The sequence below is a fragment of the Mycolicibacterium brumae genome, assembly GCF_025215495.1.
In the GTDB taxonomy this organism is placed as follows: Bacteria; Actinomycetota; Actinomycetes; order Mycobacteriales; family Mycobacteriaceae; genus Mycobacterium; species Mycobacterium brumae.
The window spans coordinates 1,639,663-1,752,731 of record NZ_CP104302.1 but is presented as its reverse complement, the minus strand read 5'-3'; the positions used below and the strand labels follow the sequence as shown (position 1 = coordinate 1,752,731).

Below are 113,069 nucleotides of genomic sequence, written 5' to 3'. Positions count from 1 at the left end.
CGGTGACGAAGGACTGCCAGGAGGCATTCGACGGGGCGAACCCGATCTTGCCGTTCCACTGCGGGTCCAGCAGGGCGTCGATGGTGTTCGGCGGTTCGGGCGCCAACTCCGGGTTGTAGACGACGACCCGGGCCCGCCCGGACACCCCGACCCAGCTGCCGTCGGCGGCCGAATACTGGTCCGGGACGGCGGCCAGCGTGGTGGCGTCGATCGGGGCGAACAACCCGGCGGCGGAGACCGCGCCGAGCGCCCCGGCGTCCTGGGAGAAGAACACGTCGGCCGGGGACTTGTCCCCCTCGGTGATCAGCTGGGCGGCCAGCTCGCCGGATCCGGCGTAGCGGACCTCCACCTCGATGCCGGTGTCGGCGGTGAACTGTTTGAGCAGCGGGTCGACCAGCTTCTCGCTGCGCCCGGAGTAGACCACGACCTTCTGCTCGCCGGCCTGTTCCTCGGTGGTTTCCGACGCCTCGCCGCCGGAGCCGCAACCGGCCAGCGCGACCGCCGCCGAACCGAACGCCGCCGCGAACTTCATCCGTATTCTCGCCATGAACTCAGGCTAGCCTCACCATCGTTTCCCCAGGGGATTCCCGCCGAATCCCGCCGGCGGCGACGGCGGCGCTACGATATGGGTCTGCACAGCGCAGAACCGCGCCCCCCGCGCGCTTTCGAAAGGACCACCGTGCCAGAGGCCGACGGCAACCTGGTGGTCACCGTGCTCAGCCTGCTGGCCATTCTGGTGCTGACCGCGGGCACCGCGTTGTTCGTGGCCGCCGAGTTCTCCCTGACCGCGCTGGAACGCAGCACCGTCGACGCCAACGCCCGCACCGGCGACCGCCGCGACCGCTTCGTGCAGAAGGCGCACCGCACGCTGTCGTTCCAGCTGTCCGGCGCCCAGATCGGCATCTCCATCACCACCCTGGCCACCGGCTGGCTGGCCGAGCCGGTGGTCGCTCGCCTGCTGCGCCCGCTGTTGGACGCCGTCGGCCTGCCCGAACGGTGGGCGTCGGGGGTGGCGCTGGCGCTGGCGCTGCTGATCGCGACCTCGCTGTCGATGGTCTACGGCGAGCTGGTGCCGAAGAACCTGGCGGTCGCGTTGCCGGTCAAGACCGCCCGCGCCTCGGCCGGCCCGCAGCTGCTGTTCTCCACGCTGCTGACCCCGGCGATCAAACTGACCAACGGCATGGCCAACCGGATCGTGCGCCGGATGGGCATCGAACCCGCCGACGAGCCGCACTCAGCCCGCTCCGCGCGGGAGCTGGTGTCGCTGGTGCGCACCTCCGCCGAGAGCGGTTCGATCGACACCGCGACCGCCGCCCTGATCGACCGCTCACTGCAGTTCGGTGAGCTGTGCGCCGAGGACCTGATGACCCCGAGATCCAAGATCGTCACCCTCGAGGCCGCGCAGACGGTCGCCGACCTGGTGGAGGTGGCCGACCGCACCGGCTTCTCCCGGTTCCCGATCGTCGACGGCGACCTGGACGCCACCGTCGGCATCGTGCACGTCAAGCAGGTCTTCGAGATCCCCGCCGCGCATCGCGGCATCATCACCTTGGCCCCGCTGGCCCAACCGGCGCCGGTGGTGCCGACCACCCTGGACGGCGACGCCGTGATGACCCAGATCCGCGCCAACGGGCTGCAGACCGCGATGGTCGTCGACGAGTACGGCGGCACCGCAGGGATGGTCACCGTGGAGGACCTGATCGAGGAGATCGTCGGCGACGTCCGCGACGAGCACGACGACAGCCGCCCCGATGTGCTGGAGTCCGACGGCAGCTGGCAGGTGTCCGGCCTGCTGCGCATCGACGAGGTCGCCGCGGCGACCGGCTACCGGGCCCCCGAGGGCGAGCACTACGACACCATCGGCGGCCTGGTGCTCACCGCGCTGGGCCACATCCCCGACGTCGGCGAATCCGTCGAGGTTCCCGCGTTCGACCCGGACGCCCACCTCGATGACCCGATCATGTGGCTGGCCACCGTGGTGGCCATGGACGGCCGCCGCATCGACGTGCTGGAGCTGACCGAGCTGGGCCCGCTGTCCAGCCGGGCTGGCGCCGAGCACACCGAGCCGGAGCCGCGCTGATGGGCGGGGATCTGATGGGCGTGCTGTTGACGGTGGTGCTGCTGGGCGCCAACGCCTTCTTCGTGGCCTCGGAGTTCGCGCTGATCTCCGCGCGCCGCGACCGGCTCGAGGCGCTCGCCGAGCAGGGCGCCAAACGCGCGGTGACGGTGATGCGGGCCGGCGAGCAGCTGTCGTTGATGCTGGCCGGCGCGCAGCTGGGCATCACCATCTGCTCGATCCTGCTCGGCCGGGTCGGCGAACCGGCCGTCGCGCACCTGCTGGAAGGCCCGTTCGGCCTGCTCGGCGTGCCCGACGCGCTGCTGCACACCATCTCCTTCATCGTCGCGCTGAGCCTGGTGGTGCTGCTGCACGTGCTGCTCGGCGAGATGGTGCCCAAGAACATCGCGATCGCCGGGCCGGAGCGCACCGCGATGCTGCTGATCCCGCCGTACCTGCTCTACATGCGGGCCGCCCGGCCGTTCATCGCGTTCTACAACTGGTGCGCCAACATCAGCCTGCGCGCGGTCCGGGTGGAGCCCAAGAACGAGCTTGAGATCACCGTGTCGACGGTGGAACTGGCCGAGATGTTCGCCGAATCGGTGTCCGAGGGGCTGCTGGACGCCGAGGAGCACACCCGGCTCAACCGGGCGCTGCAGATCCGCACCCGGGCCGCCCGCGACGTCGCGGTGCCGTTGGCCCAGGTCCGCGCGGTCCCGGTGGCCGGCGCCGGCGACGGGCCGACGGTGGCCGCGGTCGAGGCCGCGCTGGCCCAGACCGGCTACTCCCGATTCCCGGTCGCCGACGAGTCCGGAGCGTTGATCGGCTACCTGCACATCAAGGACGTGCTGGCGCTGACCGACCCGGCCGCGGTGGTCGACCTGGCGGTGGTGCGGCCGCTGCCCCGGATCCCGGCGACGCTGCCGCTGCCCGACGCGCTGTCGCGGATGCGTCGCAGCAACAGCCACCTGGCCCTGCTGACCGGCGACGACGATTCGGTGGTCGCCATGGTCACCCTGGAAGACCTGGTCGAGGACCTGGTCGGGACGGTGCGCGACGGCACCCACCGTGTCTGAGCCGCTGCAACCGCAGGTCTGGGCCGCGCGCGCCGCGGCGCACCGGGCCCGCGCCGAGGCGTTCCTGGCCCCGCACACCGAGCGTCGCCGGCGCGGTGAGGCGCACCCGGTCTGGGACTTCCTGTTCGACTACTACTCGCTGCGCCCCGGACGGCTGCGCCGCTGGCATCCCGGCTACCCGGCCCGACTGACCGGCCCAGCGGCCGAGGAGTACCTGGGCCTGGCCGGCTACCGCCGGCTGCCCGACGGGATCGGAGTCGGACCCGAACACCTGGCCGCCCGGACCGGCGCCGTCGAGCACATCCACCGGCTGCTGTCGCAAACCGCGGCCCGGCCGGCGCGGTTCGGCTGCTTCGGCATGCACGAGTGGGCGATGGTCTACCGCAGCCCCGCCCCGCGGCACGCCGGCGTGCCACTGCGCTTGGGCCCGGCCGGAACCGACGCCGTGCTGGAGGCGACCGGGCTGCGCTGCAGCCACTACGACGCGTTCCGGTTCTTCACCTCCGCCGCCACCGGGCGCAACGAGCGGCCGCTGACCCGGGACACCCAGCTCGCCCACGAGCAACCCGGCTGCTTACACGCCAATATGGATCTGGCGAAATGGTTGATGAAGCTGTCCCCGCTGGTCGCCTCCGAACTCCTGCTCGACGCCCTGGAGCTGGCCGCCGAGGCCCGTGAACTGGATATGCGGGCCAGCCCGTACGACTTGGCGGCGTTCGGGTTCACCCCGATCCGGGTGGAGTCCCCCGACGGCCGCGCGGAGTACGTCCGGGACCAGTCCCGGATCGCCGAGCGCGCCGCTGTGTTGCGCGCGCAGTTGACGCGGCGCTGCGCGGATCTGCTCGCCGAAACGCCGGCGCGCCGCGAGCCGATAGACCCGGTATGAAGCTGAACGCCGCCGTCGTCGCCGCCGGGCTGATGCTGGTCGTCGCGCTGCCCGCCGCCGCGCCGGCATCCGCCGAACAGAACTGCGAGCCGGCCACCACCCGGTTGACCCAGGTCAGCGCCGAGGCGGTCGACGGCACCATCTACGCCACCCCGCTCGGCGGCGGCGAGCAGCTGCGGCTGCGCGCCGACCTGGAGGCTTACCACCATTCGTCGGGCTTCGGCGCCCCGGCGCCCGAGGCGGTCACCGAATGGGACCAGACGCTCGATCAGGTCGCCGAGCCCGTCGACTCCAGCGACCCGAACTGGTACGGCAAGGCCAAGGCCCGGGTGTTCGCGCCGCGCACTCTCAACACCATCGCCGAGCGGCTCCCGGACGGCGCGCTGCAGGTCAGCTACGAGCCGGGCGAGCGGCCAGCCGACTGGTGCGCGATCACCTCCATCGAGCCCGTCGCGCCCTGAGCTGCGGTCCGCCGACGCTGGCGCCGTGGGAACCGGATGCCTGTCCCGGTACCATGGACCAGTTGCAGATATCTCCGGATCCAGAACTGAGGACTGATGACTGAACGCGTCGAGGTGGGCTCACTGCAGGTGGCCACGGAGCTGTACGACTTCATCACCAATGAGGCGCTGCCCGGCACCGGTGTGGACCCCGACGCCTTCTGGTCGGGTGTGGACAAGGTCGTCACCGACCTGACCCCGGAGAACGAGGCCCTGCTGGACCGTCGTGCCGAGCTGCAGTCCCAGATCGACAAGTGGCACCGCCACCACGTGCTGGACAAGCACGACCCGGAGGCGTACCGGGCGTTCTTGACCGAGATCGGCTACCTGACCGACGAGCCGGAGCCGTTCGAGATCACCACCGCCGGCGTCGATCCGGAGATCACCTCCACCGCGGGCCCGCAGCTGGTGGTCCCGGTGCTCAACGCCCGGTTCGCGCTGAACGCCGCCAACGCCCGCTGGGGCTCGCTGTATGACGCGCTGTACGGCACCGACGTGATCAGCGAGGACGACGGCGCGCAGAAGGTCGGCCCCGACGGCGGCTACAACACCGTCCGCGGCGACAAGGTCATCGCGTTCGCCCGCAACTTCCTGAACGAGTCGACGCCGCTGGAATCCGGCTCCTGGGAGTCGGCCACCGGCTTCGCCGTCGTCGACGGCGCGCTGAGCGTCACCCTGGACGACGGCGGCGCCACCGGTCTGGCCGACGCGGCGCAGTTCGCCGGCTACACCGGTGACGCGGAGCACCCGTCGACCCTGCTGCTGGTCAACCACGGCCTGCACATCGAGATCGTCATCGACCCGCAAACCCCGGTCGGCAAGACCGACAAGGCCGGCGTCTCCGACGTCGTGCTGGAGTCGGCGATCACCACCATCATGGATTTCGAGGACTCCGTCGCCGCGGTCGACGCCGCCGACAAGGTGCTCGGCTACCGCAACTGGCTGGGCCTGAACCGCGGCGACCTGTCCGAGGAGGTCGCCAAGGGCGAGCGGACCTTCACCCGGGTGCTGAACGCGGACCGGACCTACACCGCCCCGGACGGCTCCGAGCTGACCCTGCCGGGCCGCAGCCTGCTGTTCGTCCGCAATGTCGGCCACCTGATGACCAACGACGCGATCGTCACCGCCGAGGGCAAAGAGGTCCCCGAGGGCATCCAGGACGCGCTGTTCACTTCGCTGATCGCGCTGCACGGGCTGTCCGACAGCGAGGACAACGGCCCGCTGACCAACAGCCGCACCGGCTCCATCTACATCGTGAAGCCCAAGATGCACGGGCCCGACGAGGTCGCCTTCACCGCGAAGCTGTTCGGCGCGGTCGAGGATGTGCTCGGCCTGCCGACGGCCACCCTGAAGGTCGGCATCATGGACGAGGAGCGTCGCACCAGCGCCAACCTGAAGGCCTGTATCAAGGCTGCCGCCGACCGGGTGGTGTTCATCAACACCGGCTTCTTGGATCGCACCGGCGATGAGATCCACACCTCGATGGAAGCCGGCCCGATGATCCGCAAGGGCTCCATGAAGACCCAGCCGTGGATCCTGGCTTACGAGGACGCCAACGTCGACGCCGGCCTGGCCTGCGGTTTGAGCGGCAAGGCGCAGATCGGCAAGGGCATGTGGGCGATGCCGGACCTGATGGCCGACATGGTCGCGCAGAAGGTCGCGCAGCCGAAGGCGGGCGCCACCACCGCGTGGGTGCCCTCGCCGACGGCGGCCACCCTGCACGCGCTGCACTACCACCAGGTCGACGTCTTCGCCGTGCAGCAGGAGCTGGCCGGGCAGACCCGCACCACGCTGGAGGAACTGCTGACCATCCCGGTCGCCGACACCTCGGCGCTGAGCTGGTCGCCGGAGGACATCCACCAAGAGGTCGACAACAACTGCCAGTCGATCCTGGGCTACGTGGTGCGCTGGGTGGACCAGGGCGTCGGCTGCTCGAAGGTGCCCGACATCCACGACGTCGCGTTGATGGAAGACCGCGCCACGCTGCGGATCTCCAGCCAGTTGCTGGCGAATTGGTTGCGTCACGGCGTCATCACCGCCGGGGATGTGCGCGCCAGCCTGGAGCGGATGGCACCCGTGGTGGATCGGCAGAACGCCGGCGACCCGGCCTACCTGCCGATGGCGCCGAGCTTCGACGACAGCATCGCCTTCCTGGCCGCCCAGGAGCTCATCCTGGACGGGACCGAGCAGACCAACGGCTACACCGAACCGATCCTTCACCGGCGCCGTCGCGAGTTCAAAGCCCGGCAAAATAGCTGACGCCTGGTGGCGAACACCCCCGGGACAGCAGGCACGGTCGAGGCGAGAAGGTGACGCACATCCATGGGTAGGCACAGCAGGCCCGACGACGACGAACTGACGCCGGAAGGCTCCGACGCCGTCGAGGACGGCGCCGACGCGGGCTGGTGGCAGGACTCCGACGTCGACGGCGACGAAGGCGACCCGTCGGACCCGGATTACGCCGACGAGTACGGCGAAGCCGACCTGGGCGGCGTCGAATTCTTCTATGAGGACGACGAGTACGACGACTCCGAATCGGCCGGCGACGGCGAATTCGTGGAGTACGAGGACGACGTCGAGGTGTCCGACGAGCAGCGCTACGCCGACGACTACGACGACCAGACGCCGCTGGCGCCGCAGTTCGCGGCCGCCGCGGCCGCGGTCCCGGCCGGATCCGCCGCCCCGGGCCGCAGCCACCGCAGCGACGGTGAGCTGACCGGCAGTCACCGCATCGCCGTGCAGTCCCGCCGCGGCGTGAGCCGGGGCGTGGTGATCGCGCTGATCGCCGTCGTCGCGGTGGTGGCGCTGGTCATCGGCTGGCAATTCTTCGGCAGCGCGCTCGACGACCGTTCCAAGGAAGCCGCGGCCGCCTGCGTCGACGGCGAGGTGGCCGTCGCGGTGCTCGCCGACCCGGCGATCGCCGACGTGGTCAGCGGTTTCGCGGAGAAGTTCAACGAGGCCGCCGACCCGGTCGGCGACCTGTGCCCCGCGGTGACGGTGGCTTCCGCCGATTCCCGCGCCGTGGTGGCCGGGCTGACCGGCGAGCAGTGGCCCGCTGACCTGGGCGAACGCCCCGCGCTGTGGATTCCGGGCAGTTCAGCGTCGGTGGCCCGGGTCAGCGAGGCGCTGCCGCAGTTGATCTCCTCGAGCCCGTCGATCGCCACCTCCCCGGTGCTGCTGGGGGTGCGCCCGGAACTCAAGGACAAGCTGTCGGAGCAGAGCTGGTCGACGCTGCCGGGCCTGGCCACCGCGCCCGGCTCGCTGGACGGGCTCGGTCTGCCGGGCTGGGGCACGCTGCGGCTGGCGCTGCCGAACTCCGGAGACAGCGACGCGTCGTTCCTGGCCGCCGAGGCGGTCGCCGCCGACGGGGGCCCCGGCGCGGTCCGCACGCTGGTCGGCGCCGCGCCCGACGTCGACTCCGCCGACAGCGCCTTCGACGCGCTGCTGGGCGCCGACCCCGCCGCGGCGCGCGTGCACGCGGTGGCGACCACCGAGCAGCGGCTCTACCAGCGCGGCGCCGCGATGACCGACGCCGCCGACAAGCTGGCGTCCTGGTTGCCGCCGGCCCCGGTCGCGGTCGCCGATTTCCCGGCCGCCCAGTTCAAGGCCGACTGGCTTTCCAGTGAGCAGGTAGGCGCCGCGAGCCAGTTCGGCCGGTTCCTGGCCGAGCCGGAGCAGCAGGCCGCGCTGGCAGCCGCCGGTTTCCGGGTGTCCGGGCAGTCGAACCCGGACAGCTCCGTCGTCGACTTCGGGGCCTCGATCGATCAGCGGCTGGAGACCGGTGACGCCGCCGAGCGCGCCACCGTCGCCAACCTGCTCGACGCGCCGGCCGGCGGATCGGCCACCTCGATCATGCTGGACCGGTCGCTGAGCCTGGACGCGGTCACTCCCGCGCTGAAGGCGCGCCTGGCGGCGCTGCCGCCGGGGGCGTCGGTCGGGTTGACGACGTTCGACGGCTCCGGCAGCGACACCGCCGTGACGCTCGGCCCGCTGTCCGACGATGTGGGCGGACAACCCCGCAGCGCGGCGCTGGACGCCACCCTCGACGGGCTGTCCACCTCCGGCGGCGGCGCGGTCTCGTTCACCACGCTGCGCAATGTGCTCGCCGAGGCGCAGACGGGTTACGCGCCGGGACAGGCGAATTCGGTCCTGGTGATCACCGCCGGACCGCACAGCGATCAGTCGCTGGGCGCCGACGGCCTGCTGGAGTTGGTGCGCGGTGTCGATCCGACCACCCCGGTCGCGATCAACGTGCTCAACGTCGGCGATGACCCCGACGCGCCGACCTGGCGGCAGGTCGCCGAGATCAGCGGCGGGACCTACCAGGGCGCGCCGTCGTCGAACTCCCCCGAGTTCACCGCGGCCCTGGACTCGCTGCTGAGTTAGCTCGGGCGGGACCAGCCGGCTTGGGCATGCGTCGACGGTGGTGCCTGGCCGCGAGCGGCCAACGACGGCACGTTTTCCTTCGCCAGCGGCCAACGACTGCACGAGTGGCCGACGAGGAACACATCGTGCCAGGACCACCTTGCGCGAGGCGTACGCCATGGAGCCGTCGTGCGCCAACTGGCCGCTCACGGCGGTCTACGTGCGCTAACTGGCCTTTCGCGAACCTGCGCGCACGGGTCGTGTCAGGGTTCGCTTCACGACACTAGGTCGCGGTCAACTCGAAGATCGGGAAGCGACGCCCCTGGGCCGTCTTGGTGTACTCGGCGAAGCCCTTCGAGCGGTCGGTGAACCGCGTCCACGCGGAATCCCATTCGTCGTCGCCCAGTTCGCGTGCGCGGACCTGCTCGGTCACGATCCCATCGTCACCGCGCCGTTCGACGGTGATGTCCGGGTGCGCCCGGAGGTTGTAGACCCACGCCGGATTCTTCGGCGATCCGGCGGCCGAGCCGACGACGAGGATCCCGCCGTCGGACGGCAACCCCATCAGCGGACTCTCCAATTCCCGTCCCGAGCGGGCGCCGACCGTGTGCAGCACGACCAGGTCCGACCCGAATCCCATGGTGGAGACCATGCCGTCGTTGTCCCGGAACTCACTGATGATGTCCTCGTTGAAACCCATAGCCTCAGGTTTACACCGTCGCGCCTCACCGCCGCCCAGCCGCCGGCGAGAATTGCCGCGCTGAAGCCTCCCGGCGCCGTCGGATACTGGATCGGTGAGGGGTTGGGCCGAGGCAATGCGGCTCAGTTGTGTGTGGGTGACGTGTCTGCTGGCGGCGTGGGCCGCCAGCGGCGTCGCTCCCTGGACGATGATTCCGCTGCTCATCATCTTGGTCCCGACCTCGGCGCTGGCGTTTCGCCGCCCCGAGCCCTCTCCCGCCGTGCTGATCGCCGAATCGGCGACGGTGTTCGGGCTCTGGCTGGGGCTGTGGCTGGTCGGCTTCGCCGGGATGGGGCATCGCGACGGCGCCGAGCACTACTCGATCCTGACACTGCTGTTCGGCCGGAACCACACGCCGCTGAGCCACACCCTGGCCGAGGCCGGAATGGTCATCGGGGTGCTGTCCTGGAATCTGCTCACCCTGGTGTCGCTGAGCGGGCAGACCCGCAACAATCCGGGCTGCGACCGGCTCACCAAGGCGGTGTTCGCGTTGATCCCGTCGATGAGCGTGCTGCTGCTGGTCTGGGTGCTCGTCGGGCGGGCCTGGTTCGGGGCGATAGGCGCCGGGCTGCTCACCATCGTCTTCCAGGGCCCCATGCTGATCGGCATGCTCGGGATCACCGCGGTCCTGGCGCTGACGCAGCGCCCCGGCCTGCCGCCGTGGTTGGTGCGGGTTCAAGCCGGCGCACTGGTCACCATGTGGTGCGCGTTGCTGCTGTTCGGCGCGGCATTCGTCGACTCGACCGATTGGAGCACCGAACCCAGTAAGGAGTACATGTCGGTGCTGACCACCATGTTCGGCGACGACACGCTGGAGCTGAGCCGTCGACTGGAGAATCTCGCCGGCACGGTGCTCTGGTGCTCGTGGTGGGTGCTGCTGGCGGCGCTCATCGCCGCCCGCACCCGGTGGGTTCGGCGCGCGATTTACGCGTGAGCCCTTTCGCGCGACTCCTCGCCACTCGCAAGCTCGCGGCTCGTCATCACGCGTGAGCCCTTTCGCGCGACTCCTCGCCACTCGCAAGCTCGCGGCTCGTTGTCACGCGTAACTCTCCACCGGCGGGCAGGAGCACACCAGGTTCCGGTCGCCGAACGCCCCGTCGATGCGGCGCACCGGCGGCCAGAACTTCGGCCGGTAGTTCTTGCCCAGCGGGTAGGCGGCCTGCTCCCGGGTGTACGGGTGGTCCCAGTCCGCGACCAGTAGGCACTCGGCGGTGTGCGGGGCGCCGCGCAGCGGGTTGTCCTCGACCGGCCACTCGCCGGAGCCGACCCGGTCGATCTCCGCGCGGATGGCGATCATCGCGTCGCAGAACGCGTCGACCTCGGCGCGGCTCTCGCTCTCGGTGGGCTCCACCATCAGCGTTCCGGCCACCGGGAAGCTCATGGTCGGCGCGTGGAAACCGAAGTCCGCCAACCGTTTCGCCACATCGTCGACGGTGACGCCGGTGGCCTTGGTGAGGGGCCGCAGGTCCAGGATGCACTCGTGGGCGACCATGCCGTTCTCCCCGGTGTAGAGCACCGGATAGGACTCGTCGAGGCGGCGCGCGATGTAGTTCGCCGACGCGATCGCCACCAGACTCGCTTCCCGCAGACCGGCGGCGCCCATCATCCGGATGTAGGCCCAGGTGATCGGCAGGATCGACGCCGAGCCGTACGGAGCGCCGGAGACCGGGGCGCCGCCACCGAGGCCCTCGGCCAGCGGGTGCCCGGGCAGATACGGCGCCAGGTGCGCGCGCACCGCGACGGGGCCGACGCCGGGCCCGCCGCCGCCGTGCGGGATGCAGAACGTCTTGTGCAGGTTCAGGTGGCTGACATCGCCGCCGAAGCGGCCGGGCCTGGCCAGCCCGACCAGCGCGTTGAGGTTCGCGCCGTCGACGTACACCTGGCCGCCGGCGTCGTGGACGGCCGCGCAGATCTCTTCGATGTCGTGTTCGTAGACGCCGTGGGTGGACGGGTAGGTGATCATGATCGCCGACAGGTTCGCGGCGTGCTCGGCGATCTTGGCGCGCAGGTCGTCGAGGTCGACGTCGCCGTTGGACCGGCAGCCCACCACCACGACGCGCATGCCGGCCAGCGCGGCCGACGCCGCGTTGGTGCCGTGCGCGGACGACGGGATCAGGCAGATGTCGCGGTGTCCCTCGCCGCGGGCGGCGTGGTAGGCGTGGATGGCCAGCAGCCCGGCGTACTCGCCCTGCGATCCGGCGTTGGGCTGCAGGGACACGCCGTCGTAGCCGGTGATGGCTCGCAGCCAGTCGGTGACGTCGGCGATCAGTTTGCGCAGGCCCGGGGTGTCGGCGGCGGGCGCGAACGGATGCTGGCGGGAGAACTCCGGCCAGGTGATGGATTCCATCTCGGCGGCCGCGTTCAGCTTCATGGTGCACGATCCCAGCGGGATCATGGTCCGGTCCAGCGCCAGGTCCTTGTCGCTGAGCGCCCGCAGGTAGCGCATCATCTCGGTCTCGGTGCGGTGCGCGTGGAACGCCGGGTGGGTGAGGAACTCCGTGCTCCGCGGCGCGCCCAGGCGGTCGATGCCCGAGGGGGCCGCGGCGGCCACGCCGAATGCCTCCAGCACGGCGGCGACGTGCTCGTCGGTGGTGGCCTCGTCGCAGGACACCGACACCGTATCGTCGTCGACGCGCCACAGGTTGATCCCGGCGGTCTTGGCCGCCGCGACGACGGCGCCGGCGCGGCCCGGGACCACGGCGGTGACGGTGTCGAAGAACCGCTCGTTGACCGACGCCGCACCCAGGGCGTCGGCGATCCGAGCGGCGTGGGAGTGCACCCGGCGGGCGATCGCCGTCAGGCCGTCGGGGCCGTGGTAGGCGGCGTACATGGCGGCCAGCACGGCCAGCAGCGCCTGGGCGGTGCAGATATTGCTGGTCGCCTTGTCCCGGCGAATGTGCTGCTCACGGGTCTGCAGCGCCAGGCGGTAGGCGTCGGCGCCGTCCGCGTCCTTGGACACCCCGACGAGGCGGCCGGGCAGCTGGCGGGCGTGGCTGGTGTGCACCGCGAGGTAACCGGCGTGCGGGCCGCCGAAGCCCATCGGCACCCCGAACCGCTGCGCGGAGCCGAAGGCGACGTCCGCGCCGAAGTCCCCGGGGGCGTTGATCAGGGTCAGCGCCAACAGGTCGGCGCCGACGGCCACCAGGGCGCCGCCGGCGTGCGCCGCCTCGACCAGCGGGCCCCAGTCGGTGATCCGGCCGCTGGCCCCGGGCAACTGGACGATGACACCGAAGAACTCGTCGGGCGAGTCCGGAAAACCATTGCGCAGATCGGCGGTGACGATTTCGATGCCCAGCGGTTCGGCGCGGGTGGCCAGCACCGCGGCGGTCGCGGCGAACACGTCGGCGTCGACTAGCAGCCGGTGACGCTTGCCGCGCGCGGCGCGATGCATCAGGGTCATCGCCTCGGCGGCCGCGGTCGCCTCGTCGAGCATCGACGCGTTGGCGACCTCGAGGCCGGTCAGGTCGGCGACCATGGTCTGGAAGTTCAGCAGCGCCTCGAGGCGGCCCTGGCTGATTTCGGGCTGGTACGGGGTGTAGGAGGTGTACCAGGCCGGGTTCTCGATGATATTGCGCAGCAGCACCGGCGGGGTCAGCGTGTCGTAGTAGCCCTGCCCGATCATCGACACCGCGACGGTGTTGGCCCGGGCCAGGGTGCGCAGTTCGGCGAGCGCCTCGTGCTCGGTGGCCGGGGCGGGCAGCTCATCGAGGCCGGGAGCCCTGCCGTCGGCGCCGAGCCGGTCCAGGATGCCCGCGGGCAGCGCCTTGGCAGCCAGTTCGTCGAGCGAGGACACCCCGATCACGGCGAGCATCTCGGCGATGTCGGCGGCGTCCGGGCCGATGTGGCGGTCGGCGAATGCGGCGACGGAATCGTTGGTCACGACGGATCTCCTGGTGAGGATGCGGGCGCGCTATGCGCGACGGCTGCGCTCCTCCCCCTCTGTCGTCCACCCGAACCGGGCGCCTGAGAGATTCAACCCGCGGCGCGGGCCTTTCCCCATGGGCGGGCGCACTGCGCCGCTTTCCAGAGGCATCGGGATTCGGCGCGGTCCGGGGTGCCTGAGAGGTTGGCGGAGAGGTGTTGCTCCTTCGGCGTCCGTGGCTGGCTGCCACAGAACTCTCCCGCGCAGACGCGATGCGGAACCGAGTTTAACCGACTGAGCCGTCAGCGGTATTGATGGGACCGCCGGCTACAGCTAGCCGGTCTTGCGGTCGCGGCTGCGCCGGCGCGACGCCAGCTCGTCCTCGGGGCTGGCGATGGACTCGCCGCCGTCGGCGCGCTCGCCCGGGAAGTCGGAGATGGTGCCGGTCAGCTCGCGCATGGCGCCGCTGACGGCGATGCCGAACACACCCTGGCCACCCTGGAGCAGGTCGACGACTTCTTCGGCGGAGGTGCACTCGTAGACGGTGGTGCCGTCGGAGAACAGCGTGATGTTGGCCAGGTCCTCGACGCCGCGCTGGCGCAGGTGGTCGACGGCGACGCGGATGTTGTGCAGCGAGATGCCGGTGTCCAGCAGTCGCTTGACGATCTTGAGGACCAGGATGTCCTTGAAGGAGTACAGCCGCTGGCTGCCGGATCCGGCGGCGCCGCGGATGGAGGGCACCACCAGCGAGGTGCGGGCCCAGTAGTCCAGCTGGCGGTAGGTGATGCCGGCGATCTGGCAGGCACTGGGGCCGCGATAGCCGATCAGTTCGTCGGGAACCGAGTCATCGGGGAACAGTCCGGGCTGGACTGCGGGTGCGCTTCGCGGGGCGCCGAGATCCAGCTGCTCCTGCCGTGGCTCTTCGCCCACCGTGGTTCCTCTCGCCATATCAGCCCCTGGTGGCGGTGACAGCGCACCGCCGTATGCTTCGAGCCCGATTGCCCAAAGCATACGCTGCCCGAGTCGACCATCCGGGCAGGTCCGGATCCGAGTTGGGATCCGCATCTGGTGGCACAAGTATGAGCTGCGTCATGGCGGCCGTACCCACTCCGACGGGCGTGTCGCGGGCGAAAGCGCAGTTGAGACGGTTCCGTTACTGCCGCGAAATTCAGGTGGCTTTGAAGTCGTCCGGGGAGATGCTGTCCAGGAACTCCTTGAACTTCTCCACCTCGTCCTCGCGGACCGGGCCGGAGCTCTCCTCGTCACCGTCGTCGGGGATCAGCAGCCCGGCCTCGGCCAGCACCGCCTCCTCGACGTAGATCGGCGACTCGCTGCGCAGCGCGATGGCCACCGCGTCCGACGGCCGCGCGGACAGCGTGACCCCGGAGGCGAAAACCAACTCGGCGTAGAAGGTGCCCTCTTTGAGGTCCACGATCCGGACTTCGCGCAGCTTCTGGCCGAGAGTGCTGATCAGGTCCCGGATCAGGTCGTGGGTGAGCGGGCGGGACGGCTCCACGCCCTGCTGCTCCAGCGCGATGGCCGAGGCCTCGGCCTGCCCGATCCAGATCGGCAGGTACCGCTCGCCGTCGGTCTCGCGCAGCAGCAGCACGGGTTGGTTCTGGGGCTGCTCGACGCGTATGCCCACCACCCGGACTTCACCCATGAATTCGCACCTCCACGCCGCTGGAATCGATGTGTCGACCGTCTTGCGAGAGCACTCCTGAGTCTAATGCTCAGCGCTGCAGAAGGTCGCGCACGGCCGACTTGATCAGCGAGGTGTGCAACGTGATCGCCAGCGCGGCGACCTCGCGGGCCAGGTCGTCGGCGCGATCGCGGGCGCCGGCCCTGTCGGCTCGGCCCAGCGGGCCGGCGATCTGGGCGATCAGGTCGGACTGCCGATCGGCTGCCGAGCGGAACGCGCGCAGGTGCCGGGGCTCCACGCCGTGGTCGGCCAGCGCGCCGGCGCACTGCAGAATCGTCACCGCGTGCTCGTCGAACAGCACGGTTCCGGCGCCCTTGAAGATCGGGGTGATCACCCCGGCCCGCGTCAGCGCGGTCAGCAGGTCTTCGGCGGGCCCGTGGGCGATGCCGGACTGCTCGATCAGCGCGTCGCGGGTCAGCCGCACCACCCGGACCGGGGTGGGCTCCCCGCCGACCAGCTTCGGGGCGCCGTAACTGGTCGACGGGTCCGGAAGTTCGCCGTCGGGCAGTTCGTCGAGCTGGGCCTTGATGACCTTCAGCGGCAGGTACTGGTCACGCTGGGCGGTCAGGATGTAGCGCAGCCGAGCGCAGTCGTAGGCGGTGAACCGCCGGTACCCCGAGGCGGTGCGCGCAGGCGTCACCAGCCCCTCGGCCTCCAGGAATCGAATCTTGGAGATCGAGATGTCGTCGGGGAAGTCGGGGCGCAGTTCCTCCAGAACCGCGCCGATCGACATCCCCGACGGCTCCGGGGCAGCGGCAGCCGACGTCACTAGTCCGTCTTGGGCCCGGTCAAGAACACCAGCCGGAACTTGCCGATCTGGACCTCGTCGCCGTTGGACAGCACGGCCGAGTCGACCGGCTCTCGGTTGACGTAGGTGCCGTTGAGGCTGCCCACGTCGACGACCTGGAACTCGGCGTTCTCGACCCGGAATTCCGCGTGCCGACGGCTGACCGTCACATCGTCGAGGAAGATGTCGCTGTCGGGGTGCCGGCCGGCGGAGGTGACCGCCTGGTCCAACAGGAACCGAGAGCCGGCGTTCGGGCCACGCTTGACGACCAGCAGGGCCGAACCGGCGGGCAGGCCCTCCACGCCGGAGACCGACGGCTCGGCGCCGGTGCTGGCCGGGGCGTCAAGTTCCTTCAGGAAGTCCTGCCGAAAAACCGAGGTGGTTTCGACCGAGACTTCTTCGGACGAGTCGTCGTTGTAATCCGTCACGCGCTGCTCCTCACTGGCTTGCTGCGGCGCTGCCGCCGGTGGCTTTCCCCGCCCTCACCTTGCCCGTCTGACGTTACCGTGCGCCGTCTCGACATTGGGCGCACTGCCGACAACGGCAGGGAATTCTTAAGGTGTCGGTGGTTCTCTTCATCGAATACGGTTGGAAACCCTAGCAATCCGTCACTCGCTGACGGTCGCCGCGTAGCCGTCGGCGTCGAGCAGCGCGTCGGTGTCGAACCCGTCGTCGGCGATATCCAGCTCGATCAGCCAGCCCGTGCCGTAGGGGTCGGAGTTCACCAGATCCGGACTGGCCTCCAGGTCCGGGTTGACCGCGGAGACGGTCCCGGTCAGCGGGGCGTAGAGATCCGACACCGACTTGGTGGATTCGACTTCGCCGAACGCCTCGCCGGCGGTCAGCTCGGCCCCGACGTCGGGCAGCTGCACGAAGACGACATCGCCCAGCGCCGACTGCGCGTAGTCGGTGATCCCGACCCGCACGGCGCCGCCCTCGGTGCGCCGCACCCATTCGTGCTCGGCGGTGTAGTACAGGTCGGCCGGAATCTGGCTCACGGTGTCCTTCGCTCTCTGTCGGCGCCGTTCATTTGACGGGCTGAGCGTATTGGCGTTGTTTCGGTTGTCGCAAGGCGGGGACGTCAACGCGCTCGGATTGGCCGACGGTCATCTTCCCGCCGACCCGCTCGACGCTGTCGGACGCGCCGCCGGGGATGTTCATCGCGGCGGCCAGCGTCGGCGGGTCCCCGATGGCCCGCACGGTCAGCGGCGCCGCCATGGTGATTCCGTCGATCTGCAAGGCGCCGGGGACGCCGCGCACCCAGGTGTCCACCCCGACGCGCACCGAGGTGTCGCCGGAGTCGATCTGCATGGTCTCCGCTCCGGCCGCGCGTAGTTCGTTGATGATGTCCAGCAGCACCTCGGGCGCCACTCCCCTGGCCGGGTCGGTGATCTTCAGGGTCACCCCCGGTCCGGTGGCGCCGACGGTTCCGGTGATGATCGACAGCGCGGTCAACCGGGCCCGGGCGTTCTCGATGGCAGCCTGGTCGGAGTCGCCTGCGGCCGTCAGGGTGTTCAGCGTCTGGCGCAGTTCGGCGATCTCGGTGTTGAGCACCGCCTCGCGCTGTTGCAACGAGCCGAGCAGCACCGCCAGGTCGGCGGGCCGGGCGGTGTCCAGCGCGTCCCCGGACCGGGTCTGGCGCACCTGGGTCACCAGCGCGGCGCCGAGCAGCGCGCACAGCAGCACCGCCAGCAGGCCGAACACGACCCGGCCGCGGCGGGCGACCCCGGGTTCGGCGGTCTCCGGCTCGGCAGGCTCGGGGGTCTCCGGCTCGGGTGTCTCCGGTTCGGGCGCGTCGTCGGCCATCTCAGGCTCCGAACAGCCGCCGGCGCAGCGCCGCGGCATTGCCGAAGATCCGGATCCCGAGCACCACGATGATGGCCGTGGACAGCTGCGAGCCCACCCCCAACTGGTCGCCGACCCAGACGATGAGCGCCGCGACCAGCACGTTGAACACGAAGGACACCACGAACACCTTGGCGTCGAAGATGTTCTCCAGGTAGGCGCGCAGGCCGCCGAACAGCGCGTCGAGCGCGGCGACGACGGCGATCGGCAGATAGGGCTGCACCGCGTCCGGCACGTTGGGCTGAAACACCAGGCCGAGCACGATCCCGACCACGAGTGCGCCGATACCGATCATCGCTCTCCGATCCTGCCATGGCCGAGCGGTTTGGCGACGACGCCACTCACGGCGTCGCCTTCGCGACCCGGACGTCGTGGACGGAACCTGCCGGCAGGCTCAGGCCCTCGCCGGTGCGCAGGTCGATCCGCACCCCGTAGGACGCCTCCAGCAGCCGCAGCCGCACCATCCCGGCGCTGCCCTCGAATCCGTCGCGCAGCGTGTTGGGCGGGCCCAGGGCCACCACCTCGTACGGGCTGGTGACCGGGTGGTTGTCCACCAGGATGGCCCCACCGGCCTGGCGCATGGTGGCGTTGGGCCCGATCCGCACCCCGCCCACCGACACCGCCTCGGCGCCGGCCGCCCACAGACCGTTGACCACCAGCTGCAGGTCCCGGTCGAGCACCACCTGCCGGCCGTCGCTGCCGCGCTGCTTGGCGGCGTCGGTGAGGTCGCGCCCGGCGCCGGGATCGGAAACCGTCAGGGTCAGCCCGGACCCGATCACCGCCGCCGAGCCGGCGGCCAGGCCCAGCCGGTCCAGCCCTTCCAGCAGCGCCTGGCCCGCGGCGTCGTTGCTGAGCTGCCGCCGCGACAGCGCGTCGACGTCGGCGGCCAGCGCGTCACGTTCCCCGGTGAGCCGGTCGTTGTCGGCCTCGGCGGCGCGCACATTGCGGACCAGGACCTTCTGCGCGTCGTGCAGGCCGGACTCCACCGAACGGGTCTGCGCGATCGCCGCGGCGAACACCACCCCCAGCAGCGCCACCGCGAGCACCCGCCAGCCCGCCTCGGCGGCGCGCCCGCGCCGCTTGCCGGTCCGGGCCCGACGCTGCGCCATCGCCCGGTAGCCGGGGTCCAGGTGCTGGGACAGCAGCTCCCGCAGCAGATTCGGCACCGGGAACGAGCGGGCCGGCAGATGCTGACCGGCGGGCAGACCGGCCTCCGGCGCGAAACCGCCGAGCCGGGAGTCGCGGTCGTCCATCTCAGGACACCTCAGGACACCCGGGGCATCCGCAGCACCATCCGGAACTGCGCCAGATACACCGCGAACGACCACAGGTACATCCAGAGCCCCCAGATCAGAAAGCCCCAGCCGATCGCGCCCACCACGTGGCTCCAGGTAGCGTCGTACTGCCCGAGCAGGATCAGCGGGAAGCCCGACATCAGCGCGAACGTGGCGGCCTTGCCCAGGTAGGTGACCGGCAGCGCGGACAGCCCGCGGCTGCGCAGCGCCGGCGCCATCGACAGCAGCGCGAGGTCACGGCCCAGCAGGATCGCCAGCACCCACCACGGGATGAGCCCGGCGAAGGCGAAGACCACCGGCACCACGACCATGTACAGCCGGTCCACCGCCGGGTCGAGCAGCTCACCGAGCCGTGAGTACTGGTCCAGCAGCCGGGCGATCTTGCCGTCGGCCCAGTCCGAGGCGCCGGAGAACATCAGCACCGCCGTCGCCCACCCGTAGTCCTTGCTCACCAGCAGCAGCCAGCAGAACACCGGGACAAGCAGCAGCCGCAGCACGCTCAGCGCGTTGGGGACCGTCAGGATCCGGTCCCGGGCCGTATCGGCGGACATGAGGGTGAATCTAGTGCTCGCGACCTACCGGAAGATCCCCGGCAGGCTCAGCGCGGACAGCGTGTCGTCCTGCAACGGGTTGTCGTGAACCATGTAGGTCCACGTCGAGGTCGGCCGCGCCAGCTTGGACAGGTCCAGGCCGGGCTCGCCGTCGGCGAGGTTCGCCGTCTCGAAGGTCTGCTGCGCGGCCTCGATGGCGTCGGCGGCCAGCGAGGTGAACGCGTCCACGGCCAGCCGGTGGAACTCGTCGAGCGGGTTCTGCCGGCCCAGCGCGCGCAGGTGGATGCTCTCCCGGATGTCGGCGAGGTAGGCCAGGTGGTCGGCCCAGCCGCGGTCCAGGTGGTAGAGCATGATCAGCTGGCAGGTGCGCTCGAGTTGCTCCTCGCTCATCCCGTCGCCGTCGCCGTCACCGTCGTCGCCGTCCTCGGGCTCGCCGCGCAGTTCGGCGAACCGGTCCGGACACAGCGCCTCGAGCTCGTCGCGGGCGGTCGCCGTGGACAGCAGCGTGTTGCGGCGGTCGACGATGATGGCCCGCTGCTGGGCGATCAGCTGGTTGTAGCGCCAGGTGTTGGCGTGCACGTCGAGCATCCGGCCCTCGGCCACCCGCTGGGCGTGGTCGATCATGCCCTGGGCCCGCGGGCTGAGGATCCGGCCGTCGTCGTCGGTTTCCATCGGCAGTTTGGCGCGGTCCTCCAGGAAGGACACCACCAGCTCGTCCTCCCAGCTGGCGAAGAACACCGACGATCCCGGGTCGCCCTGGCGCCCGGCCCGGCCGCGCAGCTGGTTGTCCAGGCGCTCGGTGGTGTGCCGGCCAGTGCCGACGACGTGCAGCCCACCCAGTTCGACCACCTCGTCGTGGCTCTTCTCATCCGAGCCGCCGAGCCGGATGTCGGTGCCGCGGCCGGCCATCTGGGTGCTCACCGTGACGGCGTTCAGCGCGCCGGCCTCGGCGATCACCTCGGCCTCCTCGGCGTCGTTCTTGGCGTTGAGCACCACCGCGGGGATGCCCCGGCGGACCAGCTTCTCGTGCAGTTCCTCGGATTCGGCGACGTCGTGGGTGCCGACCAGCACCGGGCGGCCGGTGGCGTGCACCTCGGCGATGTGGTCGAGGATCGCGTCGAACTTGGACGCCGCGGTGATGTACACCCGGTCCGGGTCGTCGGTGCGGATGTTGGGGGTGTTCGGCGGGATCGGGGACACCCCGAGCTTGTAGAACTGGCGCAGCTGCTCGCCGGCGGCCAGCGCGGTGCCGGTCATACCGCACACCGTCGGGTAGCGGTTGACCAGCGCCTGCACGGTGATGGTGTCGAGGACCTCGCCGGTCTCGGTGGTCTCGATGCCTTCCTTGGCCTCCACCGCGGCCTGCAGCCCGTCGGGCCAGCGCTGCAGCGCGGCGATCCGGCCGCGGGAGGCGTTGATCAGCTGCACCGCGCCGTCCCGGACGATGTAGTGCACGTCGCGCTGCAGCAGCACGTGCGCGTGCAGCGCCACGTTCACCTCGGTCAGGGTGCTGACGACGTGTTCTTCGGAGTACAGGTCGATGCCGCCGAGGGCCTTCTCGACCTTCTGCGCGCCGGCCTCGGTCAGGTGGATATTGCGGCGGTCCTCATCGGAGTCGTAGTCGACGCCCGGGGTCAGCTCGCCGACCAGCCGCACGATCTCCAGCCGCGGGGTCTCCCGGTGCGTGGTGCCGGCCAGCACCAGCGGCACCAGCGCCTCATCGACCAGCACCGAGTCGGCCTCGTCGATCAGCGCCACGTCGGGATTGGGCGAGACCAGGTCGGCGGAGTCGACGACCAGCTGGTCACGCAGCACGTCGAAGCCGATCTCGTTGACCGACCCGTAGGTGACGTCGCACTCGTAGGCCGCGCGGCGTTGCTCGGGGGTGGAGTCCTCGGTTACCCAGCCGACGGTCAGCCCGAGCGCCTCCAGCAGCGGTCCCATCCACTCGGCGTCGCGGCGGGCCAGGTAGTCGTTGACCGAGATGACATGCACCCGGCGCCCGCCCAGGGCGTAGCCGGCGGCGGCGATGGCGCCGGCCAGGGTCTTGCCCTCGCCGGTGGCCATTTCGACCACGTCGCCGGCCAGCATCCGCAGCGCGCCTTCGAGCTGCACGTCGAACGGCCGCAGTCCGGTGGCCCGTTCGGCGGCCTCCCGGGCGATCGCCAGGAACTGCGGGGTGTCCGCCGAGTCGGCCAGGTCGGCCAGGTTGAGCTTGCCGGCGGCCTTGGTCAGCGTCTCGTCGTCGAGGCCGGCGACCTTCTCGTCGAATTCGGCGGCGGCGTCGACCTCGACGCGGGAGCGTGCCAGGTTCTTCTCGGCGCTGGAGCCCAGCAGCTTCCAGAATCGGCCGGAGATCTTCCCGCGCGGGGCCTTGCCGGATTTGTCGCGCCGGGACGGTTTCTGCGCCTTGACGTTGCCTGTGCTGTCGCCGTCGGATTCGGTTTCGGCGGTCTGGGAGCTCTTCACCACAGCACAACCGTAGCGGAGGTGATGCGCGGCGCCGCGGCCAAACTGCGGTAGCTTGCGCGCAGGGAAAACGCAGCGGCGCGGCTGCGGGGGCATTTTTTGGGCAGGAGATTCCGCTGGTGGGTGGCTTGGAGCCGTTTGAGTATTCGATCGACTGGGCGAACGCGCCGTTGGAGGCGCTGATCTGGATCGGCAAGGCGTGGCTGATCGCGGCGGTGGCCACCATGCTGGTGCTGGTGCTGCTGGCCCGGTTCACGCTGTGGGGCCGGCAGTTCTGGCGGGTCACCCGCGGTTACTTCGTCGGCCCGGGCAGCGCCCGGGTCTGGGTCTGGCTGGCGGTGATCCTGCTGATCGTGATGGCCGGGGTCAAGCTCGACGTGCTGCTGTCCTATCAGGGCAACGACATGTACTCGGCCATCCAGGTCGCCGTGCAGGGCCTGGCCGCCGACAATCAGGAGGTCGCCGACTCCGGTATCAGCGCCTTCTGGGTGTCGCTGGCCAAGCTGTTCTCCATCCTGGCCACCCTGCACGTGCTGCGCGTCATGGGCGACCTGTTCATCGCCCAGCGGTTCATGCTGACCTGGCGCGCCTGGCTCACCGAGAACCTGACCGCGGACTGGCTCGACGGCCGCGCCTATTACCGGGGTCGCTTCATCGACGACAGCATCGACAATCCGGACCAGCGCATCCAGGCCGATATCGACGTCTTCACCACCGGCGTCGGGCCGCGCACCAACACCCCCGACTACCTGGCCGAGTCGACGCTGTTGTTCGGCGCCATCACCGCCATCGCGTCGGTCATCGCGTTCACCCCCATCCTGTGGAACCTGTCCGGAGACCTCACGCTGGCCGGGGTCACCATCCCGCGGGCGATGTTCTGGCTGGCCTTCGCCTACGTGCTGGTCGCCACGGTCGTCGCGTTCTGGATCGGCCGGCCGATCATCCGGCTGGTGTTCGACATGGAGAAGTACAACGCGGCGTTCCGCTACGCCCTGGTCCGGTTGCGCGACGCCGCCGAGCCGGTGGCGTTCTACCGCGGTGAGGACGCCGAGCGGCACCAGCTGCGCAACCGCTTCGCCCCGGTGGTGGCCAACTACAAGGCCTACATCAACCGGATGATGGGCTTCACCGGCTGGAACCTGACCATGAGCCAGATCATCGTGATCCTGCCGTTGTTGATCCAGGCGCCACGGCTGTTCGCCCAGCAGATCAAATTCGGCGACGTCACCCAGACCGCGTCGGCGTTCGGCTCCATCCAGAGCGGACTGTCCTTCTTCCGCAACGCCTACGACAGCTTCGCCGGCTGGCGCGCGGCGATCATGCGTCTGCACGGTCTGGTGATCGCCAATGAGCAGAGCCGCGAGCTGGCCTCGCTGACCGTGGTCGACGGCGAGGACGACAGCGTCTCGCTGCGCGACGTCGACGTGCTGACCCCGGCCGGGGATTCGCTGATCCGCGAGCTGAACCTGCGGCTGGACCCGGGCGACACGCTGATCGTGACGGGACGTTCCGGTTCCGGCAAGACCACCCTGCTGCGCAGCCTGGCCCAGCTGTGGCCGTACACCAGCGGGGCGATGGCCCGCCCCGGCGGCGAGCACGACGTGTTGTTCATGTCGCAGTTGCCCTACGTCCCACTCGGCGATCTGCGGGCGGTGGTGTCCTACCCGCACGAGCCGGGCGAGATCAGCGATCAGGCGCTGGCCGACGCGCTGGTCAAGGTGGCGCTGCCGCAGCTGACCGGCCGGCTCGACGAGGTGGCCGACTGGGCCAAGGTGCTCTCCCCCGGTGAGCAGCAGCGCGTCGCCTTCGCCCGGGTGCTGCTGACCGCGCCGAAGGTGGTGTTCATGGACGAGTCCACCTCGGCGCTGGACGAGGGCCTGGAGTACCTGCTCTACGACCTGGTCCGCAAGGAGCTGCCGGAGACCATCCTGGTCAGCGTCAGCCACCGCAACACCGTCGAGCAGCACCACCGTCAGGAACTGCGGATCCTGGGCGGCGGGCAGTGGCGCATCGGCCCGCCCGGGGAGTTCACCCCCGCGCCCGTGAGCTGAGGCGAACAACGAAACCGGCCCGGCCCCAGGAGTTCTGGGCGCCGGGCCGGCAACGTTCGCCTCGATCAGTCCGGGATGACGAGTTCCTGTCCCGGGTGGATCAGGTCGGGGTTGGCGATGCCGCTGGCGTCGGCGATCTTCTGGTACTTGGAGCCGTCGCCGTAGAACCGCTCGGAGATCGCCCACAGGGTGTCCCCGGAGACGACGGTGTACTTGCGCGGTTCGGGCGCCGGAGCGGGGGCCGCCGGCTCCGGGGCCGGTGCGGGCGCCGCGGGGGCGGGCGCCTCGGCGGCGGCCGGAGCGACCTCGGCTTCGACCTTCTCCGGCGGCGGCGGGGCGTCGGTGTCGGTGCCGGAGGACCAGGCCGCCGAGTCGCCGGAGTACAGCACCAGGTTGCGGTCGTCCTGCAGCACCAGTCGGACGTTCTTCTTGCCCTTGGTGTCGGTGTGCCAGACGGGCTTGTCGGAGGTGTAGAGCACGAAGTTGCCGTCTTTCTGCACCTCGGCCCGGACCACGTCCTGCCCGTTGGTCCCGGTGGCCCAGACGGCTTCGCCGCGGGCGGCCAGCACCAGATTGCCGTCGTCCTGCAGCGTCAGGGTGTACGCGCCATTGTTCGAGGTCAGCGAGTCTCCCTTGGAGAGCTTCTGACCCTCGGTGAGCGTGTCTGCCACGTCTCTCCTCATGTTTGTCGGAAATGAGCCGACCGCCGGGAACCGACAGCCTGTCGCCGAGCTTACTGACTGGTACCCACCAGGGATAGGGGTTGCGGCAGCGCTGAGTTTTAGCCGGCCGACGGGCCGGATCCGGCTGCTCGCGGGGTCCATCCGGGCGGGCCGAAGACGTATCCCAGCCGGTTGCGCAGGCCGCGCGCCGACCGGACGTCGCGGGCGATCGCGACGTACTCGTGGGTCTGCAGTTTCCAGATGTCGAAGGTTCCCACCGGCTTGGTCAGCCCGTAGTGCGGACGGAATCGTTCCGGGGCGAAGGTGCCGAACATCCGGTCCCAGATGATCAGCATCCCGGCGTAGTTGCGGTCCAGGTATTCAGCGTCCATACCGTGGTGCACCCGGTGGTGCGACGGCGTGTTGAAGATGAATTCGATTGGGGCCCACAGCTTGTCGACGCGCTCGGTGTGCACCCAGAACTGATAGATCAGATTCAGCGAGAAACTGAAGAACACCATCCAGGGCGGCACCCCGAGCAGCGGCAACGGCAACCAGATCAGGATCTCGCCGCTGTTGTTCCACTTCTGCCGCAGCGCGGTCGCGTAATTGAAGTACTCGCTCGAGTGGTGCGCCTGATGGGTGGCCCACACCAACCGGACTCGGTGCGCGATCCGGTGATAGAGGTAGAACAGCAGATCCACCCCGAGGATCGCGAGCGCCCAGGTCTGCCAGGCGCCGGCCGACAGTTGCCAGGGCGCCAGGTAGCCGAACGCCGCTGCGTACATCAGCAGCCCCAGCACCTTCCACCCCGCCGTGGTGGCCACCGACACCAGCCCCATCGACAGGCTCGCCAGCGCGTCGCGACGCTCATAACCGCCGCGGGCCGGCCGACCCGGTTCCATGCTGCGCAGTTTGCGGGCCGCGCCCCACTCCAGCGCCAGCGCCAGCAGGAAGAACGGCACGGCGAAGAGCACCGGGTCCCGCATCGGCGGCGGCAGCACCGCGAGCAGCCCGACCGCCGGGGCGTACACGTCGACCATCGGCGACCCTCCTCGGCGGGAGTTTAACCGGCGTCCTCGGCGGGAGTTTAACCGGCGTCGGCGCCGCGCCGACGGCCGAGCACACCCGCGCCGGCCGCGATGACCAGGCCGGCCACCGGCACCACCAGCAGCCCGGCCCGCAGCCCGGCCGAGTCGGCGATGGCGCCGACGATCGGCGGCCCGCACATGAAGCCGAAGCGCATCACCCAGGACACCACCGTCAGCCCGGCGCCGGGGCGCAGGCCAGCCACGTTGTCCGCGCCGTGGTAGGCCGCCGGGATCACCACCGAGACGCCGAGCCCGGCCGCGCCGAAGCCGACGATGACGGCCGGGGCCGACGGGAACGCCAGCGCGGCGCCCATCCCGGCGGCGGCCAGCAGGCCGCCGGCGCGCACCACCGCGGCCTCGCCGAACCGGTCGATCAGCCGGTCGCCGAACACTCGCCCGACGAACTGCGCGCCCACCAGGGCCACGTAACCGAACGCGGCCGCGGCCGCCGGAACCGCGAGCACCTCGTGCAGGTAGATCGCCGACCACGAACTGCCGACGTCCTCGACCGCGGCCCCGGCCACTCCCAGCGCCGACAGCACCGCCAACGTCAGCACGGCGCGGGAGCCCGGGCGCGGCCGGGCAGCGCCCGGAGCATCCGCGCGCACCGCTCGCTCGTCGGACCCGTCGGCGTCAATGCTCCGGGCCCCCTCCTCGCTCGTTCCTCGCTCGTCGGACCCGTCGGCGTCAATGCTCCGGGCCCCCTCCTCGCTCGTTCCTCGCTCGTCGGACCCGTCGGCGTCAATGCTCCGGGCCCCCTCCTCGCTCGTTCCTCGCTCGTCGGACCCGTCGGCGTCAATGCTCCGGGCCCCCTCCTCGCTCGTTCCTCGCTCGTCGGACCCGTCGGCGTCAATGCTCCGGGCCCCCTCCTCGCTCGTTCCTCGCTCGTCGGACCCGTCGGCGCCGGCCGGCAGCAGCAGCGGCAGCATGGCCAGGCACACCGCGCCGAACAGCAGTCCGGACACCGCAAGCTGCGCGCCGCGCGGCAGGCCCGCGGCGACCGCCGCCGCGCCCATCAGTCCTCCGCAGACAGCCCCGATCGACCAGGTGGCGTGCAGCGAGTTGATGATCGAACGCCCGTAGCGCCGCTGCACGGCCAGTCCCTGGGCGTTCTGCGCGACGTCGGTGACCGCGTCCGCGCCACCGGCCAGCAGCAACGCGCCGGCCAACAGCGCCGGCGTCGGGGCGAGCGCCGCCGCGCACAGCAACACGGCCAGCGCGACCCCGGTCACCACCGCCACCCGCGCCGAGCCGAACCGCCGCAGCAGCGCCCCGGCGACCGGCCCGAACAACAACGCGCCCGCCGGAAAGGCCGCCACCGTCAGGCCCAGCACCGTGTTCGTCATCCCCAGATCGGTCTTGATCTCGGGGTAGCGCGGCAGCAGGTTGGCGAACAGCGCGCCGTTGACCGCGAACAGGGTGGCGGTCGCGGCGCGGGCGCGGCGGAGTTCGGGGGCGGGCACGCCCACCAGTGTGGCCCGGGCCGGGCACAATGTCGGGCATGACGCAGCTGGAGCCGGCGCTGGCCGAACTCGCCGGGCGACTCGGGGTCGCGACCGGATATCACGACGGCCTCGGCAACTGGGTTCCCGCGCCGGAATCAACGCTGGTGGCGGTGCTGGGCGCACTCGGGGCGCCCGCGGCCACCGCCGAGCAGCGCAGCGCGTCGGCCGCGGAATTGGACCGCAAGCGCTGGGCGCGTCCACTGCCCCCGACCACGGTCGCCGCCACCGGCGTCGCGCCACGGGTGTGGGCGCACGTCACGCACGGCGCGCCCGCCACGGTGTGGGTCACTCTCGAGGACGGCGGTCTGCGCCGGGACGTCACCCAGGTCGACAACTTCACCCCGCCGTTCGACCTGGACGGCCGGCTGGTGGGCGAGGCCAGCTTCGAGTTGCCCGCCGACCTGCCGCCCGGGTATCACCGGGTGTCGTTGCGCTCCACCGGATCCGAGGGTGAGTGGACCGCCGACGCGGCGCTGATCATCACCCCGTCCTGGTTGGGCCTGCCGGCCCGGGTCGGGGACCGTCGGCTGTGGGGCCTGTCGGCCCAGCTCTACAGCGTCTGCTCGAAGCAGTCCTGGGGCGTCGGCGACCTGACCGACCTCACCGATCTGGCGGTGTGGTCGGCCGCGCGGCATCAGGCCGGGTTCGTGCTGATCAACCCGTTGCACGCCGCCGAACCCGTGCCGCGGATGGAGCCCTCGCCGTACCTGCCGACGTCCCGGCGTTTCGTCAACCCGATGTACCTGCGGGTGGAGGCCATCCCCGAGTACGCCGAACTGGACAAGCGCGGGCCGGTCCGCCGGCTGCGGCAGCAGGCCCGGCGCCGGCTGCGCCAGCCGGGCGTGATCGACCGCGATGTGGCCTGGCCGGCGAAGCGCGACGCCCTCAAACTGGTCTACGGCGTCAAGCGCACCGCCGGCCGGGAGTTGTCCTACGCCGCGTTCCGGGCGCGCGAGGGCGACGCGCTGGATGACTTCGCGGTGTGGTGCGCGCTGGCCGAGAAGTACGGCAATGACTGGCGCGTCTGGCCCGAGGAGCTGCGACGGCCGGGATCTCCGCAGGTCGCCGCCTTCGCACGACGCCACCCCCGGCGGGTGGATTTTCATCGCTGGCTGCAGTGGCTGATCGACGAGCAGATGGCGAACGCGCAGTCGGCGGCCATCCGCGCGGGTATGCCGCTGGGCCTGATGACCGATTTGGCCGTCGGGGTGCACCCGTACGGCGCGGACGCATGGGCGCTGCAGGACGTGCTGGCCGTCGGGGTGAACGTGGGGGCCCCACCGGATGAGTTCAACCAGCTCGGACAGGACTGGTCGCAGCCGCCGTGGCGGCCGGACCGGCTGGCCGAAACCGAGTACGAGCCGTTCCGGGCGGTGATCGCGGCGGCGCTGCGGCACGCCGGTGGCGTCCGGATCGATCACATCATCGGCCTGTTCCGGCTGTGGTGGATTCCCGAGGGCGCGCTGCCCACCGCGGGCGCCTACGTGCACTACGACCACGAGGCGATGATCGGCATCGTCGCGCTGGAGGCCGCCCGGGCCGACGCGCTGGTGGTCGGCGAAGACCTGGGCGTGGTGCAGCCCTGGGCCCGGGACTATCTGCGCGCCCGCGGCATTCTGGGCACCTCCATTCTGTGGTTCGAGACCGACGACTGGGGTGACGGGGGCCCGCTGCGGGCCGAATATTGGCGGGAGTACTGCCTGTCCGCGGTCACCACACACGACCTGCCGCCGACGGCCGGTTACCTGGCCGGCGAGCACGTCGCGTTGCGCGATCAGCTCGGTCTGCTGACCCGGCCGGTCGCCGAGGAGTTGGCGGCCGCGGCGGCCGAGCAGGCGGGTTGGCTGGCCGAGCTGCGCCGCGTCGGGCTGCTGCCGGCGGACGGGGACGCCGACGAGGAGTCGGTGGTCACGGCGCTGTACCGCTATCTCGGGCGCACCCCGTCCCGGTTGCTGACGCTGGCTTTGACCGACGCCGTCGGCGACCGGCGCACCCAGAATCAGCCCGGCACCAGCGACGAGTACCCGAACTGGCGGGTGCCGCTGTCGGACCCCGGCGGGCGGCCGATGTCCTTGGAAGAGGTCTTCGCCGACCGTCGGGCGGCGGCGTTGTGCGAGGTCATGCGGTCTGCGGTGTTGCCACGCAATTGACGTGCGGCGGGGTGAAACGTTTCCCGGCCGCGCGCGGATATACCGTGCGACGGCCGCTGCGCCCGGGCCGCCGCTGCGTTATCGTTCCAACGCGGACAATTACGGAGGTCGTGTGAAGAAGTTGGCCCTGCTGGCTGGTGGTTGCGGCGCTGTGGTTGCCATGGCGGTCATCGGCGCCGGCCCGGCCGCCGCCGACGCGCCCGATGTGACCGGTGAGACCTACGGCGCCGCGGTGCAGATCCTGAAGTACCAGGGCTACAAGCCCGTCTTCGCCGGCTCGATCGGCAAGGACCTGCCGCAATCCCAGTGCTTGGTGATCGCCCAGGATTCGGCCGGCCAGACCCAGCGGTTGCGACTGGACTGCAAGTTGCCCAAGGGCGAGGAGAAGCCGGACGCCCCGAACACCCACCGGATGGTTCCGCCGGGTGGATCGATGCCGACCGCGCCCGACGGCCACGGTCAGACCGACAACCGGCCCACTCCGGGCGCCGGCACGGTCACGGTCACCCCGCGGCCCGTCGGCTAGCACCTCCTGGCTATTGCAATAATCACTTAGGTGTTCCCCGATCTCGGGCTGCCCTGGCTGCCCCGGCCACCGTCTCCGGCGGTGTGGGCGGCTTCGGCCACCGCGGCGATGGCGTATCAGGCGCTGTTGTCGACGGCCAGTCGGCTGGCCGCCGGCCGCCGCGTCACGGTGCGGCTGGACGCCGGGGACCTGGTCGCCACCGTGGAGCGATTCGACGTCCCGCTGGCGCCCACCCGGGTCGCGTTCGGCAAACTTGACGACCTCACCCTGGATCTCTCCGACATCCATTGGCAGGGAACGGTTTTCGAGCGGTTGGAGATCGTGCTGCGCAATGTGAAGGTGCGCGCGGACCCACTGCCGATGCTGATCGCCGGACCGGTGGATCTGAGCGTGCAGGTGCACGGCGAGGAGGTCGCCGAGTTGCTGGCGGCGTTTGAGCCGAGGCTGGCCGCCGGGTTCGGCCGTCATGGCCTGGCCCGGTTGTGGTGGGCCCGGCGGCCGGCGATGGGATGGCTGGAGGTGGCGCCGGAGCTGCACGGTTCGGGACTGTGGCTGCGCCCGCGCGCGCTGGGCTGGCGGGATCGTCGGTTGCGTTTGCCGGCCTGGACACCGGCGCGTTCGGTCCCGCTGACGGGACTGCCGCACGGGCTGGTGGTCAGCGACCTCGAGCTGGGCGCCGACAATCTGGTGGTCCGAGGCCGGTTGGCGCACTGGCGGGTGGAGCTGGCCAAGGCGCGGCTGGAGAACATCGTGGCTGCACTCGGCGCGGCCGGCCTGCCGCTGTTGAACCTGCGGGGCTCCGCCCAAGAGACCTGAAAATTCGTGTCGGGCAGCCCCGGCCGCGCACCGTAGGGTCGAATCAGACACCGGCGTCGTCGGTGCCGGAGCCGGATTGGGGAGTCGATGGGATCGGTGTCGCAGTTGGACGCCGGCCGTGGCCGCCCCGGCCCGGACGAGGCGCTGCTGGCGCGGGCGCACACCCGGGTGGTGCCCGCCGCCCGGCTGGGGCCCACCGGTCCGGCGTTCTCCTACGCCTGGCGGATCGCCGACGGTTTGCGTGAGGTGCTGTGTGTGCCGAAGCCCGACGGGGGCCTGAGCTATCTGGGCGCGGCGCAGTTGCGCGGCTTCGGCGAGGCCGCCGTGGACCGGCTGCGGGCGGCCGGTCGGGCCCACACCGCGGCCGCGCCGATCGAAACGGTGGAGCGCCGCAACCGTCGGACCGGCGAATACCTGGCGCTGTCGGGATCCTCGCCGTTCATCGGCTCCAAGATCGTCGACCCGGTGGCCATGACTGCCGGGCACCTCGACACGCTGGACCCGTCGCTGCCGGCGCCGGACGGATCGGACTGGTTGCTGGTCGGCGCGCCGACCGCACACCTGCTGCTGGTGCACCGACCCTCGTCGATGCGGTCGTTTCTGACGGCCATGCACGCGATGGCCCAAGACTGCCAGCAGCTATGCGCGCAGCGCCCGGCGCCGATCAGCGCCGATCTGCACCTGTGGCGCCCGGAGGAGCTGTGTCCGATCATCCGGGCGGATCCGGAGACCGGCGAGCCGGCGGTCACCGATCCGGACCTTTTCGAATCGGTGCTGCGCCGGCTCCGTCGTTGAGGCATCAGTCCCCGCTGGGCAGCCGCCGGCCGGTGAACCGGACCGGGTAGCCACCGAATTCGGCCAGGCTGCGCAGCTGCTTGAGGGCGAACGTCCGGCCGCGGCCGGACTCCGGCACGACGACCCCGGCCCACAGCCCTTCGGCGCCACCGGCTTCCACGGCGTCGCGGGCGCACAGCCAGCGGCGGGGGCAGGCTCGGCAGATGGCCTTGGCCTCGGCGTCGGGAGCGTCGAACCAGCGATCGGGATCGGTGGCGCACACTCCGAGGGCCAGCTCGAGCGGAACTGCTGCGGACATCGGGGCCTCCCGGAAGTTTGGCGGCGCACCCGCTGTGCGCCCTGTGCTACGACTTTAACATAAAACCGTAGCGTTGCAACATTTTCTCGAAGCGGACCCGCACTCCCCCGTAAAATCTGCTATTTACCTGCAGATTTATGCCGCCACGGGCGGTGCCTAGGCCACGCCACAACACCTCGAAACGGCGATTTCATGTCGTGTCGCTACACCAAAACGCTGTTTTGTATCGGCTATCCGTAGCGTTGTCCCTCACCAGCCGAAGCGATATGCTGCAGTCGACCGGTCTGACATGTAGCGAGACGCAACAGGAGGAAGCCGCCCCGATGGAGGAATCCGGACGCCCGCCCACCCTGACCGTGCGCTGCGGCGGGCAGCTCGCGACCGTCGGACCCGAACGCGGCGAGGTCACCCTGGGCCGCGACCCGTCGTCGGTGCTGCGGATGGATCATTCCTGGCTGTCGCGCACCCATGTCCGGCTGCGGCCCGAGGGCGCGAACTGGATCGCCATCGACAACAGCCGCAACGGCATCTTCGTCGACGGCGCCCGGGTCGAACAGCTGAGCATCCGTGACGGGATGACGCTGCGGCTCGGCGACGCCGAGGGCGTGGCGGTGGACTTTTTCCTCGGCGATGTCGACGAATCCGATCTCCGCGAGGCCGACGAGGGCCTGACCAGCGAAGAGGCCATCGATCCGGCGATTGCCCGGGCAGGCTCGGCCGTCGCCGCGCGCCGTCGCGAACTGGAGCTGACCCAGCGCGGCCTGGCCCGGGACAAGATCATCAACGCCGGCGCGCTGATCGCCTTCGAGAAGGGCCGCAGCTGGCCGCACGAGAGCACCCGGGCCAAATTGGAGCAGGTGTTGCAGTGGCCGGCTGGCTCGATCGCCAATCTCCGGGACGGCGGCACGTCTCCGGACGAAGAGTCCACCCAGGTGATCTCGACGGCGGTGGCCTCGCCGCTGATCGCCCAGACCATCCAGCTGGCGCTCAAGAGCATCGAGACGGCCACCGAGGCGCTGCCCGCGCAGGACTCCGCCGAGTACAACACCCGGGTCGGCGCCATCCTCACCGACCTGCGCAATCTGCAGACCGTGGCGGCAGACGCCGCCAAGAACGCCCCGGGCACTCCGGCGCTGGTGTTGGCCCTGGGCGCGGTGCGCCGCCGCCATGACGAGCTCATCGAGCGGGCGGCCGCCGCACCGGAGGCGCCGTTGGGCCGCCGGCTCTACGCCGCGCGTCGCCGCGCCAGCCTGACCGCCGACGACGCCGCGCTGGCGGCCGGCCTGCCGACCGGCGCCATCACCGCGGCCGAGGCCGAGCAGCCGATACCCGAGCCGACTCGCGCCGCGCTGGAAGCGTTGATCGAACAGCTCTGACCCGGGCTGGAAATAAGATACCCCATGGGGTATGTTGCTCTCAGTGTCATATACCCCCTTAGGTATTTAGGAGCGCGGACCCATGAAGTTCATCCAGTACTACCTCGACTGCCTGTCACATGCGTCCTACCTGGTCGCCGACGAGACCACCGGCCGCGCGGTCGTGGTCGACCCGCAGCGCGACGTCTCGGAGTACCTGGCCGACGCGCAGCGGCTCGGCTTGCGGATCGAGCTGGTCATCGAGACCCACTTCCACGCCGATTTCCTGTCCGGACACCTGGAACTGGCCGAGGCCACCGGCGCCCAGATCGTGTACTCCGCGGTCGCCGAGCCCGAATTCGACTTCCTGGCCGTCGCCGACGGCCAGCGCCACTCCCTCGGCGAGGTGACCCTGGAATTCCTGCACACCCCCGGCCACACGCCGGAGTCGATGAGCGTTGTCGTCTACGAGCACGCCGAGGACCCCGTGCCCTACGGAGTGTTGACCGGCGACACCCTGTTCATCGGCGACGTCGGCCGCCCCGACCTGCTGGCCTCGATCGGCGTCACCCGCGAGGAGTTGGCCGACAAGCTCTACGACTCGCTGCGCGCCAAGTTGATGACGCTGCCCGATGACACCCGTGTCTACCCGGCCCACGGCGCCGGCTCGGCCTGCGGCAAGAACCTGTCCACCGAATTGTGGTCGACCATCGGCGACCAGCGGGCCACCAACTACGCGCTGCGCGATATGGACAAGGCCACCTTCCTGGAACTGGTCACAGCCGGGCAGCCGCCTGCGCCCGGATACTTCGTCTACGACGCCATCCTCAATCGCAAGGACCGGCCGTTGTTGGACGAGAGCGCCATGCCCCCGGCGATGGACTACGACCGGATGCGCGCCGCCGTCGACGCCGGCGCCATGCTGATCGACGGACGCGACCCCGAGGAGTTCGCCACCGGCCATCTGAGCGACGCGGTCAATGTCGGGCTCGGCGGCCGATACGCCGAATTTGCCGGGTCGGTCGTCCCGCACGACGTCGACATCGTGCTGATGATCGATGAGGGACAAGAGCTTCAGGGCAAGAACCGGCTGGCCCGGATCGGCTTCGACCGGGTGATCGGCTACCTGGCCAACCCGGTGGCGGCGATGCTGGAGCACCAAGATCAGGTGCGCCGGGCGTCCCGGCTGACCGCGCAGGCCTTCGACGAACGCACCCGTGACGTCGCGAACCTGCAGATCGTCGATGTGCGCAACCCCGGCGAGGCCGAGGACGGCATGATTCCCGGGGCGGTGAACATCCCGGTCGGCCAATTGCCGGCCCGCGCCGGGGAACTCGATCCGAACCGGCCCACCGTGGTGTACTGCGCCGGCGGGTACCGTTCCTCGGTGGCGGCCAGTCTGCTGCGCCAGCGCGGCTTCGGCGATGTCAGTGACATCCTGGGCGGCTACCAGGCCTGGGCCGAGGCCATCCAGCACGCCTGAACCAGAGATATTCGCGAAAAGAGACAGCCATGAACACAACGGCACACCACAAGATCCTCATCGTCGGCGGCGGAACCGCCGGAATCACCGTGGCGGCGCGGCTGCTGCGCGCCGGCGAGACCGACGTCGCGGTCATCGAGCCGTCGGCGCGGCACTACTACCAGGCGATGTGGACGCTGGTCGGTGGCGGAAAGGCCAAGGCCGCGGGCACCGAGCGCCCCGAAGCCTCGGTGATGCCGAAGAAGGCGATCTGGATCAAGAATTCCGCGGCGGCCTTCGACCCGGAGAACAACGCGGTCGAATGCGCCGACGGCGCCCGCTACGGCTACGACGTGCTGGTGGTCGCGCCCGGCATCCAGCTGGATTGGGACCGCACCGACGGGCTGCCCGAGGCGATGGACACCTCGGTGGTGGCCTCCAATTACGGCTTCGAGTTGGCCCCCAAGACCTGGGAGCTGATCCAGGCCACGACGTCGGGCTCCGCGGTGTTCATGATGCCGTCCGGCCCCATCAAATGCGCCGGCGCGCCGCAGAAGATCGCCTATCTGGCCTGTGACCATTGGCGTAAGACCGGGGTGCTGAAGGACATCGACGTTCACCTGGTGCTGCCGACGCCGCGGATGTTCGGCATCCCGGCCATCGCCGACAGCCTCGACAAGGTCGCCGCGAACTACGGCATCACCGTGCACACCGAGTCGGAGATCACCGAGATCGACGCCGACGCGCGCAAGGTGACGATCAGCTCGCTCGGTCCCAGCGGCGACCCCGGCACGCTGGGTTTCGACATGCTGCACGCGGTGCCCCGGCAGTCCGCTCCGGATTGGGTGAAATCCAGCCCGCTGTCGACCGGCGACGCCATGGGCTATGTGGAGGTGGACAAGCACACCCATCAGCACGTGCGGTACCCGAACGTGTTCAGCCTGGGGGATGCCGGCAGCACGCCGAACTCCAAGACCGGCGCGGCGATCCGCAAGCAGGCGCCCGTGGTGGTGGAGAACATCCGCGCGTTCCTGGGCGGTCGGCCGCTGCCCGGCCGGTACGACGGATACGCGTCCTGCCCGATCGTCACCTCGGGCCACGACATGCTGCTCGCGGAGTTCAACTACGACTTCGAGATCACCCCGACCTTCCCGGGGTTGGACCCCACCGTGCCGCATCGCCCCTACTGGTTCCTGAAGCGCTACGGGCTGCCCTTCATGTACTGGAATCTGATGCTGCGGGGCCTGGCCTAGGGTGATCGCCGCGTGACCGGGGCAACACCGCGCTGAGACGCCGATGGCCGGGCGGAGCCGCACCCGCGCCACCGATGACCAGTGCGAACACCCGAGAATGTGGCCTGGAACTGCGGTTTTCCGATCCGGTGACGGTCGCCACAATTTTTGACGGCCATCGGAAATGCTCTCTAGCGTCGATCGGCATGTTCGTACTTGCCACGCTTTTGACCCTGGTCAATCAGGTCTCCGGCACGCCGTACGTTCCTGGCGGCGACTCCCCCGCCGGGACCGACTGCTCCGGACTCGCATCCTGGGTGTCGAACGCGGCCAGCGGCCGCCCGGTCTACGGCGACCGGTTCCACACCGGCAACCAGGAAGCCGCCCTACTGGCCCGCGGGTTCCGCTACGGCACCGCGCCCAACGCGCTGGTGATCGGGTGGAACGGCGGTCACACCGCGGTCACCCTGCCCGACGGCACCCCGGTGTCCAGCGGTGAGGGCGGCGGCGTCAAGATCGGCGGCGCCGGCGCGTACCAAAGCGGCTTCACCAAGCACATGTACCTGCCGATGGAGGAGATCCCCGCGGCCCCCGTCGAGCTGCCCCCCGGCGCGCCGCTGCCCCCGCCGCCCGCCGAGCCGGTCATCATTCCGGTCGCGGACATCCAGCCCGGAGCCCCGGTTCCCCCGCCCCCGGGTGAGCTGCCGCCGCCCCCGGCCGAACTGCCCCCGCCGCCCGCCGAGGTCGCCCCTGCCGTCTTCGCCCCGGAGCTGCCGCCGCCCGGCGCCCCGGCGCCCGCCCAGCCCGCCTGACGCGCGGGCGAACGGCCCGATTGCCCATTCCGAGCGAACTCACAGTAAGGTTCAGGCGTGTCTGAACTCGATCGTCGCAGCATGATGTTGATGTCCGGATTCGGTGTGCTGGCCGCCGCCGTGGCCACGCCGCAGGCGTTCGCCGCCCCGGCCGGTGGTTTCCCGGCCGCCCCGGTGCCCGAAACCAACACCGGCGGGTTGATCTGGTCCGACGAGTTCGACGGCCCGGCGGGCTCCGCCCCGGACCGCTCGAAGTGGGTCATCTCCACCGCCCGCGAGACCATCAAGAACCCGGTGTTCTGGGACCGCCCGGAGAACATGGGCCAGTACCGCGACTCCCGCGAGTACGTGTTCCTGGACGGCAACTCCAACCTGGTGATCCGCGCCGTGCGAGACGGCAACAAGTACACCAGCGGCAAGATCACCGGCACCTTCGCCGGTCAGATCGGCACCACCTGGGAGGCCCGGATCAAGTTCGACTGCCTCACCAACGGCTGCTGGCCGGCATGGTGGCTGCACAACGAGGTTCCCGGCGGCGAAGTGGACCTTGTCGAGTGGTACGGCAACCAGGACTGGCCGTCGGGCACCACGGTGCACGGCACCCTGTGGGGCGACACCTTTGCGACCCGCCCGCACCCGGTGGACAGCGCCTGGCACACCTGGCGCTGCACCTGGGATCACAACGGCATGTACTTCTGGCAGGACTACGAGACCGGTATGGAGCCCTACTTCGTGGTCCCGGCCTTCTCGCTGGAGCCGTGGCCGTTCAACCTGCCCGGCTTCGCCTTCAACCCGGTGCTCAACCTCGCGGTGGCCGGCAGCGGCGGCGGCGATCCGGCCGGCGGCAACTACCCGGCGCAGATGCTGGTGGACTGGGTCCGCGTCTTCTGACGGTGAGCGGCGCCCCGGACATCCGTGTCCGCCGGGTCTACGACGACCCCTCCCCTGACGACGGCCGGCGCGTGCTGGTCGACCGGCTGTGGCCGCGCGGCGTCAGCAAGGAACACGCCAAGCTGGACCTGTGGTGCAAGGACGTCGCGCCCAGCACCGAACTGCGCAAGTGGTACAACCACGACCCCGCGCTGTTCGACGAATTCGCCGAGCGCTACCGGGCCGAGCTCACCGCGCCCGCAGCCGCCGAGGCGCTGAACCACCTGCGCGAACTCGCCGCCACCGGCCCGCTGACCCTGCTGACCGGCTCGAAGGCCGTCGACATCAGCGACGCCGCGGTGTTGGCCGGATTGTTGGCCGACGGTTAGCCGCGTTGTGACCTCCGCGCGCCTCGTTCGGTCAGGGCGTCCGTCGAAGGTGCGCACAGGTCCGTTTCTGGGCGCGAACGTGCGCCGAGGTTCGCAAACACCCAGGACAGGGTGAACCTGCGCGCACCCTCGAAACCGGATCTGTGCGCACCCTCGCGACCGTGGCGCCCCATGGTCGGGCCGTGCGTCGGCCATCCGCGTCGCGCCCGACGGTTCAGACCCAGCCGTCAGCGCCCGAAGCCGGCGTTTCGCAACGCGTCGGCCATCGAGCCCTGCGGCGCCTGCGAACGCCCTCCCGCCTGCGAACGCCCGCCCCGCTGCTGCCCGCCCTGCTGCTGGCCCCGCTTTGACCGGCCTTGCTGCGGCGCGCGGCCCTCGGACCCGCCCTTCGGCTTGACCTCGTCACGTAGCCGCAGCGTCAACCCGATCCGCTGCCGTTCCACGTCGACGTCGACGACCTTGACCTTCACCACCTGCCCGGAGCGGACCACGTCGTGCGGGTCGGAGACGAACTTCTCCGACATCGCCGAGACATGCACCAGTCCGTCCTGGTGCACCCCCACGTCGACGAACGCCCCGAACGCGGCGACGTTGGTGACCACGCCTTCGAGCACCATCCCGACCTTGAGGTCGGCGACCTTCTCCACCCCGGCGGCGAACGCGGCGGTGGTGAACGCCGGCCGCGGGTCCCGGCCGGGTTTCTCCAGCTCGGCGAGGATGTCGGTGACGGTCGGGACGCCGAACCGCTCGTCGGCGAATTCGGCGGGCGTCAGCGCGCGCAGCGCCCGCTCGTCGCCGATGATCTCGGCCAGCGAGACACCCGCGCGGTCCAGGATGCGCCGAACCACCGGGTAGGCCTCCGGGTGCACCCCGGAGGCGTCCAGCGGGTCGTCGCCGCCGCGGATCCGCAGGAAGCCCGCGCACTGCTCGAACGCCTTGGGGCCCAGCCGCGGCACCGTCAGCAGCGCCATGCGGTTCGGGAACGCGCCGGCCGCGTCGCGGTGCGCGACGATGGACTCGGCCAGCGACTCCGATATCCCCGACACCCGCGCCAGCAGCGGCGCCGAGGCCGTGTTGAGGTCTACGCCGACGGCGTTGACCGCGTCCTCGACCACCGCGTCGAGGCTGCGGGCCAGCGTGCCGGGGGTGATGTCGTGCTGGTACTGGCCCACCCCGATGGATTTCGGCTCGATCTTCACCAGCTCGGCCAGCGGGTCCTGCAGCCGCCGGGCGATGGACACCGCGCCGCGCAGCGTCACATCCAGCTCGGGCAGCTCGTGGGCGGCGTACGGGGAGGCGGAGTACACCGACGCCCCGGCCTCGCTCACCACGGCCTTGACCGGCGCCGCAGCGCCTGCGGCGCGTAGATCGTTGATCAGTTCAGTGGCCAGCGCGTCGGTTTCCCGGCTCGCGGTGCCGTTGCCGATGGCCACCAGCTCCACGCCGTGCCGGGCGATCAACGCGGCCAGGGTGGCCTTGGCCTGCTCCCACTGCCGTTGCGGCTGGTGCGGATACACCGCGCAGGTGTCCAGCACCCGGCCGGTGCCGTCGACGACGGCGACCTTGACCCCGGTGCGGAACCCGGGATCCAGCCCGAGAGTGGCGCGCTGCCCGGCCGGCGCCGCCAGCAGCAGGTCGGTGAGGTTGCGGGCGAACACCGACACCGCGTCGGCCTCGGCGCGCTGGCGTAGCCGGACCCGGGCGTCGACGGCCGCGGAGAACATCAGCCGGGTGCGCCAGGCGAACCCGACGACGCCGGCCAGCCAGCGCCCGCCCGGACCGGCCGCCGACAAGTCGACCCCCAGCGACGCGGCGACCATGGACTGGTAGACCGCGTCGTCGCCGGCGTCGAAGGTGATGGCCAGCACCTTCTCCTTCTCCGCGCGCATCACCGCGAGCACCCGGTGCGACGGCAGCGTCTGCGTCGACTCGGAGAACTCGAAGTAGTCCCGGAACTTCTGCGCCTCCGGGGTCTTGGCGACCTCGTCGGACCACGGTGCGGTGCGCAGCCGGGCCTCGGCGAAGAACTTCTCCCGAACCGCGCCGACCAGCTCGGCGTCCTCGGCGGCACGCTCCACCAGAATGTGCCGGGCGCCGTCCAGCGCCGCGGCCGCGTCGGCGACCTCTTCGGTGACAAAGGCCGCGGCCTCGGTCTCCGGATCCAGCGATGGATCGGCCAGCAGTCGCTCGGCCAGGGGTTCCAGACCGGCCTCCCGGGCGGCCTGGGCCTTGCTGCGGCGTTTCGGCTTGTACGGCAGGTAGATGTCCTCCAGCCGGGCCTTGGTGTCGGCGGCCAGCAGCGACGCGCGCAGTTCGTCGGTGAGCTTGCCCTGCTCGTCGACCGAGGCCAGGATCGCCGAGCGCCGGTCGTCGAGTTCGCGGAGGTAGCGCAGCCGTTCCTCCAACAGCCGCAGCTGCTGGTCGTCCAGGCTGCCGGTGGCCTCTTTGCGGTACCGGGCGATGAACGGGACGGTGGCGCCCTCGTCGAGCAGCCGCACCGCGGCGCCGGCCTGATCCTCGCGGACACCGAGCTCCTCGGCGATACGGGTCGTGATGGATTTGACGGCGGGGCTCGGTTTCACGGCTGCAGACCCTACCGAAGCGGACCCGTGGCGATCCCCGCCGCCTCGCCGCTCATCTGTCACAGTGAAGGAACCCCTTGCCCACGCCCCAGGAGGATCTGAACTGATGACGTCCAACCGAGTGGTGATCCGCGCCGGGCTGGCCTGCGGTCTGCTGGCCGCCGCGGCGGTCGTCGCGCCGGCTGCCGGCGCCGACGACCCGAACTGGGCCGGCCGGTACAAGATCACCTTCCACACCGATCAGAAAACTGGCACCAGCATGGCGGCCGGCCAGCAGGAGACGCCGTACGCCGCGTCCTATCTGTTCACCACCGAATGCGGCGACGACGGCTGCCTCGCCAAGGCCGTCGACGGCCCGGTCCCCAAGGACAATGTCTCCGCGGCGGTGTCCTTTGAGTGGACCGGCGCGCAGTGGGAGAAGTCGCGAGACTGGCGCTGGGACTGCCTGCTGCCCGACGGCACCATCACCTACGACCCGGCCACCTCGGTGACTGTCTACCGGCCGCAGCCCGACGGGTCGCTGACCGGCAGCTTCGACACCACCATCGACAGCGGGGACTGCGCGGGCACCGTCAATATCCCGGTGACCGCGCGTCCCGACTGACTCCTACGCTCGAACCTCCTCCAGCGCGGCGTTGAAGGTCTGCGACGGCCGCATGACCGCAGCAGTCAGTTTGGCGTCGGGCTGGTAGTAGCCCCCGATGTCTGCGGGGCTGCCCTGCACCTCGCCCAACTCGGCGATGATGGTCTCCTCGTTGTCGGCGAGCGTCTTGGCCAGCGGGCCGAAAGTCTCAGCCAGTTCGGCGTCCTCGCTCTGGTTGGCCAGCTCCTGCGCCCAGAACATCGCCAGGTAAAACTGGCTGCCGCGATTGTCTAGCTCCCCGGTCTTGCGCGACGGGCTCTTGTTCTCGTCCAGCAGCCGGCCGGTCGCCGCGTCCAGCGTCGAGGCCAGGATCTTCGCCTTGGCGTTGCCGGTCTTGACCCCGAGGTCCTCCAGGCTGACGGCCAGCGCCAGGAATTCGCCCAGGGAGTCCCAGCGCAGGTGGTTCTCCTCCACCAGCTGCTTGACGTGCTTGGGCGCCGAGCCGCCGGCTCCGGTCTCATACATGCCGCCGCCGGCCATCAAGGGCACGATGGACAGCATCTTGGCGCTGGTGCCCAGCTCCAGGATCGGGAACAGGTCGGTCAGGTAGTCGCGCAGGATGTTGCCGGTCGCCGAGATGGTGTCCAGGCCGCGGACCAGCCGCTCCAGCGTGTACCGCATCGCCCGGACCTGCGACATGATCTGGATGTCGAGGCCGTCGGTGTCGTGGTCGCCGAGGTAGCGGCGCACCTTCTTGATCAGTTCGTTCTCGTGCGGGCGGTACGGGTCGAGCCAGAACACCACCGGCATCCCGGACTGCCGGGTCCGGGTGACGGCCAGCTTGACCCAGTCCTGGATCGGCGCGTCCTTGACGATGCACAGCCGCCAGATGTCGCCGTCCTCGACGTTCTGGCTCAGCAGCACCTCGCCGGTGGCGTTGTCGACGATGTTGGCCACCCCGGAAGCGGGCACCTCGAAGGTCTTGTCGTGGGAGCCGTACTCCTCGGCCTTCTGCGCCATCAGGCCGACGTTGGGGACGGTGCCCATGGTGGTCGGATCGAACTGCCCGTTGGTCTTACAGAAGTTGATCATCTCCTGGTAGATCCGGGAGAAGGTCGACTCCGGGTTGACCGCCTTGGTGTCCTTGAGCTTGCCGTCGGCGCCGTACATCTTGCCGCCGGCCCGGATCATCGCCGGCATCGAGGCGTCGACGATGACGTCCGAGGGCGAATGGAAGTTGGAGATCCCGCGCGCCGAGTCCACCATGGCCAGTTCCGGCCGGTGCTCGTGGCAGGCGTGCAGGTCCTCGATGATCTCCTCGTGCAGCGACGCGGGCAGCGATTCGATCTTGCTGTACAGGTCCGACAGACCGTTGTTGACGTTGACGCCGAGCTCGTCGAACAGCTCCTGGTGCTTGGCGAAGGCGTCCTTGTAGAACACCTTGACCGCGTGCCCGAAGACGATCGGGTGGCTGACCCGCATCATGGTGGCCTTGACGTGCAGGGAGAACATCACGCCGGTCTTGTAGGCGTCCTGCATCTGCTCTTCGTAGAACTCGACCAGCGCGTTCTTGGACATGAACATCGAGTCGATGACATCCCCGGCGTCGAGCAGCACGGTGGGCTTGAGCACGACGGTCTCCCCGCCGTTGGTGATCAGTTCCATCCGCACATCGGTGTCGGCGTCGACGGTCATCGACTTCTCGCCGTGGTAGAAGTCGCCGTGGGTCATATGCGCGACGTGGGTGCGCGACGCGGGTGACCACTTGCCCATGCTGTGCGGGTGCTTGCGGGCGTACTCCTTGACCGCGCGCGGCGCGCGGCGGTCGGAGTTGCCTTCCCTCAGAACGGGGTTGACCGCGCTGCCCAGGCACTTGGTGTAGCGAGCCCGGGTTTCGGATTCCTCGTCGGTCTTCGGGTCGTCCGGGAAGTCCGGCAGGGCGTAGCCCTTGTCCTGCAGTTCCTTGATAGCCGCCTTCAGCTGCGGCACCGAGGCGCTGATGTTCGGCAGCTTGATGATGTTGGTCTGCGGGTCCTGGGTGAGCCGACCCAGTTCGGCGAGGTTGTCCGGCACCCGCTGGTCCTCGGTGAGGCAGTCCGGGAACTCCGACAGCACTCGCGCGGCAACCGAGATATCGCTGCCCGTGACCTCGATTCCGGCCGCGCCCGCGAAGGCCCGGATCACCGGCAGGAAGGCATAGGTCGCCAGCAACGGCGCCTCGTCGGTCAGGGTGTAGATGATGGTCGGCTGCTCTGCGCTCATAGGTGTCTCCCGGGCGTCGCGTGTTCAGTTGATCAGGCAAGGGTGATTGCGGCTATCAGTATTGTCTTCGGCCGTCGCGAATGTGCGGCCAGGGCGAAATTCGCCGCGGACCGGCGGGCAAACGGCGGGTCAAGCCGCGTCATCCGCTGCGGCAGCGCCGATCTGGTGCTTAGATTCATCCCAGCCAACGACCAGCCAAGCCTAGGAGGGACCCGAACTGGCCAGTTTCCGCAGGACGGCTGCCGTCGCAGCGTCGCCGACCGGCGCGCCCGGCGAACCCGCCCAACCCACCGTCGAGATCGACCGGGTCACCAAACGATTCGGCGAATTCACCGCCGTCAACGGCGCGGACTTCCAGGTCGGGCCCGGCGAGTTCTTCTCCCTGCTGGGGTCCTCGGGCTGCGGCAAGACCACGCTGCTGCGGATGATCGCCGGCTTCGAGACCCCCACCGAGGGCGCCATCCGGCTGCAGGGCGCCGACGTCTCCCGGGTGCCGCCGCACAAGCGCAATGTCAACACCGTCTTCCAGCACTACGCGCTGTTTCCGCACATGACGGTGTGGGACAACGTCGCCTACGGGCCCCGCAGCAAGAAACTGGACTCCGCCGAGGTGCGCCGCCGGGTGGACGACCTGCTGGCGGTGGTGCAACTGGACAGCTTCGCCCAGCGTCGGCCCGCGCAGCTCTCCGGAGGCCAGCAGCAACGCGTCGCGCTGGCCCGCGCGCTGGTCAACCACCCCAGCGCGCTGTTGCTCGACGAGCCGCTGGGCGCGCTGGATTTGAAGCTGCGCCACGCCATGCAGTTCGAACTCAAGCGCATTCAGCGCGAGGTCGGGATCACCTTCGTCTACGTGACCCACGACCAGGAGGAAGCGCTCACCATGAGCGACCGGATTGCGGTGATGAACGCCGGCAATGTCGAGCAGATCGGCACGCCGACCGAGATCTACGACCGGCCGTCGTCGGTGTTCGTCGCCGGGTTCATCGGCCAGGCCAATCTCTGGCACGGCGTGCAGACCGGGCGTTCCGGCGACCTCGCCGACATCGCGGTGCTCGGCACGACGCTGCCGGCCCGTCCCGGTGACACCGCGATCAACAACGGCGGCAAGGCCACCTTGATGGTCCGCCCGGAGCGGGTGCGGATCTCGATGGCGGCTCCGGCCGGCGCGGTCGGCGTGCCCGCGACGGTGGCGAACCTGACCTTCCAGGGCCCGGTGCTGCGGCTGCAGCTCGCGGCGGCCGACGATTCGCCGATCCTGGCGCACGTCGGGCCCGAGCAGGATCTGCCGATGCTGCGCCCCGGCGACACCGTGTACGTCAGCTGGTCCCCGGACGCGTCGCTGGTGCTGCCCGACGCGGACATCCCCACCACCGTCGACGAGCTCGAAGAACTGCTCGACGATTCCTGACGCGTCCGCGCCGACTCCCCTCTCCCACTCCTGCAGAAAGGCGCCGCCATGGCCCCCAAGAACATCGACCCCGCCCTGCTGGCCCGGCTGACCGGCAACCGCACCTCCCGGCGCCGCTTCCTGGGCGGCGCCGGCGCGGCGGCCGCCGCGCTGGCGTTCGGCCCGGCCGTGCTGTCGGCGTGTTCCAGTTCCTCCGACAGCCCGACCGCGGCGCCCAGCATGGAGCCCGACGACGGCGCGCCGGCCACCGGCACGCTGCGCGTCTCGAACTGGCCGTTCTACATGGCCGACGGGTTCGTCGCCGCGTTCCAGCAGGCCAGCGGGCTGACGGTGGACTACAAAGAGGACTACAACGACAACGAGGAATGGTTCGCCAAGTACAAGGAGCCCCTGTCGCGCCGTCAGGACATCGGCGCGGACCTGGTGGTGCCCACCCAGAACTTCGCGCAGCGGATGCAGGGCCTGGGTTGGCTCAACGAGATCCGCGAGTCCCGGGTGCCGAATAAGAAGAACCTGCGCGCCGACCTGCTCAACGACGCCTCCGATCCGGGCCGCAAGTTCAGCGCGCCGTACATGACCGGCATGGTCGGCCTGGCCTACAACAAGGCCGCCACCGGCCGCCCGATCACCAAGATCGAGGACCTCTGGGATCCCGCCTTCAAGGGCAAGGTCAGCCTGCTCAGCGATGTCCAGGACGGCCTCGGGATGATCATGAGCTCGCAGGGCAACCACCCGACCGACCCGACCGCCGAGACCGTCCAGCAGGCCGTCGACCTGATCCGGGAGCAGAAGGACCGCGGCCAGATCCGCAAGTTCACCGGCAATGACTACGGCGACGATCTGGCCGCCGGCAATGTGGTGGTCGCCCAGGCCTACTCCGGCGACGTGGTGCAGCTGCAGGCCGACAATCCGGACCTGGAATTCGTCATCCCCGAGTCCGGCGGCGACTGGTTCATCGACACCATGGCCATCCCGTACACCACGGCGAACCAGAAGGGCGCCGAGGCCTGGATCGACTACATCTACGACCGCGCCAACTACGCCAAGCTGGTGGCGTTCACCCAGTTCGTCCCGGTGCTCTCGGATATGACCGACGAGCTGGCCAAGATCGACCCGGCGCTGGCCACCAACCCGCTGATCAACCCGCCGCAGGACATTCAGGACAACCTGTACACCTGGCCCGCGCTCACCGACGAGCTGACCCAGGAGTTCAACACCATCTACACCTCCGTCACCGGGGGTTAGCCGCCTATGGCAGGGGTGGCCACCAGCAGTCGCCAGCGCAGCAGGATCGCGCCGTACCTGATGATCCTGCCGGCGCTGGCGTACCTGGCGATCTTCTTCGTGGTGCCGTTCTATTCGCTGTTTCGCACCTCGCTGTCGGAGATGGCCGGTTCGGTCTATCTGCCGACGCTGACGTTCGCCTGGAACTGGGGCAATTACGCCGACGCGTTCACGCTGTACTCCGACCAGATCGTCCGGTCGCTGACCTATGCGTTCGCCGCGACGGTCATCTCGCTGCTGCTGTCCTACCCGCTGGCCTATGTCATCGCGTTCAAATCCGGCCGGTACAAGAACCTGCTGCTCGGCCTGGTGATCCTGCCGTTCTTCGTCACCTTCCTGGTCCGGACCCTGGCCTGGAAAACGATCTTCGCCGACAACGGGTTCGTGGTGCAGGTGCTGGACACCCTCGGGCTGGTCGACGGGCGGCTGCTGTCCACACCGTGGGCGGTGATCGGCGGGCTGGTCTACAACTCGATGACGTTCATGATCCTGCCGCTGTACGTCAGCCTGGAGAAGATGGACCCGCGGCTGCTGGAGGCCTCCCGGGACCTGTACTCGTCGGGGGCCCGGGCGTTCCGGAAGGTGATCCTGCCGCTGTCGATGCCCGGCGTGCTGGCCGGCAGCCTGCTGGTGTTCATCCCGGCGATGGGTGACTTCATCAACGCCGACTACCTGGGCAGCACCCAGACCACCATGATCGGCAACGTCATCCAGAAGCAGTTCCTGGTGGTCAAGGATTACCCGGCCGCCGCGGCGCTGAGCTTCCTGCTGATGGCGATGATCCTGGTCGGCGTCCTTTCCTACACCCGCGCGCTGGGCACCGAGGAGCTGACGTGAGGACGGGGCGCTTCGCCGACATCGGGCTGCGCGTGGTCGCCGGCCTGGTGATGCTCTATATCTTCCTGCCGATCTTCGTGATCGTGCTGTTCTCGTTCAACAAACCTGCCGGCAAGTTCAACTACAGCTGGCAGGGATTCACCCTGGACAACTGGGCGGACCCGTTCAAGTATCCGGCGCTGACCAAGGCCATGGTGACCAGCCTGCAGGTGGCGGCGCTGTCCACCGCGATCGCGATCGTGCTGGGCTCGCTGCTGGCGATCGCCCTGGTGCGCCAGCGTTTCCGGGGCTCCAAGGCGGTCGAGACGTTCCTGGTGCTGCCGCTGACCGCGCCCGAGGTGGTGATGGGCGCGTCGCTGCTGACCCTGTTTCTGGACCTGGGCTGGCCGACGGGCTTCACCACGGTGTTGATCGCGCACGTGGCGTTCGAGATCAGCTTCATCGCGATGACGGTGCGGGCCCGGGTCCGCGGCTTCGACTGGACGCTGGAGGACGCGTCGCTGGACCTCGGCGCCAGCCCGACCCGGACGTTCTTCAAGGTCACGCTGCCGCTGATCGTGCCGGGCATCGTGGCCGCGGCCATGCTGTCGTTCGCGCTGTCGCTCGACGACTTCATCATCACCTACTTCGTCAGCGGCTCCACGGTGACCTATCCGCTGTTCGTCAACGCGTCGGTGAAGGCCGCCGTGCCGCCGCAGATCAATGTGCTTGCCACCGCGATCCTGCTGGTCAGCCTGGTGCTGCTGGCCGTCGGCACGCTGTACCGCCGCAAGCGGCTGACCTAGATGTGTTGGATGTAGTACCGCAGCCGGCTGATCGCGGGCTCGCCCGACTCGTCCTCGGCTCCGCCGAAATCCAGCAGCAGCACGCCGCGGCCGTCGCCGCCGCAGGTCGCGACCACCGACGACCCGCCGGTGTCGATCCGCTTGGCCCAGGTCGCCGCGCGCAGCCGCCGGCCCAAGTCGTCCAGGCCCACCGGGATGTCGTCGCCGATGCTGACCAGCGGGGTGCGGCCCAGCAACCGGCGCACCGCGAGTTGGTCGCCCCCGGCCAGCGCCGCCAGCAGCGCGTCGCCGAGTGCCCGGTCGGCGCGGCCGGTCCGCCGGCGTAAACCCTGGACCATGCCCAGCGCCCCGGCCGGGCCCTGGTTCACCAACAATTCCCGGCCGATGCCGAAGCCGGCCGGGATCGCCGCGCGGCCGCTGCGGATGAATCGCCACAGCGCGCCGGGCAACTCCCAGAACGCCTGCAGCTCGCTGATCCGGTTGCCGTCGTCGATGGCGTAGCGCAGGTAGGCCGGGATGCCCAGCGTCAGATCCGAACCGGTGGTCAGTTCGACGGTGAGGTCCCGCAGCACCGTGCGGCCGCTGACGATGTCGACGTCGCGGTGATACCGGATCCGGTTCGGCGCGATGAAGGTGTCGTAGAACCGCTCGATGTCCCGGCGTCCGGTGTGCGCGCGGGCGCCCACCGGGTATTCCACCCGGGCGTCGTCGGCGAAGGCGCCCACCCAGCCTTCGCGGTCGTGCGCGGCGGCCGCGGCGGGCAGCGCCTCCACCAGCGCGAGCAACTCGGCGCGCGTCGGCGCAGGCTCGCTCATCGGTCCGCGCCCGGGTCGGGAAGCGCGCCGACGATTTCCACGCCTTCGGCGCGCAACCCGTCGGCGACCGCGGCGACGTTGGGCGGGGCGACCGCCGCGGTCAGGTCCAGCAGCACCCGGGTGCGCAGCCCGGCGCGGGCGGCGTCCGCGGCGGTGGCCCGCACGCAGTAGTCGGTGGCGATGCCCACCACGTCGACCTCTTCGACACCGCGGTCGGCCAGCCACTGCGCCAAGCCCACCCCGTCGGCGTCGGCGCCTTCGAATCCGCTGTAGGCGGCCGAGTACGCGCCCTTGTCGAACACCGCCGCCGCGCCGGAGGCGTCGAACTCCGGATGGAACTCCGCGCCGTCGGTGCCGACCACGCAGTGCGGCGGCCAGGAGTCGACATAGTCGGGGTGGTCGGAGAAATGCGGTCCGGGATCGATGTGACGGTCGCGGGTGGCGACCACCGCGTCGTAGCCGTGCGGGCCGGCCAGCAACGCGCTGATCGCCCGGGCCGTCGACGCGCCACCGGCCACCGCCAGGGAGCCCCCCTCGCAGAAGTCGTTCTGGACATCGACGACGATCAACGCGCGCACATCTGACACCGTATCCCGTTCGGGCTCCGCTCCCGATCGGCCCGCGCCGGTAGATTGGCGGCCATGTCGACTGGTGGATTCGATCCCAACCTGCCCCCGCAGTACAACGCCCCCGGCGGTTACCCGCCGCCGGCCGGATTCGGCGCGCCGGCCGGCAAGCCCGGCGGTCTGGGCCTGCGCTTTGTGGCGCGACTGCTCGACGGCGTCATCGTCTACGTCGTCGCCGGGATCCTGTATCTGCCCGCCCGGATGGCGTTCGGGGACTCCGACGTCTACGGCATGGACACCTCGATCATGGTGACCGGGATGTTCTCCGGTTTGCTGACCTTCCTGTACTTCCTGGTGTTCGAGTCGCAGCTGGGCTGGACGCCGGGCAAGAAGGTGCTGGGCCTGAGCGTGCGCGGGCCGAACGGCGCCGCCAAACCGACTGCGTCCCAGGCCGCGACCCGGAACCTGTTCACCCTGCTGCCGCTGATTCCGTGCCTGGGCGGGTTGCTGGCGTTCATCGCCTACATCGTCATCGCGGTGACCATCAGCTCCAGCCCCACCAAACAGGGCAAGCACGATCAGCTGGCCGGCGGCACCCAGGTGCTCGAGTCCAGCTGACTCAGTTGTGGTGGGCGAAGTCCTGCCACGCGATCCGCTTCTCCCGCTCCGGGTCGAGTTCCACCCGGATGTCCTTGTCGAAGACCAGCACCGGGCGATCGCCGGTGTCGTAGCGGGGCCAGCCCTCCCCCGGCACGCCGGTGCGGCTGAACGCCCGCCACCGGTTCTGCAGCTCGTTGCTGACCCGCCGGGCGGATTTGCGGTCCCCGGCCGCGGTCAGCAGCGAACCGAACCGGCTGCGGTAGACGTCGAAGACGGCCAGCAGTTCGGTGGCATGGGTGGCGCCCAGACCCGACCAGGTCAGCGTGCGCGGCGCGTAGTCGTAGCGGTAGACGTAGGTCGGCGCGTGCTGGGTGTGCGACTCGGCCAGCGCCCAGGTGGCCGAGGAGAAGGTGAAGTCACCGCCGAACTGCAGGCACGCCGACGGGGCCGGGTACTCCGGGTAGGCCGACATCACCCGGTCGCGGCCCTCGATGCCGACGGTCGCCCACAGCGATTCGATGCGGCGCTCGGAGATCGGCAGCAGTTTCAGCACCCGGGTGAACAGCCGGGCCTCCTCGGCGTTGGTGCCCACGATCAGCGGGACCGGGTGCGCGGCGCCGGCCCGCATGGCGTCGATCGGATGCTGCGGCAGCAACTCGGTTCCGTAGGTCGGCCCGAGCGGGAACGCCCCGAACATGTCCTTGGTGGTGACCCTGATCAGGGTGTTGACCTGATCGACCAGCACCGCGGGGTCGGCGTCCATCAGGCCGGAGGCGGCGTCGCGCGGGTCAAGACCCAGGATCTCGGCGAACCGCGCGGCGTACATCGCCGACGTCTCGACCGACCGGGTCATACCCGCGGCCGGGCTTTCGGCGATCACCTGCGCGAACAGTCCCTTGGCCGACGGCACCGCCAGCAGCGTCGAAACCGCTTGGGCCCCGGCGCTTTCCCCGAAGATGGTGACCTTGTCCGGATCGCCGCCGAACACCGCGATGTTGTTGCGCACCCAGCGCAGCGCCAGCAGCAGGTCCTTGAGGAACAGATTGGACTCGATGCGGTACTCCGGCGTGGACAGCGCGGAGAGGTCCAGGCAGCCCAGCGGCCCAAGCCGGTAGTTCACCGACACGTACACGCAGCCGCGCCGAGCCAGCCCGGCCCCGTCGTAGATCGGGGTGGCCGAACTGCCCAGCAGGTAGGCGCCACCGTGCACGAACACCATCACCGGCAGCGGCTCGTCGTCGATCCGCTCGGGGGCGACGACGTTGAGCGTCAGGCAGTCCTCGCCCATCGGCTGGTACTTGCCGACGCCGGTCATGGTGTACATCCGGTGCTGCGGGGCGCACTTGCCGTACGCGTGCGCGCTGCGGACGCCGCTCCACGGTTGCACGGGGCGCGGGTCGCGGAAGCGCAGCGGCCCGACCGGCGGCGCGGCGTAGGGGATGGACCGCCAGCGGTGCACCCCGTCGCGGGTGAAGCCTTCGACCACGCCGGCGTCGATGGTGGCGCGAATGATGCGATCGTGCATCCCCCGACCGTAGTCGACACGCGTCAGCACGCGCCGCCGCCCTCCCGGCGCGCCGAGGCGATACCGTGGGCGGGGTGCGGATAATCCAGCTGGCCGGCGCGATCGCCGCCGCGGCGACGGTGTTGGCCGGCTGCTCCTCCGGCGGCGGGCAGCAGACTGCCATCACCCCCCTGACGCCGCTGACCCAGCGCCCGGCCGCGACCACGTCGTCGACCGCGCCGACGACGACACCCAGCACCACGACGACGGCGACGTCGACCTCCGCCGTCCCGAGCACGGCGCCCGGCGCCGGCGCCCCGATCGCCGACGTCAGCGCCTGGGTCGACGCGGCCGAGCCGGTCGACCCCGACGATTTCCGCAGCGCCACCCGCGACGGCCGGACCGCCACGCTGGGCGCCAACCAGGTGGCGTTCTCGCTGCCGGGCGGGTCGGTGGAATGCATGACCGACTCGGCCAGGATCGGCGAGGGCGCCCTGGCCTGCCTGGTCACGCTGACCGACCCGCCGGCGCGGCCCATCGGCCAGGAGGGCCAGTGGGTGCCCGGCTGGGTCAGCTTCGACGGCGCCGAGGTGGTCGTCGGGGCGATGCGCGGCGACCCGGGGCCGTTCAGCGTCGGCGCCGGCTCGGCGCTGGCCGACGGTTCGGCGTTGAAGTTCGGCGACTTCCGCTGCCGCTCCGATGAGCAGGGCCTGTTCTGCCTGAATTACGCACAGCAGTCTGCGGTGCGGCTGTCGGCCGACGGGGTGCAGCCCTTCGGTTGCCTGCAGCGCGCCGACGCCCCGGTGGACGCCTCGGCCCGCTACAGCTGCTGAGTCACGCTCCGGGTGCGGTCAGCTGGCTCAGCGCCAGCCGTCGGCGTCCTTGGCCGCCGCCAGCAGCTCCGCGCACAACGCGCGCAATTCTCCCGCGTCGGCGCCCTCGGCGACCGCGGTGGCCACATCCTCGGCGGCGCACCGCACCAGGTAGATCCGGTCCGACAGCGCGGCGGCCTCGTCCGCGGACAGCACCACGGCGTCCTCGGGCACCGAAGAGCCCTTGACCAGCGCCCGCTGCTCGTAGGCGCGTTGTCGGCAAGACTGCCGGCAGTACTGGCGACGGCGGCCCATCCCGGCGTCGGCGATCTCCCGGCCGCACCACTGACACGGCCGCGGGCGGGCCCGCACGCTGGTGGAAGTGCTCACCGGACTGACTGTAGTCGGGAAGTCCGGGTGTTCCCGGTATCCTGAAGGGCGGCGCCGGGCATTTCCGGGAACAGCGCTGGCAGACGCAGCGTTGTTCATCCCGGGCCCAGCCCGCCGATTTCATCGAAGGAGTGTTGACCATGGCCGATCGCGTTCTGCGCGGGAGCCGGCTCGGAGCAGTCAGCTACGAGACCGACCGCAATCATGACCTGGCGCCGCGTCAGGTGGCCCGGTACCGCACCGACAACGGCGAGGAGTTCGACGTCCCGTTCGCCGACGACGCCGAGATCCCGCACACCTGGACCTGCCGCAACGGTATGGAGGGCACCCTGATCGAGGGTGACGCCCCCGAGCCCAAGAAGGTCAAGCCGCCGCGCACCCACTGGGACATGCTGCTGGAGCGCCGCTCCGTCGAGGAGCTCGAGGAGCTGCTCAAGGAGCGGATGGACATCATCAAGGCCCGCCGCCGCGGCAACTGACGCGACAGACGAAAAAACCGGGCGCGCCCTCGCAGGGCCGCCCGGTTTTTCGTCTCCGTCAGACCTGCTCGCCGCGGGCCCGCGCCATCCGTCCGGCGACGCCCCATTGGGCGACCTTCGTCATCGCCTCGCGGATATTGGAGCCACTCATCTTCGACACGCCGAGCTCCCGCTCGGTGAAGGTGATCGGCACCTCGACGACGGTGAATCCGTTGTTGATGGCCCGCCAGGTCAGGTCGATCTGGAAGCAGTACCCCTTGGAATCGACCTGCGACAGGTCGATCTTCTCCAGCACCTCGCGCCGGTAGGCGCGGTATCCGGCGGTGATGTCGTTGATCTTGACGCCCAGCAGCAACCGGGAGTAGGTGTTCGCGGTCCGGGACAGCACCAGTCGCCGCCACGGCCAGTTCACCACGGTGCCGCCTTCGACGTACCGCGAGCCGATCGCGACGTCGGCGCCCGCGTCGACGGCGTCCAGCAGCCGGCCGAGCTGTTCGGGCGCGTGCGAGCCGTCGGCGTCCATCTCCACCAGCACCGAGTAGCCGCGGCCCAGACCCCAGGCGAAGCCGGCCAGGTAGGCCGCGCCGAGGCCGTTCTTGGCGGTGCGGTGCATGACGTGGACGCGGTCCGGGTCGGCCAGCGCCAGGTCGTCGGCCAGCTGCCCGGTGCCGTCGGGGCTGCCGTCGTCGACGACGAGGACGTGCACGTCGGGGCGTGCGGCGTGCACCCGTCCCATGATGAGCGGCAGGTTCTCCCGCTCGTTATAGGTCGGGATGATCACCAGGGTGCGCTGACTCGGGCGCTCACTGGTCATGGGACTCCTCGGTGCTGGGTGAGCCCGGCTGCCTGCGGCGCCGGGCCCAGTTGGTGAACACCCCATTTTGCACGATGCCCGCAAGGACGACCGTCACACCGGCGGCAAGCAGCACCCAGCTGATGATCGGGCCCCACTGGGTGGCCGGGGTGAGTCGGGTCTTCAGCCGGATCTGCTCGTCGAGGAAGCCCGCGGTGAAGAACTCGGTGCGGGCGATCTCCCGGCCGTCGGGGGCGATGACCGCGCTGATCCCGGTGGTGCCGGCGACCAGCACGTAGCGGTCGTGCTCGACGGCGCGGGCCCGCGCGATCGCCAGCTGCTGTTCGCTCATCGCCTCATCGAAGGTGGCGTTGTTGGTGGGCACGGCGAGCACCTGGGCGCCGCTGAGCACCGCTTCCCGCGGGGCCCGGTCGAAGATGACCTCCCAGCAGGTCGCCACGCCGACCGGCACGCCGGCGGCGGTCACCACGCCGTTGCCGTCGCCGGGGGTGAAGTACCCGGCCCGCTCGGCGTACGGCGACAGTTTGGCGAAGAAGCTGCGCCACGGCAGGTACTCGCCGAACGGTTGCACGATCTTCTTGTCGTGGCGCTCCCCCGGCCCGTCGACCGGATCCCACACGATGACGGTGTTGGAGGCGACGGGGTTCTCCCGGGTCGCCTCGGGGCGCAGCAGCACCGCCCCGACCAGGATCGGGGCGCCGATGGCCGCCGCGGCCGCGCTGATCTCGGCGCGGGCGTCGGCGTTGGTCAGGGGGTCGATGTCGCTGGAGTTCTCCGGCCACACCACGAACTGCGGTTGCGCGGCGCGCCCGGCCCGCACCTCGGCGGCCAGCGCCTTGGTCTGCGTCACATGGTTGTCCAACACCGCGCGGCGCTGGGCGTTGAAGTCCAGGCCGAGCCGCGGCACGTTGCCCTGGACGATCGCCACGGTGACCGCCGGATCATCCCCGGCGCCCGCGCCGGAGCGACGGATCTGCGGGTGCGCCAGCGCGCTGGCCAGCAGCACCACCACCAGGCACACGCCGGGCAGCACCACCGCGGGTGGGACGTCATGGTGACCGTGGCGCCACCAGTCGGCGATGCCGTCGGCCAGCGCCGCCAGGCTGAACCCGGCCAGCGCGATGGCCAGCGACACCAGCGGCGTGCCACCGAGTTGCGTCAGCGACAGCAGCGGGCCGTTGGTCTGCCCGAAGGCGGCCGTTCCCCACGGGAAGCCGCCGAACGGGATGACGGTCTTCAGCCACTCGACCGCCACCCACACCAGCGCGAACCAGATCGGCCAGCCGGGCAGGTCGCGGACCAGCACGGCCAGAGCGCCGAACAGCGCGCAGAACAGGGCGCAGACGACGGCGAGCAGCAGCCAGGGCAGCGGGCCGACCAAGCCACCGATCCATGGCAGCAGCGGTGTGTAGAACGCGACCCCGAACAGCCAGCCGTAGCCGAAGCCGCCGGCCTTGGTGGTGTTCGGCCGGGTGAGCACCCAGCCGAGCAGCGCGAACGCCAGCGCGGCCGCCCACCACCAGGCGATCGGCGGGAAGCTGGCGCACATCAGCGCTCCGGCGACGAGGCTGACGACCATCCGCGCGGCGCGCGGCGCCAGCCAGCCGCGGACCCGCGCCAGGCGAGTCTCAGGCATCGAAGAGCACCTCGCCGTCGCGCACGGTCTGCCGGCAACGTGGCAGTCGGCCCGCCAGCGTGGGCAGCGCCGGCACCCGCGACCGCGGGTCGGTGGACCAGCGCTCCACCCGGTCACCGGGTGCGGCGACGGTCAGTTCGTCGGCGTCCCAGATGGCGTAGCTGGCCGGCGCGCCGGGGGTCAGCGTGCCGGCGACGCCGTCGCGCACGCCGGCGGCCCGCCAGCCGCCCCTGGTGCACGCGGCAAAGGCCGCGCGCGCCGAGATCGCCGCGCCGGGAGTCTGGTGGTTCGTCGCCGCCCGCACCGTCAACCACGGATTCATGCTGGTCACGGGGGTGTCGGAGCCGAATGCGAGTGGCACGCCTGCCGATGCTAACAGTGCCAGCGGATTCAGTCCGGCAGACCGCGGCAACCCCAGCCGGCGGGCGTACATCCCGTCGGTCCCGCCCCACAGCGCGTCGAAGTTGGGCTGCATGCTGGCGATCACTCCCCAGCGGCCGAGCTTCTCGGCGCCGACGGCGTCGATCATCTCCAGGTGCTCGAGCCGGTGCCCGCAGCGGGCGACCGCCGGGGCGCCGAAGGCCGCGGCCACGCGTTCCAGGCCGGTGAGCACGGTGTCCACCGCGGCGTCTCCGATCACGTGGAAGCCCGCGGTGATCCCGGCCTCGGTGCAGGCGGCCAGGTGCGCGGTGACGGTGTCGGTGTCCAGGTAGGAGCTGCCGCAGCAGTCGGCGTCGGCGTAGGGCCGGCGCAGCCAGGCGGTCCGCGAGCCCAGCGCCCCGTCCACGAACAGGTCCCCGGCCAGTCCGGCGGCGCCGGTTTCGGCGATCAGCGCGCGGGCGGCGTCGGCGTCGGCGACGGCCTGTCCCCAGTAGCCGGTGACCGCGACGCCGTGGGCGGTGTCGCGCAGTTCGGCCCAGTCCACCGCGCCGCCGATATCGGGTCCGGCGCATTCGTGGACGGCGGCGATCCCGTTGGCCGCGAACGCGTCCAAGGCCGCGGCGCGGGCGGCCGCGCGCTGGTCGAGGCGCAGCAGTCCGCGGGCGGTGGCGCGGACCAGGTGGTGGGCAGCCCGGCTCAGCGGGCCGTCGGGATGGTGGCCGTCGGCGTCGGACAGGCCGGGAGTGGCGGCCCGCAGCGCGGTGCTGGCCAGCGCCGAGTGCGCGTCCACGCGGGTCAGGTAGACCGGGCGGTTGCCGCAGCGGGCGTCGAGTTCGGCGCGGCTGGGCGCGGAGTCCGGGCCGTCGGACCAGGCGGTGTCGTCCCAGCCGTGTCCCCAGATCACCGCGTCGTCGGAGGCGGCGCAGGCCTGCGCCAGCAGGTCCAGGCAGTGCGCCCGGGAGGTGGCCGCGCGCAGGTCCAGCCCGATGAGGGCCAGTCCGGTCGCGGTGGTGTGCACGTGGCAGTCGACGAAGGCGGGAGCGACGAACGCCCCGTCCAGGTCGACGACCCGGGCGTCCGGGTAGGTGTCGCGGGCGATGGCGTCGGCGCCCAGCCAGGCGACGACGCCGTCTCGGACCACCATGGCGGTGGCGTCCGGATGGCTGGGGCTGTGGATCCGCCCGCCCTGCAGCAGCGTCGCGGCTGTGGTCACGGGTGTGAACCTACTGTGCGGGCGGAATGGCCGTCCTCGGCAGTCCGGTTGCGGGGGCGCCGGAGCGCTCGGTGTCGACGACTTCGCCGTCGATGACCTCGCCGTCGATGTAGTCACCGCGCCCGAAGCCGCGGTGACCGGTGGCGCCGTACCCGCCGGCGTTCAGATCGGCGAACACCACCCGGTTGGCGAAGCTGCGGGCCGCGTACGCGGTGGCCGCCGGCCGGATCACCGCGCGGGCGCCCGGCGCGAGCAAGGCCAGTCCGACCGCGCTGCTGACCAGGCCAGGGACGAACACCAACAGGGTGCCGGCGGCGATCAGCGCGCTGTCGGTGACCGCGCCCTGCGGATTCGTCACGCCGCCGCTCAAGCGGCGCAATTGGCGTCGCAGCTGAGAGCCGGACAGCACCGCGCCGGCCAGGAACACGCCGATCAGGACCAGCAGGGCCGGGCCGAAGCCGAGCCACCAGATCAGTCCCACCACGGCGGTGAGTTCGATGAGCACGTAGAGGCCCAGGAATCGTCCGATATGACGCATATCAGGTCAACGCCCGTCGGGCGCCCAGAAGTTCCACGGCGCTCACTGCGCCGGGTTGATCATCAGCGCGGTGTTGCGCGCGTCACCGTTGCGGAACTTGGAGAACACCTTGAACGCCTTGCCGACCAGGCCGTATCGGCGGGCGACCGCGTTGTAGGCCTCGTCGAGCCGGTCCTTGCTGACCGACGCGACGGCTTCCACCGGTTCGCTCTTGGGGTTGCCGCGCATATCGCAGCGGGCGATCCGCACTCGCGGGGTGTGCTTGATCCGCCGGATCTTCCAGGAGTCGGCCTCGGTGACGACGATCAGCCCGTCGCCGTCCGGGGCCGCCCACAGCGGCACGGCCTTGGGGCGGCCGTCCTTGGTGAACGTGGTCAGCAGGATGTACTTGGAGTCCGCGACGTCGGCGAAGGTGAGGGCCATGTTCCAAACCTACCGATGCCCCATGGCGCCTCGCCGCTGGATCCTCGTCAGCCCTCCAGCTCCCCCTCGGTCTCCAGGAGCACCCGGCGCAACCCGTCGAGCACCTCCGGGGACGGCTGCTCCCACATGTCCCGCTCGACGGCCTCCAGCAGCCGCTCCGCCATCCCGTGCAGCGCCCACGGGTTCGACTCGGCCATGAACTTGCGGTTCTCGTCGTCGAGCACGTAGTTGTTGGTCAGCTGCTCGTACATCCAGTCGGCCATCACGTGCGCGGTGGCGTCGTAGCCGAACAGGTAGTCCACCGTCGCGGCCATCTCGAAGGCGCCCTTGTAGCCGTGCCGGCGCATCGCCGCCATCCACCGCGGGTTGACCACCCGGGCCCGGAACACCCGGGTGACCTCCTCGTTGAGGGTGCGGGTGCGGATCGCGTCGGGGCGGGTGTTGTCGCCGATATAGGCCGCCGGGTCGGTTCCGGTGAGCGCGCGGACGGCGGCGACCATGCCACCGTGGTATTGGAAGTAGTCGTCGGAGTCGGCGATGTCGTGCTCACGGGTGTCGGTGTTCTTGGCGGCCACCGCGATCCGCCGGTAGGCGCGGTTCATATCGTCGACGGCGGGCGCGCCGTCCAAGCCGCGGCCGTAGGCGAAACCGCCCCAGGCGGTGTACACCTGCGCCAGGTCGGCGTCATCGCGCCAGTTGCGCGAGTCGATCAGCTGCAGCAGTCCGGCGCCGTAACTGCCCGGCTTGGAGCCGAACACCCGGGTGGTCGCCCGGCGCCAGTCGCCGTGCTCGGCCAGGTCCGCGGTTGTGTGGGCGCGCACGTAATTGTCCTCGGCGGGTTCGTCGAGACCCGCCACCAGGGCCACGGCGTCGTCCAGCATGGACACCACGTGCGGGAACGCGTCCCGGAAGAAGCCGGAGATCCGCACCGTGACGTCGATGCGCGGCCGGCCGAGTTCGGCGAGTCCGATCGGCTCCAGGTCGACGACCCGCCGCGACGCCTCGACCCAGACGGGGCGAACCCCGAGCAGCGCCAGCACCTCGGCGATGTCGTCGCCGGAGGTGCGCATCGCCGAGGTGCCCCACACCGACAGTCCGACCGACTTCGGCCAGTCACCGTGGTCGGCGCGGTAGCGCTCCAGCAGCGAATCCGCCAGCGCGACACCGGTTTCCCAGGCCAGCTTCGACGGAACGGCCTTGGGGTCGACCGAGTAGAAGTTGCGGCCGGTGGGCAGCACGTTGACCAGTCCGCGCAGCGGGGAGCCGGACGGGCCGGCCGGGATGAAGCCGCCGTCCAGGGCGTGCAGCACCCGGTCGATCTCACCCGCCGTTCCGGCCAACCGCGGGACCACCTCGGTGGCCGCGAACCGCAGCACGTCGGCGACAGCCGCGTCGTCGGTGAGCTCATCGACGACGTCGGCGGACCAGCCGCGTTCGGCCAGCGCGAGAACCAGTGCGCGGGCGCGGGTTTCGGCGTCGTCCACCGACACCCGGTCGGCGCCGCCGTCCTCGTTCAGTCCGAGCGCTTCGCGCAGGCCGGGCACCGATTGGGCGCCGCCGAACAGTTGCCGGGCCCGCAGGATCGCCAGCACCAGGTCGACTTCGGCTTCGCCGGTGGGCCGGCTGCCGAGGATGTGCAGGCCGTCGCGGATCTGGACGTCCTTGATCTCACACAGCCAGCCGTCGACGTGCAGCAGCATGTCGTCGAAGGTGTCCTCGTCGGGCCGGTCCTCCAGGCCCAGGTCGTGGTCCATCCGGGCGGCCCGCATCAGGGTCCAGATCTGCTGCCGGATGGCGGGGAGCTTCGCCGGATCCAGCGCGGAGACGTTGGCGTGTTCGTCGAGCAATTGCTCCAGCCGGGCGATGTCGCCGTAGGTTTCGGCGCGCGCCATCGGGGGGATGAGGTGGTCGATGAGCACCGCGTGCGCGCGGCGCTTGGCCTGGCTGCCCTCACCGGGATCGTTGACCAGGAACGGGTACACCAGCGGCAGGCTGCCCAACGCCGCGTCGGATCCGCAATCTTCCGACAGGCCAAGGGTTTTCCCGGGCAGCCATTCCAGGTTCCCGTGCTTGCCCAGGTGCACGACGGCGTCCGCGGCGAAATCCCCGCCGAACTCGCCGTCCAGCCAGCGGTAGGCGGCCAGGTAGTGGTGGCTCGGCGGCAGGTCCGGATCGTGGTAGATCGCCACCGGGTTCTCCCCGAAGCCGCGCGGCGGTTGCACCACGACGACGACGTTGCCGGACCGGATGGCGGCGATGACGATCTCGCCGTCCGGGTCGCGGCTGCGGTCGACGAACATCTCCCCCGGCGGCTGGCCCCAGTGCTCGACGACCTTCGCCGACAGTTCCGCCGGCAGTCCGGCGAACCAGGCCGCGTAGTCGGCGGCCGAGACCCGGATCGGGTTGGCGGCCAGTTGCTCTTCGGTGAGCCAGGCCTGGTCCTGACCGCCGCGTTCGATGAGCGTGTGCATCAACGCGTCGCCGTCGCCGGATTCGACGATGGTCGCCAGATCCCCCGGAGCGTCCGCGCTGCCGATGTCGTAGCCCGCGTCGCCCATCGCGCGCAGCAGCGCGACGGCGCTGGCCGGGGTGTCCAGGCCGACGGCGTTTCCGATCCGGGCGTGCTTGGTCGGGTACGCCGAGAAGACCAGGGCGATCTGCTTGTTCGCCGGGTCGATGTGGCGCAGCCGGGCGTGCCGGACCGCGAGGCCGGCGACGCGGGCACAGCGCTCCGCGTCGGCGACGTAGCTGATCAGTCCGTCGGCGTCGATCTCCTTGAAGGAGAACGGGACGGTGATGATGCGGCCGTCGAATTCCGGAACCGCGACCTGGCTGGCGACGTCCAGCGGGGACAGGCCGTCGTCGCCGTCGGCCCAGTCCGCGCGCGGGGTGGTCAGGCACAGTCCCTGCAGGATCGGAATGTCCAGGGCGGCAAGGTGTTCGACGTTCCAGCTGTCGTCGTCGCCACCGGCCGAGGCGTTCGCGGGACGCGCGCCGCCGGCGGCCAGCACGGTGACCACCATGGCGTCGGCGCCGGCGAGGGTCTCCAGCAGTTCCGGTTCGGCGGTGCGCAGCGAGGCGCAGTAGACGCCGAGTGCCCGGCCGCCGGCGGCCTCGATCGCCGCGCACAGCGCCTCCACGTAGGCGGTGTTGCCGGCCAGCTGCTGGGCGCGGTAGTACAGCACCGCCACCGTCGGGCCGTCGGCGTCGACGACCGGGCGGTCCAGCACGCCCCAGCTGGGGATGGCCGCCGGTTCGGCGAAGCCGTGGCCGGTCATCAAGACGGTGTCGGACAGGAACGCGTGCAGGTTGGCCAGGTTGTCCACGCCGCCCTGGGCCAGGTAGACGTGCGTCTGGACGGCGATGCCGGCCGGCACGCTGGAGTGCTTCATCAGTTCCGCGTCCGGGCTCTGCTCGCCGCTGACCACGACGGTCGGGAGCCCGGCGGCGAGCACCGCGTCGATGCCGTCCTCCCAGGCCCGGTAACCGCCGAGGATCCGGATGACCACCAGGTCGGCGCCGTCGAGCAGTGCGGGCAGGTCCTCGACCAGCAGCCGGGACGGGTTGGCCCACCGGTATTCGGCGCCGCTGGCGCGGGCGGTGATCAGGTCGGTGTCCGAGGTGGACAGCAGCAGCACGGTCGGGCGGACGTCGTCGCGCGAGGGGGTGGTCACCTGTCAGTTTCTACCGCATCTGCGCGCCGGCCACCGCGTCCCCCGGGCGTACCGTTGATCCGTGGCCCGCACCCGTGACCAGGACGCTTGCCCGTCGGCGCTGCGGTTGCACCGGGCGGCCGACGGCGGGCTGGCCCGGGTCCGGTTGCCCGGTGGGATGATCACCCACGGCCAGTTGCACGCGTTGGCGCTGCTCGCCGTCGAGTTCGGTTCCGGGGTCCTGGAATTGACCAACCGCGCCAGCCTGCAGATCCGCGGCATCGCGCCCGCGGATGAGGCGGCGGTGTCCGAGGCGGTCGCGGCGGCCGGGCTGCTGCCGTCGGCGACGCATGAGCGGGCCCGCAATATCGTCGCCTCCCCGCTGTCCGGGCGCAGCGGTGGTCTTTCCGACATCCGGCCGCTGGTCGACGAGTTGGACGCGGCGATCTGCGCCACCCCGGAGTTGGCCGACCTGCCGGGGCGGTTTCTGTTCGCGCTCGATGACGGGCGCGGGGATGTGGCCGGGTTGCGCGCCGACGTGTGCGCGCGGACGCGCGCCGACGGGTCGGTGGCGGTGTCGCTGGCCGGGGTCGACACCGGGGTGCGGATCGACCCCGCCGACACGGTCGAGGTCCTGGTCACCGTGGCCCGCCGGTTTCAGCGGGCGCGCGGCAAGGCGTGGCGGGTGGCGGAGCTGCCCGACTCGGCGGTGTTGCTGGACGGATTTCCGCGCTGTGGCGGCGCCGGGGACCGCGCGCCCCGCACGGCCCGCGGGCCCATCGGCTGGATCGACCAGGATGCCGACGGTTTGGTGGCCCTGGCCGGTGCGATTCCGCTGGGGGTGCTGCCGGCGCGCACCGCGGAGTTCCTCGCGGCGATCGAGGCGCCGCTGGTGGTCACGCCGTGGCGGTCGGTGCTGGTCTGCGATCTGACCGAGGGCGTCGCCGACACCGCGTTGCGGGTGCTGGCGCCGATGGGCCTGGTGTTCGACGCGGCGTCGCAGTGGCTGTCGGTGAGTTGCTGCACCGGCAGTCCGGGCTGCGAGAAATCACGCGCCGATGTGCGGGCGGACACCGCTGCGGCGGTGGCCGGCGGGCCGTTGCATTGCGCAGACGACGAGACCCTGGGGCTGGCCGATCTGCTCGGCGAGCGGCCCGAGGACGGGCATCTTCATGTGGTGGGTTGCGAACGCGCCTGCGGCAACCCGCACATCGGGGAACTGCTGGTCGCCGGGGATGCCGGCTACCTTCGGGCCTGACTCAGCAGACGCCGAGGCGCAGCAGGTCCGCCTGGGTGACCAGACGCTCGTTCTTGGCCGGGAATTCTCGGGACTTCACCGGGTGGCGGAAGTAGGACCAGGCGATTCGCCCCACCCGAGACCGGGTCAATGGGTTGTCGTGCACTGCCATCACTCCTGCATTCGAACTTCTTTGCTGACGTTGGGGCCCAACGCTACCGAAGTGCCCCGCGGTTTTCATTAGAGCAAGCACCTCCGGCAAACTTGGGTAGGCGCGCCGAGTAAACCCGCCGTGTTGCCCCTGTTACTGGTGTGACTCGACTCTAAGAAGTTTGCTCCAGATTGAGCTGTGATCATCGCTGGTACATCACGGTATTCATAATTTTCTCAGAGTCCGTTACATTTCCGTTGCGAACCTTGCAGCAAACATGACCGCTAACTAGAGCAAGCAACGGCCCGTGACTAAGCTCACAGCCGGCGCACGGATTCCCGCAGAATCAGGGGCATCGGCAGGCGGACCTGGCCCGCCTCCCGGTAGCCGAGCAGCATGTCCACACCGCACTGCGCCATCTCTTGATAGGGCAACCGGGCGGTGGTCAGACCCGGCCGCTGAAACGCGGCGAACTCCTCGTCGTCGAACGAGATCACCGAGACATCGCGCCCAACCCGCAACCCGCGCGCGGCCAATCCCTGGTAGATCCCGAACGCGACGCTGTCGTTTCCGGCGATGATCGCGGTCAGCTCGGGATGGCCGTCGAGCAGCTGGTGTGTGCCCTCATAGCCGACCCCGGGCGCCCAGGCGCGCACCGGCAGCCGCGCCGGCTCGACCCCGGCGGCCGCCAGGGTCTCGTCGACGCCGGCGAACCGGTCGGCGATGGTGACCGAGCGACGGGGGTCGGCGGCCACCTCCGGAAGGTCGCCGAGAATGCCGATCGCGCGATGACCGCATTCCAGCAGGTGTCCGGCGACGGCCGCCCCGGCGGCCCGCTCCTGCGGGAGCACACTCGGATGGCCGTCCGGCGAGATCCCGTTCAGCAGCACCAGCGGCACCATCCGGTCGCGCTGTGGTTCGACGACGAGGAAGAGGTGTTCTCCGGTTCGATCGTCATCGATGAGGACGGCGCCAGCGGACTCGGCGCGCCGGGCGCCCCCGTGCTGGTGGCGATCTACACCACGATGTCCAAGACCCGGCGACGACAGGCCCAGTCCATCGCGCACAGCGTCGACGGCGGGCTGATCTGGGTCAAGCACGCGGGAAACCCGGTGCTGGACCGCGGGTCGACCGACTTCCGCGACCCGAAGGTCTTCCGCTGGGACGGCGACGGACCGTCCTACTGGGTGATGGTGGCCGTCGAGGCGTTGGAGCGTCGGGTGGTCTTCTACCGCTCCGAGGATCTGCTGCGCTGGGAATCGCTGTCGGAATTCGGGCCGGCGGGCGCGGTCGGCGGCGAATGGGAATGCCCGGACCTGTTCCCGTTGCGCGTCGAGGACTCCGACCGGGTGCGTTGGGTGCTGCTGGTCAGCCTGAACGCGGGCTGCGTCGCCGGCGGTTCGGGCACCCAGTACTTCGTCGGCGACTTCGACGGGGTCACCTTCACCGCCGAACACCCGGAGACGACGCGGTGGCTGGACTACGGCCGGGACTGTTACGCCGGGGTCAGCTTCACCGGGCTCCCCGATGCCGACCGCACCCTGATCGCCTGGATGAACAACTGGGACTACGCCCGACAGATGCCGGTCGACCCCGCCGCCCCGCAACGCGGACGGATGACCCTGGCCCGCCGGCTGTCGCTGACCGACGTCGACGGCGACCCCCGGCTGCGCCAGGTCCCGGTCGGCCCCGAGCTACGCGAGCACGCCCGGGTGGACAACCTGGCACTGGACCTCGGGCAGGAGCTGGACCTGCCGATCCCGCCGGCAGGCCGTCTGGATCTCGCCGTCGACCCGGGATCGGCGAACGGTTTCGCCGTCGAGTTGGCCGGCGACGACGGCAGCCGCGTCACGGTGGAATACGACGCGGTCGCCGGGGTGATTCACGTCGATCGTCGCGGCGCCGCCCGCGGCTTCCCGCCGGCGTTCGCCGGCGTCGAACGCATGCCCGTCGCCAGGAACGCGCCCATCGCGATCACGCTCTGGTACGACCGGCACGGACTCGAACTCTTCGCCGAGGACGGGACCCGGGTGCTGACCGACCTGACCGGAGCGCTGACGCCGACGCTCGTGCGTGTCGGCGGGCGCGGCGGTCAGATCCGGATCGTCGAACTCGCGGTCAGCGCTGCGGCGCCGCCGTCGGCTTGATCGGGGCCGGCAGCGCCGAGGACCCCATCAGGTAGCGGTCCACGCCGGCGGCCGCGGCGCGGCCCTCCGCGATCGCCCAGACGATCAGCGACTGCCCGCGGCCCATATCGCCGGCCACGAACACGCCGGGCGCCGAAGTCTGGAAGTCGTTGTCCCGGTAGACGTTCCCGCGGTCGGTCAGCTGCACACCGAGATCGGTCAGCAGGCCCTCACGCTCGGGGCCGACGAAGCCCATGGCCAGCAGCACCAGGTCGGCCGGCAGCTCGAAATCGGTGCCCGCGACCTTCTCGAAACGCCCGCCGGTCATCTTGACCTCGTGGGCCTTGAGCCCGGTCACCCGGCCGTCGACGCCGGTGAACTGCTCGGTGTTCACCGAGAACACCCGCTCGCCGCCCTCCTCATGCGCCGAGGACACCCGGAACATCAGCGGGTAGGTCGGCCACGGGGTGGACTCGGCGCGCTGCTCCGGCGGCCGCGGCATGATCTCGAACTGGTGCACGCTGGCCGCGCCCTGGCGGTGGCTGGTTCCCAGGCAGTCCGCGCCGGTGTCGCCGCCGCCGATGATGACCACATGCTTGCCGCGGGCGTTGATCGGCGGCAGACCGTCGGCGTCGGCGATGTCGTCGCCGAGCTGCACCCGGTTGGCCAGCGGCAGGAACTCCATCGCCTGGTGGATGCCGTCGAGCTCGCGGCCCGGGATCGGCAGGTCCCGCCACGCCGTCGCCCCACCCGCCAGCACCACGGCGTCGAAGTCCTCGCGCAACTGCTCGACGGTCAGGTCCACGCCGACGTTCACGCCGGTGCGGAACTGGGTGCCTTCGGCCGCCATCTGGTCCAGCCGACGGTCGATGTGGCGCTTCTCCATCTTGAACTCCGGGATGCCGTAGCGCAGCAGGCCACCGATGCGGTCGGCGCGCTCGAACACCGTCACCGAGTGCCCGGCGCGGGTCAGCTGCTGGGCGGCGGCCAGGCCGGCCGGCCCGGAGCCGACGACGGCCACCTTCTTGCCGGTCAGCTGATCCGGCGGCAGCGGCGTGATCCAGCCCTCGGCGTAGGCGTTGTCGATGATCTCGACCTCGACCTGCTTGATGGTCACCGCGGGCTGGTTGATGCCCAGCACACAGGACGCCTCGCACGGCGCGGGACACAGCCGCCCGGTGAACTCCGGGAAGTTGTTGGTGGCGTGCAGCCGCTCGCTGGCATCGCGCCAACGCCCGCGGAACACCATGTCGTTCCACTCCGGGATCAGGTTGCCCAGCGGACATCCGTTGTGGCAGAACGGGATACCGCAGTCCATGCAGCGCGACGCCTGCACCTGCAGGGTCTCGTGGCTGAACTCCTCGTAAACCTCGTGCCAGTCCCGCAGACGCAGCGGGACGGGCCGCCGGGTGGGCAGTTCACGCTCGGTGTGCTTCAGGAAGCCGTTGATGTCACCCACGAGCGGCCGCCATGATCAGGTCCTCGATCTGGGCGACGGGCAGCTGCGAAGCCTCGGCTTCGGCAAACACCTGCAGCACCCGTTTGTAGTCGCGCGGCATCACCTTCACGAACTTCCTCTGTTCGATGTACCAGTCGTCCAGCACCCGCCGGCCGACCGCGGAATCGGTTGCCTCGACATGCTCGGCGATGATCTCCGCCAGCCAATCGGCGTCGATGTCGTCGATCCTTTCGAGTTCCACCATCTCGCCGTTGAGATTGGTCGCCAACTCCCCGTTCGGGTCGTAGGCGTAGGCCACCCCGCCGGACATGCCGGCGGCGAAGTTGCGTCCGGTGCGGCCCAGGATGACCACCCGGCCACCGGTCATGTACTCGCAACCGTGGTCGCCGACACCCTCCACCACCGCGGTGGCGCCGGAGTTGCGGACCGCGAACCGCTCGCCCACCACGCCGCGCAGGAAGGCCTGACCGCTGGTGGCGCCGAACAGGATGACGTTGCCACCGATGATGTTGTCCTCGGCCACGTAACCGGCCGGGGCGTCCAGTGCGGGGCGCACCACGATCCGGCCGCCGGACAGACCCTTGCCGACGTAGTCGTTGGCGTCGCCGTTGACCCGCAGCGTGATGCCGCGCGGCACGAAGGCCCCGAAGCTGTTGCCGGCCGAGCCGGTGAAGGTGATGTCGATGGTCCCGTCCGGCAACCCCTCGGCGCCGTAGGCCTTGGTCACCTCGTGGCCGAGCATGGTGCCGACCGTCCGGTTCACGTTGGTGATGCGGGTCTCGAACGCGACCTCACCGCCGTTGTCCAGCGCGTCCCGGCACGCGGTGATCAGCTGCTGGTCCAGCGCCTTGTCCAGGCCGTGATCCTGCTGCGAGGTGCAGTACAGATCCTGGTTCATGAACGCCGACTCGGGCTGGTGCAGCACCGCCGAGAGGTCCAGCTTGAATGCCTTCCAGTGCTCCTGCGCGCGCACCGTGTCGAGCATCCCGACCTGGCCGATGGCCTCGTTGAGAGTGCGGAAACCCAACTGCGCCAACAGCTCCCGGACCTCTTCGGCGAGGAACAGGAAGAAGTTCTCGACGAACTCCGGCTTGCCGGAGAACCGCTCGCGCAGCACCGGGTTCTGGGTGGCCACGCCCACCGGGCAGGTGTCCAGATGGCAGACCCGCATCATCACGCAGCCGCTGACCACCAGCGGCGCGGTGGCGAAGCCGAACTCCTCGGCGCCCAGCAGCGCGGCGATCATCACGTCGCGGCCGGTCTTGAGCTGACCGTCGACCTGCACCACGATCCGGTCCCGCAGACCGTTGAGCATCAGGGTCTGCTGGGTTTCGGCCAGGCCGAGCTCCCACGGGGCGCCGGCGTGTTTGACCGAGGTCAGCGGGGTGGCCCCGGTGCCGCCGTCGTGCCCGGAGATGAGCACCACGTCGGCGTGCGCCTTGGACACGCCCGCGGCGACGGTGCCGACCCCGTTCTCGCTGACCAGCTTGACGTGGATCCGCGCTTGCGGGTTGGCGTTCTTCAGGTCGTGGATCAGCTGCGCGAGATCCTCGATGGAGTAGATATCGTGATGCGGCGGCGGGGAGATCAGGCCGACCCCCGGCGTGGAGTGCCGGACCTCGGCCACCCACGGGTACACCTTGTGCCCCGGAAGCTGGCCGCCCTCACCGGGTTTGGCGCCCTGGGCCATCTTGATCTGGATGTCGGTGCAGTTGGTCAGGTAGTCGCTGGTCACCCCGAACCGGCCGGAGGCGACCTGCTTGATGGCGCTGCGCCGCGAATCGCCGTTGGCGTCCGGGACGAACCGGGCCGGGTTCTCCCCGCCCTCACCGGAGTTCGACCGGGCGCCGAGCCGGTTCATCGCGATGGCCAGGGTTTCGTGGGCCTCGGCGGAGATCGAGCCGAAGCTCATCGCACCGGTGGAGAACCGCTTCACGATCTCGCTGGCGGGCTCCACCTGCTCGATCGGAATCGGCTGGCGCACACCCTCTTTGAAGGTCAGCAGACCCCGCAGCGAGTGCATCTTCTCGCTCTGGTCGTTGACCAGCGCGGTGTACTCCTTGAACACGTCGTACTGGCCGCTGCGGGTGGAGTGCTGCAGCTTGAACACGGTGTCCGGGTTGAACAGGTGGTACTCCCCCTCCCGTCGCCACTGGTACTCCCCGCCCACCTCGAGCTCGCGGTGCGCGCGCTCGTCCGGGCGCTCCAGGAAGGCCAGCGCGTGCCGGCTCGCGACGTCGGCGGCGATGTCCTCCAGGTCGATGCCGCCGGTCGGGCAGTGCAGACCGGTGAAGTACTCGTCGAGCACCCGCTCGCTGACGCCGACGGCCTGGAACAGCTGGGCGCCGGTGTAGGAGGCCAGCGTGGAGATGCCCATCTTCGACATCACCTTCAGCACACCCTTGCCGGCGGCCTTGACGTAGTTGTCCTTGGCCTTGTCGCTGGACAGGCCCTCGATGACGCCGCGGTCGATCATGTCCTCGATCGACTCGAACGCCATGTACGGGTTGATGGCCGCCGCGCCGAAGCCGACCAGCATGGCCATGTGGTGCACCTCGCGGGCGTCGCCGCTTTCCACCACCAGGCCGACCTGGGTGCGGCTGCCCTCCCGGACCAGGTGGTGGTGCACCGCGGCGGTGAACAGCAGCGATGGGATCGGGGCCAGCCACTCGTTGGACTCCCGGTCGCTCAGCACGATCAGCCGGGCGCCGTTGCGGATGGCCTGGGACACCCGCTTGCGGACGTCCTCGAGCGCCTTGCGCAGGCCCTGGGCGCCGTCGGCGACCGGGTACAGGCACTGGATGACCGCGGCGCGCATGCCGTGCCGGCGGCCGCGGATCTCATGGGCCGGGTCGACGTGCATGAGCTTGGCCAGGTCGGCGTTGCGCAGGATCGGCTGCGGCAGCACGATCTGGCAACACGAGTTCTCGTCGGGGTTGAGCAGGTCGCCCTCCGGGCCGATGACGGCCTGCAGGCTGGTGACCACCTCTTCCCGGATGGCGTCCAGCGGTGGGTTGGTGACCTGGGCGAACAGCTGCTGGAAGTAGTCGAACAGCATCCGCGGGCGCTGCGAGAGCACCGCGATCGGGGTGTCGGTGCCCATCGAGCCGAGCGCTTCGGCTCCGGTCCGGGCCATCGGCGCGACCAGCAGGTTCACCTCTTCGTAGGTGTAGCCGAAGATCTGCTGGCGGGCCACCACCCGGTGGTGCGGCATCTTGACGTAGTCGCCCTGCGGCAGCTCGTCGAGGTGGAACAACCCGTCGTCGAGCCAGTCCCGGTACGGCTCGGCGGCGGCCAACTCGGCCTTGATCTCCGCGTCGGAGACGATGCGGCCCTGGGCGGTGTCCACCAGGAACATCCGGCCCGGCTGCAGCCGGATCCGCTGCACCACGGTGGACGGGTCCAGGTCCAGCACGCCGGCCTCCGAGGCCATCACGACCAGGCCGTCGTCGGTGACCCAGACCCGGGACGGCCGCAGGCCGTTGCGGTCGAGCACCGCGCCGACGACGACGCCGTCGGTGAAGCAGACCGAGGCGGGTCCGTCCCACGGCTCCATCAGCGAGGCGTGGTACTCGTAGAACGCCCGCAACTGCGGGTCCATGGCGTCGTTTCGCTCCCAGGCCTCCGGGATCATCATCAGCACCGCGTGGGCGATGCTGCGCCCGCCCAGGTGCAGCAGTTCCAGCACCTCGTCGAACCGGGCGGTGTCCGAGGCGCCGGGGGTGCAGACCGGGAAGATCTTGTTCAGGTCATTGTGGTAGCCGAACACGTCGGTGTGGATCAGCGCCTCGCGGGCCCGCATCCAGTTCTCGTTGCCGGTGACGGTGTTGATCTCACCGTTGTGGGCGACCCGGCGGAACGGGTGCGCCAGCGGCCAGGACGGGAAGGTGTTGGTGGAGAACCGCGAGTGCACGATGCCCAGCGCGGATTCCATCCGGTCGTCTTGGAGGTCCAGGTAGAACTCGCGCAGCTGCGGGGTGGTCAGCATGCCCTTGTAGACGAAGGTGGCGCCCGAAAGGCTGGGGAAGTACACGGTCTCGCGGCCCGGGCCGTCCTGGCCGGGGCCCTTGGTGCCGAGTTCGTGCTCGGAGCGCTTCCGGATGACGTACGCCCGGCGTTCCAGCTCCATGCCTGACGCGCCGCCGATGAAGATCTGCCGGAACACCGGCATGGCGTCGCGGGCCAGCGCGCCCAGCAGGGTGTCGTCGGTGGGCACGTCGCGCCAGCCGAGCAGTTTGAGGCCTTCGGCTTCGACGATCTTCTCCACCGCGGCGCAGGCGGCGGCCGCGTCGCGCTCGGACTGCGGCAGGAAGGCGATGCCGGTGGCGTAGCTGCCGGCCTCGGGCAGCTCGAAGCTCTTCTCCTGCTCGGCGCAGACCGCGCGGAAGAACCGGTCCGGGACCTGGATCAGGATGCCCGCCCCATCGCCGGTGTTGGGCTCGGCGCCGGCCGCTCCGCGGTGCTCCAGGTTCAGCAGGGCGGTGATGGCGTGGTCGACGATGGCGCGACTGCGGCGGCCGTGCATATCGACCACCATCGCGACACCACAGGAGTCGTGTTCGTAAGCGGAGTTGTAAAGACCGGCGCTGCGAGGCGGCATGACCACCTGACCCTTCAATAGGTCTTCGGAAGTCGGGCAGCGCCCTCGCGCCGCCCGTCGTCCTCAGATGTGGGGGCGGCGCCGCGATGCGCCGCCCTGATCTTCAGATGTCGTCAGCGACGCAACTACACGCCGCACGCTGTGCGGGGCGGGCTGGCCCCTCACAAGTTCGTTATCCCCGGATCCGCCATGCAGCGCTGGACGGCGGCCCGTTGGCTGGGTCACGAAAATCGTCGATAAAACTTTAAGGCACGCCACACCCGGCACGCCAATCTGGGTCTATAACGCCAGGTGTTTCTCCGCGCACGCCTCCCGCACCGCGGCGCCCACGTCGGCGGCGGTCACCGTCTGCAGGTCCTCGACGGTGACCGACCCGCGGTCGCGGCGGTGCGCGGCGGCCACCCGGGAGTCCCGCAGCCGCTCGGCGCGCTCCAGCACGTTGCGGGCGAATCGCCCGTTCTGCATGACGTCGATGCCGTGTCCGCCGTCGGGCGCCCGGTAGTCCTCCAGCGCGGCGCAGGCGGCCAGCAGGGCCGCGCGGGCGGGCGCGTCGAGCACGGTGGCTCGTGGCGCGCCGTAGCGGACCGCGATCTCGACCAGTTCGTCGGGGCGGTAGGTGGCGAACCGCAACTTCCGGTTGAACCGGCCCGCCAGGCCCGGGTTGACGGTGAGGAACTCGTCGACCTCCCGCTCGTAGCCGGCGCCGATGAAGCAGAAGTCGAACCGGTGGGTCTCCAACGCCACCAGCAGCTGGTTGACCGCCTCCATCCCGATCATGTCGGGCCGGCCGTCGTGATGGCGTTCGACCAGCGAATAGAACTCGTCCATGAACAGGATCCGGCCCAGCGACCGGGCGATCAGCTCATTGGTTTTCGGGCCCGACGCGCCGATGTGTTCGCCGCAGAAGTCGGACCGCTTGACCTCCACGATCTCCGGATGGGCGACGATGCCGAGTCCGGCGTAGATCTTGCCGAGCGCCTCCGCGGTGGTGGTCTTGCCCGTTCCGGGCGGGCCGACCAACAGCATGTGATTGGTCTGGTTCACCACCGGCAGGCCGTGCGCCAAGCGCAGCGATCGCACCTCGATCTGGTCTTCGAGTTCGGCGACCGCGGCCTTCACCTCGGCCAGCCCCACCTGGTTGTCCAGCAGCGCGCGGCCGTCGGCGAGCAACTCGGCGCGGCTGGAGTCCTCGGCTTCGGCCTGCCGCTGCGCCGAAGACACCTCGGTGCCGGCGTCCCACGGATCGGTGCGACTGTCGATGGCGGCGTCATCGGTCACCACCAGGCGCAGCTCCGGGTCGGCCAGCGCGTCCCGGGCCGCCGGCAGCAGCGCGCCGTTGACCGTGGCCTTCGACAGCGCGATCTGGGCGGCGGGCTGGTCTCCGAGCTGGCGGTGCGCCATGCCCCGCAGGTACGCCAGATCCGCAGTGATCAAAGGGAATTCGGTCCCGTCGACGACAACCCGGTCGGCCCAGTCCAGCGCCACCCTGGCCTGCCCGAGGTGTGCCGAGGCGTGTGCGGCCAGCGTATTGGTGGCCGCGGTGACCGCGGACATGATGACCGCGCGGGCCGGCAGCACCCGGCCGGCCTCGGCGATCACGTCGGGCCAGCGCGCGGTGGCGAACATCAGGTAAGCCCGGACGTGCTGGCGCCACTGGTGGTTCTCCCAGCAGTCCAGCAGCGCCGAGGACTCCAGCAGCGTGGCGGCGCGGTCGAACTGGCCGTCGTCCACCCACGCTCCGGCCAGCGCGATCCCCGCGTGTGAGGCCTCGGTGACGGTGATCGCCAGATAGGGCCCGGCTTTGACCTGCGCGGACAATCCGACACCGATTCGGTTGGTCTCCCGGTGCAGCCGATCACAGCACGCGTGCAGACCGGTGAGGGTGGCCAGGCCATCGTCGCCGCAGGCGATCCGGCCCAGCCAGGCGTCGGCCATCGCGGGGTCGCGTCCGGTGGCTTCGGCGAAGCAGCGCAGGGCGGCCTCGGGGTCGCGCTCCAGCAGTTCCATCCCCCGGTCGAAGGGCCGGCGGGCGGTGACGGTCGACGCGGTGGCGCTCACTGCCGGACCGCGTCTCGAATCGGTGACACCTGTTCTGCAACACTGTGATCGGCGCGCAGGAGCCGGTTCTCCACCCGGAACAGTTCGATCTCGGCCGAGGTCCGGATGCCGGCGGCGACGATCTCCACGGTGGCGGGACCGGTCTGGGTGATCGTGACGTCGTGGGCGCCGTCGGCGTCGACGCCCGCCGTCGCGATGGTGATCACCGTGGCCGGCCGAGGCGCGGGGTCCAGCGGCCCGTCGACGACGCTGATGGTGGTCCCCGGCGCGGGGCGGGCCTGCGCGGTCACCGTGATGCCCGGCATCCGCAAGCCGGCCCACCGGCCGGTGTCCGCGCTGTGCACGGTGATCTGCTCGCCGGCCGCGGCCGCGCGGATCAGCAGTCGCTTGGCCAGGACGTCTTCGGCGGCCAGCCACACCCGGGTGGGCTGGCCCGGGTCGGTGAGCGGGAACGCCAGCCGGTTGCCGGCCCCGGCGCGCCCGATCAGCACCCCGGACGGTCCGACCGGGATCGGCAGCGTGGGCGGCGCCGCCGCGGCCCGCAGCCCGCGTAGTCGCACCGTGGGCCCCGGCGCGGCCGCCGCCAGCGCGGCGCCCTGTTCTCCTGGCAACGAGGTCAGCAGCACACTCGGCGGCGCCGTCGGTGGTTGGTTGGTGAGCACCGTGACGGTCCCCGTCATCGTCGCGTCGGGGTACACGGTGAGGTGCTGGGCGACGCCGTCGGCGCGCAGCGTCCAGGCCTGCCCGAGGTTGTCGGCGGTGAGCGCTTCCGGCGGGTAGCCGTAGCTGGTCAGCCACCCCGATGTGGCGGCCACCGTGCGCCAGCGTCGTTGGCGCACCGGGCCACCGAACCGGTGGTCGAGTTCGGCCAACTGGGTGGCCCCGGCCACCCGGGACCGGATGCCGCCGCGCGCCAGCGCGCCGCAGATCCGTTGTGCGGCAGCCAGAGCCGCGACGCCCGCGGACACCCGCCACCGCAGCGCGTCGGCGTTGTCGAGCGCGGCCAGTCGCAGGATCAGCCAGGTTTCCCGGGCGCCGGCGTACGGCGGGGTGCCGATCAGCGTGTCGTACACCCGCGGGTAGTCACCGGCCGCCCGTCGGCGAGCCCCGATGGTCAGCACGCTCAACGACTCCAACCGCAGCCCGAGCGGATGGTCGAGCAACGGCAGCAGCGCGGCGACGTCGAGGGTGTCGTCGGTGACCGTCGACCGGGATCCGGTGAACAGCGTCGGGCGGTGCGCTCGGCCGAGCACCTGGATCGCCGTCACCGCGGTGTTCGCGGTGAACTGGACGCCGCCGCCGGTCCGGTCCCCGGCCAGCGTCGCGGGCTCGGGTCGGGGTGGGGCGTGGCGGCGCCGGTGGAACAGCCGCAGCCAGACCCACGGCCGCTGACCACGCCACGGGATGACGGTCAGAGACGCGCCGAGCGCCACCCCCGCCACGGCCCCCCAGAACCCGGCCACCGCCCAGCCGCCCAGCGCGGTGGCGAACACGATGGCCACCGCAATCAGCCGGGCGGTCGCGCTCATCGGGACCGCCGGGCGCGTCCGGCCAGAGCCAGCGCCAACGCCGCGGCGGCGACCACCGCCGCGAAGGACAGCGCGAAACGGTGCGCCCTGCGATCCGCGGGCTGCGGCGGCGCCGGTGCGGCGATGACCCTGGTCTGGGAACCGGGCGCCGCACGCGGTCCGGGCGGCACGTCGAAGGTGAGCGCGGCGACCGGGTCGACGACGCCGTAGCCGACCTGATTGTCCACACCGCGGGGCGGATTATGGGCGGTCTGCAGGATCCGGTTGATCACCTGGTGGGCGCTGAGTTCGGGGTACTTGGCGCGCACCAGGGCCGCCACGCCGGTCACGAAGGCGGCGGCGAAGCTGGTGCCCCAGAACGGCATATTGCGTTCGCCGGTGCGGCTCGGTGGCAGCGCGTTGACCGGGCCGCCGGTGAACGGCGACAACCCCATCACGCCCACCCCGGGCGCGGCCACCGACACCCATGGACCGGACAGGCTGGCCGCCAGCGGCGCGCCGGTGTTGTCGACGGCGGCGACCGACAGCACATAGTCGGAGAACCAGGACGGTGACGACACCGTCTTCACCCCGTTCCAGCCACGGGGGTCTGCGATCGCGGTGGGGTCGGCGGGCGGGTTCTGCGCGCAGCCGTCCTCCCCTTCGTTTCCGGCGGCGGCCACCACCACCGCGTCCTTGACGGTGGCGGCGTACCAGAGCGCCGCGCCGAGTGCCCGTTGGTCCAGCGGATCCGCCGACGGCATGCAGGAGGTGACGCTGAGGTTGATGACCTTGGCGCCCAGGTCGGCCGCGCGCACCACGGCGCGGGCCAGGGTGGCCAGCGTCCCGGCCTTGCGCAGCAGATCCGTCTCCCCGGCGCCGGGTTCGACCGGGGTGAACGCCCGTGAGGTTTGCCGCACCGAAATCAGCACGGCGTGCGGCGCCACCCCGGCCACGCCGTCGGCGGCGCCCGGCTCCGGGGCCGGCACGGCCGGGATCTCCGGCTCTCCCGGGTCGGCGTCGCCGGGCGCGTTGGCCGGGGCGTCCGGCGGCGAGCCGGGGTCCGGCGGCGCGACGGCGGGCGCGGGCATGATCTCGGTCTTGATGATGGTCACCGGCGCCGGTGGTGGTTTCGGAGTCGGTGGCGGCGGACGGTCCGCGGGTGGCGGTTCAGCCCCGGTGACGGGCTGACCATCCGGCGCCGGGAAGGCCGCCGCGGCCGGCATCGGCGGGGGCATCGGCATGCCCTGCGGCGCGGCGGCGATGATCGAGGCGATGATGCTGCCGTGCGAGTCGCAGTCCGACAGGCCGTCCCCGCCGTCGACGTAGTCGCCGCCGGGCACCACCGGCAGGCGCGGGCTGGGGTTGACCCCGGTGTCGATGACGGCGACCGGAACGCCATGTCCGGTGGAGTGCTCCCAGGCCGTGGCGATATTGAGCATGGCGAACCCGGGCGCGGTGACGCCGACGTCGGGATCGGAGACGGTGATCGGTTGCGCGCACCGATTGGACTGCCGCATCGGCTCGTCCGGTCCCGGCTCGCCCGCCGCCGGGACCGCGGAGGGGTCCACACTCGGCGGTGGAATCCCCTGCGCCACCGGGCTGTTCACTGGAATCGGAGCCGCCACCAGCAGCGCCGCCAGCCCGGCCCGCAGCCACCGCCTCGCTGATCCGGTCATCGCATCCGCACCCAGGTGAATAGCCCGCCGACCCAGGCCGCCAACGGCAACACCGCGATGATGGCCAGCAGCTCCAGCCATTCGGCGCACATCCGGACCAGCGGGGTGAACCGGGTGGGCGGCACCAGCAGCGCCGCGACCAGCGTCAAGGATCCGAAGCCCAGCAGCACCGCCGCGGCCAGCAGCAGCGCCGACCCGTCGCCGGCCGGCGCGCCGAGCAGATAGCGGGTCACCCCGGCGCACACCGCGACGCAGCCACCGAGGATCAGCGCGACGCTCTGGCGACGGTCGGCGAAGTTGCGGGACCGGATCAGGAAGATCAGCGCCATCAGCCCGGCCAGGACGGCCGCTCCGGTCGCCTTGGGCGCGCCGGGATCCAGGGTCACCCACACCGCCGGCGGCAGCGCGACTCCGGCCGCGGCGCACAGCCCGGTGAGCAGCCCGTTGGCCCGGACGGCCGCGGCGGCGACCTGGTCGCCGCGCGGTGTCGGGTCGGCCCCGTCATCACCGGCGGCGCCGTCCGGGTCCACCGGAGCCACCGCGTCCACCGGCATGCCGTCGGCCCGGTGGAACAGGTCGCGACCGGTGATCGACCCGAAGTGCGGCGGCCGGATGCGGGCTGCGCGCAGCGCGATATTCGGCGCGATCGTCAGCAGCACCAGCAGCGCGAGCAGCGCGCACATCGCCAGCCATTGCGCCGGCACCGGACGCCACATCCGGGCAGCCGCCAGCGCGCCGGCCAACGCGCACAGCGTGACCACAGCGGCGGCCACCGGCATCTCCCGGCCCGTCACCCTCGTCAGCGCGACCACCGCCACCGCCGCGGCCACCGCGGCGACGAACGCGTGCGGGGCGCCCAGGTCACCGGGGGCGGCCGCCGCGCACGCCGCGGCCAGCTGCGGCGCCGCGAGCCAGCCGAATCCGCACAGCAGGTCGTCGCGGCGTGGCCACCAGCGCCACACCGCGGCCGCCGCGCCGGTCGCCAGCAGCCCGGCCGTGCCCGTCACCACGGCGGCGGCCGCGCCGTCGTCGGCCAACCGGGTGCGCAGCGATCCGGCCAGCAGGGTGGCGCACACCGCAGCGAGCACCGCCATCGCGGTGTGCGCGACGGTCCGCGGTGTCATCGGCGGGAACAGGCGGCGTCCGACCTGAGCCAGTCCGGTGGACAGCGATTCGCACTGCGGCTCGAACCCCTCGCCCTCGGCGGCGGGACCGAACACCAGGGTGGCGCCGTCTTCGACACCCAGTTCGTCCAAGGTCCGGCCGATATCGAGCCGGGTTCCGTTGGCGCGCAACAGCTCATATCCGATGCCGGTGTCCAGGCCCGCGCGGCCACGACGTTTGAGCTCCTCGTCGAGCAGTTCGACGATGTCATCGAGGAAGGCCTCGACCGGCACCGACGCCGGGTAGACCTGGGAGACGAGCTGGTCACCGCAGATCACCGCCACCAGGCAGCGCGCCGGGAACGACACCGCCGGCGGGTCCGCGGAGGCGACGTCGGTCGCAGTCATCACAACGGCCGTTCGGCGTCCGGGGTGTACTTGTCCGCCAGGTCGGCGGTGATCTCGGCCAGCCGAAGCCGGGTCGTCTTGTTCGCCTCGTTCGCGATATCCAGGATGCCGCCCTTGCCCAGATGCGGGTCATAGGGCAGGAACTCGACGATCGCCCCGCACTGGGTGAACCGTTCGGTGAGATAGTTGCGCGCGGCCCGGTCGTAGCGATCGCGGCTGTCGTTGAGGATCACCATGCTGCGGGAGACCAGATCGTGGCGACCGAACGAACGCATCAGGTCGATGGATCGGGTCACCGGCAACGAGTTGTCCGGAGTCAGTCCGGAGACGAACACGACGGTGTCGGCGGCGTCGAGCACCGCGCCCATCACCGGGTGTTCGAGATCGTCTGCGGTGTCGATGAGGATGACGGTGTGCGTGCGGCGCAGCCGGGCCAGCACCCCGGCGAACATCTCCGGGGTCAACGGTCTGGACTGGTCCGAGGACCGGTTTCCGGCGAGCACATCCAGTCCGATAGCGTTCTGCCCCAGGTGTTCTCGGATGTCTGCGTAACCCTGCACATCGGTGTCGCCCAACACCGCGTCATAGTCACCGGGCGGGTTCTCGTCGATCCGGCCCGCCAGCGTGCCGAAACCCGGAACAGCGTCGACGGCGACGATGTTCTCCGGGCGCACCTCGCGGAACACCGCGCCGATCGCGGCGGTGATCGTCGTCTTGCCCACCCCACCCTTGCCGGACACCACCGCGATCACGTACTGGCGTCGGATATGGCGCCGGATCCGGTCGCAGAGCTCCCGATGGTGGCGTTCCGCGCGGGACTCCCCCGGATTGAAAGCGTGGAATGTGCCGGCGTGCACGACGCGCCGCCAGCCCGCGCCCGGCGGGATCTTTCGCGGCGCCACCATGTCCGAGATCCGCACCGATCCGGACACCGATTCGCCTGATTCGGTTCGAGCCGCGGTGTCCGGGTCCGTGGGGGCCAGCGTGTCCTGTCGGCGATTGTTCATCTTTCACACCACCTTTCGATAGAGCGGCCAGTCGGCCTCGGTGGGCAGCCGGCGCAGCATGGCGCGGATCGCGGAGACGACGGCCGCCGGACCGCCGGGGCTCATAATGAGCCAGGGTCGGTCGTCACGGCGGACGGTTTCGGCGAGCAGCCTGCCTTCGGGGGTGTCGATCACCGTGACCGCGCCGCCGTCGACGACGGCGCCGGTGGGCCGCTGCGCCACGGCGCCGCTCTGCACGGCCACCAGCGACGCGCGCGCCGAACGGACCGGATCGGCGGCCAGCATCAATAGGCGCAGCTGGTCGCCGTCGAGGCGGCAGCGATCCAGCAGGCTGCGCAGCTCACCGGTGCCGCGGACTGTCGCCAACACTGCGCCGTCGATGGTCGCCGGGCGCATGGCGGCGGGTTCGGCCGTGCCGCAGAGCCGTTCGATCTGCGCGCCGATGACGGCGGTCGCCGACGCCTCGGCCGTCGAGGTTCCGGCCGGGCCGATCCGGATCAGGTCGTCCACCCGCTCGCACACCGCCCACCAACGCGCGAACCGCGCCAGCAGCACCCGCGTCGGCGTCGCCGCCTCTGGCGTTCGCAGGTCCGCGACGAGTCCGATGTCGCGGCGGGCCAGCACCGTCAGCCATTCGGCCACCGGGTCGTCGACCCGACCGTCGGGATCGATCGCTCCGGCCTCGGCGAGTTCGGTGGCGATCGGCATCGCCAGGGCCGACTCCCGGGACTCCACCCGCGGCAGGTGCGGGCGCAACCCCAGCTCCGGGGCCAGCACTTCGACGCCGGTGAGCACTTGCAGCACCCACAGTCCGTCGATCGTGGTGGTGAGCATGATCCACCCGCGCAGGTCCGTCGAGGCTGGTCAGCAGAAGAAAGTGGCGATGGTGTTGTCGGTGACGGTGGCGCTGTCGCACACGGTGTGGACGGCGTTGCCGTGCCGCCCGACGGTGTCGGCCAGATGTTTGAGCGCGGTCAGCAGTTGTTGCTGGTGCAGGAAGAACCCATCCGCGCCGATGCCTTGGAAGTCGGCGATCAGGGCGTTGGTCTTGCGTTCGACGTCGCCGATGATCTCCAGCAGGCCCGCGCCGTGATGCACGGTCTGGTCGGCGGCGTCGACGATGGTCGGCAGGGCGTACGTGATCTTGTCCATGGGTGGTCCTTGGCTACATGAGCGAGGGGTCGGGGCCGTTGAGCACTTCCCGGACCTTCGCGGCGGAATCAGATTCGTTGGCTTCCACGTACGTGGCGGACTTGCCGAGCGCGCCGGCCAGGAACAGCCCGTGACGCAGCGCGCGTTGCAGGTCGGATTCGACGATCATCGCGGTGTTCGTCGACGACGTGGAGGTGAGCCCTTGGAACACCCCGGGCGTGGCGATGTTCTGGTGGGTGGACAGGTACTGGCCGGCGACCGCGCCGGCGTTCTCCAGTGCGCCCATGATCGCGTCGCGGGCGGCCCGGAGTTGTTCGGGTGGCACATCAAAGGTGGTCATTTTGTGTTGTTCTCCTGTGCTTTTCGCTTTCCCGCGCGGGGATGAAGGTCAGTGTCGGGCAGCTGCCGATGGTTGTCACTTCACCCTGGGTGAGCCATCCACAGGCCGCAGGTCAGGAAACGTCCGCCATAGATTCCCCCGTCTCAGTTCCGGGAGTTCCGCGGTTCGGCGACCACGCGCACACGAGCGACCTCGGTGACGCCCGCGCTGCCCGGCGACCGGGCCAGCATTCCGGGGGCGACCGGCGCTCCGCCGGTGACCGGGGCCCGCGCCTCGGTGGCCGTCAGGGCGCCGGCCGAACGCAGCCCCGTCGGCCTGCCGCCGGGGTCCGGGGCGAAGCCGCTGGTGGGCCGGGTGTAACTGGACAGCCCGGTGGCCGCCCCGGGCGTCGGTGAGTATCCCGCGGTCGGCCCCAGCCCGGCTACTGCCGGCGCCGGCGCCGACGGTCTCGGACCGTCGGCCAGGACGGCGGCGCTCAGTTCCGGGGCGACGCTGTCGTCGGACTTTCCCAGACTGCCGAAGAGACCCGGGAATGCCTGCAGCAGACCGATTCCGGCCTGCGGCAGCTGCGTCGGGAGTCCGAAGAGGGACTGTCCGAGTTGCGTGCCGGCCTCACCGGCCTGCTGCACCGCGCCGGTGACCTGCGACATGACGTCACTCATCGACCCCGACGACGACCCAGCGGTTGTCAGGTTCGCCGCGGCGTGGCCGGCCTGCAGCGCCTCACCCACCGCGCCGCTCGCGGTCGCTTCGGCGACGGCTGCGCCGGCCTCCGCGGGGGCCGCCGGCGACGCGCCCATCCCGGTGATCGGCGGCGGGATCGACAATGCCGGGATGAGGGTCATCAGTGCGGCCGAGTAGCTCGTCCCGACGCCGGCGTTGTTCGGCCACATACCGCCGAAGTACTCCAGATCCTTCTCGATGATTCGTGGCGTCAGCATCCCGAGCGCCGGAATATTGGCCGCGCACAAGGCTTCCCACTCGGTTCGGTTCTCCACGCAGACCGGCGCCGGGATCATCGTCGAGGTGGCCGTGAGATAGGCGTTGATCGCGGTGGCGAACACCGGCGGTTTCGCGATCAGCCACCCGCCGAGCAGTTCGAGGGTGGTGTTGAGCATCGTTCCCGTGGCCATCGACCCGGCCCCGGCCAGACCGACGAACTCCGGCGCCAGCGTGGCCGCGTTGTTCAGCGACACGCCGGCCGCGGCCTCCACCCCGGCGATCTCCATGACGTAGGTCAGGGCCGCCATGGAGGTGGTCGCGATCCCGGTCCCGCCGCGAAGCGCGAGGTCGTTGACTTCCGGTGGGCGGACCGCCCAGAAGTCGGTCATCAGCCGATGACCGATCCCAGTGTGGTGGCCAATCGGCGCAGCCCCTCGGTGGTCTCGAAGGTCGTCCCCGCCAAACCCTGTGCGCCGGAGAATAATCCGCGTTGGGCGGTGTGCTCGGCTGCGGCCGCGATATAGGCGACGCCGGACGCGTTGGCCGCGGCGGCGAACGCCAACGAGGTGGGATCGGCGCCCATCGGGGTGACGGTGGTCAGCGTCGCGGCGCCGCCGGCGATCAGCGCGCCGAGTTCGGAGGTGATGGCCGCTTCGGTGGCCGCCGACAATCCGACCCGCGCGGGTGTGACATTAAGAAGTGGTTCGCCCATGGGGTTTTCCTCCCCCTGAAGGAAACCGCGGTCGCGGGACCGTGCCGCGTCGTTGCAGCATAGGCCCGGATCAGGCCGAGCGGAAGAGACCCTTGCGTAGAGAAATACTTTCAGACAACCGTCATTGTCCAGTAAAGGTCTAGCGCCGCAACGCCTTTGACGCGTCGAAGCGCTCCTCCCCCTGACCCAGATGCCAGGCGTGCCAACGCCGCCAGCGATTCATCGACCCCCGCTGCCACCACCGATCGACCGCCGGCGAGATCCGCCGCGCCACCTCCACCGCGGCGATCAGCGGAGCCCGGCCGACCAACACCGCCACCCCGGGAATGCCGCTGGGCAGCCGGTAGCGCTTGCGGTTCCACGGCAGCATGAACAGCCGGGTGTAGCCGGCCTGCAGTCGCAGGTGCAGGTTCGCCCGCGCCCGGTTCAGTCCGCGGCTCTCGGGCCCCGGCGCGAACGACGGCACGAAACCCTCCACCAGCTCGGGGCCCAGCGCGCCGGAGTCGTGCTTGCGGGTGGCGTCGAAGTAGTACAGCAGCCGGATCCCGTCGGCGACGGTCTGCGGGTACATCTCGTCGACCCGACAGCCGACCAGGTGCCCGAGGTAGCGATTGAAGTGCAGCACCGCCCGCATCTCGGCCGCTGACGTAAGAAACCCCAGCGAGTAGAGCCCGAACGCCGGGCCGACGCTGCCGCCCAGCAATGTCAGCATCATCTCGGACTGGCTGATCGGCAGCCCGTGCGCCGCCGCGTCCCACTCCGGATGCTCGGCGACCCGGGCGCGGATCGAGACGTGCATGACCCGGACCTTCAGCGACACCTCGCGCGCCCGGGACCCGGGGGTGAGCACCGCGCCGGGCCGGCACACCTCGAGCCACCAGCGGGTGGTCTCCAGGTAGCGGTGCAGCGCGCTCTTGCCGGCGTAGCCGCCCGACAGCGACAGCGGCACGGCCAGGGAGCCCTCGGTGTAGGTGTCCATGGTGCCGGCGTTGCCGACCGCGCCGAGGCTGTAGCCCCAGCGCCGCCACACCGCCGCGCCGGCCTCGATCAGCTCCGGGTCCACCCAGTCCGGGATGGTCTCGAACTCGGCGAACAGGTCCCGCATCGAGGCCGGGGCGTCGGGCACATGGTCGACGCCGACGCGCAGGGCTTCATCCAGCAGCTCGCGGGCGCGCTCCGGCCCCATTTCACCGTGGTAGGTCTGCGCGACGAACCGCTCGGCGACCGGATCACCGGCGGACTGACCCGCCAGAAAAGCCGCGGCGACGTCGTCGCTGGGCAGCAGGTCGAACCCGGTGGCCCGCAGCACCCGGTCCCGCAGCTTCTGGTGCGCGGGGCTGACCGTCAACTGCATACCGCACTCCTTCGTGCCGCCGGACGCTTGCCGCTTAGGGTAACCGGGTGCTCGATTACATCCGCGACGGCGACGAGATCTATCGGCAGTCCTTCGCGACGATCCGCGCCGAGGCGAACCTGTCCGGGCTTCCCGACGACGTCGCGCGCGTGGTGGTCCGGATGATCCACACCTGCGGGCAGGTCGATCTGCCCGAGCACATCGCCTTCTCCCCCGACGTGGTGGACCGCGCACACGCCGCGCTGGCCGCCGGCGCGCCGGTGCTGTGCGACTCCTCGATGGTGGCCGCGGGTATCACCCGCTCGCGGCTGCCCGCCGACAACGAGGTGGTCTCCCTGGTCGCCGATCCCCGCGCGCCGGCGCTCGCGGCGGAGCTGGGCAGCACCCGCTCGGCGGCGGCGGTCGACCTGTTCGCCGATCGCCTCGACGGGGCGGTGCTGGCGATAGGCAATGCGCCGACGGCGCTGTTCCGACTGCTGGAGCTGCTCGACGACACCAGTGCCGGCACGCCGGCCGCGGTGCTCGGCGGGCCGGTCGGATTCGTCGGCTCCGCGCAGTCCAAACAGGAGCTTGTGGACTCCCCGCGCGGCATGTCGTATTTGGTGGTGACCGGACGCCGCGGCGGCAGCGCGATGGCCGCCGCCGCGGTCAACGCGATCGCGAGTGCCAGCGAGTCCACCTCGTGACCGGCACCCTGTTCGGCGTCGGCTTGGGCCCCGGCGACCCGGAGCTGGTCACCATCAAAGCGGCCCGGGTGATCTCAGGCGCCGACGTGGTGGCGTATCACTCTGCGCGGCACGGGAATTCGATCGCCCGCGGCATCGCCGAGCCGTACCTGCGCGACGGCCAGATCGAGGAGCATCTGGTCTACCCGGTGACCACCGAGGCCACCGCGCACCCCGGCGGATACGACGGCGCGATCGAGGACTTCTACGCCGAGGCGGCCGCGCGGATCGCCGCGCACCTGGAGGCCGGCCGGGACGTGGCGCTGCTGGCCGAGGGCGACCCGCTGTTCTACAGCAGCTACATGCACATGCACGCCCGGCTGACCGCGCGCTTTGACGCCGTGATCGTGCCGGGGGTGACCTCGGTCAGCGCGGCGTCGGCGGCGCTGTCCACCCCGCTGGTGACCGGCGAGGAGGTGCTCACGGTGCTGCCGGGCACGCTGCCGGGCGCCGAACTGGCCCGACGGCTGGCCGACTCGGACGCCGCCGTGGTGATGAAACTGGGCCGGTCGTTCTCGAAAGTCCGTCAGGCCCTTGCGGATTCGGGCCGTCTGGAACAGGCGCGGTACGTGGAGCGCGCCAGCACCGGGTCGCAGCGGGTGCAGGAGGTCGCCAACGTCGACGCCGAGAAGGTGCCGTACTTCTCCATCGTGGTGGCGCCCGGCGGCGGCGCCCGCGCCCGGACTCCCGGGGTCACCGTGGTGGGCCTGGGCCCCGGAGACCCGTCCTGGCTGACCCCGCAGGCCCGCGCGGAGCTTGCCGCCGCGACCGACCTGATCGGCTACCGGCCGTACCTGGACCGGGTGCCCGCGGCCGCCGGCCAGCAGCGTCACCCCAGTGACAACACCGATGAGCCCGAACGCGCGCGGCTGGCGTGTTCCCTTGCCGCCCAAGGCCGTTCGGTTGCGGTGGTGTCCTCCGGCGATCCGGGGATCTTCGCGATGGCCACCGCGGTGCTGGAGGAGGCGGTGAACTGGCCGCAGGTCGCGGTGCGCGTGCTGCCTGCCATGACCGCCGCCAACGCGGTCGCCAGCCGGGCCGGGGCGCCGCTCGGGCACGACTACGCGGTCATTTCGCTGTCGGACCGGCTCAAGCCGTGGGATGTCATCGCCGCCCGCGTCTCCGCGGCCGCCGCCGCCGACCTGGTGCTGGCCATCTACAACCCGGCCTCCAAGTCGCGCACCTGGCAGGTCGCCGCGATGCGCGAGCTGCTGCTGGAGCATCGCGCCCCGACCACCCCGGTGGTGCTGGGCCGCGACGTCGGCGGCCCCGGCGAACGGGTGCGGATAGTGGCGCTCGGGGATTTGGACCCCGCCGAGGTGGACATGCGGACACTGCTGATCATCGGCTCCTCGCAAACGGTCCGCGACGGGGACCGGGTCTTCACCCCGCGGCGCTATCCAGGCGGCTTTGAGTAGTTTTGCCCAGACCGGCACGGGTCAGCATTCTCGACATGAAAACTCCTGAACCCATGCTCCGCACCACCTACGCCTACTTCGTGCAGTCCGCGCTGGCCTTCGGGGTGTCCTTCGGCGCGCTGGCGATCGGCATCACCTTCCTGCCGATCTCCGTTTGGCAGCGCGGCTTCCTCGCCGTCTGCGGGCTGTTCCTGGTGACCAGCTGCTTCAATCTGGCCAAGGTCATCCGCGACCAGCACGAGGCGCAGCTGATCCGCAACCGCGTCGACGAGGCGCGCTTCGAGCAGATGTACGTCGACCACAATCCGCTCAAGGGCGTCGGCTGAGTCCTGCCCACTGCCAGACCGCCGGTCTCGCGAATCAATTGTCGCCGAGGCCGGCGTTCTGCGTTGTCCAGCGGGTCAACCAGCTGATGTCCTCGGGGCCCGGCCGCGTCCCGGACAGGTAACTGGTGGGCCGCTGGCGCCGGTCGTGCCAAAAGGATCCCGACGCGACGGCCGGCTCGGTTGCCGCCAGCCACACCGCGGTGTCCGCACCCTCCTCGGGTGAGCGAAGCAGCGGCCGCAGCAGCGTGCGAAAGCCGGGCAGCGCCGCGGCGATCCCGGGGGTGTCCGCCCAGCCGGGATGCGTGGCGTACACCGACACCCGATCCGGCGCCCACCGCCGCGCCAGGACCGGGGCGAGCTCCACCTGCATCCGCTTGGATCGGGCGTAGGCGACCGCGCCGCGGTAGCGCCCGCCGAGGAACTCGGGGTCCTCGACCGGCAGCTCCTGGGTGTACATCCCGCCCGAAGTCACGAAGATCACCCGGGCGCCGGCCGGTGACCGGCGCAGCGCCGGCAGCAGCCGTTCGGTCAGCCGCACCGGTCCGAGCACATGCGTCGCCACCGAAAGTTCATGTCCGTCAACAGATTCGGTGCGTTCGGCGGGCATCACACCGGCATTGTGCACGAGGATGTCGACGGCCGCGGCGCCGTCACCGCGGGCGCAGAACGCCGCAGCGAACTCCTCGGTCATCTCCGGGTCGGACACATCGCACCGGTGGGCCTGCGCGTACCCGCCCAGCCCCGCGACACGAGCCGCCTCCGCGACCCGGTCGAGCGACGCCGACGCTCGTTCGGGCGAGCGCACCAGCAGGTGCACCTGCGCGCCGAGCCGCGCCAAGCCCACCGCGGCGGCCTCGCCCAGCCCACTGCCCGCCCCGGTGACCAGCGCGGTCCGGCCGGCCAGCGCGCCGGGGCGCGGATCATCGTCTGGCCACTGCCGTCGACGCAGCGCGTAGCCGAGGCGGGAGTAGCCGGGCAGCACGGCACGGTCGAGCAGCCGGTCCAGGCCCTGGTCGCGGGATTCGGTCATGGGTGTGCCTCCTTGGATTGCGCGTGCCGGGCCAACGCCTCTCGGCGTTCCTCGGCGTGGTCGACGATGCGTTCGGGATAGCCGGCGGCGTAGCCGTCGGGGCGCCGCCAGGGCTCGTGGACCGCCGCGCCCGGCAGGTGCCGCAGCTCGGGCACCCAGCGGCGGACGTAGTCGCCGTCGGGGTCGAACCGCTGTCCCTGGGTGACGGGGTTGAACACCCGGAAGTAGGGGGACGCGTGGGCGGCGGCGCCGGCCACCCACTGCCAGCCGTGGCTGTTGGAGGCCAGGTCCCCGTCGCACAGCTGGTCCAGGAAATGCCGGGCGCCGGCCGGCCACCACTGGTGCAGGTCCTTGACCAGGAAGCTCGCGGTGACCATCCGCACCCGGTTGTGCATCCAATGCTGCGCCAACAGCTGGCGCATGCCGGCGTCGATGAACGGGTAGCCGGTGACCCCCGCCCGCCACGCCGCCAGCGCCGCCGGGTCGTCGTCGTATCGCATGCCGCGCAGCTGCGGGCCCGCGTCGCGCCAGGCCGACGCGGGGTCGTGCCAGAGCGCGTCGGCGTAGAACTCACGCCAGACCAGTTCGTCGACGAACCTGCGCACATCGGCGCCGGCGGCGTCGGCGCGACGCCCGGCCGGGCCGGCGAGGTCGGCCAGCAGTGTCCTGGGATGGATCTCGCCGTACTTCAGCGCGGTCGACAGCCGGCTGGTGCGGTCCAGATCCGGCCGGTCCCGGGCATCGGCGTATCCGGGCAGCTCCTCGGCGCAGAACTGCCGCCAGCGGCGCAGCGCCGCGCGCTCGCCGGCCTGCTGGCTCGGCTCCGGCAGCGCTTCGGAGTCCAGCCCCGCCGCCCAGCGCACGTCCGGATCGCCGGCCGGTGACCGGCGCGGATGGTCTTGCCAGGCCCGCAGGAACGGGGTGAACACGCGATACGGGGCGCCCGCCGCGGTGCGCAACCGGCCCGGGGTGATCGCGTAGGGGCTGCCCGTTTCGACCAGCGCGATGCCCGCCGCCGCCAGCCGCCGACGCACCGCGGCGTCCCGGTTCCGGCCGTACGGTGTCGTCTCGGCGGTGATGTGCACCTCGTCGGCGCCCGTTTCGGCGGCGGTGGCGGCCACCACCTCGGCGGGGCGCCCGGTCCGGACGACGAGGTGTCCGCCGGTCTGCTCGCGCAGCGCCGCCAACGAGTCCAGCAGCCGATCCCAGCGCGGTCCGGGCCGGGCCAGCTTCGGGTCGACCACGAAGAGCGGGGTGACCCGGGCGCCCTGCGCGGCCGCGCACAGCGCCGGGTGGTCGCCGAGTCGCAGGTCCCGGCGGAACCACATCACCGTGGCGCGCACGGCTCCTCCTGACGCCCGCGCTCCAGCCGAAGGTGCGCGACGTCGAGGTAGCCGGTGCGAAAGCCCGCCTCGCTGTAGCCGAGGTAGAACTCCCAGGCCCGCCGGAACTGTTCGCCGTCGGGCCCCGGCGCGACCTCGGGGCCTGCGGCCAGAAACGCCGTCCGCCAGCGGCGCAGCGTCTCGGCGTAGTCGGCGCCGAACCGGTGGGTGTCGGTGACCCTCAGCCCGGCCCGGTCGGCGTGCTCGGCGATGGCGTTGGCGGACGGGATCAGCCCGCCGGGGAAGATGTGTTTCTGCACCCACCCGTAGGAGTTCCGGGTGGCCAGGTAGCGCTGGTGAGACATCAGGATGGCCTGCAGCGCCACCGCGCCGCCGGGCCGGACCAGCCGCGACAGCGCGCCGAAATATTCCGGCCAGTAGCGCTCCCCCACCGCTTCGATCATCTCCACGCTGACGACGGCGTCGAAGCTGCCCGTGACGTCGCGGTAGTCGCGCACCGCCACCTCTACCCGGTCGGCCAGGCCGGCCGCGGCGATGCGTTCTCGGGCCAGCTTGGCCTGCTCGACGGACAGCGTGACGGTGGTGACGCGGGCGCCCCGGCGGGCCGCCTCGATCGCCAGCGCCCCCCAGCCGGTCCCGATCTCCAGCAGTTCGTCGCCGGCGCCGACACCGGCCAGGTCGAGCACGGCGTGGATCTTGCGCAGTTGCGCCTGGTGCAGATCCTGTTCGGCCATCGGGCGGCTGCGGTCGAACAGCGCGGAACTGTAGCTGAGGCTGGGATCGAGGAACGCCGCGAACATTTCGTTGCTCAGGTCATAGTGGGCGGCGATGTTGTCCTGGGTGTGTTCCAACGCGCCGAGTTGGTCGGCGGGAATCGGCTCGTCGATCAGCCGGCGCAGCCGCAGCAGCCAGTCCGGCAGCAACCGGCCGAGCCGCTGGGCGTACGGCGCGAGCGCGTCGGCCAGGTCGCAGCCCGGCGCCACCGACCAGTCGCCGGCCGTGTAACCCTCCCCGATGCCGATCTTCGGGTTCTCCGCGACCCGGCGGAAGAACGACTCGGGGCGGTGCAGCAGGATTCGCGGGCGGTCCGGGCCACCGGTCCCGGGCCCGCCGTTGAACAGGGCGCCGTCGGGCATCACGACGTCCACCGCGACCGGCCGGATCGCCAAACCGAAGACCGCTTTGGCCGCGGCGGTCCGCATCCGGGCGCGCGGCGGCGCGGCGGCGAGCGGCCGCAGCACCGGGGCGGCCAGGGGTGAGGCTGTCATCTGCTGAACTCCTTCGCCGGGGTGGGACGCGGGACGACGGGCAGTCGGCGCAGCCACAGCAGGATGCCGTGCGCGCGGATGAGCGCGCTGACCCGCTGTGGCATGAGCAGGTGGGTGGCGCTGACGCGCAGCAGGGCGCGCCGGGTAGCCGGGGTCGGGGCGCCGCGAGTGGTGGCGGTGAGCACCCGCCGGCCGCCGCGGTCGAGGCCGACGGTGACGCTCACCTGTTCGTCGTCCAGCCGCAGTCCGATTCGGTAGCTGCCGCTGACGTCGTTGAACGGTGAGACGTAGAAGGATTTGTCGGTGTCGGCGTGCCCGTCCTCGTCGACGTCGAGCAGGTAGGCGTGCCGGCCCCCGTAGGTGTTGTGCACCTCGAAGACGACCGCGCGCACGGCTCCGTCACGCGCCAGGACCCAGAAGACGGTGAGCGGATCGAACACGTGGCCGAGCACCCGGGCATGCGCCAGCATCACAACCCGGTCGCTCGGTTCGACCGGGACACCGTGGCAGGCGAGGAATGCGGTGAGGTCGCCCCGAATTCCGGCGCCGGAGGCGCCGCCGTCGAGGTGGTCCTCGGCCCGGAACGCCGCCAGCGGGCGCAGCCAGAGCGGGAGCCGGGGCAACGCGTCGACGTCGACGAGCCACTGGTAGCTGCGGTGCCGGAATGCGTGGCGCACCGGCGCCCGACGGACATGGCTGACCTGGCCGACGACCAGGGCCGGCAGGTCGGGGACGCGCGCCGCGCCGCTCACCAGGGCGCCCCGAACGACGCCGCCGCCTGCGCGCCGGATCGGCAGCCGTCCTCGTGGAAGCCCCAGCCGAGGTGGGCGCCGGCGAACGCCAGCCGCGGGCCGCCCGCGGTGCGCAGCCGCTGCGCGGCAGCCACCGCGGCCGTGCTGAACACCGGGTGCTGGTAGGTCATCCGAGCCTGCACCGTGGCGGGGTCGACGCGCTCGGTGGCGTTGAGCGTCACCAGGTGGTCGCGGGTGTCCTGCAGCCCCTGCAGCCGGTTCATCCAGTAGCTGACCGTCACCTTGTCCGCGCCGCCGCGACACGACGCGAGGCGGTAGTTCCACGACGCTCGCGCCCGGGGCGCCTCGGGCAGCAGGGCGGGGTCGTGGTGCAGCCAGGTTTCGTTGCGGGAGTAGCCGATCGCGGCGAGGTCGGACTTCTCCTGCGGACTCGCGTCGGCGAGCAGCGCCAGCGCCTGGTCGGCGTGGACGGCCAGCACGACGCCGTCGAAGCGCTGGGTGTGGGCGCCGACGCGCACCTCGACGCCGTCGGCGTCGCGGGTGAGCGCGGTCACCGGTTGGTCGAGGCGGATGTCGTCCAGCTGCCCGGCGATCTTCTCGACGTAGGCCCGGGAGCCGCCGACCACCGTGCGCCAGGTGGGCGACCCGGTGACCTGGAGCATGCCGTGGTGGTCGAGGAAGGTGAAGAGGTGCCGCGCCGGGTAGTCCGCGGCGTCGGAGTCCCCGCAGGACCACACGCAGGACACCAGCGGCACGGCGAAGTGCTGGATGAAGTAGTCGCCGAACCGGCCGTCGGCCAGGAACTGTCCCCAGGTCAGGTCGCTGTCGGTGGCGAGCAGCCGACGAGCCCGGCGGTGGAATTTCGGCACCTGCGCCAGCAGTCCGAGGAAGCGGGGGTCGCCGAGCCGCGTGGGCTGGGCCAGGATTCCGCCGAGCCCCCGGCCGCCGGCGTAGCTCAGCCCGCACCCGCCGCAGCTGATGCTCATGCTCATTTCGGTGGGCCGGGTCTGCACGCCCAGTTCGCCGAACAGGCGCAGCAGGTGGGGGTAGGTGCGTTCGTTCATCACGATGAAGCCGCTGTCGACCGCCAGCGTGCCGCCCGTACGGGATTCCACGTCGTGGGTGTGGGCGTGGCCGCCGAGACGACCGTCCGCCTCGAAGAGTGTGACGTCGTGGTCGCGGGCGAGCAGGTACGCCGCGGTGAGACCCGAAACGCCCCCGCCGATGACGGCCATCGCGGGCCGGTGGGCTGCCGTCGCTGGGTTCATCGGGGCTCCTTCGTCGCCGGGTGCGGAGCTGAGTGCGTCTGCGGTCTCGCCTCTGGTCTGCCGCTGCGATCCAAGCTAGAATCCTTGTTCAAGGTTTGTCAAATGTTAGCAAAGGTAGGTAGTCATGCAAATCGACAAGACCGTGCAGAGCCCCGCGTCACCGGCCGAAACCTTCGCCTTCCTGGCGGATTTCACCACCACCGAACAGTGGGACCCGGGCACCGAGCGCACCGAACGAGTCAGCGGTGACGGCGGCGTGGGGACGGTGTACCGGAACACCTCCCGCTTCCTCGGCCGCAGCACCGAGCTCAGCTACGTGGTGCGCGAGTACCAGCCCGACACCCGGGTCGTGCTGCGCGGCGAGAACAAATCGGTCATCGCCCACGACACCATGACCGTCACCCCGGCCGCGGGCGGCGGCGCCACGGTCAGGTACCAGGCGCGGTTCGACCTGAAGGGCCTGGCCCGGTTGGCCGCGCCGCTGTTCGTCCCCGCGTTCGCCCGGCTCGGAAACGCTGGAGCCGACCAGCTCCAGCGGACCTTGAATCGGCTGGGCTCTCGGTAGGCTCAGCCGCGATGTACACCATCAAGCACGCGGCGAGTCAGGTCGGGATCACCGCCGCGACGCTGCGTGCTTGGGAGCGCCGGTACGGGGTCATCAATCCGCACCGGACCGAGGGCGGATACCGCGTCTACGGCGACGAGGACGTCGTCGTCCTGCGCGTCATGAAGGAACTCGTGGACCAGGGCTGGTCGGCCAGCATGGCAGCCGCGGAGGCGCTCGAGCGCGCGCAGGTCGCCCCCCAGCCCAGGCCGGCGCGCACCGATCCCGAGCACGCCCGGGACATCACCGCCAGGCTGATCGACGCCGGCGCGGCGCTGGACGCCGCCGATCTCGCCGTGGCGCTCGACGACATGTTCGCCCTCGGCAGCTTCGAGACGGTGGCGCGCGCACAGCTGCTGCCCGCGTTGGGCGCGCTCGGACAGGCCTGGGCCGACGGCCGGATCAGCGTCGCAGGCGAGCACCTGATCTCGCACGCGGTGATGCGCAGGCTGTCGGTGGCCTACGAAGCCGCCGCCGCCTACGGCCACGGGCCCCGCATCGCGCTTGGGCTGGCGCCGGACAACCGGCATGAGCTCGGACTGCTGGCCTTCGCCGTCGCCGCACGGCGCCGCGGCCTGGACACCGACTACCTCGGCGCCGACCTGCCGATCGACGACTGGCTCGGCGTGGTGGCCGAACGCGGCCTGGCCGCCGTGGTGCTGGCCATCCCGACCGAAGCCGACATCGTCCCCACCGGCGCGGTGATCACCGCGCTGCGCGACCGTCGCCCGGATCTGGTGGTCGCGGTCGGCGGCGCCCAGCAAGAACATGCTCCCCAGAGCGCAGTGCGCCTGGGCCACGACATCATCGACGGCGCCGAGCGCCTGGCGTCCCACATCGCCGGCAACCGGCGATAACCTCGGTGTTGTGAACACACCCCGAGTCGACCGGCTGGTCCTCTACAAGCACGGCGTCGCGCTGGTCGGTCGCAGCGGGCCGCTGGACGGCGACTTCGAACTGACCCTGCGCCGCGACGATATGAAAGACGTCCTGAAATCGCTGACCGTGGACATCGTCGACGGTCAGGCCAGCGTCGGGGCCATCTCCTTCGACAGTCCGGCCGACCCGCGCGAAGAACTGGCCGGCCGCAACCTGCTGCTGGCATCCGGCGACGCGCTGCGCGGGCTGCTCGACGCCCTGCGCGGCCGCGTCGTCGAAGTGCGCGGACCCGACGACGAACCGCGCCGGGGCGAGGTGATCGGGGTCGACGACTCCGGACGCGACCGCAGGGTGCTGGTGCTGCGCACCGAGTCCGGCGCACTCAGCCTGGTCGACCTGACCACCGCGCGCGGCCTGGAGCTCGCCGAGGAGCCGTCCCGGCAGGACCTCGACTACCTGGTCGAGAAGTCCCGCGCGGTGACCGCCGGTCCCAATTGCCAACTGCGCGTTCAGGTTCGGGGCAGCGCCGAACTGGCCCGGGTGTACTACCTGGTGCCGGCGCCGATGTGGCGTGTCTCGTATCGGCTGGTGCGCGACGGCGACCGACTGAGCCTGGCGGCGATGGGCATCGTGCACAACCCCCTCGACGAGGACCTCGACGACGTCGAGCTGACCCTGACCACCGGCCAGCCGGTGTCCTTCGACATCGACCTCTACCAGGCCCGTCAGGTGCGGCGCACCGTGGTGCAGGAGCGGGATCGGGTGGCCGACGACATCGCAATGATGGGCGCGCCCGAGGCCGGGGCGGCACTCTCACGCTCAGCGCCCGCCGGCGCGGCAATGGCCGCCTACGCCGAGGCAGCCCTTGACGTCGAAACCGCCGACCGCGGTGAGCATTTCGAGTACCGCATGGCCGCGCCGGTGTCGCTGGCGCGCGGCAGCGCGGCGATGGTCCCGCTGACCATCGCCGAGGTGGAGGGCGCCCGGCGCGAACTCGTCTGGTCCGACGGCGCCGATCCAGCACCACAGATCACGCTGTCCTTCGTCAACAGCACCCCGGTGGTGCTGGAGGAAGGACCGGCGGTGATCTACGAAGACGGCGGCTACGCCGGCGAGGCGATGCTCGGCTTCACCGCCCGCGGCGCGAACATCCGGCTGACCTTCGCCAAGGACCTCGCGGCACGTTGCAGCCGGGACAGCACCACACGCACCGTCGCCGCGCGGGTTCAGCTCGCCGAAGAGGCCGTCGTCGAGGAGCAGCGCCGGGAGCGGCTGCACACCCTGCGGGTGGACAACGACCACGACGAGCCGGTCACCGTCGTGTTCGAGTTCTACGCCCACTCCGAGCACCGGGTCAGCGCCGTGGAGAACGCCATCGAGCTCGCCCCGCGCGACCAGCACATCCGGCGCTTCGAGGTGGCCGCCGCGGCGCATACGGCGACCGCCGCGACTGTCCTGGAGACCTGGTCGGACTACACCCACATCGAGTACCGAAACCTCTCACACGGTCGGCTGGAGGACTGGCTGGCCGGCCGCTCCCTGGACGCCAAGACCATTGGCGCACTGGCCGGGGTGCTGGATTCCTGGGAGCAGGCCCGGCGGTTGAACGCTCGGGGCGAGCAACTCCGCCAGGAGCGCGACGAGGTGTTCACCGCCCAGACCCGGATCTCCGAGCAGCTCGAGGTGCTCGGCACCGACGGCCCGGAGGGCGAACTGCGCGCCCGCCAGGTCGGCGAACTGCAGCGCCGCAATGCCCAGGTCGCCGCCATCGAGGCTGGCATCGCCGAGGTCCGCGCCGAATCCGCCGCGGCGCTTCGGTCCGCCACCGACGCCCTGGCGGCGCTGATCGGCTGAAGTGTGCGAGGCGACACCCCGCGTTAGCGTCGGGCATGCCGTCAAACGTGCACGAAGCACTCGTGGAGTTGATCCGTCAGCAACCCAGCTTCGCGGTCCAACTCCTGACCGACATCGCAGGGGTGGCCGTCCCAACGCACACTCTCGCGTGTGAAGGTTCGCCGGATCTGTCGCAGGCGGCCCCCGTCGAACAGCGCGCCGACACCGTCGTCACCCTGCAGGCCGACGGCGTGCCCGTCTTCGGAATCATCACGGAAGTCCAACTGCGCGTCGACCCCGACAAGCACTACCGCTGGCCCAGCTACGTGGTCGCGCTACGCAATCGGCTGCGCTGCCCCGTCCTGCTGTTGGTCATATCAACCAGCGATCGCGTCGCCAGATGGGCGGCTCGACCGATCGATCTGGGTGCTGGATCAGCAATTGTCCCGATCTCCATCGGACCGTCCGTGATACCGACCATCACCGACCCGGCCGTCGCGCGTGCGGGGCCGGAGCTTGCGCTGCTTTCGGCCGTCGCCCATCCCGCTGACCGCGGCGTCCTCGACGCCTTGTTCAGCACCTTCAATCCGGACATCGACCGCAGTCTTCTGTACGCTGACCTGGTACGGACAGTCCTACCGGAGGCCGCCCGCAACTATCTGGAGCACCTCATGAGCACCACCACCTGGCGATACCAAAGCGACTTCGCCCGCAAGTACTTCGACCAAGGCCTCGCCGAAGGCGAAGCCAAGGGCAAGGCAGAGGGCAAGGCCGAAGACATTCTCGCCGTGCTGTCCGCCCGCGGAATCACCGTCGCCGACGATGCCCGCGCCCGGATCACCAACTGCGACAACCCGGACCAACTCAGCACCTGGCTGATCAAGGCGGTCACCGCCACCGCCGTCAGCGACGTTCTCGACTAACCGGCGCCCATCGACACCGGCAGCGTCTCTCCGCCGGCGTTTCGCGCCGCCACCCAAGCCGCAGCGTCACCGGCGGTGCGCACCACTGCCACACCCTCGGGAATCTCGGGGCGGGTGATCACCACGACGTCGATGCCCAAATCTGTTGCCGCGTCGATCTTGGCGCGGGTCATCGACCCGCCGCTGTTCTTGGTGACGAGCACGTCGATCCGATGATCGGACAGCAGTTCACGCTCGCGGTCGTAGGAGTACGGTCCACGGGACAGCAACAACTCGCAGTTGGGCGGCAATAGCCGCGGATCCGGCGGGGTGACGGCGCGGATCAAAAACCAGGCGTCGCTGCCGCGGAACGCCGCGGTTCCAGACCGCCCGGTGGTGAGAAAGACTCTCCGGCAACCCTTTTCGGCGACGACGCCGGCGGCCGCGATATCGGAGGCCACCGGCGTGGCTCCGCCGTCCAGAGCCCAACCGGGCCGAGCCAACAGCAGGTGCGGCATCCCGAGCTCGGCGCAGGCCGCGGCGGCGTTGGCGGTGATGCCCGCGGCGAACGGATGCGTGGCGTCGACCACCGCATCCATCCGGTTGTCCACCAACCACTTTCGCAGTCCCGCAACACCGCCGAAGCCGCCGATGCGGACCGCGCCGACCGGCAGCGCCGGGTCGGGAACCCGGCCGGCCAGCGAACTGATCACTTCGACGTCCCCGTGCAGCCGGGCGGCCAGCGCACGGGCTTCTGCCGTCCCGCCGAGCACCAGCACCCGCATCAGTGCTGGGCTCCGCGCCGGCGCCCCGAGGAGTACAGGTAGCTCTCCACGAAGCCTTCGGCGGCGAGCACCTCGCCGACGAAGATGATCGCGGTCTTGGTGATATCGGCGGCACGCAGCTGGTCGGCGATGGTGTCCAGCGTCCCGCGGACCACGGTTTCGGCGGGCCAGCTGGCGTAGGCGACCACCGCCACCGGGGTCTGCGGCGTCAATCCCCCGGTGCTGAGTTCGGCCACGACGTGCTCGATCTGGGCGGCCGCCAGGTGCAGCGCCAGGGTGCCCCGGCCGGCCAGGGCCCGCAGCTCCTCCCCCGGCGGCATCGCCGTCGACAGGGTGGCGACCCGGGTCAGGGTGACGGTCTGCGCGACACCCGGAACGGTGAGCTCCAGGCCCATGGCCGCGGCGGCCGCGGCGAACGCCGGCACGCCCGGCACCACCTGGTGCTCAACCCCAACCGCGGTCAGTCGCCGACGCTGCTCGGCCAGCGCGCTGTAGAGCGACGGGTCCCCGGAGTGCAGCCGCGCGACGTCGTGGCCGGCCGCGTCGGCGGCCACGATCTCACCGATGATCTGGTCCAGCGTCATCGGCCCGGTGTCGAGGATCCGGGTCTCCGGCGGGCAGAGCGCCAGCAGGTCCTCGGGCATGATCGAGCCGGCGTACAGGCAGACCGGGCATCGCTGCAGCAGTCGCTGGCCGCGGACCGTGATGAGGTCCGCCGCCCCCGGGCCGGCGCCGATGAAGTAGACCGTCACCGCCGCAGCACCCACTGGCTGACCGGGTAGGACGGCCGGTACCCGGTGAAGGATCCGATCGGCTCGCCCGTGTAGTGCTGGAATCGGCGCAGCGCGCCGCCATGTTGTGAATGCGCCTGCGCGAGAACCGCTTCGGACTCGGCGGTGACGGCGTTGGCGACCAGGCGGCCCCCGGGACGCAGTCGCTTGAGACATTCGTCGAGCAGTCCGGGCGCTGTCAGTCCGCCGCCGATGAAGATCGCATCGGGTTCCGGGGCGTTGTCGAACGACGCCGGGGCCGCGCCGAACGGGGGCACGGAGACACCGAATGCGGCGGCGTTGCCGGTGATCCGCTGGGCGCGCTCGGTGTCGCGCTCGAAGGCCACCGCGCGACAACCCGAACCGGCGCGGCACCATTCGACGGCGACACTGCCCGATCCGGCGCCCACGTCCCACAGCAGTTCACCGGGCCGCGGAGCCAGCGCCGCGAGGGTCACCGCGCGGATCGACTGTTTGGTCAGTTGCCCGTCATGGTCGAACGCGTCGTCCGGCGCGATCGAGAGAACCCGCTCGTCGGGCAGGTAGCGCACCGCGACGACGTTCAGCGGGTCGACACCGACCGGCGGCGCGTCGGCCCATTGCGCCGCGGTCCCCGCTCGCACCCGTTCGCGCGGGCCGCCGAGTTGTTCCAGCACCGTCATTTCCGAGTCACCGCGTCCGCGGCCCGCCAGCAAACTCGCGAGCGCGGCCGGAGTGCCGGCATCCCGGGACAGCGCGACGGCCTGCCCGCCGCGGCGCACCGCGGTGACCGGTTCGGCCTCGGTCACCCGGATCACCTCGGTGTCCTCCAGCGCCCAGCCCAGCCGGGCGCACGCCAGCGCCACACTGGACACGGTGGGCAGCACCCGCACCCGCTCGGCGCCCAGGGTCCTGACCAGGGTCGCGCCGATGCCGTGCAGCATCGGGTCACCGGAGGCCACCACGTGCGCGTCGCCGTCGACGTCGGCCAGCAGTGACTCCAGCGCCGGCAGCAGCGGCGTCGGCCAGCTCCGGCGCTCGGAGGTCACGGTGTCGTCGAGCAGATCCAGCTGCCGCGGCGAGCCGTAAACCACCGAGGCCCCGCGCAGTTCGGCGAGCGCCGCCGCGCCAAGGCCCGCCATCCCGTCGGCGCCGATGCCAACCACCACGATCATCGGGGCCCTCTGCCGATTCGATCGCTCACTCGCTGCGCTCGCTCGCTCCTCATCGGGGCCCTCTGCCGATTCGATCGCTCACTCGCTGCGCTCGCTCGCTCCTCATCGGGGCATCTTCCGCCAAATCGACTGCGGCACAAACCGCATCGCGAAACTCAGCGGTCTGATCTGCCAGGGCACCCAGACCGCGCGCTTGCCGCTTGACAGCGCCTTGGCCACCGCTGCGGCGACCTGCGGCGGGGTGCTGGCGAACGGCGCGGGTTCCATCCCGGCGGCCATCCGGCCGATCACGAACCCGGGTCGCACGATCAGCAACCGCACCCCGGAGCCGTGCAGCGCGTCGGCCAATCCGCTGGCGAACCCGTCCAGCCCGGCCTTGGCCGAACCGTAGACGTAGTTCGCCCGGCGCACCCGGGCCCCGGCGATCGAGGAAAACACCACCAGGGCGCCGGTCCCGCGCGAGCGCATCCGGGCCGCCAGCAGGGTCAGCAGGCTCACCTGCGCGACGTAGTCGGTGTGCAGGATCGCCACCGCGTGCTGCGCGTCGGCCTCGGCACGGGCCTGATCGCCCAGGATGCCGAAGGCCAGCACCGCCGTGTCGATCGGCCCATGCTGGGTCTCCAGCTCGTGCAGCACCGGCGCGTGCGAGGCCAGGTCGTCGGCGTCGAAGCCCTTGACGTGCACCTCCCGCGCTCCGGCGTCCCGCAGCGCCATCGCCTCCAGCGCCAGGTCTTCGCCACCGCGGGTGGTCAAGATCACCGTCGCCCCCGCGCAGATGCGTAGCGCCAGCTCGGAGCCGATCTCGCTGCGACCGCCGAAGATGACCACCACCGGGGAATTCGTGTCCTCCACGGCACTAGATTATTCCCTGCGCTAGCCTCAGACCACGATGCCGCACGCAACAACCCGTCTCACCGACGACGCCCTCACCTTCCTGACCGAGCGTCACCTGGCCATGCTGACCACCCTGCGGGCCGACGGCTCGCCGCACGTGGTGGCGGTCGGGTTCACCTTCGACCCGAAGACCCACATCGCCCGGGTGATCACCAACGGCGGGTCGCAGAAGGCCGTCAACGCCGAACGCGGCAAGGTCGGGGTGCTCAGCCAGGTGGACGGGGCCCGCTGGCTGTCGCTGGAGGGAACCGCGAGCGTCAGCACCGATCCGGAAGCGATCCGCGACGCCGAGCTGCGCTACGCCCAGCGCTACCGCACGCCGCGGGTCAACCCGACCCGTGTTGTCGTCGAGGTGCATATCGAGCGAGTGCTCGGCTCCTCCGATCTGCTGGATCACACCGGATAGACCGCAAGCAAAGCCGGAGGAACGGAGGCTTTGCGCAGCGGGCCTGTCGACGGGGTCCGCGTCCGCGTCAAAGTGTGCGCGAAATCGGGGGCGCCGAGGGCGCATTGCCCTTTGGACGTGCGTTTTCGTGCACATTTTGACGATCAGGATCGTCCGGCTTGCCCATCAACACCGGGTAGACCGCAAGCAGCTACACCGGCACCACGACCAGTTCGTGCGGCCGGTTGTTCAGCGGCTCGACGCCGTCATCGGTGACGATGACGATGTCCTCGATCCGCGCCCCCCATGCGCCCGGGAAGTAGATGCCCGGCTCGACGGAGAACGCCATTCCGGCCTGCAGCGGCAACGCGTTCCCCGCCACGATGTAGGGCTCCTCGTGCACCGACAGGCCGATACCGTGCCCGGTCCGGTGCACGAAGTACTCGGCCAGTCCGGCCTCGGCCAGCACCGAACGCGCGGCGTCGTCCACGGCCTCGGCGCTCACCCCGGGGCGAACCGCGTTCACGGCGGCGCGCTGCGCGTCCTGCAGCACTCGATACTGTTGCGCCACTTCGGGTTCCGGCTCTCCGAGACTGTAGGTGCGGGTGCAGTCCGAGTTGTAGCCGGGCGGAACCGGTCCACCGATGTCGACGACGACGATGTCCCCGGCCTGCAGCACCCGGTCGGAGTGCTCGTGGTGCGGGTCGGCGCCGTGCGGGCCGGACCCGACGATGATGAACGCGGCCGCGGTGTGCCCTTCGGCGACGATCGCGGCGTCGATGTCCGCGGCGACCTGCGCCTCGGTGCGGCCCGGGACCAGGAACTCCGGCACCCGCGCGTGCACACGGTCGATGGCCGCCCCGGCCGCGCGCAGCGCGTCGATCTCCGCGGTGTCCTTGACCATCCGCAGCCAGCGCATGACATCGGTGGCCAGCACCGGCAGCACCCCGAGCCGGTCGGCCAGCGGAAGCAGATGCAGCGCCGGCATCGCGTCGGTGACTCCTGCGGCTGCCGGGGCGCCGCCCAGGGCCGCCTCGACCAGCGCGTACGGGTCTTCGCCGTCCACCCAGTCGGCGACGGTCAATCCGAGCTCGCCGATCGCCGACTCGCGCAGCGAGGCGAGTTCCAGCCGCGGCGTCACCACGCTCGGCGCGCCGTCGGCGGGGATCACCAGCGCGGTGAGCCGTTCGAAGGTCTGCGCCGCCGATCCGGTGAGGTATCGCAGGTCGTAGCCGGGGCTGATGACCAGGCCGGCCAGTCCGGCGGCCCGGGCTCCCGCGGCGGCGGCCTGCAGTCGGGCGGCGTACACGCTGGAGGGGAATCGGCTCATGCCGCCAGCGTAGGGCAGGATCGACCCATGGCCGATGATCGCACCCCGCTCCTGCTGCTCGACGGCGCCAGCATGTGGTTCCGCTCGTTCTTCGGGGTGCCGTCGTCGATCACCGCGCCCGACGGCCGGCAGGTCAACGCGGTGCGCGGATTCCTCGACGCGGTGGCCACCGTGATCGCCGGACACCACCCGGGCCGGTTGGCGGTGTGCCTAGATCTGGACTGGCGCCCGCACTGGCGGGTGGAGTTGGCGCCGTCCTACAAGGCGCACCGAGTCGAGGAACCGCAGGCCTACGGCCCGGACGTCGAGGAAGTGCCCGACGAGCTGACTCCACAGGTCACGATGATCATGGAGATCCTGGACGCGTTCGGCATCCCGACGGCCGGCGCGCCCGGCTATGAAGCCGACGACGTGCTCGGCGCGCTGGCCGCACACGAGACCCGCGACCCGGTGATCGTGGTCAGCGGTGACCGGGATCTGCTGCAGGTGGTGCGTGATGAGCCGACCGCGGTGCGGGTGCTCTACATCGGCCGCGGGCTGGCCAAGGCGGAGCTCTTCGGTCCGGCCGAGGTCGCCGGCAAGTATGGGCTGCCGGCGGATCGGGCCGGCATGGCCTACGCCGAGCTGGCGCTGCTGCGCGGAGACCCGTCCGACGGCCTGCCCGGGGTGGCCGGGATCGGCGAGAAGACCGCCGCCACCCTGCTGAGCAAGTACGGCTCCCTGGAGGGAATCCGCTGCGCGGCAAGCGATCCCGGCAGTGACCTGGCCAAGGGCGTGCGGGCGAAGCTGCTCGCCGGGGCGGACTACCTGGAAACCGCCCTGCCGGTGGTGCTGGTGGCCACCGACGCTCCGGTCACCCTGTCCACGGCCACCGACGTTCTGCCCCGCACGCCGATCGACCCCGTCCGGGTGGCCGAATTGGCCGCCGCGTACGGGGTCGAGTCGTCCATTGCGCGATTGCAGAAGGCGCTGGACACGCTGCCGGGCTGAGTCGGCTACTTGGGCCGGCCGACCTCGTAGGTGCCGTTGTTGTCCTGGAAGGTCACCGTGACCTGACGCTTGGCGCCGTCGATGCTGACCTCGCAGGTGAAGGTGTCACCCTTGTGGACCTCGGGGTTCTTGCCGTTGTTGCACTTGACGTCCTGGACGTTCTTGGCGCCGTAGCCGTTGGTCTCATCCGACAGGATCTGCTGCACGCCCTGCTGCGCCTTGTTGACGTCGAGGGTGGTGGTGACGAAGAAGCCCGGCTTCCAGAAGCCGGTGACCAGCACGATCAGTAGTAGCGCCGCCAGGATCGCCCCGATGATGATCAGCAGGGTGCGCTTGGACTTGGCCTCCGGCTCCGCGCCGGGCGGCGGGAAGCCATACTGGCCGGGCTGTCCCGGCTGGCCCGGGTAACCGGGCTGCGCGCCGTACTGCGGCTGGCCGGGGTACTGGCCGTACTGCGGTTGCCCCGGCTGGGCGCCGTACTGCGTGGGTTGTGCGCCGAACTGCCCGTATCCCGGCTGTGCCGGGTAACCCGGGGTCGACGGCGGCGCGGAGTAGCCGGGAGCGCCTTGGTAACCGGGGTAGCTCTGCTGCGCGCCGGGCTGGTAGCCCTGGCCCCAGGCGGGGGCGGCGGTGGTGGCGTCGGGACCGGGTGGCCGCTGCCAGGTGGGGGCGATGCCGGTGGCCTGGTCATCGGTGTTGGTCGGCTGCTGCCACGACGACGGCGCCTGCCACGGGGTGTTGGTGGTGGCCGACGGATCGTGCTGAGGGCCCTGACCACCCTGATTGGGGTCGGTTCCCTGCGGTCCACTCATCGGTGTCTCCTCGAATCTCGGCGCGCTTCGGCCCGTGGCCGGACTCAACCGTAGCGTCTGCCTCACCATACCGGCGGTCAGGCGGCGTTCATGTCGGCAGAATCTCTAGCCGGTGTCTAGCCCGCGTCCACGTCCACAACGCCGCGTCGGACGTCGGCGATCGCCCGTTTGGCCGCGGCCCGCAACGCCGGGTCAGGCGCGGCGTTGCGAACCTGGTCGAGCAGGTCCAGCACCTGACGGCACCAGCGGACGAAATCTCCGGCCGGCATCGGGCCGCCGGAGGACTCGAACTCCATCAGCGCCGCGGTCAGGTCGCCGGTGGTGGCCCACCGGTAGACCGCGGGCGCGAAGCCGGCGTCGGGTTCGCGGGAGGGTTCCAGCCGGTGTCGGCTCTCTTCGCGGCGGAGGTCGCCGTGCAGCCGGCGGGTGGCGGCCAGCGTCGAGCGGAGTCCGGCGGTCGGCGGGTCCGGTTGCGCCGCCGGGCCATCGGAGCCGCGCGGCTCGAACAGCACCGCCGACACCATCGCGGCGAGCTCGGCCGGGTTCAGGCCGTTCCACGCGCCGGTGCGCAGGCATTCGGCGACCAGCAGGTCGGCTTCGGAGTAGATCCGGGCCAGCAGCCGGCCGTCATCGGTGACCCGCACTTCCTCGGCGCCGGCGGCGCGGACGTAGCCGCGTTCGGTCAGCAGGCCGAGGATCCGGTCGAAGGTGCGGGCCAGCGAATTGGTGGCCGCGGCGATCTTGCGGTCGACGGCGGCGTTCTCCCGCTCGATGCGCAGATACCGCTCGGCCTGGCGCAATTTGGCCTCGCGGTCGCCGACCTCGTGGGCGGGATGGCTGCGAAGCCGCTGCCGCAGCCGGATCAGCTCGGGGTCGATGTCTGGGTCGGCGTCGACGTGCCCGCGGCCGCGCCGACGCGACGGCGCGTCCAGTCCCTTGGCGGCCGAGCGCAGCGCCGAGGCCAGGTCGCGGCGCACCCGGGGCTGGCGGTGCTCGACGCGTTTGGGCAGCGACATGGTCCCGATCGCCCCCGCGGGACCGGAGTAGTCGGCGGTGGAGATCCGGCCGGCCCACGCGTGTTCGGAGAGCACCAGCGGGCGGGGATCGTCGGGGTCGCGGGCGGGTTCGAGCACCACGGCCAAACCACCGCGGCGGCCGTGGGTGATGTTGATGATGTCACCCTTGCCCAGCTCGGCCAGCGCGTCGTTGGCGGCGCGGCGGCGCTGCAGCCGGGAGCTGCGGGCTTGGGACTTTTCCTTGTCGGTGATGGCGGCGCGCAGCCGGGCGTAGTCCAGGATCGGTTCGGCGTCCTCGCCGAGGTCGCGGGTGATCTCGGCGAGCAGTTTGCGTCCGCGATCGGCCCCGCGGACCAGTCCGACCACCGAGCGGTCGGCCTGATACTGGGCGAACGAGCGTTCCAGCAGCGCGCGGGCGGCCGCGGGGCCGAGCTGGCTGACCAGGTTGATGGTCATGTTGTAGGACGGGGCGAAGCTGCTGCGCAGCGGGAATGTGCGGGTGGAGGCCAGCCCGGCGATCTCCGACGGTTCCGCGGCGCCGTCGTCGGGGCGCCAGAGCACCACCGCGTGGCCTTCCACGTCGATGCCACGCCGGCCGGCCCGGCCGGTCAGCTGGGTGTACTCCCCCGGTGTCAGCGGGGCGTGCTGTTCGCCGTTGTATTTGACCAGCCGCTCCAGCACCACGGTGCGGGCGGGCATATTGATGCCCAGGGCGAGGGTTTCGGTGGCGAACACCGCCTTGGTCAGGCCGGCGGCGAACAGTTCTTCGACCGTGTGCCGGAACACCGGAAGCATCCCGGCGTGGTGGGCGGCCAGCCCGCGCAGCAGCCCCTCGCGCCACTCGTGGTAGCCGAGCACCGCGAGGTCGCCGTCGGCCAGGTCGGCGCAACGCCGGTCGATGATCTCGGCGATCCGCGCCCGCTCGTCGTCGGTGGTCAGCCGCAGCGGTGACCGTAGGCATTGCCCGACGGCGCCGTCGCAGCCGGCGCGGGAGAAGATGAAGGTGATGGCCGGCAGCAGGCCCTCGCGGTCCAGGGTGGCGATGACGTCCGGGCGCGACGGCGGACGGTAACCACCGCGGCCACCGGGCCGGCCACGGCCCCTGCCCCGGGGCTCGGCGTCCAGCATCCGGTCGGCTTCCCGGCGATGGGCGATGTGCCGCAGCAACTCCGGGTCGACCTTGGGCTTGCCGGTCGGTTCCGCGCCGTGCTTGGAGTAGTCGAACAGGTCGAAGAGCCGACGGCCGACCAGCATGTGCTGCCACAGCGGGACCGGCCGGTGCTCGTCGACGACGACGGTGGTGTCGCCGCGGACCGTCTGGATCCAACCGGCGAACTCTTCGGCGTTGCTGACCGTCGCGGACAGGCTCACCAGCCGCACGTCGTCGGGCAGGTGCAGGATGACTTCCTCCCACACCGCCCCGCGCATCCGGTCGGCCAGGAAGTGCACCTCGTCCATCACCACGTATGCCAGCCCGTCCAGCGCGCGGGAGCCGGCGTAGAGCATGTTGCGCAGCACCTCGGTGGTCATCACCACCACCGGAGCGTCGGAGTTCAGCGACACATCCCCGGTGAGCAGCCCGATGCGTTCGCTGCCGTAGCGGGCGACCAGGTCGGAGTGCTTCTGATTGCTCAGCGCCTTGATGGGGGTGGTGTAGAAGCATTTCTTCCCGGCGGCCAGCGCCAGGTGCACGGCGAATTCGCCGACGACGGTCTTGCCCGCCCCGGTCGGCGCGCAGACCAGCACACCGTGCCCGGCCTCCAGGGCGGCGCAACCGCGGCGCTGGAAATCGTCGAGGGCGAACGGGAGTTCGGCGGCGAAGGCCTCGAGTTCGGTCACGACGGGGTCTGATCGGCCGGGGTGTCCAGCGGGCTGGCCTGGTCGTCGGGGATCTCCGGCGCCACATTGCGGCTCTTGCGCCGGTCGTTGAGCCTGGCCACCTGGATCGCGACCTCCATCAGCAGGCACAGCGCGCCGCCCAGGGCCAGCATGGAGAACGGGTCCGAGCCGGGGGTGGCGACCGCGGCGAAGCAGAACACCGCGAAGATCAGGCCGCGCCGCCAAGCCTTCAGTTTCGCGTAGCTGAGCACCCCGGCGAAGTTGAGCATGATCAGCAGCAGCGGGAACTCGAAGCCGATGCCGAACACCAGCAGCAGGTTCATCAGGAAGCCGAAGTACTGCTCACCGGACAGCGCGGTGACCTGGACGTCGTTGCCGACGGTCAGCAGGAATCCCAGCGCCTTGCTCAGCACCAGGTAGGCCAGCAGCGCGCCGGCGACGAACAGGATCGACGCCGACGCCACGAACGCGCCGGCGAACCGTCGCTCCTTGGCGTACAGCCCGGGGGTGATGAAAGCCCACAGTTGATACAGCCAGACCGGGCAGGCCAGCACGATGCCGGCGGCCAGGCCCATCTTGAGCCGCAGCATGAACTGGTCGAACGGGCCGGTGGCCAGCAGCCGGCATTCTCCGTCGGCGCTGATCGCGGCGCGGGCCTCCGGGGGAAGCGCGCAATAGGGGCCGCGCAGCCAGTCACCGAGGCTGGGCATCCCGAACGGCCCGTAGCCGTACCAGAGGAAACCGATGATCGTGGTGAGCACGATGGCGGCCATCGCGATGAGCATCCGGGTGCGCAGTTCCCGGATGTGGTCGACGAGGGACATGGTCCCGTCGGGGTTGACGCGGCTGCGGCGATTGCGCGGGTTCAGCCGACGGAGTGCGGACTTCACTCTCAGATTCGACCGGCGCCGCAGGTGGCGGCGTGGCTACGGTCGGTTATTCGGCTCAGGCGGACCGGGTGTCCGGCTCGGCGGCCGGGGTGTCGACCCGTTCGGAAGCCACCGGGGTGGGATTCGCGGCGGCCGGCGGGGCAGGCGTGACCGACGGCTGCGCGTCGTCGTGGTGCAGCTCTTTGACCTCGGCCTTGAAGATCCGCATCGACTTGCCCACCGAGCGGGCGGCGTCGGGCAGTCGCTTGGCGCCGAACAGCAGAACGAACACCGCGATGAGGATCACCCAGTGCCAGGGACTCAATGCGCCCATGTGGCATTACCTCTCAGATGGGGACAGTTGCGGTTGATCCTACCGCGCCGAGCGGTAGGCGGTCAGGGCGTCGGCCGCCGCGGCGCGAACCGCCTCGGCCAGGCCCTCGGGCGCCAGCACGCTGACGGTTCCGCCGAATCCGAGCAGCAGCCGGACCAGCCAATCCTGGCTGGCGTAGGTGATCGCAGCGTCGAGGTGCCCGTCGGGGTGCTCGGCGAGCAGCCGCATCGGGTAGTACTCCAGCATCCACGCCGAGGCGGGCGCGATCCGCAGCGTCGCCGACGGCAGCGACGGGTCGGCGTCGAACAGCCCGGTGTCCGGTTCGGCGGTCATCGTCGGCTCCGGCGGCGCCGACGGCTCGTCGAGCACCCGGGCGTGCTGGATCCGGTCGAACCGGAACATCCGCACCCCCTCGGAGCTGCGGCACCAGGCCTCCAGGTAGCTGCGATTGTCGATGAGCAGCAGCCGGATCGGGTCGACGACCCTGCCGCTGAGCGTGTCCCGGGACGCCGAGTAGTACTCGATGGCCAGCGCTCGGGAGTCCCGGACGGCGGCGCGGACGGCCGCCACCGCGGACGTCTCCTCGCCGGCGTCGCCACCCTGGCCGCCGGCCACCCCGGCGGCTGCCTCGATCTTGGCCAGCGCGCTGCGGGTGGCCGCCGGATCCGTCAGGCCGGGCACCTCCGCCAGCGCCGAGAGCGCCAGCAGCAAGGTGGTGGCCTCGCTGGAGGTCAGCCGCAGCGGGTGGTCCATGCCCTGGGATTCGCGCAGGTTGATGGTCAGGCCGCCGTAGTACCAGATGTCGATGGTGTCGCCGCCGCCGCTGCCGGGCAGGCCGCAGTAGGTCAGCTGTTCCAGGTCGGCGGTGAGCTGCTCCTTGCTGACACCCAGGTCCCTGGCCGCCTGGGTGAAGCTCACGCCCGGGTTGGCCTTCAGGTACGGGACCATGTTCAGCAGCCGGACCAGCCTGATCGAGGTGGCGCTCATCGCAGGGCTCCTTCCAGCCGGGCGATCACCTGGTCGCGCAGTTCGGCCGGCGCCAGCACCACCGCGTCGGCGCCGTGGCCGGCGATTTCGCGGATCAGCGATTCCCGCGGGCTGCTGTCGATCAGCAGCACCTGCCCGGGGCGGCCGCCGAGATCGGAATAGGCGACCTCCGAGCCCATCCGGCGCAGCGCGTTCGCCCGGCCGCCGGCGACCCACAGCCGCACCGGGATCGATTCGGCGCAGGCCTGCGCCCCGGAGATCGCCTCGGCGGCGATGGCCCGCACATCGGCGTCGGCGGGTTTGACCACGGTTCCAGGCCGCCCTGCGGTGCTCACGTCGGAGCGGATCCGGGACACCCGGAAGGTGCGCTCCCCCTCGCGGCCGCGGTCGTAGCCGACCAGGTACCAGTGGCCGCGCTGGGTGGTGACACCCCACGGCTCCAGTACCCGCTCGGAGTACGGCACGGCGGGCGAGGACCGGTGCGAGAACCTCACCGGCTGCCGGGCCTCGATGGCGCTCAGCAACGCGGCGAGGACGTCTTCGGATCCGCCGAGTCCGGGCAGACCGGTCGGCGCCCGGAACGGGATGGGTTCGGCGTTGACGTCGACGCCGGCGGCGCGCAGTTTCAGCAGCGCGCCGTCGGTCATGGTGGCCCACTCGGGGGTTTGGCCGAGCGCGGTGGCGATCGCGACGGCGGCGGCCTCGTCTGCGGTCAGGTCGATGTCGGGCAGCGCGTAGTCGGCGGTGTTGATCCGGTAGCCCTCGGTGTCGGAGCCGGGCAGCTTGCCGGTTTCCAGCGGGATGCCGAGGTCGCGCAGTTCGTTCTTGTCGCGCTCGAACATCCGGGCAAACGCCTCGTCGCTGGCGCATTGGCCGTACCCGATCACGCTGCGATGGATCTTCTCGGCGCTCAGGTAGCGCGTTGTCGCGCGCAGCGCGATCACCAGGTTCAGCAGCCGTTCGACCTTCTGGGTTGCCACCACTACACCCTATTTGCGGTCGGCCCCACGCACGCGGCGGCACGCCTACGATGGCGAAGGTGCTGATCTCCAAGGCGGTCGCCGAGGGCATCCGGGACGGCCGCATCACCGCGCAGTACCGCGCCTGGGACGCGCCCCGGGTGAAGGTCGGCGGCACGCAGCTCACCCCGGCCGGCGTCATCGCCTTCACCGACGTCTCGGTGGTCGCCGATCTGGCGTCGGTGTCCGACGACGACGCCCGCGTCGCCGGGATGGCCGACGCCGCCGCGTTGCGCAAAGCCCTGACCGCGCCGCGGCGGCCGAGTCCGCGCGGCGGAAAAGGCGGGGACACCGTCTACCGGGTCGGCGTGGCGTGGGTCGGCGAGGATCCGCGGGTGGCGCTACGCGAGCAGTTGCCCAGCGCCGACGAGCTGTCCCAGATCGCCGCGAAGTTGGCCCGGCTGGACGCCCGGCCCACCGGACCCTGGACGCGCGACATCCTGGTGTGGATCCGCGACCACCCCGAGGTGGTGTCCACCGAGCTTGCCGCGCTGCGGGGTGTGCCGGTGCCGCCGATGAAGGTCGACACCCGCAAGCTCAAGGCGCTCGGCCTGACCATCAGCCATCCGGTGGGCTACGAGTTGTCCCCGCGCGGCCGGGCGTATCTGGACTGGCTGGACACCCGGTGAGCGGTGCGCCCGACGCGGTGGATTTCGACGAGCCGGCGGCCCGCGCCGAAGTGCTGGCGTGGTTCGCCGCCTACGACCGCCTGGTCGCGGCCCGGGACCTGGACGCCATGGCCGACATGGCGGTGTTCCCCCTCAATGAGGTCACCGACGACGCCGACGGGTTCGGCGTGACGAGCGACTGCGACCGCGAGCGGTTCCTGGCGCAGATGCGGGAGAACCTCGGCGCTTCGGGCGAGGTCACCATGGCGTCGACGCGGACACCCACATTCCTCAGTCGGTCGCTGTGTTTCGTGCACACCGACGCGACGATCACCGTCGGCGGTCACACGACGCGCATGCGCTACGGGGATCTGCTGATCAGGACCCGCGAAGGATGGAAATTCCAGACGATGGTCGCCGGCGGATTCCACGACCAGCTGTGAGTCTGTAGCAGATTGCGCGCGCGTATAATTTGGGCGTGCGCGACATCGACGAAATCAGCAAGAGTCGGGCGGTCGCACTATTCGGTAGCGCCGACTTGGCGTCCTTCGAAGTTGGCACAACGCGCGGACTGCAGCAGATCCACAGCTACCTTTTCGGCGGACTATACGACTTTGCCGGACAGATCAGGACCGTCAACATCAGCAAGGACGGGTTCCGGTTCGCCAGCGCGATATACCTCGAGGACGCGCTACGGCACATCGAGGCGATGCCGGAATCAACCTTCGAGGAAATCGTCGAGAAGTACGCCGAAATGAACATCGCTCATCCATTCATGGAGGGCAATGGACGCAGCGCTCGGATCTGGCTCGACCTGATTTTGAAAAAGAATCTGGTGAAGTGCGTCGACTGGGCCGCGATCAACAAACACGATTACCTGGAAGCCATGATCCGCAGTCACGTCAAAACCACGGAATTGCGTGAACTGCTCCGCGAGAGCCTCACCGACAGGATCGACGACCGCGATGTGTATATGAAGGGCATCGAGCAGTCGTACTACTACGAGGAGCCGGACAACTACAAGGGCTGAGCCGCCCCGTTCCAGGTTGGAGTGCCACCCGAAATTCGTGTCCTGACGCTCCGCCGGACGCCCGTAGCATTCAGCGCATGCCCACGCCGAAGCCGACGAAACAGCCGGAACTCCGTCCGGGCACGGTCGCGATCGTGGGCACGACGCCGCCAAATCAGGGTCGAACGACGGCTGTCCGGGTGATCCTGGCGGTGTTGTGGATCGGATGCGCGATCTCCGCGCTCAGCGGGGAGAACGGCTGGGCGGTCTTTCTCGGAGTGGTCGCCGGAATCGGAACTCTGGTCCACCTGCTATCGGTGTGCGCCATCCAGAATCTGAAGGGCAAACCGTTGGTCATCGCCGGGCCGGAAGGACTGTGGACGACACAGTTCGCACTGCCTTGGAGCAATGTCCGCGCCTTCGAATTCATCGAGAAACCGGCGACCCACAACGGGGGCGACCCGAGGCTGACGACAGCAGCCCGGTACGTCTGCGAGTCCCTGCTGGTCACATCGAACGAGTTCGATGCCAGCGGCCGCTGTCCACGGTCACGTAATTCCCCAGGGGCTGCCGTCATGTAATTCCCCAGGTTTAGGTGCTGCTGCGGTGAGCGTAGCGAACCGCTGGTGTGGGTGTCAGGTGGTCTTGGTGCCGGGTCGTTTCCGGGGTCGGTAGGAGGGGCCGTCCATGAGGACTTGGTGGCTGGTGTTGATCAGTCGGTCGAGTAGTGATTCGGCGACGACCGGGTTCGGAAACAGCGGGTACCAGTCCTTGGGGGCCCGGTTGCTGGTCAAGATCAGGGGCTTGGCGGCGATGGCGCGGTCGGAGACCAGGTCGTAGAGGTCGTCGCTTTGGGTGGGGGTGTGTTCGCGCATCGCGAAGTCGTCGACGATCAGGACCAGGGGGCGGGTGTATTCGCGCATGCGTTGGCCGATGGTGCGGTCGGCGTGGCCGCCGGCGAGGTCGGCGAGCATGCGGGAGCATTTGACGAAGCGGATGTCACCGCCGCGGCGGGCTACTTGGTGCCCGAGTGCTTGTGCCACATGGGTTTTCCCGACACCGACGGGTCCGTAGAGGATGACCGATTCGCCGGCGTCGAGCCAGCGCAGCGCGGCCAGGTCGCGCAGCATCGCGGCAGGGAGCTTGGGGCTGACGGTGAAGTCGAAGTCCTCGAAGGTGTTGTGCTGTTCGAAGCGGGCGCGGCGGACTCGTCGGGCCAGGGCGGCGGTCTCGCGGCGGGCGATTTCGTCTTCGCAGAGCACTTGAAGGAATTCCAGGTGTCCGAGTTTCCCGTCGCGGGTTTGGGCCAGGCGGGCGTCGAGGGTGTCGAGCATGCCGGTCAGTTTGAGGGTCTTCAGTGCGGTCCGCAGGCTGGGATCGTGAATGGTCATGACAATGTCCTTCAGGTGGATGTGGTTGTAGTGGAAGTATTTTGGTGTGCTCATGCGGTGAGGTCGGTGTCGAAGGCGCCCGGTCCGCGCAGCATCGCCGGTGGTGGGGGGACGACTGCGGGCGGGTCCTGGTCTGCTTCGGTGCCGGCGACCAGGATGCCTTTGACGGTGCGATAGCCGGGGTCGCCAACCGCCAGGGCTCGGGCGCAGGCCGCGTCCAGTCGGCGATCGCCGTACTTCTCGCGCAGGCGGATGATGCCCTGGATGGCGCGGAGCCGGTGGATGGCGTTGACCTGCGACAGTTCGGCGACGACGGCGACGGCGCTGGGCCCGATCTGCTCGGCCTGGGTACGGCACCACGTCACGGTGCGCAGGGTGTGGGCGATCTTGTGTGGCGGGTAGTGCTCGAAGTTCGTAGAGCGGCCCGATAGGTGCAGTACGTGGGTCGCGACCACGGTCCCGCTGTGGAAGATCTGCACGACGTCACCGGCGGTACGGGCGGTGACCTGCTGGCCGATGAGTCGCCACGGCACCGAGTACAGCGCCTTGCCGGACTTGACGTGGCAATCCGCGGCGACCCGTCCGATCGAGTAGACAACCGACTCGAATACCCTGGGCGGCAACGGCATCAGCGCATCGCGTTCGATCGCGGCGAACACCGATGCCGGGGTCTGCCCATCCAGGCCACGGTGCTTATGGACCCCGTAAACCTGCGTGGACCACCTGATCGCCTCGGCCTGCATCTGGGCCAGTGAGGTGAACTCGCGGCCGGCGAAGAACGAATCCCGAATGTAGGGCATCGGCCGCTCGATGCGAGGTTTGTCCTTCGGCTTGCGCGCTCGCGCCGGGTCGATCAGGGCGCCGTAGTGCGCGGCGAGCTCACCGTAGGCCAGATTGATCAGCGGATCGTAGAGGTCGGGCCGCTCGACGCCGGTCTTGAGGTTGTCGCACACCAGCCGCGCCGGGACACCGCCGAAGAAC

Annotated in this window: 103 protein-coding genes and 1 riboswitch (2 of these 104 only partly in view); of the genes, 41 read left to right on the top strand and 62 right to left on the bottom strand. The window is 70.6% G+C overall.

Annotated elements, in window-relative coordinates:
- Positions 1 to 547 carry the 5' portion of an iron ABC transporter substrate-binding protein gene (locus tag L2Z93_RS08475; protein WP_234786258.1) on the bottom strand. Its footprint begins 497 nt before the window's first position, so 547 of the gene's 1,044 nt are visible here — the first part of the coding sequence; the start codon lies at positions 545 to 547; the stop codon falls past the left edge of the window.
- Positions 548 to 679: 132 nt separating this feature from the next.
- Here L2Z93_RS08475 and L2Z93_RS08470 point away from each other — a divergent pair, with 132 nt between their 5' ends.
- The 6 genes from L2Z93_RS08470 to L2Z93_RS08445 all read left to right on the top strand — a co-directional run bounded on the left by L2Z93_RS08470 (position 680) and on the right by L2Z93_RS08445 (position 8,904).
- Positions 680 to 2,080 (top strand): hemolysin family protein, encoded by a 1,401-nt coding sequence (locus tag L2Z93_RS08470; RefSeq protein WP_234786257.1) that lies wholly within the window; start codon positions 680 to 682, stop codon positions 2,078 to 2,080.
- On the top strand, positions 2,080 to 3,132 hold the full coding sequence (locus L2Z93_RS08465) for a hemolysin family protein (RefSeq protein ID WP_090592890.1): 1,053 nt from the start codon (positions 2,080 to 2,082) through the stop codon (positions 3,130 to 3,132). The genes L2Z93_RS08470 and L2Z93_RS08465 overlap by 1 nt, the downstream gene beginning before the upstream one ends.
- Positions 3,125 to 4,018, top strand: a complete 894-nt coding sequence (locus L2Z93_RS08460) for a 3-methyladenine DNA glycosylase (protein ID WP_090592886.1) — start codon at positions 3,125 to 3,127, stop codon at positions 4,016 to 4,018. Before L2Z93_RS08465 ends, L2Z93_RS08460 begins: the two co-directional genes overlap by 8 nt.
- A complete protein-coding gene (locus L2Z93_RS08455; RefSeq protein WP_090592884.1) occupies positions 4,015 to 4,479 on the top strand; it encodes a hypothetical protein in 465 nt (154 codons plus the stop codon). Before L2Z93_RS08460 ends, L2Z93_RS08455 begins: the two co-directional genes overlap by 4 nt.
- A gap of 96 nt (positions 4,480 to 4,575) precedes the next feature.
- The gene (locus tag L2Z93_RS08450; RefSeq protein ID WP_090592881.1) at positions 4,576 to 6,777 is read left to right on the top strand and encodes a malate synthase G; all 2,202 of its coding nucleotides are present in this window, start codon (positions 4,576 to 4,578) and stop codon (positions 6,775 to 6,777) included.
- A 63-nt stretch (positions 6,778 to 6,840) separates the two neighbouring features.
- Entirely contained in the window at positions 6,841 to 8,904 is a 2,064-nt protein-coding gene (locus L2Z93_RS08445; protein WP_090592877.1) for a substrate-binding domain-containing protein, read from the top strand.
- 262 nt (positions 8,905 to 9,166) lie between these two features.
- Here the strand turns inward: L2Z93_RS08445 and L2Z93_RS08440 are convergent, their stop codons facing one another.
- On the bottom strand, positions 9,167 to 9,583 hold the full coding sequence (locus L2Z93_RS08440; protein WP_090592873.1) for a nitroreductase/quinone reductase family protein: 417 nt from the start codon (positions 9,581 to 9,583) through the stop codon (positions 9,167 to 9,169).
- A gap of 130 nt (positions 9,584 to 9,713) precedes the next feature.
- Here L2Z93_RS08440 and L2Z93_RS08435 point away from each other — a divergent pair, with 130 nt between their 5' ends.
- On the top strand, positions 9,714 to 10,556 hold the full coding sequence (locus L2Z93_RS08435; protein WP_090592870.1) for a hypothetical protein: 843 nt from the start codon (positions 9,714 to 9,716) through the stop codon (positions 10,554 to 10,556).
- A gap of 102 nt (positions 10,557 to 10,658) precedes the next feature.
- On the opposite strand, the gene gcvP is transcribed toward L2Z93_RS08435, so the two are convergent.
- The 11 genes from gcvP to secA2 form a co-directional block, all read right to left on the bottom strand.
- Positions 10,659 to 13,502, bottom strand: coding sequence for an aminomethyl-transferring glycine dehydrogenase (gene gcvP, locus L2Z93_RS08430; RefSeq protein ID WP_090592866.1), 2,844 nt, complete (start codon positions 13,500 to 13,502; stop codon positions 10,659 to 10,661).
- 155 nt (positions 13,503 to 13,657) lie between these two features.
- Positions 13,658 to 13,756: riboswitch (glycine riboswitch) on the bottom strand.
- 61 nt (positions 13,757 to 13,817) lie between these two features.
- The gene (locus tag L2Z93_RS08425) at positions 13,818 to 14,414 is read right to left on the bottom strand and encodes a MerR family transcriptional regulator (RefSeq protein ID WP_162562028.1); all 597 of its coding nucleotides are present in this window, start codon (positions 14,412 to 14,414) and stop codon (positions 13,818 to 13,820) included.
- A 238-nt stretch (positions 14,415 to 14,652) separates the two neighbouring features.
- Positions 14,653 to 15,147 carry a bifunctional nuclease family protein gene (locus tag L2Z93_RS08420; protein ID WP_090592861.1) on the bottom strand — a complete coding sequence of 165 codons (495 nt, stop codon included), beginning with the start codon at positions 15,145 to 15,147 and terminating at the stop codon, positions 14,653 to 14,655.
- Positions 15,148 to 15,217: 70 nt separating this feature from the next.
- Positions 15,218 to 15,919, bottom strand: coding sequence for a transcriptional regulator FtsR (gene ftsR, locus L2Z93_RS08415; protein WP_090592856.1), 702 nt, complete (start codon positions 15,917 to 15,919; stop codon positions 15,218 to 15,220).
- Between the two features lie 35 nt (positions 15,920 to 15,954).
- Complete coding sequence (garA, locus tag L2Z93_RS08410; RefSeq protein ID WP_090592852.1) at positions 15,955 to 16,401, bottom strand: glycogen accumulation regulator GarA; 447 nt, start codon at positions 16,399 to 16,401, stop codon at positions 15,955 to 15,957.
- A 180-nt stretch (positions 16,402 to 16,581) separates the two neighbouring features.
- On the bottom strand, positions 16,582 to 16,971 hold the full coding sequence (gene gcvH / locus L2Z93_RS08405; RefSeq protein ID WP_090592848.1) for a glycine cleavage system protein GcvH: 390 nt from the start codon (positions 16,969 to 16,971) through the stop codon (positions 16,582 to 16,584).
- 28 nt (positions 16,972 to 16,999) lie between these two features.
- Complete coding sequence (locus tag L2Z93_RS08400; RefSeq protein WP_090592844.1) at positions 17,000 to 17,779, bottom strand: DUF881 domain-containing protein; 780 nt, start codon at positions 17,777 to 17,779, stop codon at positions 17,000 to 17,002.
- Position 17,780: 1 nt separating this feature from the next.
- Complete coding sequence (locus L2Z93_RS08395) at positions 17,781 to 18,113, bottom strand: small basic family protein (RefSeq protein WP_090592840.1); 333 nt, start codon at positions 18,111 to 18,113, stop codon at positions 17,781 to 17,783.
- A gap of 46 nt (positions 18,114 to 18,159) precedes the next feature.
- Positions 18,160 to 19,071 carry a DUF881 domain-containing protein gene (locus L2Z93_RS08390; protein ID WP_090592838.1) on the bottom strand — a complete coding sequence of 304 codons (912 nt, stop codon included), beginning with the start codon at positions 19,069 to 19,071 and terminating at the stop codon, positions 18,160 to 18,162.
- An 11-nt stretch (positions 19,072 to 19,082) separates the two neighbouring features.
- On the bottom strand, positions 19,083 to 19,664 hold the full coding sequence (locus L2Z93_RS08385) for a CDP-alcohol phosphatidyltransferase family protein (protein ID WP_090592834.1): 582 nt from the start codon (positions 19,662 to 19,664) through the stop codon (positions 19,083 to 19,085).
- Between the two features lie 24 nt (positions 19,665 to 19,688).
- Positions 19,689 to 22,022, bottom strand: a complete 2,334-nt coding sequence (gene secA2, locus L2Z93_RS08380; protein ID WP_234786259.1) for an accessory Sec system translocase SecA2 — start codon at positions 22,020 to 22,022, stop codon at positions 19,689 to 19,691.
- A 239-nt stretch (positions 22,023 to 22,261) separates the two neighbouring features.
- Between secA2 and L2Z93_RS08375 the strand changes: the two genes are divergently transcribed.
- Positions 22,262 to 24,184 carry an ABC transporter ATP-binding protein/permease gene (locus tag L2Z93_RS08375; RefSeq protein WP_090592827.1) on the top strand — a complete coding sequence of 641 codons (1,923 nt, stop codon included), beginning with the start codon at positions 22,262 to 22,264 and terminating at the stop codon, positions 24,182 to 24,184.
- A 65-nt stretch (positions 24,185 to 24,249) separates the two neighbouring features.
- Here the strand turns inward: L2Z93_RS08375 and L2Z93_RS08370 are convergent, their stop codons facing one another.
- The 3 genes from L2Z93_RS08370 to L2Z93_RS08360 all read right to left on the bottom strand — a co-directional run bounded on the left by L2Z93_RS08370 (position 24,250) and on the right by L2Z93_RS08360 (position 27,400).
- Entirely contained in the window at positions 24,250 to 24,855 is a 606-nt protein-coding gene (locus L2Z93_RS08370) for a LysM peptidoglycan-binding domain-containing protein (protein WP_090592824.1), read from the bottom strand.
- A gap of 110 nt (positions 24,856 to 24,965) precedes the next feature.
- Entirely contained in the window at positions 24,966 to 25,889 is a 924-nt protein-coding gene (locus L2Z93_RS08365; RefSeq protein ID WP_193438878.1) for a sterol desaturase family protein, read from the bottom strand.
- Positions 25,890 to 25,936: 47 nt separating this feature from the next.
- Positions 25,937 to 27,400, bottom strand: coding sequence for an MFS transporter (locus L2Z93_RS08360; protein WP_420873684.1), 1,464 nt, complete (start codon positions 27,398 to 27,400; stop codon positions 25,937 to 25,939).
- Between the two features lie 38 nt (positions 27,401 to 27,438).
- On the opposite strand from L2Z93_RS08360, the gene malQ reads away from it, so the two are divergent.
- The 4 genes from malQ (at position 27,439) to L2Z93_RS08340 (ending at position 31,729) form a co-directional block, all read left to right on the top strand.
- Positions 27,439 to 29,592, top strand: a complete 2,154-nt coding sequence (malQ, locus tag L2Z93_RS08355) for a 4-alpha-glucanotransferase (protein ID WP_090592938.1) — start codon at positions 27,439 to 27,441, stop codon at positions 29,590 to 29,592.
- 112 nt (positions 29,593 to 29,704) lie between these two features.
- Positions 29,705 to 30,118: a hypothetical protein gene (locus tag L2Z93_RS08350; RefSeq protein ID WP_090592821.1), complete on the top strand. Its 414-nt coding sequence runs from the start codon at positions 29,705 to 29,707 to the stop codon at positions 30,116 to 30,118.
- Positions 30,119 to 30,148: 30 nt separating this feature from the next.
- Positions 30,149 to 30,934: a hypothetical protein gene (locus L2Z93_RS08345; RefSeq protein WP_090592818.1), complete on the top strand. Its 786-nt coding sequence runs from the start codon at positions 30,149 to 30,151 to the stop codon at positions 30,932 to 30,934.
- An 87-nt stretch (positions 30,935 to 31,021) separates the two neighbouring features.
- Positions 31,022 to 31,729 carry a hypothetical protein gene (locus L2Z93_RS08340; protein WP_090592815.1) on the top strand — a complete coding sequence of 236 codons (708 nt, stop codon included), beginning with the start codon at positions 31,022 to 31,024 and terminating at the stop codon, positions 31,727 to 31,729.
- Positions 31,730 to 31,733: 4 nt separating this feature from the next.
- Here L2Z93_RS08340 and L2Z93_RS08335 read toward each other — a convergent pair whose 3' ends face one another.
- Complete coding sequence (locus L2Z93_RS08335) at positions 31,734 to 32,027, bottom strand: WhiB family transcriptional regulator (RefSeq protein WP_090592811.1); 294 nt, start codon at positions 32,025 to 32,027, stop codon at positions 31,734 to 31,736.
- Positions 32,028 to 32,293: 266 nt separating this feature from the next.
- Here L2Z93_RS08335 and L2Z93_RS08330 point away from each other — a divergent pair, with 266 nt between their 5' ends.
- The 6 genes from L2Z93_RS08330 (at position 32,294) to L2Z93_RS08305 (ending at position 38,147) form a co-directional block, all read left to right on the top strand.
- Positions 32,294 to 33,403 (top strand): FHA domain-containing protein, encoded by a 1,110-nt coding sequence (locus tag L2Z93_RS08330; RefSeq protein WP_162562025.1) that lies wholly within the window; start codon positions 32,294 to 32,296, stop codon positions 33,401 to 33,403.
- Positions 33,404 to 33,485: 82 nt separating this feature from the next.
- Positions 33,486 to 34,865, top strand: coding sequence for an MBL fold metallo-hydrolase (locus tag L2Z93_RS08325; RefSeq protein WP_090592804.1), 1,380 nt, complete (start codon positions 33,486 to 33,488; stop codon positions 34,863 to 34,865).
- Positions 34,866 to 34,894: 29 nt separating this feature from the next.
- The gene (locus L2Z93_RS08320; protein ID WP_090592801.1) at positions 34,895 to 36,097 is read left to right on the top strand and encodes an NAD(P)/FAD-dependent oxidoreductase; all 1,203 of its coding nucleotides are present in this window, start codon (positions 34,895 to 34,897) and stop codon (positions 36,095 to 36,097) included.
- Between the two features lie 185 nt (positions 36,098 to 36,282).
- A complete protein-coding gene (locus tag L2Z93_RS08315) occupies positions 36,283 to 36,888 on the top strand; it encodes a peptidoglycan endopeptidase (RefSeq protein WP_128111754.1) in 606 nt (201 codons plus the stop codon).
- Between the two features lie 81 nt (positions 36,889 to 36,969).
- Positions 36,970 to 37,779, top strand: coding sequence for a glycoside hydrolase family 16 protein (locus L2Z93_RS08310; RefSeq protein WP_193438914.1), 810 nt, complete (start codon positions 36,970 to 36,972; stop codon positions 37,777 to 37,779).
- A 2-nt stretch (positions 37,780 to 37,781) separates the two neighbouring features.
- Complete coding sequence (locus L2Z93_RS08305) at positions 37,782 to 38,147, top strand: DUF488 domain-containing protein (protein ID WP_202971898.1); 366 nt, start codon at positions 37,782 to 37,784, stop codon at positions 38,145 to 38,147.
- Between the two features lie 227 nt (positions 38,148 to 38,374).
- On the opposite strand, the gene L2Z93_RS08300 is transcribed toward L2Z93_RS08305, so the two are convergent.
- Positions 38,375 to 40,729, bottom strand: coding sequence for a Tex family protein (locus tag L2Z93_RS08300; RefSeq protein ID WP_090589960.1), 2,355 nt, complete (start codon positions 40,727 to 40,729; stop codon positions 38,375 to 38,377).
- Positions 40,730 to 40,835: 106 nt separating this feature from the next.
- On the opposite strand from L2Z93_RS08300, the gene L2Z93_RS08295 reads away from it, so the two are divergent.
- The gene (locus L2Z93_RS08295; RefSeq protein WP_128111755.1) at positions 40,836 to 41,333 is read left to right on the top strand and encodes an Rv2253 family sensor-like surface protein; all 498 of its coding nucleotides are present in this window, start codon (positions 40,836 to 40,838) and stop codon (positions 41,331 to 41,333) included.
- A 3-nt stretch (positions 41,334 to 41,336) separates the two neighbouring features.
- Here the strand turns inward: L2Z93_RS08295 and L2Z93_RS08290 are convergent, their stop codons facing one another.
- Positions 41,337 to 43,574, bottom strand: a complete 2,238-nt coding sequence (locus L2Z93_RS08290; protein ID WP_090589953.1) for an NADP-dependent isocitrate dehydrogenase — start codon at positions 43,572 to 43,574, stop codon at positions 41,337 to 41,339.
- Positions 43,575 to 43,872: 298 nt separating this feature from the next.
- Here L2Z93_RS08290 and L2Z93_RS08285 point away from each other — a divergent pair, with 298 nt between their 5' ends.
- The 4 genes from L2Z93_RS08285 to L2Z93_RS08270 are packed head-to-tail and all read left to right on the top strand — an operon-like array spanning position 43,873 to position 47,888.
- The gene (locus tag L2Z93_RS08285) at positions 43,873 to 44,982 is read left to right on the top strand and encodes an ABC transporter ATP-binding protein (protein ID WP_162561955.1); all 1,110 of its coding nucleotides are present in this window, start codon (positions 43,873 to 43,875) and stop codon (positions 44,980 to 44,982) included.
- Between the two features lie 48 nt (positions 44,983 to 45,030).
- Positions 45,031 to 46,227, top strand: coding sequence for a polyamine ABC transporter substrate-binding protein (locus tag L2Z93_RS08280; RefSeq protein ID WP_090589946.1), 1,197 nt, complete (start codon positions 45,031 to 45,033; stop codon positions 46,225 to 46,227).
- A gap of 6 nt (positions 46,228 to 46,233) precedes the next feature.
- On the top strand, positions 46,234 to 47,103 hold the full coding sequence (locus tag L2Z93_RS08275) for an ABC transporter permease (protein ID WP_090589943.1): 870 nt from the start codon (positions 46,234 to 46,236) through the stop codon (positions 47,101 to 47,103).
- A 50-nt stretch (positions 47,104 to 47,153) separates the two neighbouring features.
- On the top strand, positions 47,154 to 47,888 hold the full coding sequence (locus L2Z93_RS08270; protein WP_090590030.1) for an ABC transporter permease: 735 nt from the start codon (positions 47,154 to 47,156) through the stop codon (positions 47,886 to 47,888).
- Here the strand turns inward: L2Z93_RS08270 and L2Z93_RS08265 are convergent.
- Together L2Z93_RS08265 and L2Z93_RS08260 are read right to left on the bottom strand one after the other, a co-directional pair.
- Positions 47,885 to 48,703, bottom strand: a complete 819-nt coding sequence (locus L2Z93_RS08265) for a nuclear transport factor 2 family protein (protein WP_090589941.1) — start codon at positions 48,701 to 48,703, stop codon at positions 47,885 to 47,887. The two genes, L2Z93_RS08270 and L2Z93_RS08265, sit on opposite strands and share 4 nt — an antisense overlap.
- The gene (locus L2Z93_RS08260; protein ID WP_090589935.1) at positions 48,700 to 49,281 is read right to left on the bottom strand and encodes an isochorismatase family protein; all 582 of its coding nucleotides are present in this window, start codon (positions 49,279 to 49,281) and stop codon (positions 48,700 to 48,702) included. The genes L2Z93_RS08265 and L2Z93_RS08260 overlap by 4 nt, the downstream gene beginning before the upstream one ends.
- 63 nt (positions 49,282 to 49,344) lie before the next feature.
- On the opposite strand from L2Z93_RS08260, the gene L2Z93_RS08255 reads away from it, so the two are divergent.
- Positions 49,345 to 49,887 (top strand): RDD family protein, encoded by a 543-nt coding sequence (locus L2Z93_RS08255; protein ID WP_090589932.1) that lies wholly within the window; start codon positions 49,345 to 49,347, stop codon positions 49,885 to 49,887.
- A 1-nt stretch (position 49,888) separates the two neighbouring features.
- On the opposite strand, the gene L2Z93_RS08250 is transcribed toward L2Z93_RS08255, so the two are convergent.
- Entirely contained in the window at positions 49,889 to 51,394 is a 1,506-nt protein-coding gene (locus tag L2Z93_RS08250; RefSeq protein WP_090589928.1) for a carboxylesterase/lipase family protein, read from the bottom strand.
- Positions 51,395 to 51,468: 74 nt separating this feature from the next.
- Between L2Z93_RS08250 and L2Z93_RS08245 the strand changes: the two genes are divergently transcribed.
- Positions 51,469 to 52,206, top strand: a complete 738-nt coding sequence (locus L2Z93_RS08245; protein ID WP_234786173.1) for a hypothetical protein — start codon at positions 51,469 to 51,471, stop codon at positions 52,204 to 52,206.
- 27 nt (positions 52,207 to 52,233) lie between these two features.
- On the opposite strand, the gene L2Z93_RS08240 is transcribed toward L2Z93_RS08245, so the two are convergent.
- On the bottom strand, positions 52,234 to 52,575 hold the full coding sequence (locus L2Z93_RS08240; RefSeq protein ID WP_162561946.1) for a hypothetical protein: 342 nt from the start codon (positions 52,573 to 52,575) through the stop codon (positions 52,234 to 52,236).
- A 140-nt stretch (positions 52,576 to 52,715) separates the two neighbouring features.
- On the opposite strand from L2Z93_RS08240, the gene L2Z93_RS08235 reads away from it, so the two are divergent.
- The gene (locus tag L2Z93_RS08235) at positions 52,716 to 53,054 is read left to right on the top strand and encodes an RNA polymerase-binding protein RbpA (RefSeq protein ID WP_090590018.1); all 339 of its coding nucleotides are present in this window, start codon (positions 52,716 to 52,718) and stop codon (positions 53,052 to 53,054) included.
- A gap of 58 nt (positions 53,055 to 53,112) precedes the next feature.
- On the opposite strand, the gene L2Z93_RS08230 is transcribed toward L2Z93_RS08235, so the two are convergent.
- The 6 genes from L2Z93_RS08230 to cobN all read right to left on the bottom strand — a co-directional run bounded on the left by L2Z93_RS08230 (position 53,113) and on the right by cobN (position 61,733).
- Positions 53,113 to 53,868, bottom strand: coding sequence for a polyprenol monophosphomannose synthase (locus L2Z93_RS08230; protein ID WP_090589925.1), 756 nt, complete (start codon positions 53,866 to 53,868; stop codon positions 53,113 to 53,115).
- Positions 53,858 to 55,504, bottom strand: a complete 1,647-nt coding sequence (gene lnt / locus L2Z93_RS08225) for an apolipoprotein N-acyltransferase (protein WP_090589921.1) — start codon at positions 55,502 to 55,504, stop codon at positions 53,858 to 53,860. The genes L2Z93_RS08230 and lnt overlap by 11 nt, the downstream gene beginning before the upstream one ends.
- On the bottom strand, positions 55,497 to 57,029 hold the full coding sequence (locus tag L2Z93_RS08220; protein ID WP_090590014.1) for an amidohydrolase: 1,533 nt from the start codon (positions 57,027 to 57,029) through the stop codon (positions 55,497 to 55,499). The genes lnt and L2Z93_RS08220 overlap by 8 nt, the downstream gene beginning before the upstream one ends.
- A 79-nt stretch (positions 57,030 to 57,108) precedes the next feature.
- Positions 57,109 to 57,636 (bottom strand): FxsA family protein, encoded by a 528-nt coding sequence (locus L2Z93_RS08215; RefSeq protein ID WP_090589918.1) that lies wholly within the window; start codon positions 57,634 to 57,636, stop codon positions 57,109 to 57,111.
- Between the two features lie 42 nt (positions 57,637 to 57,678).
- Complete coding sequence (locus tag L2Z93_RS08210; RefSeq protein WP_090589915.1) at positions 57,679 to 58,059, bottom strand: PPOX class F420-dependent oxidoreductase; 381 nt, start codon at positions 58,057 to 58,059, stop codon at positions 57,679 to 57,681.
- Between the two features lie 47 nt (positions 58,060 to 58,106).
- The gene (gene cobN, locus L2Z93_RS08205) at positions 58,107 to 61,733 is read right to left on the bottom strand and encodes a cobaltochelatase subunit CobN (RefSeq protein ID WP_090589911.1); all 3,627 of its coding nucleotides are present in this window, start codon (positions 61,731 to 61,733) and stop codon (positions 58,107 to 58,109) included.
- Between the two features lie 61 nt (positions 61,734 to 61,794).
- On the opposite strand from cobN, the gene cobG reads away from it, so the two are divergent.
- On the top strand, positions 61,795 to 62,970 hold the full coding sequence (gene cobG / locus L2Z93_RS08200; RefSeq protein WP_090589907.1) for a precorrin-3B synthase: 1,176 nt from the start codon (positions 61,795 to 61,797) through the stop codon (positions 62,968 to 62,970).
- Between the two features lies 1 nt (position 62,971).
- On the opposite strand, the gene L2Z93_RS08195 is transcribed toward cobG, so the two are convergent.
- Complete coding sequence (locus L2Z93_RS08195) at positions 62,972 to 63,121, bottom strand: hypothetical protein (protein WP_162561939.1); 150 nt, start codon at positions 63,119 to 63,121, stop codon at positions 62,972 to 62,974.
- 296 nt (positions 63,122 to 63,417) lie between these two features.
- Positions 63,418 to 63,990, bottom strand: a complete 573-nt coding sequence (locus tag L2Z93_RS08190) for a substrate-binding domain-containing protein (RefSeq protein ID WP_162561944.1) — start codon at positions 63,988 to 63,990, stop codon at positions 63,418 to 63,420.
- Between L2Z93_RS08190 and L2Z93_RS08185 the strand changes: the two genes are divergently transcribed.
- Entirely contained in the window at positions 63,958 to 65,247 is a 1,290-nt protein-coding gene (locus L2Z93_RS08185) for a glycoside hydrolase family 32 protein (protein WP_162561943.1), read from the top strand. The two genes, L2Z93_RS08190 and L2Z93_RS08185, sit on opposite strands and share 33 nt — an antisense overlap.
- Here the strand turns inward: L2Z93_RS08185 and L2Z93_RS08180 are convergent.
- The 13 genes from L2Z93_RS08180 to L2Z93_RS08120 all read right to left on the bottom strand — a co-directional run bounded on the left by L2Z93_RS08180 (position 65,219) and on the right by L2Z93_RS08120 (position 83,548).
- Entirely contained in the window at positions 65,219 to 66,685 is a 1,467-nt protein-coding gene (locus L2Z93_RS08180; protein ID WP_090589894.1) for a glutamate synthase subunit beta, read from the bottom strand. The genes L2Z93_RS08185 and L2Z93_RS08180 overlap by 29 nt on opposite strands.
- The gene (gene gltB, locus L2Z93_RS08175; RefSeq protein WP_090590008.1) at positions 66,678 to 71,285 is read right to left on the bottom strand and encodes a glutamate synthase large subunit; all 4,608 of its coding nucleotides are present in this window, start codon (positions 71,283 to 71,285) and stop codon (positions 66,678 to 66,680) included. Before gltB ends, L2Z93_RS08180 begins: the two co-directional genes overlap by 8 nt.
- Before the next feature lie 279 nt (positions 71,286 to 71,564).
- Positions 71,565 to 73,292: a type VII secretion AAA-ATPase EccA gene (gene eccA, locus L2Z93_RS08170; RefSeq protein WP_090590005.1), complete on the bottom strand. Its 1,728-nt coding sequence runs from the start codon at positions 73,290 to 73,292 to the stop codon at positions 71,565 to 71,567.
- A 47-nt stretch (positions 73,293 to 73,339) separates the two neighbouring features.
- Positions 73,340 to 74,872 carry a type VII secretion protein EccE gene (gene eccE / locus L2Z93_RS08165; protein ID WP_090589890.1) on the bottom strand — a complete coding sequence of 511 codons (1,533 nt, stop codon included), beginning with the start codon at positions 74,870 to 74,872 and terminating at the stop codon, positions 73,340 to 73,342.
- Entirely contained in the window at positions 74,869 to 76,530 is a 1,662-nt protein-coding gene (locus tag L2Z93_RS08160; protein ID WP_193438910.1) for a S8 family serine peptidase, read from the bottom strand. Before L2Z93_RS08160 ends, eccE begins: the two co-directional genes overlap by 4 nt.
- Positions 76,527 to 78,041 (bottom strand): type VII secretion integral membrane protein EccD, encoded by a 1,515-nt coding sequence (eccD, locus tag L2Z93_RS08155; RefSeq protein WP_090589883.1) that lies wholly within the window; start codon positions 78,039 to 78,041, stop codon positions 76,527 to 76,529. The genes L2Z93_RS08160 and eccD overlap by 4 nt, the downstream gene beginning before the upstream one ends.
- Positions 78,041 to 79,048, bottom strand: a complete 1,008-nt coding sequence (locus L2Z93_RS08150; RefSeq protein WP_090589879.1) for a MinD/ParA family ATP-binding protein — start codon at positions 79,046 to 79,048, stop codon at positions 78,041 to 78,043. Before L2Z93_RS08150 ends, eccD begins: the two co-directional genes overlap by 1 nt.
- 3 nt (positions 79,049 to 79,051) lie before the next feature.
- Positions 79,052 to 79,882: an ESX secretion-associated protein EspG gene (locus tag L2Z93_RS08145; protein WP_090589875.1), complete on the bottom strand. Its 831-nt coding sequence runs from the start codon at positions 79,880 to 79,882 to the stop codon at positions 79,052 to 79,054.
- A 30-nt stretch (positions 79,883 to 79,912) separates the two neighbouring features.
- Positions 79,913 to 80,200 carry a WXG100 family type VII secretion target gene (locus tag L2Z93_RS08140; protein ID WP_090589869.1) on the bottom strand — a complete coding sequence of 96 codons (288 nt, stop codon included), beginning with the start codon at positions 80,198 to 80,200 and terminating at the stop codon, positions 79,913 to 79,915.
- A gap of 13 nt (positions 80,201 to 80,213) precedes the next feature.
- Entirely contained in the window at positions 80,214 to 80,540 is a 327-nt protein-coding gene (locus L2Z93_RS08135; protein WP_090589865.1) for a hypothetical protein, read from the bottom strand.
- A 143-nt stretch (positions 80,541 to 80,683) separates the two neighbouring features.
- Positions 80,684 to 81,871: a PPE domain-containing protein gene (locus tag L2Z93_RS08130; protein WP_090589862.1), complete on the bottom strand. Its 1,188-nt coding sequence runs from the start codon at positions 81,869 to 81,871 to the stop codon at positions 80,684 to 80,686.
- Entirely contained in the window at positions 81,871 to 82,194 is a 324-nt protein-coding gene (locus L2Z93_RS08125) for a PE domain-containing protein (RefSeq protein ID WP_090589859.1), read from the bottom strand. The genes L2Z93_RS08130 and L2Z93_RS08125 overlap by 1 nt, the downstream gene beginning before the upstream one ends.
- Before the next feature lie 139 nt (positions 82,195 to 82,333).
- Positions 82,334 to 83,548 carry an oxygenase MpaB family protein gene (locus tag L2Z93_RS08120; protein ID WP_090589856.1) on the bottom strand — a complete coding sequence of 405 codons (1,215 nt, stop codon included), beginning with the start codon at positions 83,546 to 83,548 and terminating at the stop codon, positions 82,334 to 82,336.
- Positions 83,549 to 83,595: 47 nt separating this feature from the next.
- Between L2Z93_RS08120 and L2Z93_RS08115 the strand changes: the two genes are divergently transcribed.
- The 3 genes from L2Z93_RS08115 to L2Z93_RS08105 are packed head-to-tail and all read left to right on the top strand — an operon-like array spanning position 83,596 to position 86,017.
- The gene (locus L2Z93_RS08115) at positions 83,596 to 84,234 is read left to right on the top strand and encodes a precorrin-8X methylmutase (protein ID WP_090589852.1); all 639 of its coding nucleotides are present in this window, start codon (positions 83,596 to 83,598) and stop codon (positions 84,232 to 84,234) included.
- Positions 84,231 to 85,691 (top strand): precorrin-2 C(20)-methyltransferase, encoded by a 1,461-nt coding sequence (locus tag L2Z93_RS08110; protein WP_090589848.1) that lies wholly within the window; start codon positions 84,231 to 84,233, stop codon positions 85,689 to 85,691. The genes L2Z93_RS08115 and L2Z93_RS08110 overlap by 4 nt, the downstream gene beginning before the upstream one ends.
- A 35-nt stretch (positions 85,692 to 85,726) precedes the next feature.
- Positions 85,727 to 86,017, top strand: coding sequence for a YiaA/YiaB family inner membrane protein (locus tag L2Z93_RS08105; RefSeq protein ID WP_090589845.1), 291 nt, complete (start codon positions 85,727 to 85,729; stop codon positions 86,015 to 86,017).
- A 34-nt stretch (positions 86,018 to 86,051) separates the two neighbouring features.
- Here L2Z93_RS08105 and L2Z93_RS08100 read toward each other — a convergent pair whose 3' ends face one another.
- Genes L2Z93_RS08100 through L2Z93_RS08080 form a run of 5 tightly spaced genes read right to left on the bottom strand, consistent with a single transcriptional unit; the run spans position 86,052 to position 91,678 of the window.
- Positions 86,052 to 87,047, bottom strand: coding sequence for an SDR family NAD(P)-dependent oxidoreductase (locus L2Z93_RS08100; RefSeq protein ID WP_090589842.1), 996 nt, complete (start codon positions 87,045 to 87,047; stop codon positions 86,052 to 86,054).
- On the bottom strand, positions 87,044 to 88,390 hold the full coding sequence (locus tag L2Z93_RS08095; RefSeq protein WP_090589838.1) for a cryptochrome/photolyase family protein: 1,347 nt from the start codon (positions 88,388 to 88,390) through the stop codon (positions 87,044 to 87,046). The genes L2Z93_RS08100 and L2Z93_RS08095 overlap by 4 nt, the downstream gene beginning before the upstream one ends.
- Positions 88,375 to 89,658, bottom strand: a complete 1,284-nt coding sequence (locus L2Z93_RS08090) for an SAM-dependent methyltransferase (protein WP_090589836.1) — start codon at positions 89,656 to 89,658, stop codon at positions 88,375 to 88,377. The genes L2Z93_RS08095 and L2Z93_RS08090 overlap by 16 nt, the downstream gene beginning before the upstream one ends.
- A complete protein-coding gene (locus tag L2Z93_RS08085; RefSeq protein ID WP_202971897.1) occupies positions 89,655 to 90,410 on the bottom strand; it encodes a DUF1365 domain-containing protein in 756 nt (251 codons plus the stop codon). The genes L2Z93_RS08090 and L2Z93_RS08085 overlap by 4 nt, the downstream gene beginning before the upstream one ends.
- The gene (locus L2Z93_RS08080; protein WP_090589832.1) at positions 90,407 to 91,678 is read right to left on the bottom strand and encodes an NAD(P)/FAD-dependent oxidoreductase; all 1,272 of its coding nucleotides are present in this window, start codon (positions 91,676 to 91,678) and stop codon (positions 90,407 to 90,409) included. The genes L2Z93_RS08085 and L2Z93_RS08080 overlap by 4 nt, the downstream gene beginning before the upstream one ends.
- Before the next feature lie 124 nt (positions 91,679 to 91,802).
- On the opposite strand from L2Z93_RS08080, the gene L2Z93_RS08075 reads away from it, so the two are divergent.
- Genes L2Z93_RS08075 through L2Z93_RS08060 form a run of 4 tightly spaced genes read left to right on the top strand, consistent with a single transcriptional unit; the run spans position 91,803 to position 95,917 of the window.
- Positions 91,803 to 92,243, top strand: a complete 441-nt coding sequence (locus L2Z93_RS08075) for an SRPBCC family protein (protein ID WP_090589828.1) — start codon at positions 91,803 to 91,805, stop codon at positions 92,241 to 92,243.
- Positions 92,244 to 92,254: 11 nt separating this feature from the next.
- Positions 92,255 to 93,139 carry a MerR family transcriptional regulator gene (locus tag L2Z93_RS08070; RefSeq protein WP_099541345.1) on the top strand — a complete coding sequence of 295 codons (885 nt, stop codon included), beginning with the start codon at positions 92,255 to 92,257 and terminating at the stop codon, positions 93,137 to 93,139.
- Between the two features lie 10 nt (positions 93,140 to 93,149).
- Positions 93,150 to 95,015 carry a DUF4139 domain-containing protein gene (locus L2Z93_RS08065; RefSeq protein WP_090589820.1) on the top strand — a complete coding sequence of 622 codons (1,866 nt, stop codon included), beginning with the start codon at positions 93,150 to 93,152 and terminating at the stop codon, positions 95,013 to 95,015.
- 35 nt (positions 95,016 to 95,050) lie between these two features.
- Positions 95,051 to 95,917 (top strand): hypothetical protein, encoded by an 867-nt coding sequence (locus tag L2Z93_RS08060; protein ID WP_090589817.1) that lies wholly within the window; start codon positions 95,051 to 95,053, stop codon positions 95,915 to 95,917.
- Here the strand turns inward: L2Z93_RS08060 and L2Z93_RS08055 are convergent.
- From L2Z93_RS08055 to L2Z93_RS08040, 4 genes are all read right to left on the bottom strand, one after another.
- A complete protein-coding gene (locus L2Z93_RS08055) occupies positions 95,914 to 96,681 on the bottom strand; it encodes a cobalt-precorrin-6A reductase (protein WP_090589813.1) in 768 nt (255 codons plus the stop codon). The two genes, L2Z93_RS08060 and L2Z93_RS08055, sit on opposite strands and share 4 nt — an antisense overlap.
- Complete coding sequence (gene cobM, locus L2Z93_RS08050; protein WP_162561951.1) at positions 96,681 to 97,433, bottom strand: precorrin-4 C(11)-methyltransferase; 753 nt, start codon at positions 97,431 to 97,433, stop codon at positions 96,681 to 96,683. Before cobM ends, L2Z93_RS08055 begins: the two co-directional genes overlap by 1 nt.
- Entirely contained in the window at positions 97,430 to 98,605 is a 1,176-nt protein-coding gene (cbiE, locus tag L2Z93_RS08045; protein ID WP_090589807.1) for a precorrin-6y C5,15-methyltransferase (decarboxylating) subunit CbiE, read from the bottom strand. The genes cobM and cbiE overlap by 4 nt, the downstream gene beginning before the upstream one ends.
- A gap of 102 nt (positions 98,606 to 98,707) precedes the next feature.
- Positions 98,708 to 99,457 (bottom strand): SDR family NAD(P)-dependent oxidoreductase, encoded by a 750-nt coding sequence (locus L2Z93_RS08040; protein WP_090589803.1) that lies wholly within the window; start codon positions 99,455 to 99,457, stop codon positions 98,708 to 98,710.
- A 37-nt stretch (positions 99,458 to 99,494) separates the two neighbouring features.
- On the opposite strand from L2Z93_RS08040, the gene L2Z93_RS08035 reads away from it, so the two are divergent.
- Positions 99,495 to 99,905, top strand: coding sequence for a F420-dependent biliverdin reductase (locus L2Z93_RS08035; RefSeq protein ID WP_090589799.1), 411 nt, complete (start codon positions 99,495 to 99,497; stop codon positions 99,903 to 99,905).
- Between the two features lie 190 nt (positions 99,906 to 100,095).
- Here the strand turns inward: L2Z93_RS08035 and L2Z93_RS08030 are convergent, their stop codons facing one another.
- Positions 100,096 to 101,214 carry a M24 family metallopeptidase gene (locus tag L2Z93_RS08030; RefSeq protein WP_090589795.1) on the bottom strand — a complete coding sequence of 373 codons (1,119 nt, stop codon included), beginning with the start codon at positions 101,212 to 101,214 and terminating at the stop codon, positions 100,096 to 100,098.
- A 27-nt stretch (positions 101,215 to 101,241) separates the two neighbouring features.
- Here L2Z93_RS08030 and L2Z93_RS08025 point away from each other — a divergent pair, with 27 nt between their 5' ends.
- Entirely contained in the window at positions 101,242 to 102,204 is a 963-nt protein-coding gene (locus tag L2Z93_RS08025) for a 5'-3' exonuclease (protein WP_090589791.1), read from the top strand.
- A gap of 5 nt (positions 102,205 to 102,209) precedes the next feature.
- On the opposite strand, the gene L2Z93_RS08020 is transcribed toward L2Z93_RS08025, so the two are convergent.
- From L2Z93_RS08020 to L2Z93_RS07995, 6 genes are all read right to left on the bottom strand, one after another.
- Complete coding sequence (locus L2Z93_RS08020) at positions 102,210 to 103,016, bottom strand: DUF4333 domain-containing protein (protein WP_090589788.1); 807 nt, start codon at positions 103,014 to 103,016, stop codon at positions 102,210 to 102,212.
- A 116-nt stretch (positions 103,017 to 103,132) separates the two neighbouring features.
- Positions 103,133 to 105,871: a DEAD/DEAH box helicase gene (locus L2Z93_RS08015; protein ID WP_090589784.1), complete on the bottom strand. Its 2,739-nt coding sequence runs from the start codon at positions 105,869 to 105,871 to the stop codon at positions 103,133 to 103,135.
- On the bottom strand, positions 105,868 to 106,767 hold the full coding sequence (gene tatC, locus L2Z93_RS08010) for a twin-arginine translocase subunit TatC (RefSeq protein ID WP_234786177.1): 900 nt from the start codon (positions 106,765 to 106,767) through the stop codon (positions 105,868 to 105,870). Before tatC ends, L2Z93_RS08015 begins: the two co-directional genes overlap by 4 nt.
- Before the next feature lie 49 nt (positions 106,768 to 106,816).
- A complete protein-coding gene (gene tatA, locus L2Z93_RS08005; protein WP_090589780.1) occupies positions 106,817 to 107,074 on the bottom strand; it encodes a Sec-independent protein translocase subunit TatA in 258 nt (85 codons plus the stop codon).
- Between the two features lie 39 nt (positions 107,075 to 107,113).
- Positions 107,114 to 108,061, bottom strand: coding sequence for a helix-turn-helix transcriptional regulator (locus L2Z93_RS08000; RefSeq protein ID WP_090589776.1), 948 nt, complete (start codon positions 108,059 to 108,061; stop codon positions 107,114 to 107,116).
- On the bottom strand, positions 108,058 to 109,041 hold the full coding sequence (locus L2Z93_RS07995; RefSeq protein WP_090589993.1) for a helix-turn-helix transcriptional regulator: 984 nt from the start codon (positions 109,039 to 109,041) through the stop codon (positions 108,058 to 108,060). Before L2Z93_RS07995 ends, L2Z93_RS08000 begins: the two co-directional genes overlap by 4 nt.
- A gap of 59 nt (positions 109,042 to 109,100) precedes the next feature.
- On the opposite strand from L2Z93_RS07995, the gene L2Z93_RS07990 reads away from it, so the two are divergent.
- From L2Z93_RS07990 to L2Z93_RS07975, 4 genes are all read left to right on the top strand, one after another.
- A complete protein-coding gene (locus L2Z93_RS07990) occupies positions 109,101 to 109,709 on the top strand; it encodes an ASCH domain-containing protein (RefSeq protein ID WP_090589990.1) in 609 nt (202 codons plus the stop codon).
- Positions 109,706 to 110,131: a hypothetical protein gene (locus L2Z93_RS07985; RefSeq protein WP_090589772.1), complete on the top strand. Its 426-nt coding sequence runs from the start codon at positions 109,706 to 109,708 to the stop codon at positions 110,129 to 110,131. The genes L2Z93_RS07990 and L2Z93_RS07985 overlap by 4 nt, the downstream gene beginning before the upstream one ends.
- Positions 110,132 to 110,166: 35 nt before the next feature.
- Positions 110,167 to 110,718 carry a protein adenylyltransferase Fic gene (fic, locus tag L2Z93_RS07980; RefSeq protein ID WP_090589769.1) on the top strand — a complete coding sequence of 184 codons (552 nt, stop codon included), beginning with the start codon at positions 110,167 to 110,169 and terminating at the stop codon, positions 110,716 to 110,718.
- A gap of 77 nt (positions 110,719 to 110,795) precedes the next feature.
- Positions 110,796 to 111,278, top strand: coding sequence for a hypothetical protein (locus L2Z93_RS07975; protein WP_128111757.1), 483 nt, complete (start codon positions 110,796 to 110,798; stop codon positions 111,276 to 111,278).
- A gap of 54 nt (positions 111,279 to 111,332) precedes the next feature.
- Here the strand turns inward: L2Z93_RS07975 and istB are convergent, their stop codons facing one another.
- Entirely contained in the window at positions 111,333 to 112,088 is a 756-nt protein-coding gene (gene istB, locus L2Z93_RS07970) for an IS21-like element helper ATPase IstB (RefSeq protein ID WP_090589986.1), read from the bottom strand.
- A 50-nt stretch (positions 112,089 to 112,138) separates the two neighbouring features.
- Positions 112,139 to 113,069 carry the 3' portion of an IS21 family transposase gene (gene istA / locus L2Z93_RS07965; protein ID WP_090589763.1) on the bottom strand. Its footprint extends 605 nt past the window's final position, so the window shows 931 of its 1,536 coding nt (coding positions 606-1,536); its start codon lies off the right edge, out of view — the gene reads right to left on this strand; the stop codon is at positions 112,139 to 112,141.

What these genes read in the sequence shown, in the direction of transcription:
- L2Z93_RS08185 (WP_162561943.1), top strand. Translation starts at nt 63,958, where the DNA reads ATGGCCGTCCGGCGAGATCCCGTTCAGCAGCACCAGCGGCACCATCCG.
- L2Z93_RS08035 (WP_090589799.1), top strand. Translation starts at nt 99,495, where the DNA reads ATGCCGCACGCAACAACCCGTCTCACCGACGACGCCCTCACCTTCCTG.
- L2Z93_RS08330 (WP_162562025.1), top strand. Translation starts at nt 32,294, where the DNA reads ATGCTGCAGTCGACCGGTCTGACATGTAGCGAGACGCAACAGGAGGAA.
- L2Z93_RS08385 (WP_090592834.1), bottom strand. Translation starts at nt 19,664, where the DNA reads ATGTCCGCCGATACGGCCCGGGACCGGATCCTGACGGTCCCCAACGCG.
- L2Z93_RS08135 (WP_090589865.1), bottom strand. Translation starts at nt 80,540, where the DNA reads ATGACCACCTTTGATGTGCCACCCGAACAACTCCGGGCCGCCCGCGAC.
- L2Z93_RS08055 (WP_090589813.1), bottom strand. Translation starts at nt 96,681, where the DNA reads ATGCGGGTGCTGGTGCTCGGCGGGACGGCAGAAGCCCGTGCGCTGGCC.
- L2Z93_RS08150 (WP_090589879.1), bottom strand. Translation starts at nt 79,048, where the DNA reads ATGAACAATCGCCGACAGGACACGCTGGCCCCCACGGACCCGGACACC.
- L2Z93_RS08070 (WP_099541345.1), top strand. Translation starts at nt 92,255, where the DNA reads ATGTACACCATCAAGCACGCGGCGAGTCAGGTCGGGATCACCGCCGCG.
- lnt (WP_090589921.1), bottom strand. Translation starts at nt 55,504, where the DNA reads ATGCCTGAGACTCGCCTGGCGCGGGTCCGCGGCTGGCTGGCGCCGCGC.
- L2Z93_RS08335 (WP_090592811.1), bottom strand. Translation starts at nt 32,027, where the DNA reads ATGTCCGCAGCAGTTCCGCTCGAGCTGGCCCTCGGAGTGTGCGCCACC.
- L2Z93_RS08390 (WP_090592838.1), bottom strand. Translation starts at nt 19,071, where the DNA reads ATGGACGACCGCGACTCCCGGCTCGGCGGTTTCGCGCCGGAGGCCGGT.
- L2Z93_RS08235 (WP_090590018.1), top strand. Translation starts at nt 52,716, where the DNA reads ATGGCCGATCGCGTTCTGCGCGGGAGCCGGCTCGGAGCAGTCAGCTAC.
- L2Z93_RS08105 (WP_090589845.1), top strand. Translation starts at nt 85,727, where the DNA reads ATGAAAACTCCTGAACCCATGCTCCGCACCACCTACGCCTACTTCGTG.
- L2Z93_RS08000 (WP_090589776.1), bottom strand. Translation starts at nt 108,061, where the DNA reads ATGAGCGCCACCTCGATCAGGCTGGTCCGGCTGCTGAACATGGTCCCG.
- L2Z93_RS08315 (WP_128111754.1), top strand. Translation starts at nt 36,283, where the DNA reads ATGTTCGTACTTGCCACGCTTTTGACCCTGGTCAATCAGGTCTCCGGC.
- L2Z93_RS08295 (WP_128111755.1), top strand. Translation starts at nt 40,836, where the DNA reads ATGACGTCCAACCGAGTGGTGATCCGCGCCGGGCTGGCCTGCGGTCTG.
- eccD (WP_090589883.1), bottom strand. Translation starts at nt 78,041, where the DNA reads ATGACTGCGACCGACGTCGCCTCCGCGGACCCGCCGGCGGTGTCGTTC.
- L2Z93_RS08060 (WP_090589817.1), top strand. Translation starts at nt 95,051, where the DNA reads ATGCCGTCAAACGTGCACGAAGCACTCGTGGAGTTGATCCGTCAGCAA.
- L2Z93_RS08325 (WP_090592804.1), top strand. Translation starts at nt 33,486, where the DNA reads ATGAAGTTCATCCAGTACTACCTCGACTGCCTGTCACATGCGTCCTAC.
- L2Z93_RS08120 (WP_090589856.1), bottom strand. Translation starts at nt 83,548, where the DNA reads ATGCAGTTGACGGTCAGCCCCGCGCACCAGAAGCTGCGGGACCGGGTG.
- L2Z93_RS08455 (WP_090592884.1), top strand. Translation starts at nt 4,015, where the DNA reads ATGAAGCTGAACGCCGCCGTCGTCGCCGCCGGGCTGATGCTGGTCGTC.
- L2Z93_RS08400 (WP_090592844.1), bottom strand. Translation starts at nt 17,779, where the DNA reads ATGGCCGACGACGCGCCCGAACCGGAGACACCCGAGCCGGAGACCCCC.
- L2Z93_RS08160 (WP_193438910.1), bottom strand. Translation starts at nt 76,530, where the DNA reads ATGACCGGATCAGCGAGGCGGTGGCTGCGGGCCGGGCTGGCGGCGCTG.
- L2Z93_RS08320 (WP_090592801.1), top strand. Translation starts at nt 34,895, where the DNA reads ATGAACACAACGGCACACCACAAGATCCTCATCGTCGGCGGCGGAACC.
- L2Z93_RS08445 (WP_090592877.1), top strand. Translation starts at nt 6,841, where the DNA reads ATGGGTAGGCACAGCAGGCCCGACGACGACGAACTGACGCCGGAAGGC.
- L2Z93_RS08210 (WP_090589915.1), bottom strand. Translation starts at nt 58,059, where the DNA reads ATGGCCCTCACCTTCGCCGACGTCGCGGACTCCAAGTACATCCTGCTG.
- eccE (WP_090589890.1), bottom strand. Translation starts at nt 74,872, where the DNA reads ATGAGCGCGACCGCCCGGCTGATTGCGGTGGCCATCGTGTTCGCCACC.
- L2Z93_RS08365 (WP_193438878.1), bottom strand. Translation starts at nt 25,889, where the DNA reads ATGGTCGACGTGTACGCCCCGGCGGTCGGGCTGCTCGCGGTGCTGCCG.
- L2Z93_RS08340 (WP_090592815.1), top strand. Translation starts at nt 31,022, where the DNA reads ATGGGATCGGTGTCGCAGTTGGACGCCGGCCGTGGCCGCCCCGGCCCG.
- L2Z93_RS08100 (WP_090589842.1), bottom strand. Translation starts at nt 87,047, where the DNA reads ATGACCGAATCCCGCGACCAGGGCCTGGACCGGCTGCTCGACCGTGCC.
- L2Z93_RS08025 (WP_090589791.1), top strand. Translation starts at nt 101,242, where the DNA reads ATGGCCGATGATCGCACCCCGCTCCTGCTGCTCGACGGCGCCAGCATG.
- L2Z93_RS08290 (WP_090589953.1), bottom strand. Translation starts at nt 43,574, where the DNA reads ATGAGCGCAGAGCAGCCGACCATCATCTACACCCTGACCGACGAGGCG.
- L2Z93_RS08030 (WP_090589795.1), bottom strand. Translation starts at nt 101,214, where the DNA reads ATGAGCCGATTCCCCTCCAGCGTGTACGCCGCCCGACTGCAGGCCGCC.
- L2Z93_RS08080 (WP_090589832.1), bottom strand. Translation starts at nt 91,678, where the DNA reads ATGAACCCAGCGACGGCAGCCCACCGGCCCGCGATGGCCGTCATCGGC.
- malQ (WP_090592938.1), top strand. Translation starts at nt 27,439, where the DNA reads ATGACGCAGCTGGAGCCGGCGCTGGCCGAACTCGCCGGGCGACTCGGG.
- L2Z93_RS08280 (WP_090589946.1), top strand. Translation starts at nt 45,031, where the DNA reads ATGGCCCCCAAGAACATCGACCCCGCCCTGCTGGCCCGGCTGACCGGC.
- L2Z93_RS08140 (WP_090589869.1), bottom strand. Translation starts at nt 80,200, where the DNA reads ATGGACAAGATCACGTACGCCCTGCCGACCATCGTCGACGCCGCCGAC.
- L2Z93_RS08125 (WP_090589859.1), bottom strand. Translation starts at nt 82,194, where the DNA reads ATGGGCGAACCACTTCTTAATGTCACACCCGCGCGGGTCGGATTGTCG.
- L2Z93_RS08220 (WP_090590014.1), bottom strand. Translation starts at nt 57,029, where the DNA reads ATGGTGGTCCGAGACGGCGTCGTCGCCTGGCTGGGCGCCGACGCCATC.
- L2Z93_RS08420 (WP_090592861.1), bottom strand. Translation starts at nt 15,147, where the DNA reads ATGGGTGAAGTCCGGGTGGTGGGCATACGCGTCGAGCAGCCCCAGAAC.
- L2Z93_RS08310 (WP_193438914.1), top strand. Translation starts at nt 36,970, where the DNA reads ATGATGTTGATGTCCGGATTCGGTGTGCTGGCCGCCGCCGTGGCCACG.
- L2Z93_RS08145 (WP_090589875.1), bottom strand. Translation starts at nt 79,882, where the DNA reads ATGCTCACCACCACGATCGACGGACTGTGGGTGCTGCAAGTGCTCACC.
- L2Z93_RS08130 (WP_090589862.1), bottom strand. Translation starts at nt 81,871, where the DNA reads ATGACCGACTTCTGGGCGGTCCGCCCACCGGAAGTCAACGACCTCGCG.
- L2Z93_RS08230 (WP_090589925.1), bottom strand. Translation starts at nt 53,868, where the DNA reads ATGACCAGTGAGCGCCCGAGTCAGCGCACCCTGGTGATCATCCCGACC.
- L2Z93_RS08195 (WP_162561939.1), bottom strand. Translation starts at nt 63,121, where the DNA reads ATGGCAGTGCACGACAACCCATTGACCCGGTCTCGGGTGGGGCGAATC.
- ftsR (WP_090592856.1), bottom strand. Translation starts at nt 15,919, where the DNA reads ATGTCGATCGGCGCGGTTCTGGAGGAACTGCGCCCCGACTTCCCCGAC.
- L2Z93_RS08215 (WP_090589918.1), bottom strand. Translation starts at nt 57,636, where the DNA reads ATGCGTCATATCGGACGATTCCTGGGCCTCTACGTGCTCATCGAACTC.
- L2Z93_RS08075 (WP_090589828.1), top strand. Translation starts at nt 91,803, where the DNA reads ATGCAAATCGACAAGACCGTGCAGAGCCCCGCGTCACCGGCCGAAACC.
- gltB (WP_090590008.1), bottom strand. Translation starts at nt 71,285, where the DNA reads ATGCCGCCTCGCAGCGCCGGTCTTTACAACTCCGCTTACGAACACGAC.
- L2Z93_RS08465 (WP_090592890.1), top strand. Translation starts at nt 2,080, where the DNA reads ATGGGCGGGGATCTGATGGGCGTGCTGTTGACGGTGGTGCTGCTGGGC.
- L2Z93_RS08265 (WP_090589941.1), bottom strand. Translation starts at nt 48,703, where the DNA reads ATGAGCGAGCCTGCGCCGACGCGCGCCGAGTTGCTCGCGCTGGTGGAG.
- L2Z93_RS08440 (WP_090592873.1), bottom strand. Translation starts at nt 9,583, where the DNA reads ATGGGTTTCAACGAGGACATCATCAGTGAGTTCCGGGACAACGACGGC.
- L2Z93_RS08250 (WP_090589928.1), bottom strand. Translation starts at nt 51,394, where the DNA reads ATGCACGATCGCATCATTCGCGCCACCATCGACGCCGGCGTGGTCGAA.
- eccA (WP_090590005.1), bottom strand. Translation starts at nt 73,292, where the DNA reads ATGGAACTGCTGGAGCGCGACCCCGAGGCCGCCCTGCGCTGCTTCGCC.
- L2Z93_RS08090 (WP_090589836.1), bottom strand. Translation starts at nt 89,658, where the DNA reads ATGACAGCCTCACCCCTGGCCGCCCCGGTGCTGCGGCCGCTCGCCGCC.
- L2Z93_RS08270 (WP_090590030.1), top strand. Translation starts at nt 47,154, where the DNA reads ATGCTCTATATCTTCCTGCCGATCTTCGTGATCGTGCTGTTCTCGTTC.
- tatA (WP_090589780.1), bottom strand. Translation starts at nt 107,074, where the DNA reads ATGGGCGCATTGAGTCCCTGGCACTGGGTGATCCTCATCGCGGTGTTC.
- L2Z93_RS08395 (WP_090592840.1), bottom strand. Translation starts at nt 18,113, where the DNA reads ATGATCGGTATCGGCGCACTCGTGGTCGGGATCGTGCTCGGCCTGGTG.
- L2Z93_RS08450 (WP_090592881.1), top strand. Translation starts at nt 4,576, where the DNA reads ATGACTGAACGCGTCGAGGTGGGCTCACTGCAGGTGGCCACGGAGCTG.
- cbiE (WP_090589807.1), bottom strand. Translation starts at nt 98,605, where the DNA reads ATGATCGTGGTGGTTGGCATCGGCGCCGACGGGATGGCGGGCCTTGGC.
- L2Z93_RS08275 (WP_090589943.1), top strand. Translation starts at nt 46,234, where the DNA reads ATGGCAGGGGTGGCCACCAGCAGTCGCCAGCGCAGCAGGATCGCGCCG.
- L2Z93_RS08255 (WP_090589932.1), top strand. Translation starts at nt 49,345, where the DNA reads ATGTCGACTGGTGGATTCGATCCCAACCTGCCCCCGCAGTACAACGCC.
- istB (WP_090589986.1), bottom strand. Translation starts at nt 112,088, where the DNA reads ATGACCATTCACGATCCCAGCCTGCGGACCGCACTGAAGACCCTCAAA.
- L2Z93_RS08020 (WP_090589788.1), bottom strand. Translation starts at nt 103,016, where the DNA reads ATGAGTGGACCGCAGGGAACCGACCCCAATCAGGGTGGTCAGGGCCCT.
- L2Z93_RS07975 (WP_128111757.1), top strand. Translation starts at nt 110,796, where the DNA reads ATGCCCACGCCGAAGCCGACGAAACAGCCGGAACTCCGTCCGGGCACG.